The sequence below is a fragment of the Streptomyces sp. WMMB303 genome, from assembly GCF_029351045.1.
Taxonomy (GTDB): domain Bacteria; phylum Actinomycetota; class Actinomycetes; order Streptomycetales; family Streptomycetaceae; genus Streptomyces.
Genome location: NZ_JARKIN010000001.1, coordinates 1,593,824 through 1,707,417 on the forward strand (window position 1 = coordinate 1,593,824; position 113,594 = coordinate 1,707,417).

Genomic DNA, 113,594 nt, shown 5'->3' on the forward strand with positions numbered 1-113,594 from the left:
TTGGGTACCACCTTGCCGGGCGGCTGGATCTTCTCCGTGTCGATCATCGCCACCGGGAGCACCGGGGCACCCGAGCGCAGCGCGACCCGCGCGAGACCGCCGGGTTTGCCGCGGTAGAGGCGCCCGTCGGGCGAGCGGGTGCCCTCGGGATAGATCCCGAACAGCTCGCCGCGCTCCAGCACCTCCAGCCCGCTGCGGATCGCCGCCTCGCCCGCTCCGCGCACGCCGGAGCGGTCCACCGGGAGCTGGCCGACGCCCTTGAAGAACGCAGCCGTCAGCTTGCCCTTGACCCCGGGTGAGGTGAAGTACTCGGCCTTCGCGATGAAGGTGACCTTCCGGTCCAGGACGGCGGGCAGGAAGAAGGAGTCGGAGAAGGAGAGGTGGTTGCTCGCCAGGATGGCGGGCCCCTCGGCGGGCACGTTCTCCAGGCCCTCCACCCAGGGCCGGAACGCGAGCTTCAGCGAGCTGCCGACCGACAGCTTCATCGCGCTGTAGAACAACCTCGACCTCCTTGGTGGGACCCCACCGACCCTATCCCGCCCCGGTGCTCCGGGAACCCGGCCGCCCGCACCGGGGCCGGGACAGCACTTCGCACGGCCCGGCCGCACACGCCGGGACCGGGCCGGCCGGTGTACTCCTGTGGGCCCCCTGGACACTGCCGGAGTGCCCGCCGACGAATTAGGGTGGCAGCACTCCTTGCCGAGTTCCGACCGCTGAGCCTCTGGAGGCCCGCCGTGCCGCCCATCCTCCCCGGAGCCGAGCCCTTCCGCCACGACGGTTCGTCGACCGGCGTGCTGCTCTGCCACGGCTTCACCGGGTCCCCGCAGTCGCTGCGCCCCTGGGCCGAGGACCTGGCCGGGCACGGCCTGACCGTCTCCCTGCCGCTGCTCCCCGGCCACGGCACCCGCTGGGAGGAGCTGGCGATCACGGGCTGGGAGGACTGGTACGCGACCGTGGACCGGGAGCTGCGGCTGCTGCGCGACCGGTGCGAGCGGGTCTTCGTCTGCGGCCTGTCGATGGGCGGTGCGCTGGCGCTGCGGCTGGCCGCCCGGCACGGCGCGGCGGTGCGGGGGATCGTCCTGGTCAACCCGGCGACGACGTTCCCGCGGATGCAGGGGTACGCGCTGACCCTCGGCCGCTTCCTGATCCGCTCGGCGCCGGGCATCGCGAACGACATCGCCAAGGCCGGCCGGCACGAGCTGGGCTACGACCGGGTGTCCACCCGGGCCGCGTACGCGATGCGCGACCTCGTCCGGGTCGTCCGCGACGACCTGCCGAAAGTGACGCAGCCGCTGCTGCTGCTGCACAGCAGGACGGACCATGTGGTGCCGCCCACCGACTCCGCGCTCGTCCTGAGCCGGGTCTCCTCCACCGACGTGACCGAGACGGTGCTGGAGCACAGCTTCCACGTCGCCACCCTCGATCACGACGCGGAGCAGATCTTCGCCGACAGCCGCGGCTTCATCGACCGGCTCACCGCCGCCGAGGACGCGCCGCTCAGCACGGCACGGAGCGCCCGTGACAGCGCGTGACCCGGACGAGGAGGAGCCGCACGAGTCCCGGGGCGCGTCCGGACCGCGCGGCGGCGGCTCGTCCCTGCCCCCCGAGGAGGAGGCGGCCTGGGCCGCGATCGTCGCCGCCTACGGCGAGGAGCCCGCGGCGGACACGGCGGACGGCACGTCCGGGAGCCGCAGCGCGGACGGGGACCGGGAGGAGGACCGGGACGGCGCCGGGGAGCCGGACGGCGACACGCTGGCCAAGCCCCGGCCCGCTCCCGGCACGGAGCCCTCGGCGCGCAGCTTCACCGTCTACGCGGCCGGAGCCGGGCCGCGCGACTGGCAGCCCGCATCCGCTGAGGACGGTGCGGACGACGAGGACGGCGAGGGGCACTTCGAGCCTCCGGAGCCGCCGCCGCTGCCCGAGACGGACACCACCACCAAGTTCGCCTGGGTCGCCGCACTGGGCGGGCCGCTGCTGCTGATCGGCGCCGTGCTGCTGCAGGCCGACCTGACGTGGTGGGTCGTCACCCTGGGGGTGGGCGGTTTCCTGGGCGGGTTCGCCACCCTGGTGACCCGGCTGCGGGACGGCCGCGACGACGATCCGGACGACCCGGGGCGCGGCGCGGTGGTCTGACCGGGGCCCGGTTCACCCCGCGGGGATGCGCAGGGCCGCCAGCACCGGGAGGTGGTCGGTGGCGGCGGCCAGATCGGCCTCCGCCACCCCCGGCAGCCCGCGGGGCACGCCCGCGCCCAGCACCTCGACCCGCTCCCCCGCGAAGACGGCGTCGATGCGCTGCCGCGGCGCGGCGGCGGGCGAGGTGTGCTCCCCGCTCCAGGGCGCCGCCGCCCAGGCGTCCCGCAGTCCCGCACCGAGCAGCGCGAACGTCGGTCCGCCCGCCCGCTCGTTGACGTCCCCGGCGGCCACCACGGCGGGGCCCAGCGCGGCGGTCCGCTCCAGCAGCACACGGGCCTGCTCCCGCCGCTCACGGGCCTGCAGACTCAGGTGGAAGCTGACCACGCCCAGCCGCGCCGCGGGGCCGAACCGCAGCCGGGCGAGCGCGAATCCGCGCCGGTGCAGCCCGGGTGTACGCGGCAGCAGCACGTCCTCGGTGTGCTCCACGTGGGCCCGCAGCGAGGCGAGGACCAGCGGACCGGCAGCCGTCGCGCCGCCGGTCACGTAGGTGAGCCCGGTACGGCGCGCCAGCCAGGCGGCGCGCTTGCGCCAGCGGAAGAAGCGCGGCGCCTCCTGCACACACACGACGTCCGGGGCGCACGCCCGGACGACCCGGACGAGCGCCTCCGGGTCGTCGCGCAGGGAGCGGATGTTGTAGCTGAGCAGCCGGACGACGGCCGCGCCGTCGGGCTCCGTGCGGGAGTGCGGCAGTGCGGCAACTCGCGCGGGCCGCGCCCCGGTGGTGTGCCCCGTCATCGGCGCGGCCCCGGTCCGGTCAGCCCTGGCGGGCGAGGTCCGCGACGCCCACGAGGCCCGCCTTGTTGCCCAGTTGGGCGGCGAGCACGTCGGCGTGCGGGCGCCAGCGGCTGCCGACGAGCCAGCGCCGGTAGGACTTGCGGATCGGGTCGAGGACCAGTTCGCCCTCGTCGGAGACGCCGCCACCGACGATGAAGGCACCCGGGTCGAAGAGGGATGCCAGGTCGGCCAGGCCGGAGCCCACCCAGCGGGCGAGCTCCCGGAAGGAGTCGATGGCGACCGGATCGCCCTGCCGGGCCGCCTGGCTGACGTGCTTGCCGTGGATGCCCTCGGCGGTGCCGTCCCCCAGACCCAGCAGGATCTCGGCGTTGTCCGGGGTGGCGGTGGCGCGCTGCTGGGCGTAGCGCAGCAGCGCGCGCCCGGAGGCGTACTGCTCCCAGCAGCCCTGGTTGCCGCAGCCGCACAGCAGGCCGTCCGGGACCATCCGGATGTGGCCGAACTCGGCGGCCACTCCGTACCGTCCGCGGTGCAGCTTGCCGCCGATGATGGTGCCGCCGCCCAGGCCGGTGCCGATGGTGATGCAGACGACGTCCTCGTGTCCGGTGCCGACGCCGAACTTGTACTCGCCCCAGGCCGCGGCGTTGGCGTCGTTCTCGATCACGACGGGCAGGTCGATGCGCTGCTCGACCTTGTCCTTGAGCGGCTCGTGACGCCAGCTCAGGTTGGGGGTGAACAGCACGGTGGCGCGCTTGTCGTCCACGTACCCGGGTGCGCCGATCCCGACGGCCTCCACCTGGTGTTCGGCACTGGCCTGGCGGACGGCGTCCGCGATGGCGTCGATCACGGCGTCGGGGGTGTCGGGTGTGGGCACCTTGCTGGTCTCGAGAATCGTGCCTTTCTCGTCCACTACGCCAGCCGCGATCTTGGTGCCGCCGATGTCGACCCCGATTGTGAGTCCCATGTGTCCCTCGGTCATCCGATGTGATCCCCGCCGCAGCCAACCGTACCGGAGCACACCGGCCCGCCGGGCACGGTCCGGCACGTGCCCGGGGACGGGCAGGCGTCTGCCGGGGCGGCCGCCTGCCGCAGGGCGCCGACGGCCGACGGGGCGGGCGGGCGCCGCCGGGGCGCCCTCACCGGCACCCGGCGCGGTCGTGACCGGCTCAGGCGCTGCCGCGCGCCTCCGGGCCCCCCGGATCGCCGCCGGTGCCGTCGCTCCCGGTGCCGCCTGGCGCCTCGTCCCCGGACCGCTCCGCGGCGGGACCCGCCGGGTCCGAGCCGGGAGCCGCGTCCGACGCGGTGCCGGGACCGGCGTCGGCGTCCGGCTCGACCACGATCTCCTCGACGACCCGGGCATCGCGGTCGGCTGCGCGGGTGAGGTCGGCGGCCTCCTCGACGTCGATCCGGTCGCCGGCGGCGGCCGGGCCGGACGCGTTCGCGTCCCGCGGCTCGCTCCAGCGGCGCTCGGACTCCTGGACCACGGAACGGTAGGCGGCCAGCAGCTCCCCACCGGCCGCCGCGAGGTGGTCGAAGAGCTGCGGGTTGCGCTCGACGACCGGCTCGAAGGTCGCCTTGGCCTGCTTGAACAACTGCTGCGCCACGCCCTGCGCGGCAGCCGATCCGACCGTGCCCGCCAAGGGCTTGCCGAACTCGGCGACCTTCTCGGTTACCGCGTCCGCCAGCCTGCGCAGTTCCTCGGCCGCGCTGGTGGGCGGCGGACCGTACCGAGCACGGCGGCGCGCCTTCTCGGCGGTCAGGTCCTCCTCGCACGCGGTGGCCCAGGCGTCGGGGTCCGGGGCGTCGGGGCGCTCGGCTTCATCGCTCATGGCGGGCTCCTACGGGCGGCAGGTGGCGGACGGTGCGCGGGCTCGCGCGGCGGATGCGGACGCGGGTCCGCGCACCTTCCGACGTTACCCGAACGGCGGCGCCGGATGCGGGCGTCCGGCCGCGGAGGCGGACCGCCGGACGCACCGCCCCGAGCCGTCCCGCTCCGTGCCGGTCGACCCGTGCCGACGCGCCCGCTCAGTCGGCACGTCCGGCAGGCCGGGAGCCGGCCTGCTCGGGCCACAGCTCCGGGTCGGGCGTGAAGCGGACCCCCAGCACCCCGCCCTTGAGGCCGGCGCCGGAGACGCGGCAGCGGCGCAGCGCCGAGGGAAGCGACAGCACCCGGCGGTAGGGGCCGACTCCGACGGTCAACTCGTCCCCGCGGCGTACCAGTTCCAACTCGTCCCGGTCGGCGCCCGGCAGCGGAAGCTGCCACACCAGCCGGCCGTCCCCGGCCAGCCGGTCCTCCAGCCAGCCGTAGGGGACATCGGTGCCGGGCCCGCTCTCGGCTCCGGCGGGCGGGTGCAGCCCGGAGCCGCTCTCCCGGCCCGGCGCCACGGCGGTGCGGGCTGCCGCGGCCAGTGCCCCCAAGTCCTCGGGGCCGAGCGGATCGCGGCCCAGGTGCGGCAGCTCGCACAGCGGGACGCCCTCGGCCTCGCACTTCTCGCGCAGTGCGGCGAGCGCGGTCTGCTGCTGCCCGGCCGGTCCGGCCAGCCAGGAGTCCGCGGAGCCCGCGGGCAGCAGCCGGTTGGCGACGACGGACTCCAGCGCGAGCCCGTGCAGCCGCAATCCGGCCCCGGCCGTGCGCAGGGCCTCGGCGGCGAGCGGTCCGGGCTCGGTCACCAGCCGCACGACGGTGGCCGGGGACTCCACGACCCGCTGGACCGCGGCCAACTCCTGCGACCAGCGCGTGGCGGACTCGTACAGCCACTGCGCGGGCATCGGGGCGCCGGCGAGCTGGGCCAGCACGGGGCGCAGGGCGCGGGCCGTCTGCCGCTCGGCGGGGACGAGGCGGCGCAGATAGCGGCGCAGCTGTGCGGGCAGCGCGAGCAGGTTGATCCCCTGCGGAGCGGGGGGCATGTCCGCGACGACGATGTCCCAGCCGGCCCGGCCGGCGCTGTCCGCGTCCTCGTCGTGTGCCAGCCGCAGGGCACGCAGCAGTGCGAACGTCTCCGCGCCGGGCAGTTCGGTCAGCTCGTCCTCGTCCAGCGGTACGGCGCCCAGCAGGTCGAGCACGGTCTTGCCGCGCTCCTGGAGGGCGACGGCCCGGCTGCGGAACTCCGCGCCGGAGTCGACGCGCAGCAGCCACAGCCCCGGCACCGCGGCGACGGGCTCCGGTGCGCCCGCCGCGGACGCGTCCGCCGGGGGGACCGGCGCGGCAGCCGCCGCACCCTCGGGTGCCGCACCGAGCAGCGCGGCCAGGTGGCGGGCCGGCTCGGCGCTCAGCAGCAGGGTGCGGTGTCCCTGGGCGGCGGCCGCGCACGCGGTGGCCGCGGCCACCGTGCTGCGCCCCGCTCCGCCCGCGCCGGTGACCAGGACGGTCTGCGGGCCGGTGGGCACGGAGTCGGGAGCCGCGCCGGTCAGTTGCCGGCCTCGGGCGCCTCGGCACCGCCCGCCTCGACGCGCTTCTTGAGCCCGTCGAGCGCGCGGTCGATGATGACCTTCTCCGCCTTGCGCTTGATCATGCCGAGCATGGGGATCTTCACGTCGACGGTGAGCTGGTAGGTGACCTCGGTGCGCGCGCCGCCGTCGACCGGGGTGAGCCGGTAGAGGCCGTCCAGGGAGCGCAGCATCTGGGACTTGACCAGGGACCAGCGCACCTCGTGCGGCTCGGCGCCGCCGATCCACTCGTAGGCCAGGGTGTGCTCGTCCTTGATGGCTCCGGCGTCCAGCAGCAGGCGCACCTGTTCGGCGTGGCCGTGCTCGTCCCGGCCGAGGACCTCGGCCTCCTTCACCTCGCCGGCCCACTCCGGGTAGCGGGGGAAGTCGGAGATCACGCTCATCACGGCCTCGGGCGCCGCGTCGACCGTGATGCTCGAGCTGGTGTGTTCCGCCATCGCCATGGCCCTCCGATTACCGTGTCCGAATTATCCGCCGTGCGCCACCCGCCGTACGTGGACGAGACCGGGCAGGACGCCCGGCGCACGTGGACGAGACCGGGCGGGACGCCCGCCCGGGTGCGGGGATGCGTCTGCCGACGAAGGCTACCCCGCGCCCCTTCGGCCCGGCGCCGCACGGGTCACCACTCCAGCACCCAGGGGGTCCCGGTGGCGTTGAAGTGGCCGACGTTGACGCACTCGGTGGCGCCGACCCGCATCCGCCGGACCAGCGGCTGGTGGACGTGGCCGAAAAGGTGGTAGCGCGGCCGCACCTCGTGCAGCGCCTCCAGCAGGTGCGTGCTGCCCCGCTCGAAGCGGCGCGCGACGGTGTCGTAGCACAGCTCGGGCACCTCGGGCGGGATGTGGGTGCACAGCACGTCGACCTCGCCCAGCGCGGCGACCTTCGCCGCGTAGGTCTCGTCGTCGATCTCGTAGGGCGTGCGCATCGGGGTGCGCAGACCGCCGCCGACGAAGCCGAACCGCCACCCCCCGATGTCGGTCGTCTCACCGTCGAGGACCCGGACGCCCTCGGGTGCGTACTCCGGCCACAGGGGCGGCACGTCGACGTTGCCGTAGGTGGCGTATGCGGGGGTGGGGAAGGCGGCGAACAGTTCGGCGTACTGCTTGCGCACCGCGCGCTCCGTCGCCGCGTCACGGTCGATCCCGGCCCACAGCTCCCGGGCGAAGGCGCGGGCCTCGGTGAAGCGCCGGGCCGTGCGCAGGGCGACGATGCGGTCCGCGTTCTCGACGCCGAACAGGTCGGGGAAGATGCCGCGCGAGTGGTCGGCGTAGTCCAGGAAGAGGACGAGGTCTCCCAGGCAGATCAGCGCGTCCGCGCCCGCGCCCGCTTTCCCGAGGTCGGCACTGTTGCCGTGTACGTCGCTGACCACGTGGACTCGCATGCGCCCACCCTAGGTCGCCCCGCGCGTACCCGGGAGGGGGAGCCGCCCGCGGGCGGCGGGCGCGGGTCTGCGCTCCCGTCCGCCGGAGCGGCCGAAAAGTGCGGTACGCACCGCTGCTCCCGCTCTCTCCCCTCGCGGCTTCCGTGTCCGTGAACACCTCGACTAGGCTGCTATCAGCCATCTCCACCTGTGACGCACAGAACATCTGCGCGTCACCCTCTACCCCCACCCCCATACCGATGGGTAACGTCCGGGCCGTCATTCTTCCGGGATCGTCCGCCGACCCTGGACCGAGCCAACGGAGGCCGGCCCCCGCGGCCCCTTTTGGCGCGCCGACGAGGAGCAGCAGTCTTGCGCGAGTACAGCCTTCCGGCCCTCTACGAAGTCCCCGCAGAGGGAAACCTGACGGACCTCATCCGCCGGAACGCGGCTCAGCACCCGGATCTCCCCGTCATCGGGCGCAAGCGGGACGGCCGCTGGGAGGACGTGACCGCCGCCGCGTTCCTGGCCGAGGTGCGGCAGGCCGCCAAGGGCCTGATAGCGGCGGGCGTCGAGCCCGGCGACCGGGTGGGTCTGATGTCCCGCACCCGCTACGAGTGGACGCTGCTGGACTTCGCCGTCTGGAGCGCGGGCGGCGTCACCGTCCCCGTCTACGAGACCAGCTCGCCCGAGCAGATCTCCTGGATCCTGGGCGACTCCGGCGCCGTCGCCTGCCTGGTGGAGACCGAAGCGCACACCGCCGCCGTGGACTCCGTCCGCGACCGGCTGCCCACGCTGCGGAACGTGTGGCAGATCGAACCCACGGCAGGCATGGAGAACGCAGAGGAGAGCAGCGCCGTCGCCCTGCTCGCCGCGCTCGGCGCCGGGATCAGCGACGAGCAGGTCGAGGAGCGCAGCTCCGCCGCCGACGCGGACTCCCCCGCCACCATCGTCTACACCTCCGGCACCACCGGCCGCCCCAAGGGCTGCGTGCTCACCCACCGCAGCTTCTTCGCGGAGTGCGGGAACGTCGTCGAGCGGCTGCGCCCCATGTTCCGGCCCGGCGAGGGATCGGTGCTGCTGTTCCTGCCGGTCGCCCACGTCTTCGGGCGGCTGGTGCAGGTGGCGGCCGTGATGGCGCCGATCAAGCTGGGGCACGTCTCCGACCTGCGCAACCTCACCGAGGAGCTGGGTTCCTTCCGCCCGACGATGGTGCTGGGCGTCCCCCGCGTCTTCGAGAAGGTCTTCAACTCGGCGCGGGCCCAGGCCGTCGCCGGCGGCAAGGGCCGGATCTTCGACCGGGCCGCCGAGGTGGCCGGTGCCTACAGCCGCGCCCTGGACGAGGAGGGGGGCCCGTCCCTCAAACTGCGGATCCAGCACAAGGTCTTCGACAAGCTGGTCTACAGCAAGCTGCGCGCCGTCCTCGGCGGCCGGGCCACCCACGCAATCTCCGGCGGCGCACCCCTGGGCGCGCGGCTGGGCCACTTCTTCCGCGGCGTCGGCTTCACCGTCCTGGAGGGCTACGGGCTGACCGAGTCCTGCGCCGCGACCGCCTTCAACCCCTACGACCGGCCCAAGGTCGGCACGGTGGGGCAGCCGCTGCCGGGCTCCGTGGTGCGGATCGCCGACGACGGCGAAGTGCTGCTGCACGGCGAGCACCTGTTCACCGGCTACTGGAACAACCAGCAGGCGAGCGACGAGGCACTGACCGACGGCTGGTTCCACACCGGCGACCTGGGCGCCCTGGACGCCGACGGCTATCTGACCATCACCGGACGCAAGAAGGAGATCCTGGTCACCGCGGGCGGCAAGAACGTCGCCCCCGCCGTGATCGAGGACCGCATCCGGGCGCACGCGCTGGTCGCCGAGTGCATGGTGGTCGGCGACGGCCGCCCCTTCGTCGGCGCTCTGCTGACCGTGGACGAGGAGTTCCTGCCGCGCTGGGCCGCCGAACACGGCAAGGAGCAGCTCGCGCACGAGGAGCTGCTGGCCGACCCCGAGCTGCTCGCCGAGCTCCAGACCGCCGTGGACGAGGGCAACAAGGCCGTCTCCAAGGCCGAGTCGGTCCGCAAGTTCCGGCTGCTGCGGGAGCAGTTCACCGAGGACTCCGGTCATGTCACCCCCTCCCTGAAGCTGAAGCGAGGCGTGGTCGCCAAGGACTTCGCCGACGAGATCGAGGCCCTCTACACGGCGTAGGCCCGCACCTCACGGGTCCGGTATCACATCCGGGCGCCCCGGGTCACAGCAGTTCGCGTAGCCGTTCGGCCAGCAGGTCCCAGCGCCAGCGCTCCGCCACCCATCGGCGGCCCCGGGTGCCCATCCGGGTGCGCAGCTCGGGGTCGCGGAGGAGTTCGATCAGGCGGTCCGCGGTCCGCACGGGGCTGCCGCCCGGGACGACGTGGCCGGTCTCGCCGTCCAGCACGGCGTCCGGTGCGCCGCCGGAGTCCCCGGCGACGACGGGCAGTCCGGTCGCGGACGCCTCCAGGTAGACGATGCCGAGCCCCTCCACGTCCAGCCCGCCGCGCCGGGTGCGGCACGGCATCGCGAACACGTCGCCCGCGCCGTAGTGCGCGGGCAGCTCCTCCCAGGCGACCGGGCCGGTGAAGCGCACGGCGTCGGTGAGGCCGCGGGAGGCGGCCAGCCGCTCCAGGTCGGTGCGGTGGGGGCCGCCGCCGACGATCAGCAGTACCGCGTCGGGTACGGCCTCCAGCACCCGGGGCATGGCCTCGATGAGGGTGTCCTGCCCCTTGCGGCGCACCAGTCGCGAGACGCACACGATCACGGGCCGGTCGGTCAGCCCCAGCCGGGCCCGGACCGCGTCGCCGCCCGAGTCGGGGTGGAAGGTCTTCTCGTCGACGCCGGGAGGCAGTTGCACCATCCGCGCCGCCGCCCCGGAGGAGAGGGCGGCGGCGATCCGGCGGCGGGTGTAGTCGCCGAGGTAGGTGAGGGTGTCGGTACCGTCACCGATCCTGCGCAGCAGCCCGCGTGCCACGGGGAGCTGCGCCCAGCCCGCCTCGTGGCCGTGCGTGGTGGCGACGATCCGCTCGGCGCCCGCTCTGCGCAGCGCGGGCGCCATCAGCCCGAGGGGTGCGGCGGCCCCGAACCACACCGCGCGGCAGCCGTGCTCGGCGAGCAGCGAGCAGGCACGCTTGGTCACCCGCGGAGTGGGCAGCAGCATCGTCGTACGGTCGCGGACCACTGTGAAAGGCTGCTCGGCGTCGAAGGCCGCGGTGGCCTCCGTGCCCTCGCGGCCCCGCTTCCAGGTCGAGGCGTAGACAACGACCTGGGACGGGTCCAGGCGCAGCGCCATGCTGTGCAGGAACGCCTGGATGCCACCGGGGCGCGGCGGGAAGTCGTTGGTGACGATCAGGGTCTTGTGCATCGCCGCCGACAGTACCGCGCGGTGGTCCGGCCGGATCGGGCGGCGGCGCAGCGCAGGGTGCGAGGAAGGACAGGTGTGCGAGGCGAGCCGAGGAGGGCCCGCGGTGCGGTGGCGCCCGTGCTGGTGTGGTCGGTCACCCGGGCGGTGCTGCTGCTCTACGTCTTCAAGGTGCTCACCGTGCCCGGCGGTATGGACATCACGTCCGACGTCTCGGTGATCTACCACGGCTGGTTCGGTCGGCTGAGCGACGGAACGTTTCCGTCCGACGATGTGACCTGGCAGTACCCGCCCGGCGCCGCGCTGGTGATCCTCTCCCCCGGGCTGCTCACCGGAGTGCTCCCGCTCGGATACGCCTCCGCGTTCTTCGTACTGGCCTGCGCCGCCGACGCGATGGTGCTCGGACTGCTGCTGTACGCCGCGCGACGGCGCGGGCCGCGCGCCCCCGAGGCCGGCCTGCGCGGCCGGGCCGGGGTGTGGGCCTGGGTCGTCGGCGTGCCGCTGCTGGGGCCGACGGCCTACGCGCGCTACGACCTGATGGTGACCGTGCCCGCGGTCGCGGCGCTGCTGGCGGCCGCCCGGCACCCGCGTGCGGCGGGAGTGCTGGCCGGGCTGGGGGCGCTGGTGAAGGTGTGGCCGCTCCTGCTGCTGCTCGGCACCCCGCGCGGCCGGGCGACCCGCGCCGCCTGGCTGAGCGCGCTGCTGACCGTGCTGCTGGTGACCGCGGGATTCGCCGCCGCGATGCCGGGTGCGCTGGACTTCCTCTCGGCGCAGGGCGGCCGGGGCACCGAGGTGGAGTCGGTCGGCTCGCTGGCGCTGCACGCCGCGCGGCAGTTCGGCTGGGAGGGCCAGGTCCTGCTGCGATACGGCTCGATGGAGTTCGTGGGCCCGGGCGTTCAAGCCGTGAGCAATATCGCCGTGGCGCTGACGGGTGCGGTGTTCGGCTGGCTGCTGCTGTGGCGGCTGCGGGCGCGGAACTGGTCGCCGACCACCCTGGCGGACGCCGCCCTCGCCGCGGTGCTGCTGTTCGTCGTCACGAGCCGGGTGCTGAGCCCGCAGTACCTGATCTGGCTGCTGGGGCTGGCCGCGGTGTGTCTGACGCTGCGGGCCGGGCGTCAGGCACTGCCCGCGTGGCTGGTACTGGTGGCGACCGGGCTGACCCAGCTGGAGTTCCCCGTCTGGTTCGCCGACGTGGTCACCGGCGAGGCCCGGGGCACGATGGTGCTGGCCCTCCGCAACCTGCTGCTGGTCACGGCCGCCGTGCTGTCCTGCGTGCGGCTGTGGCGCTCGACGGTACCCGGCGAGCCGGAGGGCGCCGCGGACCGGGACGGCGGCCCGCAGGCGGTACCCGCCCCGCGGAGCACCCGCTCCGACCCGGAACCGGAGCGGGACGGCGTGCCCGGAACCCGCCGCCCGGGCGGCGACCGGATCCCGGCGCCCGACGCGACCGGGCCCTGATCCAAATCCAGGGTCTCCGGGCCCGGAGTGCGGCGCGCGAACGGCTCTAGGGTTCCAGCACCCGGGTCGCGTACGCGCGCCAGCGCTCGGTGAACTGCGCCTTCCCCACGCCCAGTACGGACCGCAGCGCGGCATCCGGGTCCGGGCGCCCGCCGCCGTGCGCCCGGCCTGCCCGCGCGTACAAGGCGAGCAGCTTCTCGGTCCCCCACTCCTCGGCGATCAAACGGCAGGCCAGCCAGCCGCCCTCGTAGGCACGGGCCAGCCCGGCCGGATCGTTGCCGAAGCCGAAGTCGGCGTCCGTGGGCAGGGCGCGCAGGGCCGGGGCGGTGCCGCCGCCCGGCGGGTCGGCGAGCGCCCGCGCCAGCTCCGGCGCCGCCTCGCGGGGTGCCGGCCGGAAGCGGCGGTAGCCCGCCCAGTCGGCGATGCCCTCGGAGAGCCACAGCGGCGTCGCCGAGGTGGTCTGCCGCCGGGTGGCGACGTGCGTCGTCTCGTGGGTCAGCACCACCTGCCGCCCCTCCTCGCTGAGCAGCCCGTAGGCCTGCGGATTGACCACGATCCGGTCGGCCGGCGCGTTCCCGCCGCCGGTCCGGGAGGTACCGCCCGCCTCACCGGTGGTGACGGCGGCGATGCCCGTGTACGTGCCGGAGTCCCCGACGGGCGTCCCCAGCAGGCGCGCCATCTGCCGCACCGAGGCGGGCGCCTCCAGCACCGTCCTGCGGGACCAGCCGTCCGGCCAGGTCCCGGCGACGGCGGGCACCGCGCGGTCGGCGGCGTCGGCGAGGGCCCGCAGTTCGGCGCGGTCCCGGCCCACTCCCAGGACGAGGCTGTGCGCGCCTCTGACGACCGTCATGGCGCCCTGCTCCCACAGTTGGGAGTCGCTGTCGGAGGCCTCGCCGGCGATGCGCCATCCGCCGGCGCGCCGGACGAACCGGAACCGCTCGGCCGCCGTGGTGGTGACCTGGTCGTAGTCCGCGAGCCGGTAGCGCAGCGCCGCCTCGACGGTCACCGTGTCCCCCTGCGCCGTCCCGGACCCGGCGCTTCCGGCGGACTCACCGTCGCGGTGCGGCGCCGCGACCTCGCGGACCTCGTACGCCCAGGTGGACAGCGGCAGTCGGCGCAGATTGTGGAAGACCTGCCGCTGTGCGCCGCGGTGGCGGGGGGCCTGCGGGTCGACGGCGTCGAGGAAGCCGCGCTCGTCGCCGGCGCGCAGTGCCGCGGCCTGCCGGTCGAGCACCCGCTGGAAGGGCGCCGGGTCCTGGCCGTCCCGGTCGGCCATCACGAAAGCACCGAGCGCGCACAGCAGCGCGAGCGCCGCCGTTCCGCTCAGCGCCCGCGCGTACCGGAGGATGCCGTGCCGCCGCTCGCCCACGTCATCGAGGGTACGGGGGCCGGATCCGGGTCGGTCGGGGCCTCCCGCGCGACCCGCCCGCCCCCGGTGCGGGGGCCGGGACCGTCGGGGCCGCCCGGGCTGTCAGGGCCTGGTGACCGCGGAGACCGGCAGCATGCCGACCGGGTCGTAGCGCACGGAAGCGCCCGGGTGGGGCGCGTGCACGACCTGGCCGCCGCCCACGTACATGGCCACGTGGCTGGCGTCGTCCCGGTAGATCACCAGGTCGCCGGGGCGGGCCCGGCCGAGCGGGACCTGCTGCCCGGCCGAGCGCTGGGCCTGCGAAGTGCGCGGGATCGAGGTGCCCGCCTGCCGGTACGCCCACTGCGTGAGCCCCGAGCAGTCGAAGGAGCCCGGCCCGGCCGCGCCCCAGGCGTAGGGCCGTCCGACGGCGGACCTGGCGGCGGCGACCGCGGCGGCGGCCCGCTGCGAGGACGGGGCCGAGCCGCCCGGACCGATGCCGGGACCGCCGGCGCGGGAGCGGCGGCCCTCCCGGGAGGCGCGCTCCTCGGGGGAGAGCCTGGCCAGCAGCCGCCGCGCCTCGGACAGCTTCCGCCGGACGTCCTTCTTGCGCTGTTCGAGGGTCTGTTGCAGTCCGGTGAGCTGCTCCAGCTTGTCGGCCGCCTCGGTGCGCCGCTGTCCGAGGACGCGCTGCGCGGACTGCAGCCGGCGCAGCTTGGCGAGCTGGCGGCTGCCGATGCGGTCGAGGGTGGCGGCCTTGGCGAGGTAGCTGTCGGGATCCTCGGTGAGCATCAGCGTCACCGCGGGATCGATGCCTCCCGAGCGGTACTGCGCGCCCGCGAGTGCGCCCAGCGCGTCACGCAGCCGGTTCACCTCCGTCTGGCCCCTGGCGACACCGTCCTGCGCGTGGGCCACCTGCTCGCGCAGCTTGCCGGTGCGCTCGGCCACCCCGTTGTACTTCTCCGTCGCGACTTCCGCCTGCTCGTAGAGCCGGTCGATCCGGGAGTTGAGGGTGGCCGCGGAGAGCTGGCTGTCGGGCTCGGCGCCCGCGGGAGCCGCGGGAACGAGGGCGACTGCCGCGCCGGCGGCGGCTGCCGACAGCACGGTGACCCGCGCCGGCCGGCCCTGGCCGGGCAGCGGGACATGTCGAGGGGACCGGTGCGATGCCACTGGAGGAGGCGTTCCTTCCGCTAGGCGACGTGCGCCCGCAGAATGTAGCCGTGCCTCCAGGGGGGACAAAGGACCGTGGACCGCCGGTAAGTCCGCTCCCGCGCCCCGGCGTTCACTGATCGCGCAGGTCACCGGGCGGGTCGGAGGTCCGCCCCCGCCAGGGCGGCTTCACTCGGAAGAGCGAAGTTTAAAGGTCATCACACTGGCGGGTGATCTTCCGGGAGAGGCCCGGCCGCGGGTCCGCGGCCCGGCCTTCGTGCGGCGCCGGAGCGGAGTCCGGCTGCCCGGTGCCGGGTCAGCCGACCCGGACGCCGAACTGGAACGGCATGTTGCCCATGGCCTCGTACCGCACCGAGGCGCCGGGCTTGGGCGCGTGGAGCACCTGTCCGTTGCCCGCGTAGAGGCCGATGTGGTGCAGGTCGCCGTAGAAGAGCACCAGGTCGCCCGGCTTGAGCTGGCTCTGGCTGGAGATCCGGGTCCCGGCGTTGGCCTGTGCCTGGGAGGTGCGCGGCAGCGAGACGCCGGCCTGCTTGTAGGCCCACGAGGTGAGTCCGGAGCAGTCGAAGGAGCTGGGGCCGGTGGCACCCCACACGTACGGGCTGCCTATCTTGCCCTTGGCGGCGGAGAGCGCGGCGGCCGCATGGCCCGAACCGGGGGGCAGGTCGCCGAGGTCGGCCCGGTCGCTGGAGGCGCGGTCGGCGCGCTGCTGCTTCTCGGCGAGCCGCTGCTTCTCCTTGGCCGTCAGCGTGTTGAGCAGCCGCTGGGCCTCGGAGAGCTTGCCCTGGATCTTCTTCTTCTTCTCACCGAGCTCCTTGCGGGTGCTGGCGAGGTCCTTCAGCTTGCCCGAGGCTTCCTTGCGCTGCTGGGCGAGGCTGCGCTGCTTGGCCTGGACCTTCTTGAGCGCGCCGGCCTGCTTGGTGCTCAACTGGTCCATGGCCGAGGCCTTGTCCAGGTAGCTGTCCGGGTCGGAGGAGAGGAAGAGCTGCACCGAGGGGTCGATCCCGCCCGAGCGGTACTGCGCGGTCGCCAGCGAACCCAGCTTGTCGCGCATGCTGTTGAGCTCGCCCTGACCGCGGGCCACGCTGTCCTGGAGGTTCTCGACCTCCTCGGAGAGCTTGGACTGCTTCTCCTTGGCGCCGTTGTACTTCTCGGTGGCCGCCTCGGCGTCCTCGTACAGCTTGTCGACCTTCTCCTTGACGTCCTTCTTGGACGACTGGGGGTCGGCGTGTGCCGCCTGGGAGGTGAGTGCGACAGCCGCGGCCGCGGTCATGGTGAAGACACTGACACGTGCGCGACTCGGCTGCTTGGGACGACGGTGGGACGCCACTGGGGCGAGCTCCTTCTTCCTCAGCCGCCTGCCGGTCTGGTCATCTCCGGCTCCACAGCGCGGGACTGGGCGATCCCGGCGTGCGGAACGAGGCGGTCCTCCGCCGTCACCCCGGATAGGTGATCAACCGAGCGGAGGTTCGGGCCAGACATTAGCCACGCGTAGTGATCCGATCAAATCCCTCAGGAAAAAAGACGTCCCGCAGCCGCATTCTTTACCCGGCGCCCACGCACGGCGAGCGCGGCCTCACACACCGCGCTCAGCCCCGTCCGTCGCAGCCGGACGCGAGCCTGCGGCGAACTGCGGTTCAGCTACGGGCGAGCCGCTTGAGCAACAGCGCGGAGGCGACGGGCCGGGCCCCGGCCGCCGCACAGCCGTCGGCGACCTCACGGTCGCTGGAGACCACCACCACCGCGCGGCCCGGCGGTTCGGCACGCACCAGGCGGCGGATCAGCTCGTCCGCGGTCTGGCCCGGCTTGGAGAAGAGCACCCGGACTCCGCGCGGCGGCGCCAGCAGTACCGGCGCCGCCAGTTCGGCCCCGTCGAACACGCAGGTGACCTCGGCACCGGACTGGGCGGCCAGCACCGCGAGGCCACCCAGCAGCCGCAACCGCTGCTTCTCCAGCGGCAGCGCGGGATAACCGGTCTTGGTGACGTTGTAGCCGTCCACCACCAGATGGGCCTGCGGCAGGGCCAGCAACTGGTCCAGCAGCGCCGGATCGGTGTCCGAAAGCGCCCGGGCCGCCACGTCCTTGGGCGACAGCCGGCCCGGCTCGACCGCGTCGACGGTGTCGGCCGGCCGGGTCTCGGACGGCGGGAGCGCCAGTTCGCGGCGCAGGCCCTGAGCCGCGTCCAGCACCGTGTCCAGGAGCAGCCGGACCCGCATGTCCTCGACACTGCGGCCCTCGCGCGCCGCGCGCCGCCCGGCCTCCAGCGCGGACTCGGCCTCGGCCAGCCGGGACTTGAGCCGGCGCAGCTCGCTGTCCAGCGCCGCCTTCTCGGTGCCCGCCGACGCGCGCACCCCGTCCAGCTCCTCCTGCAGCTTGCGCAGCGACGCCTCCCGGCGGCGCACATCCGCCTGCGCGCTGCGCAGCTTGCGCTGCGTGCCGTCCAGCTCCTTGCGCAGCGCCTCCTGCTCGCGGCGGCCGCGCTCGGCCTCGTCCCGAGCGGCTCCCCTGGCCTGGGAGAGCTCCTCGCGCAACTGGGAGAGTTCGCGCTGGGCCTCCTCACCCGCGCGTTCGGCCTGCGCCCGCTGGGCCTCCTCGCCCGCCGCCGCCACCAGCTTGGCCCAGCCGGAGGGCCGCAGCACGTAGGCCGCGGCCGCCACATCCACCGGGTCGGCGGCCGGCGGCGGCGTGCCCTCGTCGAGCGCGCCCGCCAGCTCCGGGAACTGCTCCCGCACCCGGGAGGCGATGCGCTGCCGGAAGACGGCGTCGCTCTCCAGCGCCGCGGCCATGGCGTTGCCGCCGAACTTGGCGCGACGCTGCGGGGTGAAGCGGGCGTACTGCCGCAGCGGGGGCGGCAGTTCGGCGACGGTCAGACCGCCGAGTGCGTCCCCGGTGAAACCGACCACCCGACGCCGCACCTTCTCCGGCAGCGGGCGCTCCAGGCTCTCCGGCTCGGCATCCGGGCGCGCGCCGGGATCCGACACCGGCTCCGCGCCCGGGCCCGGCTCCGGGGCGGCGCCCGGAGCCGGAGCGGCGGAGCGGGGCTCGGCGGGGTCCGGGCCCGCAGGGGCCGCGGGATCCTCGGCGGCCGCCCGGGCAGCGGGCCCGGCTCCCTCCCCGGCAGCCGGGTCCGGCAGCCGTCGGTCGCCGCCCGTCCGTTCCTCCACCGGTCACACCTGCCGTCTCTGGGACCTGAGCCCTATACCTGAGCGCTGGGCCGGTCCACCAGTTCGACCTGATCCACGGCATTGCACCATCTGCAGCGCACGGACTCGATGCTCTCACTGAGCACCTCCTGCTCCTCGACCGCCGGGGCGCCGGCCAGGTCCAGATGGACGTACTCGACCACCTTGCTGGAACGCGTCACGTCGAACCGGGTGAGGTTGCCGCACAGCGTGCAGCGCCAGCGGGTCTCGTCCGTGGGCGTGGGGACCGCCATCTTCTCGTCCTCGTTTCCTGAAGAGTCGGTACTGGTCGGTGCTGGTGGTGCTGGTCGGCACTGGTCAGTGCCGCCGTGCCGCGGATCATCACGGATACGCGGCGCAGGGTCACGTCCCGTAAACCCTACGGCCTAGGACCGTCCGCGTGCCCCCGCGTGTGTCGAGGAGCATGCCCGGGGAGCGAGGCGTCATGATCCGCTCATGGACGGCACCGGCCCCGCCGACATCCGGCACCCGGACCGCGGCGCGGAGCCGCGCCCCCTGGTCACCTACGCCCTGATCGGCTGCTGCTGCCTGGTCTTCCTCGCCGGACCGGCCTCCGGCCTCCTCCCCTCCCACGGTACGGGGCAGGCGCTGGAGGAGGTCAGGGCGGCCTATCTCCGCCGGTGGGGCGTGGTGCCCCGCACGCTGTTCAGCGGCGCCCTGCGTCCGCTGCCGACCCCGCTGACCGCGCTGTTCCTGCACGCGAACTGGCTGCATCTGCTGGGCAACCTCCTGTTCCTCTTCGTCTTCGGCGGCCCGGTCGAGCGGCGGATGGGCCCGCTGCGCTTCCTTCTCTTCTATCTGGGCACCGGCTACGCGGCGATGCTCTGCTACGCGGCGGCCCACCCGGTCTCGGACGAGACGCTGGTCGGCGCCTCCGGAGCGATCTCCGCGGTGCTGGGCGCCTTCCTCTGCCTGCACCCGCGTACCCGGGTGACGAGCGTCTTCCCCTTCCTCTTCTTCCTGCCGCTGCGCTTCCCGGCCTGGGCGGTGCTGCTCTTCTGGCTGACCCTGCAGTGGCCGGCCGCCCGGCAGGACGCGGACGGGCCCGGCATCGCCTACCTGGCCCACGTGGCCGGATTCACGCTGGGCTTCCTGTCCGCCTGGCTCCACCACCGCCGGGCTAGAGTGGCCGGGCCAACCCCGGCGTCCGAGGGAGAGACCCCACCGTGATCACTTCCATCGTCCTCATCCGGACGAGCACCGACCGCATCCCCGAGATCGCCGAGCAGATCGCCGCCATCGAAGGCGTCAGCGAGGTCTACTCGGTCACCGGTGCACACGATCTGATCGCCATGGTCCGCGTCGCCCAGCACGACGACCTCGCCGACATCATCCCCGGCCGGATCAGCAAGGTGCCCGGCGTGGAATCCACCGAGACCCACATCGCCTTCCGCACCTATTCCCAGCACGACCTCGAGTCGGCCTTCGCCATCGGCCTGGACGCCTGAGCCGGCCCGCCTCCGGCGGCGGGCCGGAAAGTCAGCGGTCCCGCCCGACCGGCGCCCGCGGTACGGCCGCGGGCTCCGGGACGCAGCGGCCGCCTTCCGTACGGTAGGTCCAGCGCGCACCGTCCCGCACCAGCTCCCGCACAGCGGTGACGAACCGGTCCACATGCTCGTCCGGCGTCCCGGCGCCGAAGCTGACCCGGATCGCGTCGAGCGCGGGCGCCTCGCCGGCCGAGGAGCCGGCCGGCCCGCCGGACGCCGACCCGGGCGCGCCGCACTCGCCGGGCGCGTCTCCCCGCCGGCCGAGCAGAGCGCGCAGCAGCGGATGGGCGCAGAAGAGCCCGTCGCGGACCCCGATCCCGTACTCGGCGGAGAGCGCCGCCGCGAAGTGCGAGCTGCTCCATCCCTCGACGACGAAGGAGACCACCCCCACCCGGTCGGCGTCCTCGCCGAACAGCGAGAGAATCCGCACCCCGGGCAGCTCCGCCAGCCCGCCGACGAGCCGGGCCAGCAGCTCCTCCTCCCGCGCCACGAGGCGGTCGAACCCGGTCTCGGCCAGCGCCCGGCAGGCGGAGGCGACGGCGTACGCGCCGATGACGTTGGGCGAACCGGCCTCGTGGCGGGCCGCAGTGGTGTGCCATTCGGCGTCCACGCCGCCGTCCGCGGCGCGGACCACGCGGCGACTGGCGCCCCCGCCCGCCAGATACGGCTCCGCCGCGCTCAGCCAGTCGGCGCGGCCCGCCAGCACCCCGGCGCCGAACGGCGCGTACAGCTTGTGCCCCGAGAAGGCCACCCAGTCCGCCTCCAGCTCCGCCAGGCTGACCGGCCGGTGCGGGGCGAGCTGCGCCGCGTCCAGGACCAGGCGGGCCCCGTGCCGGTGGGCGGCGCGGGCGAGCTCACGCACCGGCCACACCTCGCCCGTCACGTTCGACGCGCCGGTCACGCAGACCAGCTTGGGCCCGGCCGGCGCGGCGTGCAGCGCCGACTCCAGCGTGGCGACCGCCTGTCCGGGCGAGCGGGGCGCGTCCAGATACGTCACTTCGTGGGCCCGCCACGGCAGCAGCGCGGCATGGTGCTCGGTCTCGAAGACGAACACCCGGGTGCCGGCCGGCAGCGCCCCCGCCAGCAGGTTGAGCGAATCGGTCGTCGCCCGGGTGAAGACGACCTGGTCGCCCTCGCGGCAACCGAGGAACTCGGCGACGGTCCGCCTGCTCTGTTCGAACAGGTCCGTCGACAGTTGCGAGAGGTGGCCCGCGCCCCGGTGCACGCTGCCGTAGTACGGCGCGTACGCCGCCACGTCGTCCCACACCCGCTGCAGCGCGGGCGCGCTCGCCGCGTAGTCCAGCGCTCCGTAGGTCACCTCCCCACCGGTGACCAGCGGCACGCGGACGTCGCGGCCCAGAACGGGAAGCGGGGCGGACCCCTCGGTACAGGAATCAGAAACCGGTGCAAAAGGTGCGGTGAACGGCATGGCGGGACCTCCGGACGGGGTGAGCGCAAAGGGGCGCCTGACGGCGCGGCGAAACATGACAGAACGTCAGAAGGGGGCCGGAAACGGGTGTTCGGTGCTGCGGTACTACCCGTCGGCCCTAGCGCATTCGCTTGCTCACGGAGGACTCCCTCGAAGACCAGGACCCCTGGCGTGAGGGATCCGCGCTTGCCGCAGACCTTGCTGTCCTACGGCCTGGTCATCACCCGGGGCACCCCGCCACGGACGGAGGGTTGCCGGACAGCGGGCCGGGGCCTTTCTCGCTGTCGCTCGTGACCTGCGAGGGAGTATGCCACACCCCCGCGACTCCCCTCGCCGGGGGGCGTCTTCGCGGGGTCGGTTCCCCTCTCCGCGGGATGCGCCGCGTTGTGGGGGCACCCCCCTGATTCTCGCCTGCCGCCGAGGGGCCGTGTCGGCGCCGCACCAGGAAGGCAACCGACGGGGGCACCCCGCGGAAGTCGGGGCGCGGCCCCGACCGTCCCCCGGGGCGGGGGCGTGTCAGGGGGTGCAGGCCGTGGTGGGGTCGAGGGCGATGCGGTACCCGCGTTTGGTGACGGTCTGCACCACAGAAGGCGCACCGAGAGCCGCTCGGAGACGCCCGACGGCGGCCTCGACGGCATGCTCGTCGGTTCCCCCGCCGGGCAGGCACCCGAGCAGGTCGGCGCACGAAACCACCGCTCCGGGGTGACGCGCGAGCGCCCGCAGCACGGCCATGGGCGTCGGGCTGATCGGCCGCAGTTCGCCGTCGAGCAGGGCGGCGGTGCCCCGCACCTCCAGCGTGTGTCCCGCCGCGGGCAGCACCGGCGCGGTGGCCGGCAGCCGCTCGCCCAACAGCCGGACGAGGGCGCCGACCCGGAACCGCTCGGGCCAGTAGGCGGGGATGTCCCGGGCGAGCAGGGGCGCGGCGGTGACCGGGCCGACGCAGGCGACCTGGGTGCGGTCGCGCAGCGCCCGGGTCAGGTCCTCGGTGGCGCCGTGTTCCTCGGCGCGGGCGTAGAGCCCGGCGGCGGCCAGAGCGCTGGTGAAGGTGAGGGCGTTTACGCCGCCTGCCAGGACGGCGTCGATGAGCCGGTCGAGGGGGTTGGGGTCGACGGGGCCCGTCCACCGGTACACGGGCACCGGCACGACCTCGGCGCCGGCGCCGCGCAGCGCGTCGAGGAAGTCCCGCAGCGGTTCGCCGTGGAGCTGGACGGCAATGCGGAGTCCCTCCAGGTCCTCGCGGGCGAGCAGGCGTTCGAGGACTTCGCTGGAGGACTCGGAGACGGGGGACCAGGCTTCGCGGAGTCCGGCTGCGCGCAGCGCCCCGCACGCCTTGGGTCCACGGGCCAGCACCTCGCTCCGGGCGAGGGCGGCGCGCAGGGCCTCGCCCTCCCCCCAGCCGTCGGCGGCCTCCATCCAGCCGCGGAACCCGATGCCGGTGGTGGCGACGGCCACGTGCGGCGGCCGGGCCACCAGTTCCTTGGTGGCGTCGCGCAACTCCTCGTCGTCGGCGAGCGGGACGATACGCAGCGCGGGTGCGTGGACGACCTCGGCGCCGCGCCGCTCCAGCAGCGCACCCAGCTCCTCGGCCCGGCGCGCGGCCGTGACCGCGACGGTGAACCCCGCCAGCGGGGGAACGGACCCCGTGCGGCTTCGCGACGGTCGAGGTGCCGACACCGCGTCTCCTCTCGATTCCTCATCTGGGCGCTGGGGGCCTTCCATACTCACCCGACCAGCGTTTCCACCGTATTTCGCCGGGCCGAGACCTCGATCACTCCGCCGGTCAGCCGCACGTCGTGGACGGGGAGACGGACGGTGTCGTCCTCCAGACAGCGGCCGGTCGCCAGTTCGAAGGTCTGCTTGCCGAGGGGGCCGGTGACGACGGGGACACCGGCCCGGTCGCCGACGATGCCGTGGCAGATGACGGGTGCCCCGCTGAAGGGGTCGAGGTTCCCCAGCGCGTGGAGCTCGCCGCCGTGCAGCCGGAAGAGGGCGACGGCCGTGCCGTCCGGCAGCAGTGCGGCGCGTCCCTGGTCGGCCGGGAGGGCGTCCAGCGGGCAGAGCGCCGTCCAGACGGGTGCGGCGCCGGTCATCGGGTGCTCACCTCCGCTGCGGCGCGGGCGGCCGGCAGTCCGAGGTCCACGGGGACGGGCTGGTCGCGTTCGACGGCGAAGGAGATCGCCGGGTCGGGGGTGCCGGGCGCGTTGACGAAGGAGGTGAAGCGGGCGAGCTTGGCGGGGTCCTCGAGGACGCCGCGCCACTCGTCGCGGTAGTCGGCGACGTGCCGTGCCATGGCGGCGTCCAGGTCGGCGCAGATGCCGAGCGAGTCGTCCAGGACGACGGCCCGCAGATGGTCCAGGCCGCCTTCGAGGGATTCCAGCCAGGCGGCGGTGCGCTGGAGGCGGTCGGCGGTGCGGATGTAGAGCATCAGGAACCGGTCGATGGTGCGCACCAGGGTGTCGTGGTCCAGGTCGGTGGCGAGGAGTTCGGCGTGTCGTGGGGTGAAGCCGCCGTTGCCGCCGACATAGAGGTTCCAGCCTTGTTCGGTCGCGATGATGCCGAAGTCCTTGCTTCGGGCCTCCGCGCACTCGCGGGCGCAGCCGGAGACACCGGCCTTGAGCTTGTGGGGTGCGCGCAGCCCTCGGTAGCGCAGTTCCAGTTCGACGGCGAGGCCGACCGAGTCCTGGACTCCGTAGCGGCACCAGGCCGAGCCGACGCAGGATTTGACCGTGCGGACGGCCTTGCCGTAGGCATGCCCGGACTCGAAGCCCGCGTCGGTGAGCCGACGCCAGATGGCGGGAAGCTCCTCGAGCCGGGCGCCGAGCAGGTCGATGCGCTGACCACCGGTGATCTTGGTGTAGAGGCCGAAGTCGCGGGCCACCTCGCCCAGCACGATGAGCCGGGCCGGGGTGATCTCGCCGCCGGGCACCCGGGGTACGACGGAGTAGGTGCCGTTGCGCTGCATGTTGGCCAGGTGGCGGTCGTTGGTGTCCTGGAGTCCGCCGCGTTCGCCGTCCAGGATGTGGGTGCCGCTGTCCCGAGACGCGAGGATCGCGGCGACGGCGGGCTTGCACACGTCGCAGCCGCGGCCGCGGCCGTGTTCGGCCACAAGCCGGGAGAAGGTGGTGATGCCGGTGGCGGCGACGATCTCGAACAGCTCGGCGCGCGAGTGGTCGAAGTGCTCGCACAGCGCCGTGGACTGCTCGACGCCGGCCGCTTCGAGGATCTGCTTGAGGGCGGGGAGGCACGAGCCGCAGCCGGTCCCCGCCTTGGTGCAGGACTTCAGCGCGGGAACGTCGGCGCAGCCCTGTTCGGTGACGGCCTCGGTCAGCTCATCCTTGGTGACGGCGTGGCAGCTGCAGATCTGCGCGCTGTCCGGCAGTCCGGCGACGCCGACCCCGCCGGGAGGTGCCCCCGCGCCGCCCTCGGACTGCGGCGCCAGCAACACCGACGGGTCGGCGGGCAGTAGGCTGCCGACCAGGGGGCGCAGCAGCGGGTAGCCGGAGGTGTCGCCGACGAGGATGCCGCCGAGCAGGGTCCTGGCGTCGTCGGAGACGACGAGCTTGCCATAGGTGGCGGCGACCGGGTCGTTGAGCACGACTTCCAGCGCACCGGGGGTGGTGGCGTGCGCGTCGCCGAAGGAGGCCACTCCGACGCCGAGCAGCTTGAGCCGGGTGGCGGTGTCGGCGCCGGGGAACGCGGCTTCGCCGCCCAGCAGCCGGTCGGCGACCGTCTCGGCCATGGCGTAGCCGGGCGCGACCAGCCCGAGGGTGCGGCCCTCGACGCAGGCGACCTCGCCGACGGCCCACACCCGCGGATCGGTCACGGAGCGGCAGGCTCCGTCGACCACGACTCCGCCGCGCTCCCCCACCTGGAGTCCCGCGTCCCGGGCGAGTTCGTCGCGGGGTCGCACCCCGGCCGCGAAGACGACCAGGTCGCTCTCCAGGAAGGTGCCGTCGGTCAGTTCCACTCCGGTGGCGGCTCCGGTGCGCGCGTGGGTGGCGACGCCGCGGGTCCCGGTGCCGGTGTGGACGGTCACGCCCAGTTCGCCCACCATCCGGCCCAGCAGTGCGCCGCCGCCCTCGTCGAGCTGGACGGCCATCAGGTGCGGGGCGAGTTCCACGACGTGGGTGGTCAGGCCCAGCAGCCGGAGCGCGTTGGCGGCCTCCAGACCGAGCAGCCCGCCGCCGACGACGACGGCCCGCCCGGTCGCGGACCCGGCTGCCGCGGCACGGATGTCCTCGATGTCGTCCAGGGTGCGGTAGACGAGGCAGCCGGGGGCCTCGGCGCCGGGCAGCGGCGGGACGAACGGCCGCGATCCGGTGGCCAGGACCAGGGCGTCGTAGGGCACCCGGGCGCCGGAGGCGGTGTGTACGGTGCGTGCGGCGCGGTCGAGGGCCGTCACCGGGTCGCCCAGTCGCAGCCCGACCCGTCCGGGGTCGTGTTCCGGCAGCCGCAGCGCGCTCTCGTCGACGCCTTCGAAACAGGAGGAGAGGGCCACCCGGTCGTAGGCCGGGCGGTGCTCCTCGGCGAGCACCGTGATCTCCCAGCGCCGCTGGGTGTCCCGGGAGTCCAGGGCTTCGACCAGCCGGTGACCGACCATGCCGTGCCCGACGACGACGAGCCTGCGGGCGTCCGCGGTGCCGGGGTGCGGGGCGCTGCTGCCCTCCGGGGGCCGGATTCGGGTCATGGGAATCTCCTCGGAACGGTCGTGGCGGGGATGTCGCGGCGGGTGGAGGGGGCGGTCTCGGCGAAGCGGGCGGCGAGCTTCTCGACGACGCCGCGGCAGCCGCCGCAGCCGGTGGTCGCCCGCGTGGCGCCGGTCAGTTCGCGGGTGGACCGGGCGCCGTCGGCCCAGGCGGTGCGCAGCGCGCCCTTGGTGACGCTGTTGCAGCGGCACACCGTCGCGTGGTCGGGCAGGTCGGCGCCGGCCCCGTCCGCCGTGCCGGGCGGGAGGGCCCGGCCGAGCATGAGGGCGAGCCGGTCGGAGGGGGCCGGGGCGCCCTGGTCGTAGAGCTGGACGAGTCCGGCCGCCGCGTCGGGCAGGCCGAGCAGGATGGCGCCGGTGACCCGGTCGCCGTGCAGCACCAGCTTGGCGTACCGCTCCCCGGTCGGGTCCTCCAGGCGCAGCACCTCGGGGCCGCCGTCCGGGCGGTCGCCGTCCCGGGTGTCGCCGTCCGCGGTGTCCTCCACGAACGGGTCGCCGAGGCTGGCCAGTTCGACTCCGGCGGCCTTGAGCCGGGTCACCCGCGGGGTGCCCCGGTAGCGCGCGGCCGGGTCGGCACCGGTCAGCCGCGCGGCCAGGACCGCGGCCTGTTCCCAGCCGGGCTGCACCAGGCCGGGGCCGGCGTCGGCGCAGTCGCCGAGGGCGTGGACGTCCGGGTCGGAGGTGGTGAGGGTGTCGTCGACGGCGATCCCGGCCGGTCCGGCGGCCAGTCCGCAGGCCCGGGCGAGCCCGGTCTCGGCGCGGGTCCCGGTGCACAGGAGCAGTCCGGCGGCGGGCAGCACGCTGCCGTCGTCCAGGTGCAGTCCGGCTTCCGGCTCCCAGCGCACCGCGGCGGTGCCCAGCCGCTGTTCGACGCCGGTGCGCCGCAGCACGCGGCTCAGCACACGCGCGGCGGGCGCGTCCAGCTGTCGGTCCATCAGATGTCCTGCGGCGTGCACGACGGTGACCCGGACGCCGCGGGCCACCAGGGCCCGGGCCGCCTCCAGCCCGAGGACACCGCCGCCCAGCACGGCGATCCGCGAGCCGCACGCCCGGGCGCGGTCGGCCAGCCGGGTCAGGTGCCGGGCGTCGGCGAGCGTGCGCAGCGCGGTGACGCCGCGGGCCGGTACCGCCGTGTGCGTGCCGCCGTCGTCCGGTCGGGCGGTCAGCCCGGGCAGTGGGGGCAGCACCGGGCGGGCGCCGGTGGCCAGCACCAGCCGGTCGTAGCCGACCTGCCGCCCGTCGGCGGTGGTGACGGTGCGGGTGGCGCGGTCGACGGCGGTGACGGTGGTGCCGGTGGCGAGCGAGCCCGGATCGGCCGGCTCCGGCACCAGATCGGCCTCGGTGAGCGAGCCGGTCAGCAGGTTGGGCAGCAGCACCCGGTTGCAGCCGCCGACCGGTTCCGCGCCCAGCACGGTCATCCGCACCCGGCTGCGTGCCGGATCGCGGCGCAGCGTCTCCTCGTACAGCCGTGCGCCGACCATGCCGTTGCCGACGACCACCACGTCCAGCGCCCTGCTCACGCCGCTCCCTTTCCAGTCCGTGCGCTCTCCCCGTCCGCTGCGGCCGCTGCGGCCTCTCCGCATGCGCGGCCCGGGCGCGGCCCGACGCCGTCCCCGTCGGCGGGCTCCAGCCGGACGGCGCTCAGCTTGAACTCCGGCATCCGGCTGACCGGGTCCAACGCGGGGTTGGTGAGGGCGTTGGCGGCTCCGTCGCCGGGGAAGTGGAAGGGCAGGAAGACCGTGTCGGGACGCAGGGTCGGGACGCAGCGGGTGCGGGCGAGGACGGCGCCGCGCCGCGAGACGATCCGCGCGGTGTCCCCGTCGGTGAGACCGGCGCGGCGGGCCGTGTCCGGGTGCACCTCGACGTAGGGTCCGGGCCCGGCGGCGGCCAGTTCGGGCACCCGGCGGGTCTGCGCTCCGGACTGGTAGTGCTGCAACTGCCGCCCGGTGGTGGCGTACAGCGGGTGCGCGGCGTCGGGCAGTTCGGCCGCGTCCCGGTGCTCGACGGGCAGGAAGCGGGCCCGCCCGTCCGGATGTGCGAACCGGTCGAGGAAGAGACGCGGGGTGCCGACGGCGCCGGCCGGCTCCGTCGCACCGGTGGCCGGCGGTGCCGCGGGGACGGGCCAGTACACCGGCCGTTCCGCGTCCAGGAGTTCCGGCGCGGCACCCGCGTAGTCGGCTGTGCCGCCCGCCGAGGCGCGGCGCAGTTCGTCGAGGACGGTGGCCGGGTCGGTGGGGAACTCGTGTCCGGCGCGGCCCAGCCGCACCGCCAGGCCGTGCAGCACCTCCAGGTCGGTCCGCACCCCGGGCGGCGGGGGCTGGGCGGCGCGGCGGCGCAGGACGCGGCCCTCCAGATTGGTCATGGTGCCGGACTCCTCGGCCCACATGGCGACGGGCAGCACCACGTCGGCGAGTTCGGCGGTCTCCGAACGGAAGAAGTCGGCCACGACCAGCAGGTCCAGCGCGCCCAGCCGGTCGGCGACACGGCGGGCGCGCGGCGCGGAGACGACCGGGTTGGAACCCATCACCAGCAGCGCGCCGGGTCCGTCCGGGGTGCCGAGCGCGTCCAGCAGCTCCCAGGCGCTGCGTCCGGCGCCGGGCAGCGACGCCGCGGGCACGCCCCAGACCCCGGCGACGTGCGCGCGGGCCGCGGGATCCTCGATGTGCCGGTAGCCGGGCAGCTGGTCGGCCTTCTGGCCGTGCTCGCGGCCGCCCTGCCCGTTGCCCTGGCCGGTCAGGCAGCCGTAGCCGGAGCCCGGGGTGCCGGGCAGTCCGAGCGCCAGGGCCAGGTCGATCCAGGCGGAGACGGTGTCGACACCCTTGCTGTGCTGCTCGGCACCGCGTCCGGTGAGGATGTGGGCGCGCGGGGCCCTGGCCAGTGCGGCGGCGGCGCAGCGCAGGTCGGCGGCGGCCACGCCGGTCAGCCGCTCGGTGCGCTCCGGCCACCAGCGCGCCGCGGACCGCCGTACCGCCTCCCAGCCGGTGGTGCGCTCCCGGCGGTAGGCGAGGCGCCGCGGCGTGTCCAGGTGCCCTTCCACCAGTGCGATGTGCAGCAGCCCGAGCGCCAGGGCCAGGTCGGTGCCCGGCGCCGGCTGGAGGTGGATGCCGCCGCCGTCGAGCGCCGCCTGGGCCGTGGCGGTCCGGCGCGGGTCGACGACGATCAGCCGTGCCGGATCGAGGTGTCCCATCAGCGGCGGCATCGTCTCGGCGGGGTTGGCGCCGACGAGCAGCAGCGCACCGGAGTCGTCCAGGTCCGTGACCGGGAAGGGCAGTCCGCGGTCGAGTCCGAAGGCCCGGTTGCCCGCCGCGGCCGCCGACGACATGCAGAACCGGCCGTTGTAGTCGATCTGCGAGGTGCCGAGCGCGATCCGGGCGAACTTGCCGAGCGCATACGCCTTCTCGTTCGTCAGCCCGCCGCTGCCGAAGACGGCGACGGCGTCGGCACCGCGCCGCGTGCGCAGGGCGGCGAAGCGCCGGGCCACCAGGTCCAGGGCCTCGTCCCAACCGGCCGCGCGGAGCGGGCCGCCCGCGGCATCCCGGATCAGCGGGGTGGTCAGCCGGTCGGGCGAGTCCAGCAGTTGCGCGGAGGTCCAGCCCTTCTGGCAGAGGCCGCCCCGGTTGGTGGGGAACGCACGCGGGGCGACGGCCGGGCGGGGCGGCGCGGAGGGCGTGCCCGGTGCGGTGTCGGGGGCGGGCCCGGGGGTGAGGGTCATGGCGCACTGGAGGGCGCAGTACGGGCAGTGGGTCGCGGTGGCGGACCGGGGGGCGGCGGTGGTCACCTCAGGCCCCCCGTTCGGCGACGGCCGGCTGCGGCTGGGCATCCGGTTCCGGTCGGGCCGGCTGCCGCCGCGCCCCGGCCGCCGGGCCGGCGGGTCCGGCGGCGGGCCGCCGCAGGTATCCGGCCCAGGTCACCACCAGGCACAGCAGGTAGAAGGCCAGGAAGGCGCCGATCGCCGCGTCCGCGTCACCCGTGCTCCGGTACGACTGGCGGAAGGCGAGGTTGATGCCGACCCCGCCCAGGGCGCCCATCGCGCCCGAGACGGCGATGACGGCACCGGCCAGTCGGCGTCCCCGGGCCAGGGCTGCCGCCGGGTCCGCCCCGGCCTCCACCGCGCTGCGGGCGCGTGCGGCGTAGCGGGCGGGGATCATCTTGTAGGTGGCGCCGTTGCCCAGTCCGGTCAGCACGAACACCGCGGTGAAGGCGGCCACGTAGGCGGCGAACGAGTCGGCGGCCGAGGCGGCCAGCACACAGCCGGCGCCGCAGGCCAGCGCCAGGAAGGACCATGCGGTGACCCGGGCGCCGCCGAACCGGTCGGCCAGCCGGCCGCCCAGCGGCCGGGAGAGCGAGCCGAGCAGCGGGCCGAGGAAGGTCAGCGCGGCGGCCTGCGCGGGGCTCTTGCCGAACTCGTTCTGCAGCACCAGTCCGAAGCCGAAGCCGAGGCCGATGAAGGACCCGAAGGTGCCGATGTACAGCAGGGAGAGCGTCCAGCAGTGGACGTCGCGCACCGCGCTGCGGTAGGCGCCGTAGTCGGTGCGGTTGGTGGCCAGGTTGTCCATTCCCCGGCGGGCCAGCAGCGCGGCCAGCAGCAGGGCCGGGACGAACAGCAGGGGCAGCACCTCCGGATGGGCGACCCCCACAGTGGCCAGTACGGCCAGCCCCAGCAGCTGCACCGTGGCGACCCCGAGATTGCCGCCCCCGGCGTTCAGCCCCAGCGCCCAGCCCTTCTCCCGCTCGGGGAAGAAGCCGTTGATGTTGACCATGGAGGAGGCGAAGTTGCCGCCCCCCAGACCGGACACGGCCGCGCACAGCAGCAGTACCCACAGCGGCGTGTCCGGGCGGCGCACCAGTACCGCCGCCGACGCCACGGGTATCAGCAGCGCCAGCGCGGAGCACACCGTCCAGGTGCGGCCCCCGAACCTGGTGACGGCGAACCCGTAGGGCAGCCGCAACAGCGCGCCCACCAGGGACACCAGCGACACCAGCAGGAACTTCTGGTCCGGGGTCAGGGTGAAGCCGGCCTCCGGCGTCATGAACAGCACCAGTACCGACCACAGGCTCCAGACCGCGAACCCGACGTGCTCGGCGTACACGGACAGCCACAGGTTGCGCCGCGCCGTGCGCCGTCCCTCGCTCGCCCAGAAGCCCGGGTCCTCCGGCTCCCATCGGGTGATCCATCGTGCTCGCACATCGTCTCCTGTTCCGCTGGAAGGAACACCGATGCTAGGAGCGGACCGTTACCGCCTCCGGGCCGCCCCGTAACGCACACGAAAGCGAGTGCTCACGCGGGCCGCGGGGACGGTGTGAGGATCTCTCACCGCGGGCCGATGAATTCCGGCGCCGCGGCCGGTCTCTCCTGCGAGGACACCCTGGCGGACGGCCCGGTACCCCGGTCCGCCGCACCGATCGCTCAGGAGGGCGCATCATGATGCAGCCGCAGAAGATCAAGACGTTCCTCTGGTACGACGGGCAGGCCGAGGAGGCGGCGCGGTTCTACGTCTCCCTCTTCGCGGACTCCCGCATCGTGGAGGTGACCCACTACAACGACGCCGCTCCCGGGGAGACCGGCTCGGTCATGACGGTCGTCTTCGAACTGGCCGGGCAGCAGTTCGTGGCGCTCAACGGCGGACCGGAGTTCTCCTTCACCGAGGCGATCTCGCTGCAGGTGGACTGCGAGTCGCAGGACGAGGTGGACGGCCTGTGGGCGAAGCTGACCGCCGACGGGGGGCAGGAGGGGCCGTGCGGCTGGCTCAAGGACAAGTACGGCCTGTCCTGGCAGATCGTGCCACGCCGGCTGCTGGAGCTGGTCAGCTCCTCGGACCCGAAGGTGTCCGAGCCGGCCACCCGCGCCATGCTCCGGATGAAGAAGCTCGATGTGAGCACGCTGGAGGACGCCGTGCGGCAGGGATCCGCCTGAGCGGCGGGCGGCCGCTACCGGTGTGCGCCGTCCGACCCGGAATCCGCGCCCGGACCGCGCACACCCGCCCCGCGACCGGCGACAGCCGACCGTCGGTGACGGCGGCAGCCGACCGTCAGTGGAGGTTGCTGGCCGCCACCCACCGCTCGAGCACCGCACGGGCGGCGCCCGAGTCGAGCGACTCGGCGGCGCGGGCCATCCCCGCGGCGATCTGTTCGCTCAACGGGGCGCCGGTCGGGTCCAGCGCCGCCAGCGCGGCGGCGGAGTTGAGCAGCACGGCGTCCCGCACGGGGCCGCGCTCCCCCTCCAGCAGCCGGCGCGCGACATCGGCGTTGTAGGCCGCGTCGGCACCCCGCAGCGCCTCCACGGGCACCAGCTCGATCCCCACGTCACGCGGGTCGAAGGTCTCCTCCCGCACGGCGCCGTCGCGGACGATCCACACGGTGGAGGTCGCCGTCGTGGTCAGCTCGTCCAGCCCGTCGTCACCGCGGAAGACCAGTGCGGAGGAGCCGCGTGCCGCCAGCACTCCGGCGATGATCGGCGCCATCCGCGCGTCGGCGACCCCGGTCGCCTGCGCGCCGACCCGGGCCGGGTTGGTGAGCGGCCCGAGGAAGTTGAAGGGGGTGGCGACGCCCAACTCCTTGCGGGCCACGGCGACATGGCGCAGCGAGGGGTGGAACCTGACCGCGAAGCAGAAGGTGATCCCCGCCTCGTCCGCCACACCGGCGACCCGGTCGGGCGGCAGCTCCAGGTTGACGCCCAGCTTCTCCAGCACGTCCGAGGCGCCGCTGGCGCTGCTCGAGGCCCGGTTGCCGTGCTTGACGACCCTGGCGCCGGTGCCCGCGACGACGATCGCCGACATGGTGGAGATGTTGACGGTCTTCGCCCGGTCGCCGCCGGTGCCGACGATGTCGACGGTGCGGCCGGGCACCTCGATGGTGCGGGCGTGCGCGTACATCGCCTGCACGAGCCCCGAGATCTCCTCGACCGTCTCGCCCTTGGCCCGCAGCGCCACGGCGAAGCCCGCGATCTGCACGTCGCTCGCCTCGCCACGCATGATCCGGTCCATCGCCCAGGCCGTGGCGTCGGCGCTCAGGTCCTCTCCCGCCAGCAGGGCACTCAGCACGTCGGGCCAGGTACGCGCCGCCATGGTGTCGCCTCCGGCGGGGACAGCAGCGCTCATGGGGACCACTTCCTGGCAATAGGACCGACGCGTATGTGCGGGCCACCCTACCGATTCCGGGGAGCCGCCCGGTGATCCGTCCGACCTGCGGGCGGAAACCACGCGGGCGGTACCGCGGGCGCCACCCGGAACGCCGGAAGGGGCCCACGGGCGTACCCGTGGACCCCTCCGGTGTGGCGTGTCCGGTTGCGCGAACCGGTCAGTGGTGCCCGTGCCCGCTCTCGACCTCGCGGTACTCCTCGCGGGTGGGCTTGGGGATCTGTCCCGACTCCCCGAAGTAGCCCTTCGAGAGCTTGGCGCGCAGCTTCCGCCCGCGGGAGATCTTCCGCTCGACACCGTTCTCGTCGGTGCCGGGGCCGATCTCCAGGGGCTGGTACTGGTCGTGCGCGGTGAGCGAGTGCAGCTGCTCCTGGGAGAGCGGCTCGTGGATCTCCACGAACTCGCCGTGCGGCAGCCGCTTGATCGTGCCGGTCTCCCTGCCGTGCAGCACCTTCTCGCGGTCCTTGCGCTGCAGGCCCAGGCAGATCCGCCGGGTGACCCAGAAGACCAGGACCGGCAGCACGAAGAACGCCACGCGGACGAACCAGGTGATCGCGTTGATCGACAGGTGGAAGTGCGTCGCCCACAGGTCGTTGCCGCCACCGACCAGCAGCACGAAGTACCAGGCGATCCACGCCGCCCCGAACCCGGTCCGGGTCGGCGCGTTCCGCGGCCGGTCCGCGATGTGGTGCTCGCGCTTGTCGCCGGTGACCCACGCCTCGATGAACGGATACACCGCGATCGCGACGAGGACCAGCGGGAAGACGATCATCAGCGGGATGGCCACGCCGGGTACCAGCGTGTGGCCCCACAGGTTGATCTCCCAGCCGGGCATCACCCGGATCAGGCCCTCGGAGAAGCCCATGTACCAGTCGGGCTGCGCGTTGGTGGAGACCTGGTCCGGCCGGTAGGGGCCCAGCACCCAGATCGGGTTGATCGTGAAGAGCGCCGCGATGGCCGAGATCACGCCGAAGACCAGGAAGAAGAAGCCCCCCGCCTTGGCCATGTAGACCGGCAGCAGCGGCATGCCGACCACGTTGGAGTTCTTCCGGCCGGGACCCGCGAACTGGGTGTGCTTGTGGTAGAAGACCAGGATCAGGTGCGCCACCAGCAGTCCGAGCATGATGCCCGGCAGCAGCAGGATGTGGGCCGAGTAGAACCTGGCCACGAAGTCGTGCCCCGGGAACTCCCCGCCGAAGAGGAACATCGACACGTAGGTGCCGACAATCGGCGTCCCGAGGATCGCACCTTCCATAAACCGCACACCGGTGCCGGAGAGCAGATCGTCCGGGAGCGAGTAGCCGGTGAAGCCGGTGAACATGCCCAGCACGAAGAGCAGGAACCCGAAGACCCAGTTGACCTCGCGCGGCTTGCGGAACGCCCCGGTGAAGAAGACGCGCATCATGTGCACGAACATCGCCGCCAGGAAGATCAGCGCCGCCCAGTGGTGGATCTGCCGCACCAGCAGACCACCGCGCACGTCGAAGCTGATGTCCAGGGTCGAGGCGAACGCCTCGGACATCCGGACACCCTGCATCGGCGTGTACGCGCCGTGGTACTCCACCTCGTTCATCGACGGGTGGAAGAACAGCGTCAGATAGACACCGGTCAGGATGATGATGATGAAGCTGTAGAGCGCGACCTCGCCCAGCATGAAGGACCAGTGGTCCGGGAAGATCTTGCGCATGTTGGCCTTGGCGAGGCTGTAGATCCCCAGCCGTCCATCGGCCCAGTCGGCGACCCGCTCACCCGCGGGCGCCTTCTTCTTGCCCTCGGCAGCCGCGCTGCCCGGGGTATCGGTTGCAGTACTCATCCGCGCTCCCAGAAGGCCGGACCGACGGGCTCCGCGAAGTCGCCCTGCGCTTCGAGGTAGCCGTCCTTGTTGACGCTGATGTCGAGCTGCGGCAGCGGGTGGCCGGCCGGGCCGAACAGCACGCGCGCACCGTCGGACAGGTCGAAGGTCGACTGGTGGCACGGGCACAGGACGTGGTGGGTCTGCTGCTCGTAGAGGCTGACGGGGCAGCCCACGTGGGTGCAGATCTTCGAGAAGGCCACGATGCCCTCGTGCGACCAGTCCAGCTCGCGCTTGTCCTTGATGTCGCTCGGTTCCAGCCGGACGATCATCAGTGCGGCCTTGGCGATCTCCTTCTGGAACTCCTCGTCGTCCTCCTCCAGGCCCTCGGGCTTGGCGAAGGTGAGCGAGCCCACGGCGATGTCCTCCGGACGCAGCGGCTCGTTCGTGTTCTCGTTGACGAGCAGCTTGCCCTTCTTCCACGCGGTGTGCCGCAGCTTGTCCCCGGGCATCGGGCCCAGGTCGCGCAGCAGGACGACACCGGAGAGCGGCACCAGGGCGACGGCGCCGAACATCGTGTTGCGGATCAGCTTCCGGCGGCCGAGCGCGGACTCCTTGGCGCCCTGCTTGAAGTCGGAGATGACCTTCTCGCGGACCTCGGGGGTCGCGGCGACGGCGTGCCGCTCGTCGACCATCTCCTCGTCCGACATCAGCGTGCGGGCCCAGTGGACCGCTCCGGCGCCGATGCAGAAAAGGGCGACACCGAGGGTGAGGCCGAGGGAGAGGTTCAGCGCGCTGATGTGCCCGAGCGGCCAGACGTAGATGATCTTGTCGATCGGGAAGGCCACGAAGGAGGCGATGAAGCCCACCGTGGCGAGCATCGACAGGGTGAAGAGGAAGGCGACGACGCGCTCGGAGCGCTTGGCCGCCCGCTCGTCGATGTCCTGGATGCGGTGCTCGTGCGGCGGCAGTCCAGGGTCCACGAAGGGGTCGCCCTCGGCGACTTCCGCGCCGTGGGCCGGTTCCCGCTCAGCAGGCAGGTTCTCGTCTGACACGTTCTCGTCCGGTCCAGTCTCGCTACTCATGACTTCTTGGCCTTTGCGGTCCGAGCGGCGACCCAGACGGCGACAGCGATCAGCACGCCGAGACCGAAGATCCAGGCGAACATGCCCTCGGCGACCGGGCCGAACCCACCGAGCTTGAACCCGCCGGGGCTCTCCGACGTGCCGCTGTTGACCTCCTTCACGTACGCGACGATGTCCCGCTTGTCCTTCTCGGGCAGGGCACCGTCGGTGAAGGACGGCATGTTCTGGGGGCCGGTCTGCATGGCCTCGTAGAGGTGCTTGGGGTCGACATCGCCGAGGTCGGGGGCGTACTTGCCGTGGGTGAGCGCGCCGCCCTCACCGGTGAAGTTGTGGCACTGCGAACAGTTGGTGCGGAAGAGCTCCCCACCCCTGGCGATGTCGGCGCCGGCCGGGTCGTACATCTCCTTGGTGGGCCGGCTCGGGCCGGAGCCCAGCGAGGCGACGTACGCGGCGAGCTGGTTGATCTCGTCCTGGTCGTAGATCCTCTTCTTCTTGGGCACCTGGGCGCCAGGCTGCTGGGCCGGCATCCGGCCGGTGCCGACCTGGAAGTCCACCGCCGCGGCCCCGACACCGACCAGGCTGGGACCGTCGCTGGTCCCCTGGCCGCCGGTTCCGTGGCAGCTGGAGCACCCGGTGGCGTAGAGCTTCTTGCCCTCCTCGATGGCGAGGGACTGGGTCGACTCCTGCTCGGCCTTGGCCTCGCCCGCGGGAGCGAACGCGGTGTACAGCCCCCCGGTGGCCGCCAGCGCGAAGAGTAGAACGACGAGCGCCGCCAGCGGATGGCGCCGTCGTGCGGAGAGCTTTTTCACGGATTACCCCGGTGTCAGGATCTTCTCGTCGATGCTGTGTCTGTCCGTCTGTTCCGTGGTCCGCCTGCGCGGCACGGCGCGCGCGGCGGGACCGCGCCCCGGCCCGTTACCGGATCAGGTAGATCGTGGCGAAGAGGCCGATCCAGACGACATCGACGAAGTGCCAGTAGTAGGACACGACGATGGCGGCGGTGGCCTGGTGGTGCGTGAACCGCCTGGCCGCATAGGTGCGCCCCAGGACGAACAGGAAGGCGATCAGACCACCTGTCACGTGCATGCCGTGGAACCCGGTGGTCAGGTAGAACACCGATCCGTACGGACTCGAGGAGAGTGAGGTGCCCTCCTTGACCAGCTCCGTGTACTCGAAGACCTGGCCGCCGATAAAGATCGCACCCATGATGAAGGTGACGACGAACCACGCGCGGAGCTTCTTCACGTCACCGCGCTCGGCGGCGAAGACGCCGAGCTGGCAGGTGAGCGAGGAGAGCACGAGGATCGTGGTGTTCGTCGCCGCGAAGGGAAGATTCAGCTCGGAGGCATGCTCCTTCCAGTACTCGGCGCCGGTCACCGACCGAAGGGTGAAGTACATCGCGAAGAGGGCCGCGAAGAACATCAGCTCGGAACTCAGCCAGATGATGGTCCCGACGCTGGTGAGGTTCGGCCGGTTGACCGACGGGTGTGCGTGCCCGGTTTCTACTGCTGTTGCTGTCGCCACGACCGACATTATGTCGGTCGCTTATCCCGGCCTCACTTCGGGGGTGCCGTTCGGTGTGTCCGTACCGGGTGGCCGGGCTGTAACCAGGGACGACGGCCCCGGGGGCGGCTCCGGCTCCCGGGTACCGGTGCGTGCCGACCGGTGTTGACGGTGCGTCGGAGGGAGTAGCATCCGAGCGGCGCCACCGCGGAATGTGCCCGAAGCCGCCCGGTGCGTCAGCGGTTCACCCGATACGGACGCGGAGGAACGATGCAGCCGACCGCCACGGTGCTGGTCTACAGCGACAACGCCATCACCCGCGAGCAGGTGCGGCTCGCAGCGGGCCGCAGGCCCGCAACCGATGTGCCCGAGATCCGTTATGTGGAGTGCGCCACTCTGCCGGCGGTGCTCTCCACCCTGGAGGAGTTGCACGTGGACGCGTGCGTGCTGGACGGCGAGACCGCTCCGGCGGGCGGCATGGGCGTGTGCCGGCAGATCAAGGACGAGATCTTCGACTGCCCCCCGGTGCTGCTGCTGATCGGCCGGCCGCAGGACGCCTGGCTGGCGACCTGGAGCCGGGCCGAGGCCGCGGTCTCGCACCCGGTGGACCCGGTCGCGCTGGCCGACGCGCTGGCCGGACTGCTCCGGGACCGCGCCCCCAGGAGCGGCCTGGCCCGCGCCTGAGCCCCGGCAGGGCCCTTCTGCAAGGTGACGCGCCCGTGCACCCCTCGTTCGAGGGATGCACGGGCGCGTCGTTTCCGTTCTCCTCCGGAGTGGTCACCCCGAAGGCCGACGGGTCAGACCGAAGGCCGCAGCCGCGCGGCGTCCGCGGGGCCGCTGCCGACGGGCTTGGTGTTGACGGCACTGCCCGCGCGCCACTTCTTCCAGCCCAGGTTCCAGTCGCCGAAGCCGTTGCCGAAGGGCGCCATCCGGTCGCCGGCCGTGTTGACGTGCTGGACGATGTCGCCCTGCCGGACGTGGTCGAAGAACCACTTGGCATTCGAGCTGCTCATCCCGGTGCAGCCGTGGCTGGTGTTGGACACGCCCTGGGAGGCGACCGACCAGGGGGCGCCGTGCACGTACTCGCCACTGTTGGTGAGCCGGGTGGCCCAGTGGACCCCCAGGTCGTAGAAGTCCCCGGCGCCGATGCTGGCGCTGGTCATCCGGACGTAGGGCTCCTTGGTGAGGATCACCTTGATGCCGTTGCGGGTCTCGTAGCCCGACTTCCCGGTGGTCACGGGGATGGAACGGATGGTCTTTCCGTTCTTCTTGACTTTCATGACCAAGGACGAGGCATCGGTGATCGCTTCTATTCGGTCCCCGGTCCGCATCCGGACGGATTCGGTCTTCCCGCCGTAGAGACCGTCGCGCACCTTCAGCCCTTCGAGTGAAGAGCGGAGCGTGATGGAGGCGTGCGCGGGCCAGTAGGAGCGGGGCCGGTAGTGCAGCTCCTTGCTGTTCACCCAGTGCCAGGAGCCGTCCACATGAGGGATGGACTTCACCTTCAGTGCACGCTCGACGAGCTCCCGCTGCGCGGGCTTCTTGATGGCCCGGCCCAGCTTCGCCGTGAGCGGTTGCCCGACGCCATAGGTGCCGTTGTCCGGGCCCAGCTTGACGCTCAGATGCTTGGAGGCCGCCTTGGTCCGGAAGTGGACCGTGCGCCGCCCTGGAGCGCCTTCGTCGTTCTCGGTGCTGACCTTGAGGGTGTAGCGCGCATCGGCGGCCAGCGGCCCGGTGCTGCGCCAGTGCTTGCCGTCCTCGGACAGCTCACCCTGGACCACGTGGCCCGAGGCGTCGCTGGCGAAGATGTCGGTGAGGGTGTCGCCGTGCTGGGCGGTGACCTCGAGCGCCTTGTCCGGGTCGACGTCCGTGCTGTCGGCGTCGGCGTTGACGGCGACCGCGTCCGTGGCGTCGTAGGGGGTGGCGGCGAGCGAACTCCCGTCGCTGCCCCCGCTGCAGGCGGCGAGCCCCACGGAGAGGGGTGCCAGCAGCAGGGCGCAGCTGCGGACCACCCGGCGCTTGTACGTGCGGGAGACGGTGCGGGGGGTGAGGACCCCCTCGGCTATCGCGGTGTTATGGCTGTGGCTCATGTGCCCAAAATATGAAGAATCGTCATTTCGGGCCCGCTGAGTGCGTCAAACGGGTCGGCCCCCCGGAGTGTCGGGGGGCCGGTCCTTGCTCTTCGGTTGTGGCGCTGTTCCGCCGGACCGCCGAACGGCCCGTTCAGCGGCTACTGGGTGCGGCTCTCACCGTGGTAGTACTCGAACACCCAGCCGAACAGGCCGATCAGCAGCAGCGGCGCCGAGACGTAGACCAGCCACCAGCCGATGGCCACTCCCAGGAAGGCGAAGGCGCCGCCGAGGCCCAGCGCCAGCGGCTGCCAGCTCCACGGGCTGAAGAAGCCCAGCTCGCCGGCGTCGTCCGCGACATCCGCCTCCTTGTTGTCCTGCGCCCCGGTGTCCACCCGGCGCGCGGTGAACGCCAGGTAGTAGCCGATCATGATCGACAGACCGAAGGCCAGGAAGAGCCCGGTGGTGCCCACCGGCTCCTTCGACCAGAGGCCGTAGGTGATGGCGACTGCCAGCAGGAAGACCGACAGCCACAGGAACATCTTGCCCTGGATCTTCACTTCCCGGCCTCCTTGCTGCCGGCGAGCGCCTTGTCTTCCCTGCCCACGTTCTCCAGCTCGTCGAGCGCGGAGATCTCCGGGTGGTGCAGGTCGAAGGCCGGGGATTCGGAGCGGATGCGCGGCAGCGTGAGGAAGTTGTGCCGCGGGGGCGGGCAGCTCGTCGCCCACTCGAGGGAGCGGCCGTACCCCCAGGGGTCGTCGACCTCGACCTTCTCGCCGTACTTGTGCGTCTTCCACACGTTGTAGAAGAACGGCAGCATAGACATGCCGAGCAGGAACGAACTGATGGTGGAGATGGTGTTCAGCGCGGTGAAGCCGTCGGCGGCGAGGTAGTCCGCGTACCGCCGCGGCATGCCCTCGGCACCCAGCCAGTGCTGCACCAGGAAGGTGCCGTGGAAGCCGATGAACAGCGTCCAGAAGGTGATCTTCCCGAGCCGCTCGTCCAGCATCTTGCCGGTGAACTTCGGCCACCAGAAGTGGAAGCCGGCGAACATCGCGAAGACCACGGTACCGAAGACGACGTAGTGGAAGTGCGCGACGACGAAGTACGAGTCCGAGACGTGGAAGTCCATCGGCGGCGAGGCCAGGATGACACCGGTCAGACCACCGAAGGTGAAGGTGATCAGGAAGCCGATGGTCCACAGCATCGGTGTCTCGAAGGACAGCGAGCCCTTCCACATCGTGCCGATCCAGTTGAAGAACTTCACACCTGTCGGCACCGCGATCAGGAAGGTCATGAACGAGAAGAACGGCAACAGCACGCCGCCCGTCACGTACATGTGGTGCGCCCAGACGGTCACCGAGAGGCCGGCGATGGCGATGGTGGCGCCGATCAGGCCGATGTAGCCGAACATCGGCTTGCGGCTGAAGACCGGGATGACCTCGGAGACGATGCCGAAGAACGGCAACGCGATGATGTACACCTCAGGATGGCCGAAGAACCAGAAGAGGTGCTGCCACAACAGCGCTCCGCCGTTGGCGGCATCGAAGACGTGCGCCCCGAATTTGCGGTCCGCCTCCAGGGCGAACAGCGCGGCGGCCAGCACCGGGAAGGCCAGCAGCACCAGCACACCGGTGAGCAGCACGTTCCAGGTGAAGATCGGCATGCGGAACATCGTCATGCCGGGTGCGCGCATGCAGATGATCGTGGTGATGAAGTTGACCGAGCCGAGGATGGTGCCGAAGCCGGAGAGGGCCAGGCCCATGATCCACATGTCGGCGCCGACGCTCGGCGAGCGGACCGCGTCCGACAGCGGCGAGTAGGCGAACCACCCGAAGTCGGCCGCGCCCTGCGGGGTGAGGAAGCCGCCCACCGCGATCAGCGAGCCGAAGAGGTAGAGCCAGTAGGCGAACATGTTCAGCCGCGGGAAGGCCACATCGGGCGAGCCGATCTGCAGCGGCATGATCCAGTTCGCGAAGCCGGCGAACAGCGGGGTGGCGAACATCAGCAGCATGACCGTGCCATGCATGGTGAACGCCTGGTTGAACTGCTCGTTCGACATGATCTGCGTGCCCGGACGGGCCAGCTCGGCGCGCATGAGGAGCGCCATGACGCCGCCGACGCAGAAGAAGACGAACGACGTGATCAGGTACAGGCTGCCGATCTTCTTGTGGTCCGTCGTCGTCATCCAGTCGACAACGATCTGGCCGGGCCGCTTGGGCCGTCCGGAGGCTGTCGCCGGAGCTGTCGCGGCGGCGGCACCCTGGGGTTCGTTGAGGATGCTCACGGGTTATTCGTCTCCGCATTCTTGGCGCCGCCCGTGGTGGCGGTACCCGCCGGGATGTAGCCGGTCTGGCCCTTCTTCGCCAGGTCCTCCAGGTGCTTCTGGTAGCGCTCCGGGGAGACGATCTTCACGTTGAAGAGCATCCGGGAGTGGTCGACGCCGCACAGCTCGGCACACTTGCCCCGGTAGGTGCCCTCCTTGTTCGGGGTCACCTCGAAGCGGTTGACGTGGCCCGGAATGACGTCCTGCTTCATCAGGAACGGGATGGCCCAGAAGGAGTGGATGACGTCCCGGGAGGTCAGGATGAACTGGACCTTCTCGCCCTTGGGCAGCCACAGTGTGGGGCCCGGGTTCTTGGTCTGCGGGTTCACATCCGAGGGAGTGCCCGCCGTGTAGACGCCTTCGGCGCCCTTCGGGAAGCCCTTGGTCATCCGGTCCGGGATGGCGCTCAGTTCCTTGTCCAGCGCCTTGTCCGTGTTGACGTCCGTCTTGGGGTCGCCGTCCACGTCCTCGATGTAGTTGAAGCCCCAGCTCCACTGGTAACCAACGACGTTGATCACGTGGGTGGGCTTCTTCGAGGTCGCCAGAAGCTTGGTCTCGTCCCGGGCCGTGAAGTAGAACAGCACCGCGATGATGATGATCGGGACCACGGTGTACAGGGCCTCGATGGGCATGTTGTACCGGGTCTGCGGAGGAATCTCGACCTTGGACCGGGAGCGCCGGTGGAAGATGACGCTCCACAGGATCAGGCCCCACACCAGCACGCCCACGGCGAGCGCGGCCGCCCAGGAGCCCTGCCACAGGGAGAGGATCCGCGGCGCCTCGTCCGTTACCGGGGTGGGCATGCCGAGGCGGGGGAAGTCCTTTGATGTGCAACCGGTCGCGGTAGCCAGGACCAGGCCCGCTGCCGACGCCAGCTGCAGCTTCCGCCGCATCGGGCGCCGCGACGTGGGGATACCGCCCACGGCGCCCGAGGGGCGCTCGTGGGGGAGGTCGGAGCCGTTGGGACTCACGTAGCGCCTTCCCGAGAGTCTCGCCCGCGTCGGTCGGGCGCGGCCCTCTTACGTGGTCGGGCGCCGGCCCAGGCGCGGGCAGGGGTTTGGATGTTTATGCGGACCAAACCCTAGCCGACGCCATTTGGGGTCGCGCGGGGAGGGGGCGTAACGCGCCGCGTGCCACCCCGATGGGCCGGGACGCCCCCGCGAGGCCCCCGAACTGAGGCTGTACAGGCCGGTTCCCGGCCGGGAAACGGCACCGGGTACGCCGGGTACGGGTGCGGCGGTAGCGTACAAGTGTGTCCTATTTCGATGCCGCTTCCTCGCTCCCCCTCCACCCGGTCGCGCGGCAGGCGCTGCTGGCGGCGGTGGACGAGGGGTGGGCCGATCCGGCACGCCCGCACCGGGAGGGCCGGCGCGCCCGGATGCTGCTGGACGCGGCCCGCGAGACGGCAGCCGAGGCGCTGGAGTGCCGTCCGGACGAACTGCGCTTCACCGCTTCGGGTACCCAGGCCCTGCACACCGGGATCGGCGGCGCGCTCACCGGGCGGCGGCGCGCCGGGCGGCGACTGGTCGTCTCCGCGGTCGAACACTCTGCCGTGCTGCACGCGGGCGAGGCCCACGAGCGGGCGGGCGGCGAGCTGCACCGGGTGGGCGTCGACCGCACCGGGCGGGTCGACGCACAGGAGTGGGCACGGGCGCTCGGCGACGACTGCGCGCTGGCCTGTCTGCAGTCGGCCAACCACGAGGTCGGCACCGTGCAGCCGGTGGCCCGAGTGGCCGAGGTCTGTGCCGAGGCGGGCGTCCCGCTGCTGGTGGACGCGGCCCAGTCACTCCTCTGGGGGCCGGTGGAGGGGCCCTGGTCGGTGTTGACCGGCAGCGCCCACAAATGGGGAGGGCCGCCCGGGGTGGGGCTGCTCGCCGTACGCAAGGGCGTACGGTTCGCTCCGCCCGGGCCGGTGGACGAACGGGAGTACGGGGCCGCCCCCGGCTTCGGGAACATCCCCGCCGTGGTCGCGGCGGCCGCGTCGCTGCGCGCCGTACGGGCCGAGGCCGAGGCGGAGGGTGCCCGGCTGCGGGCCCTGGTGGACCGGATCCGCGCCCGGGTGCCCGGGCTGGTCCCGGACACCGAGGTCGTCGGCGACCCGGTGCGCAGACTGCCGCACCTGGTGACCTTCTCCTGTCTGTACGTGGACGGCGAGGCGCTGCTGCACGCGCTGGACGCCGCCGGGTTCTCGGTCTCCAGCGGCTCCTCCTGCACCTCCGGCACCCTGGCCCCGAGCCATGTACTGCGGGCCATGGGTGTGCTCTCGGAGGGCAACGTGCGGGTCTCGCTGCCGCCGGGGACGCCGGAGAGCGAGGTGGACCGGTTCCTCCAGGTGCTTCCCGGGGCCGTCGGGGACGTACGGGCCCAACTGGGGGCCGCACCCGCGGCCGGGGAGGCCGGGGGCGCGGCCGGTGCCGCCGGCCAGGACCGGGACGCGGCGGTGGTCGGCGACGTGGCGGGGACCGCGCCCCCGGAAGGAGCCGGCGAGATCACCGTCGACGCGCGCGGGACGCTGTGTCCACTGCCGGTGATCGAGCTGGCCAAGGCCGTGGGACGGGTGCCGGCGGGGGGCCTGGTGCGGGTGCTGGCCGACGACGAGGCCGCCCGGCTCGACATCCCGGCCTGGTGCGAGATGACCGGCCACGCCTTCGAGGGGGCGGAAGGCGTCGAGTACCGGGTGCGGCGCAGCCGGGACGGCTGAGGGGCCACGGCAGAGCTGGAGGGCCCGGCAGAGGAACGTCCCTCCTGTGACGCGAGCGGCACAGGCCCAGCGGTGGCCGTCCTCGGGCCGGTGCCCCCGCTCACGGGCACCGGGCGAGGCGGAGGGGGAAGGACGGGCGGGGCTTGTCCTACAGAAACGCCCCCGACGGGATGTAGGGCGACGGGGGCCGCAGGCCGCGGAAGCAGACGAACCCCTCCGAGCGGAGTTCCAGGCCGGCGCGCAGACCCACGTCCACCGCCCACTGCTGCTCGGCGGTGACGTCCTGCACCTCCACCTCGGTCCCCTCCGGCACCCCGTGCAGTGCCGCGGTGAGCACCCGGGTGGCGATCCGCCGGGAGGTGGCGCCCAGCAGCGCGACTCTGCTCCCGTCGGCGGTGAGATAGCAGTAGCCGCTGCCGGCCAGGTCGTCGGCGACGACCAGCCGGTGGTGGCGCATCAGGAAGTCGTGGTCGGGACCGTGCGCTCCGCCGCGCAGCCGCCGGTCCACGGAGTCGAGCAGGTCGCGTTCGCGGGGGCCGCCCTCGACGGCGGCGCCCTCGGCGCTGCCCAGACCCGCCCGGTCGACGGCGCCCCGCATCCGGATGGTGGGGTGCAGCGCGAACCCGGCCTGCCGGTAGACACGCGCGGCGGCGGGGTGGCGCGAGCAGCAGATGATGCCGCGCAGGCAGCCGCGGCCGTACTCCAGGGTGCGCCGCAGCAGGGCCCGGCCGACGCCCTCGCCCTGCGCCGCGGGGAGCACGACCAGCAGGGCGAGGCCCCAGGTGCCCTCGCGGATGTGGGACTGGGCGGCGCCGACGGCCCGGCCGCCCGCGTCCTCGGCGATCCAGCAGCCCGCGGGGTCGTGCCGGACGATGTGCAGGATCTGCGCGCGCTTGCGTGCCGCACGGTCGGCCGAGCGCGGATGGGGGGTGTCGCCCTTGAGCTCGTGCGAGGCCCCGAACGCCGCCTCGGCCAGCGTCCGTACCGTCTCGGCGTCGTCTTCGGTGTCCCTGACAGGTCGCAGCAGCATCGGAGCACGCTACGGGAGTCGCCGCGGCCGGGCGAGCGCCACCGTCGCGCCGGGCCGCCGCCCCCGCGGTTGGGGCGGGCGCCCGGGGGCCGGAGCGTTACCCGGCCCCGGCCGTCACGGCAGGGCCAGCATCCGCTCCAGGGCGAGTTTGGCGAACTTCTCCGTCTCCGCGTCGACCTCGATCCGGTTGACGACAGTGCCCTCGGCCAGCGACTCCAGGGCCCACACCAGGTGCGGCAGGTCGATGCGGTTCATGGTGGAGCAGAAGCAGACGGTGCGGTCCAGGAAGACGATCTCCTTGTCCTCGGCGGCGAAACGATTCGCCAGCCGTCGGACGAGGTTCAGCTCGGTCCCGATGGCCCACTTGGATCCGGCGGGAGCCGCCTCCAGAGTCCTGATGATGTACTCGGTGGAGCCGACCTGATCGGCCGCGCTGACGACCTCGTTCTTGCACTCCGGGTGCACCAGGACGTTGACGCCGGGAATGCGCTCGCGCACCTCGCGGACCGAGTCCAGCGAGAAGCGGCCGTGTACCGAGCAGTGGCCGCGCCACAGGATCATCCGCGCGTCGCGGAGCTGCTGCGGGGTCAGCCCGCCGTTCGGCTTGTGCGGGTTGTAGACGACGCAGTCGTCCAGCGTCATGCCCATGTCGCGGACGGCGGTGTTGCGGCCCAGGTGCTGGTCGGGCAGGAACAGCACCTTCTCGCCCTGGCCGAAGGCCCACTCCAGCGCCCGCTCGGCATTGGAGGAGGTGCAGATGGTGCCGCCGTGCCGCCCGGTGAACGCCTTGATGTCCGCAGAGGAGTTCATGTACGAGACCGGGACGGTCCGCTCGGCGATCCCGGCCTCGGTCAGCACGTCCCAGCACTCGGCGACCTGCTCGGCGGTGGCCATGTCCGCCATGGAGCAGCCGGCCGCCAGGTCGGGCAGGACGACCCGCTGCTGCGCCGAGGTGAGGATGTCGGCCGACTCGGCCATGAAGTGCACACCGCAGAAGACGATGTACTCGGCCTCGGGCCGGGCTGCCGCGTCCCGGGCCAGCTTGAAGGAGTCACCGGTCACATCGGCGAACTCGATGACCTCGTCACGCTGGTAGTGGTGGCCGAGTACGAAGACGCGGTCGCCGAGCTTCTCCTTCGCGGCGCGCGCCCGGGCCACCAGGTCCGGGTCGGAGGGGGCCGGGAGGTCGCCGGGGCACTCGACCCCGCGCTCGCTCCTGGGGTCGGCCTCGCGGCCGAGCAGCAGCAGCGCGAGCGGAGTCGGCTGCACGTCCAGCGGCTGGGCGGCACTCAACAGGACCAGCCCTTTCTGTAGCTCAGTAGCGTCGGAGGCGCCACACGGAGCCGTACCGGTCAGACGCGGGACACGCTTCCCGCGCGGCTTTCCGGTGCGGCCTCCCATCGGATTCTCGTCTAAGTGACGCTATCTATCATAACCGCTTCACGTCAGTTTGACGATGCCCATTGCGTCGATGTGACGCATTCCCACGCGCTCCGGCGATGTGCGAGCATGAAGTGACCACTCCTGGAATGAATCCGGGATGCCGCCGGTTGAGCCGACGGTAAGAGTGCAGTCCGTACAACCCGGGAGAGAAGCAGATGTCCGTTTCGGACGAGACCGCTGTAAGCGAGGGCATCATCCTGTCCGACGCCGCCGCCGCGAAGGTCAAGAGCCTGCTGGAGCAGGAAGGCCGCGACGATCTGGCGTTGCGCGTCGCTGTCCAGCCGGGCGGCTGCTCCGGCCTGCGGTACCAGCTCTTCTTCGACGAGCGCTCGCTCGACGGCGACGTGGTCAAGGACTTCGGTGGCGTCAAGGTCGTCACCGACCGGATGAGCGCCCCCTACCTCGGCGGTGCCTCCATCGACTTCGTCGACACCATCGAGAAGCAGGGCTTCACGATCGACAACCCGAACGCCACCGGCTCCTGCGCCTGCGGCGACTCGTTCAACTGAGCCACCGGCCCAAGGCGGCCGCCGAGGTCCGACACCGGGCGGCCCCGGCCGGTCACGGCCATGGCGAGGGCGGCGGACTCCCCCCACCAGGAGTCCGCCGCCCTCGCCGGTTCCGGGCGGCCGATGGTGCGCTCACTTCCTCGGCAGCTTCTCGCCGTTCCGCGCGTCCAGCACCTTGCGGTCACCCAGCTTCCTGTCGAGCTCGACCTCGACCGTCTGCCGCTTGGCGATCTTGACGCAGACCTTCTTGCCGCCCTTGCCGTCCTTGCCGTCCTTCTTCTCGCCGGCCTCGACGGAGACCCGCACCGCGGACCCCGACTCCTCGGCCTCGGCCCGGTAGGTGTCGCACACCCCGCCCCAGAAGCTCAGCTCCAGCGTGCGCCCGTGCACCTCGTACGACTCGACCGCCTGCGAAGGCTTCTTGCCCGGCCCCGTACTGCCGTCCGGCACCGGCGGGTGGCCGGAGGTCTTCGACGGCTCGAGGTACTCGGGCGACACCGCCGGATGAGTGACCTCCAGGTCCCCGCCACCCGACCGCTTGACCTGGTAGATCCACGCCGGCACCAGCAGCGGCTCGCCGTGCGAGCGCTCCAGCGCGAGCCCGAAGGACGCGCCGCCGATCCTGGTCGGCTCGTTCCCCTGGGCCCCCTCGCGGTGGCCGCCACGCGCCTGCTCGGCCTTGTTCAGCCGGTCGAGCGTCGCGGTGGCACTCTCCACCGGGTAGGCCGCGCCCTTGCGGGGCTTGCTCCAGTTCCCCTGCGCCCGGGTGACCGCGCCCTCGTCGTCCACCACGAAGGTGCTGTCCCAGCCGTGCGTCGGCAGACCCGCCACCTCGGGCGAGGCGGTCACGGTACGGGTGCCGCCGACCGGCGACCCGGCGTCCAGTGAGGCGTCCTGCATCCCGAGCGCGCGCAGCGCGGGACGCACGGCCTTCTTCGCCTCGGCGGCGGAGAGCGGCTCACCACCGGGCGCGGGGGCGGGATCGGCGTCCAGCGGTAGCGCCCCGCCGTTCTGATACGTCCACGCGCCGCCGTCGGCTCCCCGCTCGACGGTCAGCCGGGGATCCTTCCCCTTGCTGTCGCCGCCCGCCTGCCAGCGGCCCGCCTCGGCCTCGATCCCGCCCTCGATCTCGAACGCCTTCGCGAGCCGGGCCGCCTCCGCGCGGCTCACCCGGTGTCCGGGCTTGCGGACGGCGGCGGACTCGGGCCCGTCCGGCAGCTCTCCCTCGGCCCGGTAGCCGCGCGGCCCCATCGGCTCGCCCGGCGCGATGCCCTCGCCGCTGTCCTGGTCGGACGCGGTCGTGCCGTCCAGCGCCAGCTTCGGAGGGCCGCCGTCCCCGTCGGCTGCGGCGCTCTCGGAGTCCGTGCCGCCCGAGGAGGCGGAGGACGCCCAGTACGCGCCGCCCCCGCCGGCCAGCAGTACGGCGGTCGCCACGGCCGCGACGGAGAGCCGCCGCCGCCTGCTCCGGGGGGCCGGCCGGTCCTCGGTCTCGGGGGACTGGTCTGTACTCACCGAAAACTCCTTTGGCTCCGCGTCCATGGGGCCCTCCCTCGTCGCGAGGTCCTCCCGCACACCCTCCCCTCGCGCGAGGGGAGATGCGCTCCCTCATGCGAGGGGGACGTGAATGGGACGGGGAGCGGAAGCCGACGGTTCCAGGGGCCCGGCGGGCGGCTCCCCCACCTCAGTCGCCGTATTCGGACATCCCCTCCAGGAGGCGTGCGGAGCGTACCGGAACGCGCACACCGTGCAGCGGAGGCAGCGGCGCTGGGTGCAGCTCCCGCGTCCCCGCGGGCGGAACCGTCCAGTGCGGGGCCATCCGCGCGCAGTCACCGAGGAGTTGCTCCATGGACTCGTGCTCGGCGTATCCGGCCGGGAAAAGCGCTGTTTTCGGCATGGGGATCACGCTACGGATCCGATGAGCTGCCCGGAAGACCCTACTATGAGGTAGTTGTGTCCTGTTCGGCTCTGCGGGCCCAGCGGGTAGCGTGGCGCTGGCCTTCCCCTCGTGCGCTGGGCGTACGGGGGTACCCGATGTCTCTCAGGAGCAGAATTCGTCGTGCGTATCGCAGTCTGCGGCTCCATCGCAAACGACCACCTGATGACCTTCCCGGGGCGCTTCTCCGACCAACTGGTCGCCGACCAGTTGCACACGGTCTCGCTCTCCTTCCTCGTCGACGGCCTCAACATCCGCCGAGGCGGCGTCGGCGCCAACATCGCCTTCGGCATGGGACAGCTCGGTGTCCAGCCGATCCTCGTCGGTGCGGCGGGAGAGGACTTCGAGGAATACCGCGCCTGGCTCGAACGACACGGTGTGGACACCGAGTCCGTGCACATCTCCGAGGTCGCGCACACCGCACGATTCGTCTGCACCACCGACGCGGACAACAACCAGATCGGCTCGTTCTACACCGGCGCCATGACCGAGGCCCGGAACATCGAACTCCAGCACGTCGCCGACCGGGCCGGCCGGCTCGACCTCGTCCTCATCGGGGCCGACGACCCGGAGGGCATGCTGCGGCACACCGAGGAGTGCCGCGCTCGCGGCATCCCCTTCGCCGCCGACTACTCGCAGCAGATCGCGCGGATGGACGGCGACGGCATCCGCGCGCTCACCGACGGCGCCACCTACCTCTTCTCCAACGAGTACGAGAAGGAGCTGATCGAGACCAAGACGGGGTGGAGCGACGAGGAAGTCCTCCAGCGCGTGGGCACCCGCGTGACCACCCTCGGCAAGAACGGCGCCCGCATCGACCGCGCCGGCGAGGAGCCGATCGTGGTCGGCTGCGCCGAGGAGAAGCAGAAGGCCGACCCCACGGGCGTCGGCGACGCCTTCCGCGCCGGATTCCTCTCCGCGCTGGTCTGGGGCGTCGGCCTGGAGCGCGCCGCGCAGGTGGGCTGCATGCTCGCCACCCTCGTCATCGAGACGGTCGGCACCCAGGAGTACGAGCTCAAGCGCGTCCACTTCATGGAGCGCTTCACCAAGGCGTACGGCCACGACGCCGCCACCGAGGTCCAGGGCCACCTGGCCTGACGCAGCACCGCGGCCCCGCCCCCTACCGCCCCGCCGCGGGTGGTACGGGGTCGGCGGCGCGCACGGGCCCGCGGATCACTCCGGGAGGGTGGGCCGCACCAGCCCGCTCTCGTACGCGGCCACCACCAACTGGGCCCGGTCCCGGGCGCCGAGCTTGGCCATGGCGCGGTTGACATGCGTCTTGACGGTGAGCGGGCTGACGTCGAGCCGAGTCCCGATCTCGTCGTTGGACAGCCCCCCTGCCACCTGCGTCAGCACCTCGCGTTCGCGGGCGGTGAGCGCTTCGAGCCGGGCCGCACCGCGCCCCCCGGCCGCCGGGTCGTCCACGTCCACGGCGCCGCCCTGGGCCAGGAACCTGGCTATCAGCCCCTTGGTCGCCACCGGCGAGAGCAGCGCGTCCCCCTTGGCCGCCGTCCGCACCGCGGAGAGCAGCTCACCCGGCTCGGCGCCCTTGCCCAGGAACCCCGAGGCCCCGGCCCGCAGCGCGGCGACCACGTACTCGTCCACCTCGAAGGTGGTCAGGATGACGACCCGGGCCTCGGCCAGCGCCGGGTCGGCGCTGATGGCGCGGGTGGCGGCCAGCCCGTCGGTGCCGGGCATCCGGATGTCCATCAGCACCACGTCCGCACCCTGCTCGCGCACCAGCGCCACCGCCTCGGCGCCGTCCGCCGCCTCGCCCACCACTTCCATGTCGGGCTCGGAGTCCACCAGCACCCGGAAGGCGCTGCGCAGCAGCGCCTGGTCGTCGGCGAGTACGACACGGATCATGCGGGGGTCTCCTTACGGGGCGCCGTCGTCTCCAGCGGCAACCGTACGTGGACCCGGAATCCGCCGCCGGGCAGCGGCCCGGTCTCGCAGACGCCGTGCAGTGCGGCCGCCCGCTCCCGCATGCCGACGAGGCCGTGCCCGCCGGTACCGCCCGCGGCCCGCCCCGGCTCGTCGCCGTCCGCGGGGTCCGCCGCGTCGTCGCGGACGGTGTGCGTGGTGCCCGCCCCGTCGTCGACGACGACGATCTCCAACGCCTCCGCGTCCCGCTCTATCCGCACCTCGGCGTGGGCCCCGCTGCCCGCGTGCTTGTGCACGTTGGTCAGGGCCTCCTGGACGACCCGGTAGGCGGTCAGGTCCACCGCCGAGGAGAGCGGTGCTCCCCCGGCGGGCGGCGGCGCCTCCACGGCGACGGACATCCCCGCGTTGCGGAAGCCGTCCACGAGGTCGTCCAGCACCTCCAGACCGGGTGCGGGTTCGGTGGGCGCGGTGCTCTCCCCGGACTGGCGCAGCAGCCCCACGGTGGTCTGGAGCTCTGCCAGGGCGTGCCGGCTGGCGTCCCGCACGTGGGAGAGGGCCTGCTTGGCCTGGTCCGGACGCCGGTCCATGATGTGCGAGGCCACCCCCGCCTGGACATTGACCAGCGCGATGTGGTGGGCGACCACGTCGTGCAGTTCTCGGGCGATGCGCATGCGCTCCTCGGCGACGCGTCGCCTGGCCTCCTCCTCACGAGTGCGCTCGGCGCGCTCGGCCCGCTCCCGGATGGCGTCGACGAAGGCCCGCCGGTTGCGTACGGCCTCGCCGACGGCGGCGGCCAGCGCGGTCCAGGCGAAGATGCCGAGGTTCTCCTGCGCGTACCACGGCCGGGCCCCGAAGAGCATGCTCGCGCCGGTGAGCACACCGACGCTGGCCGCACCGACCTGCCAACTGGTACGGCGGTCGGTGGTGTTGCTGACGGTGTAGAGCGCGATGACGGCGGCCGAGACGAGCGGCGCCTCCGGCGCCGAACCGCCGGTGGGCCCCTCGCCCGCGGCCAGCGCGAGGACCGATATCGCCCCGGTCAGCAGCAGCACCGGCATGGGGGCACGACGGCGCAGCGCCAGTACCCCGCAGGAGAGCGCCGCCAGCAGCACCGTCTGCCCGCTGATCTCGCGTTCCGCGAACCGCGGCTGGCCGTCGGGTCCGTGCGGCTCCGTCGAGGCGCCGAGGAGGATGCAGCAGAAGGTTCCGACAGCGATGAGGGCGTCGACCGCGTGGGGATGCGCGCGGAGCCGCTCGCGGATGTCGCGGAGGGTTACAGCAGGCACCGTATGCCCTGCTCTCCTGGTGTGTGTGCCGTCGTGGTCTGCGTGCGGGTCGTGGGGCGGGCGGGGGAACGGGGCACCGGTCCGTGCGGCGCCGGTCCGGGGAGGCGCGGGTCGCGGGCTAGCCGGGGATGAGTCCGTCGTCGCCGAGCATCTTGCGCACCTCGTCCAGGTCGGCCTCGGGTGCGGGCAGGATCAGCTCGGAGGGTTCGAGCGCGTCGTCGGGCAGCGGGCTGCCCAGGCGGCGGACGGCGTCGAGCAGCGCGCGGAGCGTGCGGCGGAAGCCGGCCTCGTCTCCGCTCTCCATCTCCTCGAGCAGCTCGTCATCCAGCCGGTTCAGTTCGGCGAAGTGGCTGTCGTCCAGTCTGACCTGGCCCTCGCCCATGATCCGTACGATCATGCCGTTCTCCTCCTCAGGCTGCGCGGGGTGCCGCTGGGGCCCGGTTCACTCCTTGTTGAACCTGGGTGCGTCCTGCTGTTGGCCGTCGGCCTGGCCCTCCTGGCCCTGGCCCCCCTCGATGGCCTGCCGGTCGCCGCCGCTGCCGCCGGCCAGCTCCGCCTTCATCCGCTGCAGCTCCAGTTCCACGTCGCTGCCGCCGGAGAGGCGGTCGAGTTCGGCGGTGATGTCGTCCCTGGCCATGCCGGAGGGGTCATCCAGCGCCCCGGAGGCCAGCAGCTCGTCGATGGCGCCGGAGCGGGCCTGGAGCTGAGCCGTCTTGTCCTCGGCCCGCTGGATGGCCATGCCGACGTCGCCCATCTCCTCGGAGATGCCGGAGAACGCCTCACCGATCCGGGTCTGCGCCTGGGCGGCGGTGTAGGTGGCCTTGATGGTCTCCTTCTTGGTGCGGAAGGCGTCCACCTTGGCCTGCAGCCGCTGCGCCGCCAGGGTGAGCTTCTCCTCCTCGCCCTGCAGCGTCTGGTGCTGCCCCTCCAGATCGGTGACCTGCTGCTGGAGGGCGGACCTGCGCGAGAGCGCCTCCCGGGCCAGGTCCTCGCGGCCCAGCGCGAGCGCCTTCTTGCCCTGCTCCTCCAGCTTGGAGGACTGCCCCTGCAACTGCGTCATCTGCAGCTCCAGGCGCTTCCTGGAGGTCGCGACGTCCGCGACGCCGCGGCGCACCTTCTGCAGCAGCTCGAGCTGCTTCTGGTACGAGTAGTCGAGCGTCTCACGCGGGTCCTCGGCCCGGTCCAGGGCCTTGTTGGCCTTCGCGCGGAAGATCATCCCCATACGCTTCATGACACCGCTCATGGGCCTCGCGCGCCCCCTTCGTAACGGACTCAAACCCTCGGCAACCTACAGACCCCAGGGTACGGGGCTGTCTTCCATTACCGCACCGTTCGAGTGCGGAAACGCTCCTCCGTGAGGACGATCAGCCTCCCGCCCTCTCCGGCGCAGGGAGTAGGCACCCGTCCGCGACAGGGACCGGTGATTCCGGTCCCTACCCCTGGGGGCTGCGGCCCACTCCGCGGCACACCGTACTCTTGAGGTGTGTTCCGTAGCCGTTCGAAAGCAGGGCAAGCCGGCTCATCCCAGGTGATGGCGGCCGAGCCCCACCAGCCCCGCGACCCGCAAGCCCCCAAGGGTCGCCCCACTCCCAAGCGCAGCGAGGCGCGCGGTCCGCGCCGCCCGATGGCCTCCGGGCCGCAGAGCCGCAAGGACGCGGCCAAGCGGCAGCGCGAGGCTCGCCGGGCCGCGCTGGCCAAGCAGCGCGAGGCGCTGGCCAGCGGGGACGAGCGCCACCTGCCCGCACGCGACAAGGGCCCGGTGCGGCGCCTGGCGCGCGATTTCGTGGACTCCCGGTTCAGCGTGGCGGAGTTCTTCCTGCCGATGGCCGTGATCATCCTCGTCCTGAGCATGCTGCCCTCGCTGCAGGTCAAGAACATCTCGCTGCTGCTGTGGCTCGTGGTGATCGTGCTGATCGTCATCGACTCCATCGGCACCACGGTGCGGCTCAAGAAGCGGATCCAGGAGCGCTATCCCGACGAGAACCGCCGGGGCGCCATCGCCTACGCGCTGATGCGGACCCTGCAGATGCGCCGCATGCGCCTGCCCAAGCCGCAGGTCGCCCGCGGCGAGAAGCCCTGATCAGGCAGGAGCTGGTCGCCCGGCAGCTCGAGGAGCGGATCGCCGCGCACTTCGAGGTGGGGCGCCGGCTCCGAGTACTGGACGCCGGGCTGGGCGACGGCGCGCAGGCGCTGCGGCTGGCGCGGGCCGGTCACCAGGTCACCGGCCTGGAGTCCGATCCGGCGCGGCTCGCGGCACTGGACGCGGCGCTCGCGGAGGAGCCCGAGGGCATACGCGCCCGCTTCCGCACCCGGGCCGGCGGCGGCCAGGACACCGGGGCGCACTTCCTGCCCGGCACCTTCGACCTGGTGCTCGGCCACGACGTCCTGGGCCGGTCCCGGGACCCGGACAGCACGCTGGCCGGGCTGGCCCGGGTGCTCGACACCGGCGGGCTGCTCTCGCTCGTCCTGCCCAACGTGGCGGCCCGGGCGATGCGGCCGGCCCTGGCCGGGGACTGGACGGGCGCCCGTGCGGCGCTGGAGGCCGAGCCCGGCGAGCGCGACCGGTTTCTCCGGCTGGAGGCCCTGACCTCGTTCCTCGCCCGGATCGGAGTGCCCATGGACCGCTGGTACGGCGTGGGAGTGCTCGCGCCGGGCGACCCGGCCGCGCCCGCCGAGGCCCTGGAGGCAGAAGAGCGCGCCTGCCGCATGGACCCCTACCGAGGCGTGGCCGAGTCGCTGCACCTGTTCGGGGTGCGGGGCTGAGAACGCCGACCGTGCCGGGGCCGTCCGAGCCGTGCCGGGGCCCGCGGGCCCCGGCACACGCTGCTTCCGGTCGGCCCCCGCGGATCCGTCCACCGGCCGGGGGCTCCGGCGTGCGCGGCCTCCCCCGGCTCCCTCGGGGACGGCCGCCCGTCAGCCGGCGGCGGGCCGGAACTCGGGGGGCTCGCGCAGCTCGATGTCGCCCGGCTCGATGCCCTGTTCCCGGGCGAGGTGGGCGAGGGTCTCGGAGCGGGCCTGCTCCGGGGCCTGGGTGTCGATGAAGGCCCCCAGCCATTCCCCCGTCCGCCGGTTGTAGGCGAGCTGCCGGGCGGCCGCGGCGCTGCTGATGGTGCCCGTCTCCTCGACCGTGAAGTCGGTGCCGATGGCCGCCTTGGCCACGTGGGCCGCGCAGACGTCCATGAAGCGGGGGCTGGGGCGCTCGTCACCCCCGTGGAAGAAGGCCTCGACCGCGTCGGGGCCGCGAACCGACCGTTCGGCGAAGATCCCGGCCTTCTTCAGCGTCGCCAATGTCCGCTCCACCTTCTCGGCCGGGCCCCGCAGCACCACGTAAACCGCACCTCGTACGTCCATGCGCACCGAGGGTAGCGGCTGTCGGACACCGCCGAATACCAGTTGCCGGCCGGACCGCAGCGCGAAACCCCGGCCGGGAGCGCGGCGGGCTCCGTGGTGCGCGGGGGCGCCGCCCGCGTCACCCGTCGGCGGCGTCCCCGGTGTCCGCCTCCGAAGCCGAACGCAGGCTCATCGGCCCGTAGACGGTGCTGCCGTCCTCCTGGAGCGTCACCTGATCGGTACCGCCCTCCAGCAGTTCCCGCCACACCTCGCCGATCCACGACTCGGCGTCCGACTGGGTGGGGAACTCCTCCGGCTCCACGGCCGGTTCGGTCTCCGTGCCGTCGGCCTTCTCGAACCGCCACGTCCACGCCATCAGTGCCTCCGTAAGATCGCCGGTTGCTCCCGGAAGCGTAGTCCCCCGTGCGCACGCGACGGCAGGTCACGAGACGATCGGAGGGTGGAACTCACTCTGCTCGGCACCGGCGGTCCCGCCGGCCTCCCGCTGCCCGACTGCCCCTGCGCCCGCTGCGCCGCCGCCACCGGCAGCGAGGCACGGGCGGCGACGGCGGTACTGGTGGACAGCACCCTGCTGCTCGATCTGACCCCGGGACCGGCGTTCGCCGCGGCGCGGGCCGGGCGGTCGCTCAGCGGGGTGCGACAGGTGCTGCTGACCCATCCGCACGACGGCCCGGCCCCGGAGGTGCCCGCCGGGCTGCCGGCCCCCGTCCGGCTGCCGGACCGCCAGGAGCTGGCGCTGATCAGCGGGCACCGGGTGCGGGCCCTGGCGCTGGACTCGCCCGGCACCGGCTATCTGGTCACCGGCCCCGACGGGGAGCGGCTGCTCCACCTGCCGCCGGGCGCCGCCCCCGCGGGGGTGGGAGGCGGCGCCGGGCACGGCGGTCTCTGCGACACGGTGCTGATGGACGTCGCCGGGCGGCCCGACGCGCTGGCCGGGCTGCGGGAGGCGGGCCTGGTCGGCGCGGGCACCGATGTCGTCGCCGTCCACCTGGGGCACGCGGTGCCGCCGGGCGCGGAGCTGCACCGGCGGCTGGCCGCCGCCGGAGCCCGGGCCGTGCCGGACGGTACGACGCTCACCGCCGGCGCGTACCACGGCGGAGCGGACGGCCCGGAGGTCCCGCGCCGGACACTCGTGCTGGGCGGAGCCAGGTCGGGCAAGTCCGTGGAGGCCGAGCGGCGGCTGGCGGCGTTCCCCGGGGTGGTGTACGTGGCGACGAGCGGTACCCGCGACGGCGACCCCGAGTGGGCGGCGCGGGTGGCCGAGCACCGCGAGCGGCGCCCCGCCTCGTGGCGCACCGAGGAGACCTGCGACCTGGTACCGCTGTTGGAGCGGGAAGGGCCGCCGCTGCTGATCGACTGCCTGGCGCTGTGGCTGACCCACACCATGGACGAGGTGGAGGCGTGGGACGACACCCGCTGGGCGCGGGGCGGTGCCGCCGAACTGTCCGCGCGGGTGCACACGCTGCTGGAAGCCGTACGCCGCACCCCGCGGCTGCTGGTGGCGGTCAGCAACGAGGTGGGGTCCGGGGTGGTGCCGGCGACCCCGGCCGGCCGCCGGTTCCGCGACGAACTGGGCAGGCTGAACGCGCGGTTCGGCGAGGAGTGCGAGCACGTGCTGCTGACGGTCGCCGGAGTGGCGCTGCCGCTGCGGTGAGGGGCCGGGACCGGCCGACGGCGCCGGCCCCCGCTCTCCACACTCCGCTGAACTGCCGTACGGGGGCTGCTGAAGCCGCCGTGCCACTCACGTACGCTCGGCGAGCATGAGCGAGCGCAGCCTGGATCTGGACGACTTCTCCGACCTCATCGAACGGCCGCACGGCGGCCTGCGCCGGGAGGCCGAGGAACGGCGGGCGCTGACCGGGCTGCCCCCGCGGGCCCTGGGGCGGCTGGAGGACGTGGCCGAATGGCTCGGCTCCGCGCAGGCCCGGGTACCGGTGCGGCCGGTCGTCCGACCGCGCCTGGTGGTCTTCGCCGGGGACCACGGCATCGCCGAACTCGGCGTCTCCACCCGGCAGCCGGGCACCGCCGCCGAGCTGGTCCGCGAACTGCTGGACGGCGCCTCCCCCGCGGGCATCCTCGCGCGGCAGTTCGAGGTGCCGGTGCGGGTGGTCGACATGGCGCTCGACTGCGACCCCGGGACGCTGCCCGCCGAGGTGACCCGGCACCGGGTGCGCCGCTCGTCGGGACGCCTGGACACCGAGGACGCGCTGACCCCCGAAGAGGCCGAGGAGGCGTTCCGCGCGGGGATGTCGCTCGCGGACGAGGAAGCCGACGCCGGGACCGACCTGGTGGTGCTCGGCGACCTGAGCGTCGGCGGCACCACTGCGGCCGGAACACTGATCGCCGCGCTGTGCGGCACCGACGCGTCGGTGGTCACCGGACGCGGCGGGGGCGGTATCGACGATCTGACCTGGATGCGCAAGTGCGCCGCCGTGCGGGACGGGCTGCGCCGGGCCCGGCCGGTGCTGGGCGACCAGCTCCAGCTGCTGGCGGCGGTCGGCGGCGCCGACCTGACGGCGATGACGGGCTTCCTGCTGCAGTCCGCGGTACGGCACACCCCGGTGGTGCTCGACGGTGTCGTCTCCGCGGCGTGTGCGCTGGTCGGCCAGCGGGTGGCGTTCCGGGCCCCGGACTGGTGGCTGGCGGGCCAGGCGGGCAGCGAACCGGCACAGGCCAAGGCCCTGGACCGGCTGGCCGCCGACCCGCTGCTGGAGCAGGGCGTCGAGCTGGGCGGCGGCACCGGTGCGCTGCTGGCGCTGCCACTGGTGCGGGCGGCGGCGGCACTGGCCGCCGAACTCCCCGTGCGGGAGAGCCCGGTGGCGGACCCGGAGAAGCCGGACGCGGACCCGGACGCGGAGCGGACCGGCGGGGCGGAGGCCCTGGACGCCACCTGAGCACCGGCGGGTGCCGGGCAGCAGGCCGAGGCGGCGCCGCGTCCTCGGCCCGTGCGCGGCCCGCTCACTCCGGCGGATGCCCTCCGCCCGGCCCCGGGGCCGGGCGGAGGGCACGGGTAGCCTGCTCGGCCATGGACGCCTCCTCCCCCGCCGGTACTCCCGCCGGCACCGCTCGGGCCTCCGCGGCCGAGGGACTGCGGTTCGCCTTCGGCACGTTGACCGTGCTGCCGGTGCGGGTCGCCCGCTGGGACCGGCCGGCCGCCCGCGCGGGCATGGTGTGCGCCCCCGCGGTCGGGCTGGTGGTGGGGGGCCTCGCCGCCGCGGCGGGGGCCGCACTGCTGCTGGGCGGCGCCTCCGCACTGCTGGCCGGGATCGCGAGCACGGCGGTGCCGGCCGTGCTGACCCGGGGACTGCACCTGGACGGGCTGGCCGATGTCGCCGACGGACTGGGCAGCGGGAAGCCCGCCGAGGCGGCACTGCGGGTGATGAAGCAGTCCGACATCGGACCCTTCGGCGTGGTCACCCTGGTGTTCGTGCTGCTCGCGCAGGTGGCCGCGCTCGCCGAGCTGTACGCCCGGGGGTGGGCCGCCGGTGCGGCCGGTGCGGTGGCCGCCGCCGTCGCCGCCCGCGGCGCGCTGACCCTCGCCGCCCGCCGGGGCGTACCCGCCGCACGGCCCGAGGGGCTGGGGGCCGCCGTCGCGCAGTCCGTGCCGCGGGCGGCGGCGCTGATCGCGGCGGGCTGCTGCGCCGTGCTGTCGGCCGGGTACGCCTGGCCGGCGGGCCGCACCGCCGCCGCGGCGGCAGCGGCCGGTACGGTCCTTGGGCTGTGCGCCGCCGAGCTGCTGCTGCGGCACTGCGTACGGCGGTTCGGGGGCGTGACGGGGGACGTCTTCGGCGGGGTGGCCGAGGCGGCGGCGAGCTGCACGCTGATGGTGGCGGTCCTGCTGTGAACGCCACGGCCCGCCCCTGACGGGCCGGAAGGTGGCAGGAGGACCTGCGACGGGAAGAAGAGGGCGGGCATACCATGCCCGGAGCGTCCGAAACCGGAGGCGCTTCCCACTCCGGAGCCCTGTCCAGGAAGAAGGTCTTTCCCACGTGTCTGCACTGACTCTCAGCACCTCGTCCGCTGCGACGCTGCGCGCGGACGCTGTCGTCATCGGTGTCGCAAAGGGCGGCTCCTCCGGCAAGGCCCGCCGGGCGGGCGGTCCAGCCGTCGTCCTCACCCCCGGCGCGGAAGCCGTGGACAAGGCGTACGGCGGGAAGCTGGCCGCGACGCTCGAGACACTCGGCGCCGGCGGCGGCGAGGGCGAGGTCACCAAGCTCCCGGCTCCGGCGAGCGGGGTGAAGGCCCCGCTGGTGCTCGCGGTCGGCCTGGGCGACGCCCCCGGCGAGCAGGAGACGTACGGCACCGAGGCGCTGCGCCGGGCGGCGGGGGCCGCGGCGCGCGCGCTGGCCGGCAGCCGGAAGGCCGGGTTCGCGCTGCCGCTGGAGGACGCCGAGGCGGTGGCTGCGGTCGCCGAGGGCGCGCTGCTGGGCGCCTACTCCTTCACCGCGTACCGGGGCAAGGGCAGCGAGTCCGCGGACGGCAAGGACGCCTCGGCGCCGCTGGCGGAGGTCGCGCTGCTCGGCGGCAAGCCGCGGGACAAGGCCCACAAGGCGGCCGTCGACCGGGCCCTGGTCGTCGCCGAGGAGGTGCACCGCGCCCGTGACCTGATCAACACCCCGGCCAACGGGCTGGACCCGAAGGCGTTCGCCGCCGAGGCCCGCGCCGCGGCCAAGGCGCACGGACTCACCTTCGAGGTGCTGGACGAGAAGGCGCTGACCAAGGGCGGCTACGGCGGCATCCTGGGAGTCGGCAACGGCTCCTCGCAGCCGCCGCGGCTGGTGCGGATCGGCTGGTCGCACCCGAAGGCGAAGACGTCCCTTGCGCTGGTCGGCAAGGGCATCACCTACGACTCGGGCGGCATCTCGCTCAAGCCGGCCGGCCACAACGAGACGATGAAGTGCGACATGAGCGGCGCCGCCGCCGTCTTCGCCGCGGTCGTCGCCGCCGCCCGGCTGGGGCTGCGGGCGAATGTGACCGGGTGGCTGGCGCTCGCGGAGAACATGCCGTCCGGCTCGGCCACCCGTCCGGGTGATGTGCTGACCATGTACAGCGGCAAGACCGTGGAGGTGCTCAACACCGACGCCGAGGGCCGGCTGGTGCTGGCGGACGCGCTGACCCGGGCCGGCGAGGAGGCGCCGGACGCGATCGTGGACGTGGCCACCCTGACCGGCGCGATGGTGCTGGCGCTGGGCAACCGGACCTTCGGGATCATGGCGAACGACGACGGGTTCCGCGGCGCCGTGCACGAGTCGGCCGAGGAGGCGGGCGAGGCCGCCTGGCCGATGCCGCTGCCCGGGTACCTGCGCAAGAGCATGGACTCACCCGTCGCCGACCTCGCCAACATCGGCGAGCGGATGGGCGGCGGACTGCTGGCCGGGGTCTTCCTGAAGGAGTTCGTCCCCGAGGACACCCGCTGGGCGCACCTGGACATCGCCGGCCCGGCCTTCAACGAGTCCGGCCCCTTCGGCTACACGCCCAAGGGCGGCACGGGCTCGGCCGTCCGCACGCTGGTCCGGCTCGTGGAGCGCACCGCGGAGAGCGGTCTGGACTGAACCACGCGGCGGGTGCGGGTCCACCGGGCCCCGCGCACCCGGCGCGGCCCCGGCCGCCCATCGGCGCCGGTGGGCGGCCGGGGCCGCACGCCCGGGCCCGGTTTTCCCGGGTAGCGGGGGCCCGCGTCCCGGTTTCCGGCAACAGGTGCGAAGATGGATGACCGGCAGGACAGGGCCCCGCACGGCTTGACAGAAGCCGACACGACAAGGGCCGAGCAGACACACAGCGGCCGAACCTCAAGCCGCCCGGTCACAGGAGACCGGCTACGGCGTACCCATGCATGGAGGACGTGACGTGGCGAACGACGCCAGCACCGTTTTCGACCTAGTGATCCTCGGGGGCGGCAGCGGCGGTTATGCCGCCGCCCTTCGCGCCGCGCAGCTCGGTCTCGACGTCGCCCTGATCGAGAAGGACAAGCTGGGCGGTACCTGCCTGCACCGGGGCTGCATCCCGACCAAGGCGCTGCTGCACGCGGGCGAGGTGGCCGACCAGTCCCGCGAGAGCGCCGAGTTCGGCGTCAAGACCTCGTTCGAGGGCATCGACATGGCCGGTGTCCACAAGTACAAGGACGGCGTGATCTCCGGCCTCTACAAGGGCCTGCAGGGGCTGGTCGCCTCCCGCAAGGTCACCTACGTGGAGGGCGCCGGCCACCTCTCCTCGCCGACCTCGGTCGACGTCAACGGCCAGCGCTACGAGGGCCGCCACATCCTGCTGGCGACCGGTTCGGTGCCGAAGTCGCTGCCGGGTCTGACCATCGACCACGAGCGCATCATCAGCTCCGACGACGCGCTGGTCATGGACCGGGTCCCGAAGTCCGCGATCATCCTGGGCGGCGGCGTCATCGGCGTCGAGTTCGCCTCGGCGTGGAAGTCCTTCGGCGCGGACGTCACCGTCGTCGAGGGCCTCAAGCACCTGGTGCCGGCCGAGGACGAGAACAGCTCCAAGCTCCTGGAGCGCGCCTTCCGCAAGCGCGGCATCAAGTTCAACCTGGGCACCTTCTTCGACAAGGCCGAGTACACCGACGGCGGCGTCAAGGTCACCCTGGCCGACGGCAAGGAGTTCGAGGCCGAGGTGCTGCTGGTCGCCATCGGCCGCGGCCCGGTCTCCGAGGGCCTGGGCTACGAGGAGGCCGGGGTCGCCGTGGACCGCGGCTTCGTGACGGTCGACGAGTACTGCCGCACCGGCGTCCCGACGATCTCCGCCGTCGGCGACCTGATCCCCACCCTGCAGCTCGCACACGTGGGCTTCGCCGAGGGCATCCTGGTCGCGGAGCGGCTGGCGGGCCTGAACCCGGTTCCGGTGGACTACGCCGGGGTACCGCGCGTGACCTACTGCAACCCGGAGGTGGCCTCGGTCGGCCTCACCGAGGAGCAGGCCAAGGAGCGGTACGGTGCCGACAAGGTCGTCACGCTCAAGTACAACCTCGCGGGCAACGGCAAGAGCAAGATCCTCAAGACGGCAGGCGAGGTGAAGCTCGTCCAGGAGCGCGACGGTGCCGTGGTCGGCGTCCACATGGTCGGTGACCGCATGGGTGAGCAGGTGGCCGAGGCCCAGCTCATCTACAACTGGGAGGCGCTGCCCGCCGAGGTGGCCCAGCTCGTCCACGCCCACCCGACGCAGACCGAGGCGCTCGGCGAGGCCCACCTGGCGCTGGCCGGCAAGCCGCTGCACTCCCACGACTGACCGCCGAGTTCGAGTCAGGGCGCGACCCATCCGCACAGCTTTGTAAGGAGCAACAGGAACCATGGCGGTTTCCGTAACCCTGCCGGCGCTCGGCGAGAGCGTGACCGAGGGCACCGTCACCCGATGGCTGAAGGCCGAGGGTGAGCACATCGAGGCCGACGAGCCGCTGCTCGAGGTCTCCACCGACAAGGTCGACACCGAGATCCCGGCCCCCGCGTCCGGAACCATCTCCTCCATCAAGGTCGCCGAGGACGAGACGGTGGAGGTCGGCGCCGAGCTGGCCGTCATCGACGACGGCTCCGGCGCACCGGCCGCGGCGCCGGCGGCCGAGGAGCCCGCCGCCGCACCGGCGGCCGAGCCCGAGCAGCCCGCGGCGCCGGCCCAGCCCGAGCCCGCCGCGGCCCCCACCGCCGGGGGCGGCGCCGAGGGCACCGACGTGGTGCTGCCCGCCCTGGGCGAGTCCGTCACCGAGGGCACCGTCACCCGCTGGCTGAAGCAGGTCGGTGACGAGGTCGAGGCCGACGAGCCGCTGCTCGAGGTCTCCACCGACAAGGTCGACACCGAGATCCCGGCCCCCACCGCCGGTACTCTGCTGGAGATCAGCGTCGGCGAGGACGAGACGGCGGAGGTCGGCGCCAAGCTGGCCGTCATCGGTGCAGCCGGTGCCGCGGCGCCGGCACCGGCCGAGCAGGCTCCGGCGGCCCCCGCGGAGCCCACCCCGGCCCCGCAGGCCCCCGCTGCCGCTCCGGCGCAGCCCGCGGCGCCGCAGACGCCTCCGGAGCCCTCGCAGGCCCAGCCCGCCCCGGCGCAGCCCGCACAGCCGGCCCCGCAGGCCCAACCCGCCCCGGCGGCTCCCGCTCCGGCTGCGGCCCCCGCCCCGGCCGCGCAGGCCCCGGCCGCACCCGCCCCGGCTCCGGCTCCGGAGAGCGACGGCGCCTACGTGACGCCGCTGGTCCGCAAGCTGGCCGCCGAGCAGGGCGTCGACCTCTCCGCGGTGCGCGGCAGCGGCGTCGGCGGCCGGATCCGCAAGCAGGACGTCATCGAGGCAGCCGAGGCCAAGAAGGCGCAGGCCCCGGCCGCGGCGCCCGCCGCCGCTTCGGCCGCCCCGAAGTCGCCGAAGCTGGAGCCGTCGCCGCTGCGCGGTCAGACGGTGAAGATGCCGCGGATCCGCAAGCTCATCGCGGACAACATGATGAAGGCGCTGCACAGCCAGGCGCAGCTCTCCACCGTCGTCGAGGTGGACGTCACCCGGGTCATGCAGCTCCGGGCCCGGGCGAAGGACTCCTTCGCGGCACGCGAGGGCGTCAAGCTCTCGCCGATGCCGTTCTTCGTGCAGGCGGCGGCCGAGGCGCTGAAGGCGCACCCGTCCGTCAACGCGCGGCTGAACGACGACGGCACCATCACCTACCACGACGTGGAGAACATCGGCGTCGCGGTGGACTCGGAGAAGGGCCTGATGGTCCCGGTCATCAAGGAGGCCGGGAACCTCAACCTGGCGGGCATCGCCCGCAAGACCGCCGATCTGGCCAAGAAGGTCCGCGAGGGCGGGCTGGGCCCGGACGACATGTCCGGCGGCACGTTCACGATCAGCAACACCGGTTCGCGGGGCGCGCTCTTCGACACCATCATCGTGAACTACCCGCAGGTCGCCGAGCTGGGCATCGGTGCCACCGTGCGCCGCCCGATGGTGATCAACCACCCGGACCTGGGCGAGACCATCGCGATCCGCGACATGGTCTACCTGACCCTGTCCTACGACCACCAGCTCGTGGACGGCGCCGACGCCGCCCGCTACCTCAACGACGTCAAGGCCCGCCTGGAGGCCGGCGAGTTCGAGGGCGAGCTGGGGCTGTAGCCCGCGGTCGCCGCGTACCGAAGGTGCCCCCGCCACGGTTGTGGCGGGGGCACCTTTCGTGGCCGGCGCCGTACTGGACGGCCCACCGGGCGACGCGGCCGGTGCGGCCTCTGCACGCCGGACATTCCGCGGTCCTGCCTGTCCGCCGCGGTGCCGGTCGGCGGACCGGTCTGCGACGCCGGAGCAGTCGCGTGACGGATACCTCACCGTACGCAGTGGCACTGCGTGCCCGGTCACGCCGTATCGTCGAGGGGCCCACCACCTCGTTGCGAGGAGCATCTTCATGACCCCGCCCGTCGTCCAGTCGCTGCGCGAGCAGATCCGCGAGCATCTCGTGGAGGGGATCGTCAGCGGGCGGTGGAAGCCCGGCGAGCGGATCGTGGAGCGGCGGATCGCGGTGGAGCTGGAGGTCAGCCAGACGCCGGTGCGGGAGGCGCTGCGGGAGCTGGAGGCGCTGCGGCTGATCGAGTCGGCACCGAACAAGGGCGTGCGGGTGCGCGAGCTGTCGGCGGCGGACCTGGAGGAGATCTACCCGGTGCGGGCCGGGCTGGAGCAGATCGCCGCCGAGTTGGCGGTGCCCCGGCTGGCCGGGGACGTGTCCGCGCTGCGGCCCCATGTGGAGGCGCTGTACGAGGCGGACCGGCTCGGGGACGGGGAGGCCCAGGTGCGGCACACGGTGGCCTTCCACCGGGAGCTGGTGCGTGCCGCGGGCAACAGTGTGCTGCTGCACACCTGGGAGGGGCTGGGGATCGAGGTGTGGACGGCGCTGTCGATCCGCTGGCTCGGCACGGTGCAGGAGTCGTACGCGGAGGAGCACGAGGCGGTCATGGCGGCCATCGAGCGCCGCGACCCGCAGATCGGCGCGCTGGTCAAGGAGCACGTGCTGGGCTGCGCGCCCGCTCCGCGGGACTGAGGGGCAGTCTGGCATTCGGTGCCGAATTTCGGGGCACGGAATGCCATTTTCGGTCTGCGGGCAGGTTTTCCCTTCAGAACCTTTGATCGATCATCGATCAGAGGCGTACAGTCCCTTCGTTGGGTTCCCCTGTCCTGCCCGTCAGGGTCCACGACCCACCCGCACAACCGCCCTCCCGACCCCGTTTGGAGGGGCCTACACGTCCGGAAGGTGGCCACCATGCCCGATCCCGTACGCCCGTGTCCGAGCGAGCTGGACCAGCTCCCGGACCGTGATCCGCAGGAGACCGGCGAGTGGCGCGAGTCGCTCGACGCCGTCGCGGCACACGCGGGCGACGAACGAGCCGCGTACCTGGTGCGTCGTACCGTCGAGCACGCCCGGAACAGCGGCCTGGCCGTACCGGCGCTGCTGGAGACGGAGTACGTCAACACGATCCCGACCTCGGCCGAGCCCGCCTTTCCGGGCGACGAGGCGATGGAGTCCCGCATCACGGCGTGGAACCGCTGGAACGCGGCGGCCATGGTCACCCGCGGCAGCCGCCAGGGGCTCGGCGGCCACATAGCCACCTTCGCCTCGGCCGCCTGGCTCTACGAGACCGGCTTCCAGCACTTCTTCCGCGGGAAGGAGGGCGCGGACGGTTCCGGCGACCAGCTCTATGTCCAGGGGCACGCCTCCCCCGGCGTCTACGCCCGCGCCTTCCTCGACGGACGGCTCACCGAGGCGCATCTGGACCGCTTCCGGCAGGAGGCCGGCGGCGAGGGCCTGCCCTCGTACCCGCACCCGCGGCGGCTGCCCTGGCTGTGGGAGTTCCCCACCGTCTCCATGGGCCTGGGCCCGATCTCGGCGATCTACCAGGCGCGGTTCAACCGCTATCTGACCCACCGCGGCATCAAGGACACCGCCGGATCGCACGTGTGGGCCTTCCTCGGCGACGGCGAGATGGACGAGCCGGAGTCGACGGCGGCGCTGGCCCTGGCCGGGCGCGAGCAGCTGGACAACCTCACCTTCGTGATCAACTGCAACCTCCAGCGCCTCGACGGACCGGTGCGGGCCAACTTCAAGATCGTGCAGGAGCTGGAGACCCAGTTCCGCGCGGCCGGGTGGAACGTCGTCAAGTCGCTGTGGGGCAGCGCCTGGGACGAGGTCTTCGCACTGGACACCACCGGTGCGCTGACCCGGCGGCTGCGCGAGGTGCCGGACGCGCAGTTCCAGACCTATGCCACCCGCGACGCGGCCTACATCCGCGAGCACTTCTTCGGCGCCTCCCCCGCGCTCGCCGAACTCGGCAGGCTGCTGACCGACGACAAGATCACCGAGCTGTTCACCGCCTCCCGCGCCGGCCACGAGCCTCGCAAGGTGTACGCGGCCTACAAGGCGGCCGTCGAGCACAAGGGCGCGCCGACGGTGATCCTGGCGCAGACGGTCAAGGGCTGGACGCTGGGCCCGGGCTTCGAGTCCCGCAACGCCAACCACCAGATGAAGAAGCTCACGGGCAAGGAGTTCCGCGCCATGCGGGACCTGCTGGAGCTGCCGATTCCGGACAGCAAGCTGGACGACGAGCTGGTGCCGTACGTCCACCCGGGTGCCGACTCCCCCGAGGTGCGCTACCTCCAGGAGCGGCGCGCCGAGCTGGGCGGCCCGGCCCCGGCCCGCAAGGTGCACCCCGTCGGCCTGCCCGCGCCCGCCGACAAACCCTTCGACGTGCTCAAGAAGGGCTCCGGCTCGCAGGAGATCGCCACCACGATGGCGTTCGTGCGGCTGGTCAAGGACCTGATGCGGGACAAGGAGACCGGGAAGCGCTGGGTACCGATCGTGCCCGACGAGGCCCGCACCTTCGGCATGGAGTCGCTGTTCCCGTCGGCCGGCATCTACTCGCCGCTCGGTCAGAACTACGACCCGGTCGATCGCGACCAGCTGCTGTACTACAAGGAAGCCAAGGAAGGCCAGATCCTCAACGAGGGGATCACGGAGGCCGGTTCGCTGGCGGACTTCACCGCGGCCGCCACGTCGTACGCCACCCACGGCGAACCGATGATCCCGTTCTACATCTTCTACTCGATGTTCGGGTTCCAGCGCACCGCGGACCAGTTCTGGGCGCTGGCCGACCAGCTCGGCCGCGGGTTCGTCATCGGCGCCACCGCGGGCCGCACCACGATGACCGGTGAGGGGCTCCAGCACGCCGACGGCCACTCGCACCTGCTGGCCTCCACCAATCCGGCGGTCGTCTCCTACGATCCGGCGTTCGCCTACGAGGTCGGCGCCATCGTCAAGGACGGCCTGCGCCGGATGTACGGTCCGGACGCGGCGGCGCAAGAGGACGTCTTCTACTACCTGACGGTCTACAACGAGACCAAGGTGCAGCCGCCCATGCCCGCGGGCGAGGGCGTCGAGGAGGGCATCCTCAAGGGCCTGTACCGCTTCCAGGAGGCGGAGGGCGCCGCCGACGACGCGCCGCGCATCCAGCTCCTGGCCTCCGGTACGGCGATCCACTGGGTGCTGGAGGCGCAGCGGATCCTCGCCGAGGAGTGGGGCGTGGCGGCCGACGTGTGGTCGGCGCCGTCCTGGACGGAGCTGCGGCGCGAGGCCATGGAGTGCGACGCCGCGGCGCTGCGCGGCGAGGAGCGGGTGCCGTACGTGACCCGTGCGCTGGAGGGCGCTCCCGGTCCGGTGCTGGCGGTCAGCGACTGGATGCGGGCCGTGCCCGACCAGATCAGCCAGTGGGTGGAGCAGGACTGGGCCTCGCTGGGCACGGACGGGTTCGGGCTCTCCGACACCCGGGAGGCAGCGCGCCGCTACTTCGGGGTGGACGCCGAGTCGGTCGTCGTCGCCGCGCTGTCCCGGCTCGCGCGGCGGAGCGAGGTCAAGGCGGAGGACGTCCGCCGCGCCGCCGAGAAGTACGGCCTGGCCTGACACAGCCGCGGCGTCCCGCGCGGCTCGGAAGAGCCCGGTGGGGGACGCCGCGGAAGAGCACAGCGGAAGCATGCGAAGGCCCTGCCCCCCGGTGATCCACCTGCGGGGCAGGGCCTTCGCGCTGCTCCGGTGCGCGGCGACCGGTCGGTACCGGGCATGAGCCACCGGTCACCGGTCACCGCGCGATCCGGTCACTCCGGTTCGGGGTGCTTGCGCAGTCGGAGAATGGCGGCTACCAGGCCGCCCCAGACGATGAGGATGGCCACGGCCATCATCACGATGGCTCCGGTCGACATCAGCGCACCTCCTCACTGTCGGCGGTCTCGGCCTCTCCCGCACCGGGTGCCCCGCGCCAGGGGATGAGCGAGATCAGCACCCCCACCAGCAGCGCGCCGGCGGCGACGCCCCATCCGGCCCAGGCGAGGAAGGAGAGGGGGTATCCGGCGTAGTTCTCGTCGAGCTCCTTGCGGAAGCTGTCGATCATCATCCAGCCGAGCACCAGCGGGGTGACGCCGCCCAGGCAGATCCGCCACCACCTGCCCAGCCGGACGGCCGAGGTCTCGTCGGCGTGAGCCTGGAAGGCCCGCAACCGGCGCAGTACCCAGGCCATGACGACGAGGAAGACGAGCGCGGCGAGCGCGATGCCGTACTGGTTGATGAAGTGATCGGCCGCGTCCAGCAGGGACAGGCCCGCGTCCGTGGGGAAGAGGGCCAGCGAGACCACCGCCAGCAGGCCGCCGACGATCCACACGGCGGGCACCCGGCGCATGCCGGTGCGGTCCTGCACGGCCGAGATGACCACCTGAACAATGCTGATCAGCGAGGAGAGTCCCGCGATGGCCAGCGAGACGAAGAAGACCACCCCGAAGGCCGCGCCCAGCGGCATCTGCGAGATGACCGCCGGGAAGGCGATGAAGGCCAGTCCCACCCCTTCGCTGACGACGTCGCCGACGGCGGCACCGCTGGACTGCGCCATGAAGCCCAGGGTGGCGAAGACTCCGATGCCGGCCAGGATCTCGAAGGAGCTGTTGGCGAAGCCGGCCACCAGCGCGGAGCCGGTCAGGTCGGCGCGGCGCCCCAGGTAGGAGGCGTAGGTGACCATGATGCCGAAGCCGATGGAGAGCGAGAAGAAGATCTGCCCGTAGGCGGCGACCCAGACGCTGCCGTCGGTCAGCGCGCTCCAGTCGGGGGCGAAGAGGGCGTCCAGGCCCTTGGCCGCGCCGTCCAGCGTCACGGCGCGGACCACCAGGACGACGAAGAAGACCACCAGGGCCGGGATGAAGATCTTGTTGGCCCGCTCGATGCCGCGGCGCACGCCCAGCGCCAGGATGATCAGCACGATCAGCCAAACGGCGAGCAGCGGCCAGAACACATTGCCGACGAAGGAGCTGGGGAGCCCGGGTTCGGCCGCGGCGTGCAGGAAGTCGCCGCCGAAGAACCCCTCGGGGTCGTCGCCCCAGTCCTTGCCGAAGGAGAATCCGGCGTACCGTACGGCCCACGCCACGATCACGGCGTAGTAGGAGGCGATGACGAAGCAGATGGCGACCTGCCACCAGCCGATCGCCTCGGCCGGACGGGAGATCTGCCGGAAGGCCGCGGGCGGCGACTTCCGGTACTTCCGGCCGACGGTGTATTCGAGGATGAGCAGCGGGAGCCCCGCTGTGAGCAGCGCGACGAGATACGGGAGCAGGAAGGCCCCGCCGCCGTTCTTGTAGGCCTCAGCGGGAAAGCGCCAGATGTTTCCCAACCCGACGGCGGAACCGATGGCCGCCATCAGGAATCCGGCCCGCGAGCCCCACTGTTCGCGCTGTTCGCGATTTTGCTGAGACATGACCGTTTCCTAGTTCGCTGTATAACGGGCGGAACGTTAACAGCGGGCCACGGCCCACGGGAGGAGTATTCAGCATGCGGGCAGCCCGGCTGATCAGGATGGTGCTGCTGCTCCAGGCCCGGCGGGAGATGACGGCCACGGAGCTCGCAGCGGAACTGGAGGTCTCCGAGCGTACTGTCTCACGTGATGTCCTGGCACTCTCCGAAGCGGGCGTGCCGGTATACGCGGACCGCGGACGTGCGGGCGGATACCGGCTGGTCGGCGGCTACCGCACCCGGCTGACCGGGATGGGCCGCAGCGAGGCGGAGGCGCTGTTCCTGTCCGGAGTGCCGTCGGCGCTGCGGGATCTGGGCCTGGCCGACGCGGCCTCGGCGGCACGGCTGAAGGTCTCGGCGGCGCTGGACCCGGCGCTGGGCGATGTGCACGACAGCGCGGCGCAGCGCTTCCATCTGGACGCGCCCGGCTGGTGGCAGGTGCCCGAGACCCCGGCGCTGCTGCCCGCACTGGCCGACGCCGTCTGGTCCGACCGGAGGATTCTGGTCCGCTACCGCCGCGGGAACGCGTCCGGCGACCGGGAGGTCGAGCGGGAGCTGGAGCCGCACGGCCTGGTGCTGAAGGCGGGCCGCTGGTATCTGGCGGCCCGCGTCCCCGCGGACGCGGGGCGGGCTGACCGGTCCCCCTGGCGGGTCTACCGGGTGGGGCGGTTCACCGAGGTCGCCGTGTACGACACGCACTTCGACCGGGACGGCGGATTCGACCTGGCCGGCTTCTGGACGGAGCACGCGGCGGCGTTCGCGCAGTCGCTGCTGCGGTCGGCGGTGACGCTGCGGCTGACCGGCCCGGGCGCCCGCCGGCTGCGGTACGTCACCGACCGGGTGGCGGCCGACGAGGCGCTGGCGGGCGGCGCCGTGGACGGGCGGGGCCGCACGACGGTGGTGCTGCGGGTGGAGAGCGAAGAGGTGGGCTTCGAACAGCTCCTGATGCTGGGTCCGGAGTGCGAGGTCCTGGAGCCGCCGTCGCTGCGGCAGCGCTTCGCGGACGCGGCGCGGCGGACGGCGGCCCTCTACCGGGAGAACGCGGACGAAGCCGTCCCGGGGGACGCCGGGCCGCCTCCGGAGCCGGAGAGGGGCGCGGGTCCGGAGGCGGATCTCGCGGCGGGCCCGGCGACGGGCGCCGCCGCGGGCCCGGCTGCGGGCGGGGAACCGGAGGCGGACGCTCAGCGGTAGTCGGCCGCGTCCACCGGCGTGTCGGCATCGGCCTGTTCGATGTCGACGAGGTAGCGCCAGGCGTCCGGCGCCGAGCCGTCCACGTCGGTGAAGCCGTAGACCCGGGCCAGCCCGCCGCTGGAGACGGACTGCCCGCTCCAGCGCGCTCTCCGCGGGTCGGTGGCGAGCGCGGCCACGGCGCGGCCCACGAAGACGGGGCTCTCGGAGATGGCGAAGTGCGGGTCGACGGCGCAGCCGTCCCGCCAGTTCTCCTCCGTCACCCGGAAGTGGGTGTCCAGCATGGCCTCCGAGCGCAGCCAGCCCGGGGTCAGACAGACCACGGTCGTGCCGTACTCCTCGGTCTCCTGGGCCAGCGCCCTGGCGACCCGCAGCGGCGCGGACTTGGCCAGGTCGTAGTAGACCGGCTCCCGGTAGCGCCGGTTGTACTCCTCGGTGCCGTCGGTGACCTCGACGAGCAGCCCGCCCGGACGCCGGGTCAGCAGCGGCAGCGCATGGCTGCTGGTGATCAGGTGGGCGTCGATGCTCAGCCGCAGCACCCGCAGCCCGTCGGCCAGGTCGTGCTCCCACAGCTTCTTGCCCCAGCCGACCAGATGGTCACCGCCCCACAGGTCGTTGACCAGGATGTCGAGCGCGCCCGCCTCCTCCTCGATGCGGTCGGTCAGCGCACGCACCCGGTCGGGGTCGAGGTGGTCGACGGCGACAGCGGTCGCGCTGCCCCCGCTCTCCCGACCGGCTTCGCTCGCCAGTTCGGCCGTCTCCTCGATCGTCTCGCTCGCCCGGCCGACCTCGCTGGTGGTGGCGCGGGTGGTACGGCCGGTGGCGTAGACGGCGGCCCCGGCCCGGCACAGTTCGACGGCCATCGCCCGGCCCGCTCCCCTGGTGGCTCCGGCGACCAGGGCGACCTTGCCGGCCAGCGGCCCCGGGGAACTGCTCTGCTCCTGCACCTGCTGCTCTCCTTCTCGCGGCTTCCCGCGTTTCCGGCGTGTCTCACGTGTCTCACGGCTGCTCACGGCTGCTCACGGGCCTCTCGCCGGGTCTTCGACATGCTGCGGCGTACCGCGGCGTTCGGCTGAGCGCCGTCGCGTCCGTTCGGAGGCACACGCTGCCAGCGATACCGGACAATCCGTGTCGGGTATCGGAACCGGAATTGCCGTGCGCCGCCCCTCTCGTAACGACACGGCCGCATCTGGCGCACTCCGCGTGCATTGCGGGCTTCGAGGCCCGATGCTGAGGGCGTGATGGACGAGACGGAGTTCTGGGAACTGATCGACTCCACCCGGCAGGAGGCCGACAGCGACCCCCAGGAACAGGCGGATCTGCTGGTCGAGCGGCTGACGCAGCTCGATCCCGACGCCGTGACGTATTTCGCCCGCCACTTCGAGTCGCGCTACAGCCGGGCCTACCAGTGGGACCTGTGGGCGGCCGCCTGGATCCTGCTGGACGGCGCGAGCGACGACGTCTTCGACGCCTTCCGCTGCTGGCTGATCGGCCAGGGTCGGGAGGTCTTCGAGGGCGCCGCCCACGACGCGGACGCGCTCGCCGAGCTGCTGGACGACTTCGACGAGGAGCTGGACGGCGACGGCGAGGAGCTGGGCTTCGCGGCGGACGAGGCCTACGAGCAGCTCACCGGCACCGTCCTGCCCGACCTGGGGCTGCCGGAGGCTCCGGCCGACCCGGAGGGCGTCGCCCTGGACATGGAGGACGCCGGGGCGCTGGCCGACCGGCTGCCCCGGCTGTGGGACCGCTTCCGGGGCGAGTGACCACGGCGCCTCACTCCGGCCGCACCTCCCCCGGATACGCCTCACACCGTCCGAGCAGCGCGATCAGCTGAGCCCGCTCCTCCTCGGTGACCACGCTGACCCGCTCGCGCGGCACGCTGTACGTGGTCCGCTCGCAGTTCGACCGGGGCGGACCGATGGGACCGGGCACGCCGCGGACGCCGTTCACGATCGCCGCCGTACGCGGACTGTGAGCCGCGGCCGACAACAGCCCGGCGCGTACGTCAGGATGGGCGCATGCGTATCGCGGTCACCGGCTCCAGCGGACTCATCGGCTCGGCGCTCACCCGCTCCCTGCGGGCGGAGGGCCACGACGTACTGCGGCTGGTGCGGCGCCCGGCCGCCGCGGGCGACGAGGTGCGGTGGGACCCGAGAGCGGGCCGGGTGGACACCGCGGGGCTGGCCGGGTGCGAGGCCGTCGTCCATCTGGCGGGCGCCGGAATCGGCGATCACCGCTGGACGGACAGCTACAAGCGCGAGCTGCGCGACAGCCGGGTACAGGGCACCCGGACCATCGCCGAGGCGCTGGCCGGACTGGACACCCCGCCCCGCACACTGATCGTCGGCTCGGCGATCGGCTTCTACGGCGACACCGGGGACCGGGCCGTCGACGAGAGCGCCCCGCCCGGTGAGGGGTTCCTGGCGGAGCTGTGCCAGGACTGGGAAGCGGCGGCCGGTGCCGCACAGGACGCCGGGATCCGCACGGTCCTGGGCCGCACCGGCCTGGTCGTCGCCCGCGGGGGCGGCGCGTGGGGGCGGCTCTTCCCGCTGTTCAAGGCGGGCCTCGGGGGACGGTTGGGCGACGGTCGGCAGTACTGGAGCCATATCGCGCTGCACGACCACGTGGCGGCGCTGCGGTTCCTGCTGGGCGAGGAGGCACCGGCCGGGCCGGTGAACCTCACCGCGCCGGAGCCGGCCACCAACCGCGAGGTGACCGCCGCCATGGGGCGCGTGCTGCACCGACCCACCCCGTTCCCGGTGCCCGCGCCCGTCCTGCGGGCCGCCCTGGGCGAGTTCGCCGGGGACGTGCTGGGCAGCCAGCGCGTCCTGCCCCGCCGACTGCTGGACGCGGGCTTCCGGTTCGCCTTCCCCACCGTCACCGAGGCCATCCGCAGCGCCCTGTGAGCCGCCTCCGCCCGGGCGGCGGACACGGGCGCGGGGTGCAGGGAGCGGGGCTTCGGGCCGGTGGACGCCGGGGATATGCATCCGGGCGCCCCCCACGCGACGTACCGCGCGGACGGCCGCACACGAACGCTCGAACACGGGTATGAGCTGAGCGCGCCGGGGCATCAGGACGGCAGCCGGCGCCCGCGCAGCACAGGGACCCACGCACACGGACAACCCGGAACGCGCTCGCACAGGCGCGGACACCGGTAGGCGCAGCAACCGCAGGCAGCACTCGCGGCACACGGATCCGCACACGCACGGACGCGGAGAAGCACAGCCGCACACCGGCACAGCAGCACCGCCGCACCCGCACAGCAGCACACACGCACAACGCACAGCCGCACAGCCGCACAGCCGCACAGCACGAGATCAGGCAGCAGCGAGAAGGCAGACCCATCGGCCCGTACGCGCGTCGACGTCGGGAGGAAACGTGCTGATCAGCAGCGCATACGCAGGCACCCGGGCAGGGACCGGCGACGAGGAGGTGGAGGGCCGGGGCGGGGCCAGGACAGCGGACGTGGTGATCGTCGGAGCGGGCCTGGCCGGACTGGCCGCGGCGCACCGGCTGACGGACTCGGGGTTGCGCGTCCTGGTTCTGGAGGCGGCTCAGCGGGTCGGCGGCCGGTCGCGGACCGACCGTGTCCAGGGGTTCCGGCTGGACCGGAGCCCCGGTGTGCTCAGCCTGGACCGGGATGCGGAGGCGCTCACCCGGCTGCCCGCCCTGGAGGGGCTCGCGCTGCGCCCGTTCCCGCCGGGGGCGCTGTTGCACTCGGAGGGCCGCACGCACCATGTGGCGGCCCGGTCGGCGGAGCGCCGCTGTCCGGCGCCGCGGACGGGCCGTGCGGTGCTGTTCGACCGGCGCACGAGGGGCGCAGGGGGCACGCGGGGCGCATTCACCACGGCTCGCGCGCTCACCGGCGCGCGGAGCCGGGCCGACATGTCCGACGCGCTGGGACTCGTCCGGCTGCGCGCCTCCCTGGACCGGTTCGCCGCGGTCCCGCCCCAAGGCCTGCTGTCGCGGCCCGAACTGCCGGCCGGCCAGGCGTTGTCCGCACGCGGACTGCCCACCCGGCCCGCGGAGACGCTGGTGCGCCCGCTGCTCACCGCGCTGCTGTCGGACCCCGCACTGACCACCTCCAGCCGGGTCGCCGACCTGACCCTGCGCGGTTTCGCCCGCGGCGGGCTGGGCGTACCGGCGGGCGGCCAGGAAGCCGCCGTGGAGTTGCTGGCCGCCGCGCTGCCGCCGGGCTCGGTGCGCACGGGCGTGCGGGTCACCTCGGTGAGCACGCACGCCGTGCGCACCGCCGAGCACGGCACGTTCGGGTGCGAGGCGGCGCTGGTGGCGACCGGTGCCCGCTCGGCCGCCGCACTGCTGCCGGGGCTGCGGGTACCGGAGTTCCACCCGGTGACCGTGCTGCACCACACCGCTCCCGAGCCCCTCCCGCCGGGTGCGGACGGACCGTCGTTCACGGTGTGTGCCGAGCGGGAGGGCGCGGAGCCGGGGCCGGTCAGCCACACCTGGGCGGCCTCGGCCGTGGACCCGACACGTGCCGCTCCGGGCCGGGCGCTCCTGACCTCTGTCGTACTGGGCGCGCGGGCGAGTGAGCCCGCAGCTGCGCTGGACGCGGCCGCCCGCTGCCAACTGGCCCGTGTCTACGGGGTGCCGACGGACCGCTGGGAGCTGCTGGCCGCGTACCACGACCCGGACGCGGTACCGGCGATGCCCGCGCCGCACGACCCGCGGCGGCCGGTCCGGGTGCTGTCCGGCCTGTATGTGTGCGGGGAGCACCGGGACACCAGCACCCCGCGCGGGGCGCTGCGTTCGGCCGAGCGCGCGACGGAGCAGATCCTGCGCGACTTCGGACGACCGGCAGCCCCCGGGCAGGGCGCGAGCGAGTCCACCGCGCCGGGCGCGCGCGAGGCGGCGCGGGAATCCGTGCGGGAGGCGGCGCAGGAGACCGCCGCATAATCGAACACGAGTCCCGAACTCCCGGATGACCAGCGGGTTTTGTCAGTGGGGCGGGGTAGAATATGGGGTAGTAATCAGGAAGCGCACCGACGTCTGGAGGAGGCCGTCGATGACTGCTGTCCGTTCTCGAACCCCTCGTTCGCACTCCCGCCCCACGACCCGCACCACCCGCACGGCGTCCCCGCAACAGCAGCCTCTGCCGAAGATGTCCACCCTTCCCGTGCTGCCCAAGAAACCGCTTCCGCCCGGCCGGCCGCGCGAGTGGTACGAGGCGCACAACCGGCGACTCAAGGCCATGCGAATCGCGATAGCCCTGCTCGACACCGGCATCCACACCGCCGCGCAGGCCCGGAACCGCACCATCCGCACGACGGCGCACCGCATCGGGGTGCACCCGCCGTCCCTCACCACCTGCCGCCTGGTGCGCTCACTGCTGCCCTGATCCCGCCCTCTCGCGGCGCCCGGCCGGCACCATCGGCCGGGCGCCGCGGGGCGCGCTCCGCCGTGCCGGCACCAGCGGGGCGCCGGAAAACCGGTGGCGTCATGAGCACGGGTGTCTTACGGTCCTGTCATAGCGGACGGTCAGGCGGACCCATGAAGGAGCCCCCATGGCGGCAGACGAGCGACGCACCGACGTAAGAGCGCTGGTGGCGGCCGCCGTCACGGTGGTGCTGTGGGCCTCGTCGTTCGTCTCCATACGCAGCACCGGCGAGCACTTCACCCCCGGGGCACTGGCTCTGGGGCGGCTGGGAGCCGCTTCCCTCGTGCTGTGCGCCGTGCTCCTCGTGCGCCGGGAGGGCATCCCACCGCGCGCCGCCTGGCCCGGCATCCTCATCTCCGGACTGCTGTGGTTCGGCGGCTACATGGTCGTCCTCAACTGGGGCGAGCGCCTCGTGGACGCCGGAACGGCCGCGATGCTCGTCAACATCGGCCCCATCCTGATGGCACTGCTGGGCGGCTGGCTGCTCAAGGAAGGCTTCCCCGCCCGGCTGCTGGCCGGGATGGCGGTCTCGTTCGCGGGCGCCGTCGTGGTCGGCCTGTCCGTGTCCGACGGCGGAGGCTCCTCACCGCTGGGGGTGGTGCTGTGCGTCCTGGCGGCGGTCGCCTACGCGATCGGGGTCGTCAGCCAGAAGCCCGCGCTGCGGCACGCCTCGCCGCTCCAGGTCACCGCGTTCAGCTGCCTGATCGGATTCATCGCCTGCCTGCCCTTCAGCGGGCACCTCGCCTCCGACATGGCGGACGCGCCACTGTCGGCCACCCTCAACACCGTCTACCTGGGCGTGTTCCCGACCGCGCTGGCCTTCTCCACCTGGGCCTACGCGCTCTCCCGCAGCACCGCGGGCCGCATGGGGTCCACCACCTACGTCGTGCCCTTCCTCGTCGTCCTGATGTCCTGGCTCGTCCTGGACGAGGTGCCCGGCGTGCCGGCCCTCGGGGGCGGCCTGCTGTGCCTGGCGGGGGTCGCGGTCTCCCGCTCCCGGAGCCGGAGCCCGCAACCCCCGCAGCCGGTCGCCGCGGCTACCGCGACGCCAGCCGGGCAGCCGACGTCCCCAGCCCCGTCGGGCCGTCGAACGGCCGGCTAGGAAGGAAGTGGCGGCGCAGATCGGCCTCCCCGTAGCGGCGGCAGTCGCGGTGCCACACCAGGATGCCGGACATCCAGTTCTCCAGTTCCCGCACATAGCCGTCCAGCGCGGCCCGGCTCGCCTCGTCGAGCGCGAAGTCGTCGTAGAGCACGGGGAACTCGTGCGCGGCCACGTGCTGGAACTGCCGCATCCGGGACTTCATCAGGTCGTCGACGATGCGCAGCGCGGTGGGGTAGTCGCAGTCGAAGAAGTCGCGCACGACCAGCACCCCGTTGTGCAGCTCGCCCTCGAACTCGATCTCCTTCTGATACGAGAAGACGTCGTTGAGCAGGCAGGCGTAGTCGGCGGCGGCGTTCTCCAGCGACTTCATGGGCCCGCTGCGGTAGACGGCCTCCGGAATCGTGTCCGGCTGGGCCAGCCTGCACAGGCTCATCGTCAGATCGGAGCCGAAGGTCCTGCGCCGCATCTCGACGTAGTCGACGGGGTCGGGGATGCGGTTGAGCGCCTGGTTGTCCAGCTCCCACAGCCAGCTCTCGGCCATCGTCTCGATGGCGGCGCGGAAGCGGCGGCGCTTGGCGGGCGTCATCGGGCCGGCCGTCCTGGCCCACAGGTCGGCCAGCGAGCACTCCAGCGGACCGGCCGGCGGCGGCACGGGTTCCCCGTCGACGGGCATGAAGAGGGAGAGCCGCCGGGTGCACTCCCTGGCACCGGCCAGATCCCGGGTACGGCCGAAGCGGACCGGATAGTAGTCGTCCCCCCAGGTCCCCCAGGCCAGCCAGGCCGAACTCAGGTCGAGTTGCCCGGCCGTGGCGTCCGGGTGGATCCCGGCGGCGCACAGCGGCAGGTCGTAGTCCCGGATCAGTTCCTCGTCCCACACCCGGCCGCCCGCCACATCCGGCTGCGGGCCCAGCAGTCCCATCCCGTGCGCCCAGGCGACGACCCGCTCCCGGGCGCCGTCCAGATGCGGGCTGAGCCGGTCGGCGAAGGGCATCTCGAACTCCGGCAGCACCGAGGGACCGGTGCGCTCGTGCGGTACGTGCGCGAAGGAGCGGGCCCGGCGCGCCTGCGCCCGGGGGGCCGGGCGCAACGTCTCCAGCGCCGAGGTACCCGGCCCCGAGGGGACGAACGGCAGCCGCGCCGGGTGCCCGGCGACCGCTCCCCCGCCGTTCATGTAGCGGCTGGAGCGCATATGCCACTCATGGCCGCCCGACTGCCAGTCCTGGAGGCCCTTGACGTAGGCGGCGACGTCGGCGCAGGCCGCCGGATCCAGCCCCTCCTCGGCGCAGAGCGCGGGCAGTTCGGTCAGCGCCGTGTGCTCGAACTGCTGGAGCCGGGAGGTCAGCAGATCGTTCACCGACTCGGCGGCCTCCTGGGTGGTGCACTCCAGGAAGGTCTCCAGCACCAGGACGCCGTTGGACAGTTCGCCCTCGTCGCCGATCTCGCGCTCGTAGGAGAACAGGTCGTTGCGCAGATGCACGGCGTCGGAGAACGTGTCGCGCAGCACGCACAGCGGGCGGGACCCGGCCACGGCCGCAGGCACCTCGGCGTGCTCGGCGAACTCCACCAGCCCGGCCGACCACGGGGCGCCGCCGACCTTGCGGCGCATCTCGATGTACTCGACCGGGTTCGGCACCCGGCCGATGTTGATGTTGGACAGCTCCCACAGCGACTCGTTGAGCAGATTCTCGGTACTGACGGCGAACCGCGCACGCCAGTCCGCCGACATCGACGGCACGGTCCTGGCCCACAGGTCGGCCAGTCCTGCCTCGACCGGATTGGCCGGAGCGGGGGGCGGCGCCGCCGGATCGTCCTCCAGCGGCATGAACAGCGGCAGCCGGTCCAGGTACGCCTTGCCGCCCGGGCGGTCCTGGGTGCGTTTGAACTCCTCCAGGAAGTGGTCGTCGAAGAAGAAGACCCACACATACCAGTCGGTGACCAGCGCCAGGTCGTCGGCGGTGGCATCGGGATGGGTGTAGGCGCACAACAGCGCGTAGTCGTGCGCGTCCAGGTCGGCGGTGTCCCAGATCCCGGACCCCTCCAGCATCCCCATCTGCCGTGCCCACTCCCGGGAATGGGTGCGCGCCTGGTCGACGTGCGGGTTGAGACGGGCGGGGTGGGGCACGTAGAAGTCGGGCAGTTCGAAGGGTTGCGACAACGTTCGTCCCTCGGCTCGTCGATTCGGTGCGGATTCGGCCTACCCGGCCTGGAATGACGAACATCCTTTTTCACCCGGATGTGTGAGGGGTGCTCCGGATCACTGTCGAACAAAATCTGTGGCTGCGCGCCCTGTCGGGCTGCTAGCTTCGCTTTCGTGGCGAAGCTGAATCAGATCATCGCAGTCGAGAAGGGCGTCAAGTCCAAGGTGGTGCAGGACCTGGCGCAGGCCCAGCACGGGCTGACGAAACCGCAGATGCTCGCGGGTATCTCGCGTACGTACCAGCCCAAGGACGAAGAGGGCGAGCAGCTTCCCCCGGAGTCGACACGCGTCCAGGTCAAGGCCGAGGATGTACTGAAGGAAACGGCGAAGATTCTCACGCGGCTGTTCGACGTGACGGCCACGAAGGACTGGTCGAACCTCTCGGCCCGCGCGGACGTCACGGTCGACGGCCGCACGGTGCTCTCCGATGTGCCGGTCTCCTACCTGCTGTTCCTGGAGAAGCAGCTGGGCGAGCTCGGCTCGTTCCTGCGGAAGCTGCCGATCCTGGACGGCGCGGAGGCGTGGGAGATCGACCCCTCCACCGACTGGTGGAAGACGGAGCAGGTCCGCACGGTGCGCACCAAGAAGGTGCCGCGCAACCACGTGAAGGCGGAGGCCACCGAGAAGCACCCGGCCCAGGTCGAGGTCTACTACGAGGACATCCCCGTCGGCTACTGGACCACGGTCAAGTACTCCGGGGCCCTCCCGGCCCGGCGGGTCAACGAACTGCTGGAACGGCTGGACAAGCTGGCGGCCGCGGTGAAGTTCGCCCGCGAGGAGGCCAACGGGACCGAAGTCGCCGACAAGCGGGCCGGCGAGGCCGTCTTCGGGTACCTGTTCGCCTGACCGCTCCCGTCCGGTGCCTCCGCTCCGCGGGGCGTGCGTCCGCGTCCCGACGTTTCCTGTCCTGACCGTGCGGCCGCCCGCGTACCGTTCGCCCGACGAGATCCAGGAGAGTGCCCCCGACGACCGACACCCAAGACTCCCCGGGCCAGGGGCCGACGCCCCGTCGGCCCGGGGTGCGCCAGGAGCGCAAAGCTGAAACTGAAGCTGATGTGTGAACCCCCGGCCGCACTGCTCACCGCAGGCGCCGGTCAGTCTCAACCTCTCGCTCCACGCTCAGCATCGCCGTTCATCGCCCGGCAACCGGGGCGGTGACGACCTCGAGACGCTGGTTCGAGCCCAGCCGGCGCATCCACGCTGCGCCGTGGTGGAGTGGCTCCACGCGAGGACATCGCCGAACGATCCGCCCATGAACCGTCAGGGCGTGCGAACGAGCGGCACCCAGGACCCCGGGGCCGGGTAAAGCCCCGGGGTCCCTTCCTTCTCCTCCCCCTCTCTTCCCCCTCTCCTCTCTCTTCCTTTCGCCGGATTCCGGTGCACTGCCGCGCTCGTCCCCGATGTCCCCACGCGTGGTACGTTGCAACAGCCAGTCAAACCCTTGATCGGGTCAGGGAATCCGGTGCGAATCCGGAGCTGACGCGCAGCGGTGTGGGACTGGGGCGTGCACGAGGCCACTGGGGCGCAGCCCCCGGGAAGGCGCACCGCCCCCGCAGTCCCGAGTCCGAAGACCTGCTGGCGGCCGCGTCCGGAGGACCCCGGCGCGGTACGACGCCGGGCCCCGCGAACGGGCCTCTGACGGAGAAGGATCTGCTGGCCATGCGCCGACCGCGCCGTATCCGCGCCCTCGTGCCGGGCCGCCCACCGGCAGCCGCCCGCCACCGCTCGGCCGCCGGCCGGGCGCGCGCACACCCGCGCCCGCCGCACCGCACCGGCCGCGCGTTCCTCACCTCGCTGCTGCTGATATCCCTGACGGCCTGCGCCGGAGAGTCCGGCGACGGCAGCGGAGACGCGCGCGGCTCCTCCGCCGAGGGCTTCCCGTACTCCGTCACCAACTGCGGGGAGCGGACCGTCTTCACCGAGCCGCCGCGGCGGGCCGTGACCATGAACCAGCACGTCACCGAGATCATGCTGGCGCTCGGCCTGCAGGACCGGATGGCCGGCACCGCCTATCTGGACGACCGGATACTGCCCCGCTACGCGAAGGCGTACCGCGGGATCGACGTCCTGGCGAAGAAGTACCCGTCCAAGGAGATCCTGCTGGGCGCGGCACCGGACTTCGTCTACGGCGGCTACGCCAGCTCCTTCGACAGGACGGAGGGGCGGTCGCGCACGGCACTGCGGGAGAGCGGCGTCAAGACCCGGCTCAACCTGGAGTCCTGCACCGACGACGTGGACATCGACACGCTGCACCGGGAGTTCCGGGAGGTCGGCCGGATCTTCGGCGTACCGGAGCGCGCGGCGGCGCTGGTCAGGAAGCAGGACCGGCAACTGGCGGCCACCGCGAAGCGGCTGAAGGGGACGGACCGCGCCCGGGTGTTCGTCTACGACAGCGGGGAGAGCTCCGCCTTCACGGCAGGCGGCGCGGGTATCGGCGACGAGATCCTGCGCCGGGCCGGCGCCCGCAACGTCTTCGCCGACCTCGACAAGACGTTCGCCGACGTCTCCTGGGAGCAGGTCGTCGAGCGCAAGCCGGAGGTCGTGGTGATCTACGACTACGGCGGAACGACCGTCGCGCAGAAGAAGAAGCGGCTGCTGGAGGACCCCGCGCTGGCCGACGTGCCCGCGATCGAGCACGGGCGGTTCGCCGTACTGCCGCTCTCCTCGGCGGTGCTGGGCCCGCGGGTGCCGGACGCGGTGGACGAACTGGCCCGGCAGTTGCACCCGGAGGACGCCGGTGATGCCGGTGCGCAGTAGCGCCGGGCCGCGCGCCTCCGCCGCCCCGCTGCGGTGCGCCCTGGTGTGCGGGGTGCTGGCCGCCGTCCTGGTCACCGGGGCGCTGGCCGGGCTGGCGCTCGGCGCGGCACGGATCCCGCTCCCCGACGTGCTGGCGGCCCTGACCGGCCGGGCGCGGCCGGGCCCGTTCACCACCATCGTGCTCGATGTGCGGCTGCCGAGGGTGCTGCTGGCCGTCGTCGTCGGCGCCGGACTGGCACTGGTGGGTGCGGTGCTGCAGGCGCTGGTGCGCAACCCGCTGGCCGATCCGTATCTGCTGGGCATCTCCTCCGGCGCCTCCACGGGCGCCGTCCTGGTCGTCGTCCTGGGCGTCGGGGCCGTCTCGATGGAGGCGGGCGCGTTCGCCGGGGCGCTGCTGGCGATGGTGACCGTCTACGCGATGGCGCGGAGCGGCACCGCGATGACGACGGGGCGGCTGGTGCTGGCCGGAGTCGCGGTGCAGTACGTGCTCTCCGCGCTGACCAGCCTGGTGCTGGTGACCTCCGCGGAGAACGAGCATCTGCGGGCCATCCTCTTCTGGACACTGGGCGGACTGGGCCAGGCCCGCTGGCAGACCCTGCTGCTGCCCGCGCTGGTGCTGGGCGCCGGGCTCGTCCTGCTGCTGGCGCTGGCCAGACCACTGGACCTGCTGCTGGTCGGCGAGGAGGGCGCCACCGTGCTGGGGCTGGACACCGGACGCTTCCGGGCGGCCTCGTTCGTCCTGGCCTCCCTGGTGACGGCGGTGCTGGTCACGGTGAGCGGCGCGATCGGCTTCGTCGGCCTGATGGTGCCGCACGCGGCGCGGATGGCGGTCGGTGCCGGGCACCGGGCGCTGCTCCCCGTCTCGGCGCTGGGCGGAGCGGCCTTCCTGGTGCTGGCCGATCTGGCGGCGCGCACCGTCGCGGCGCCCGAGGAGATCCCGGTCGGCGTGCTGACGGCCCTCACCGGCGGGCCGTTCTTCCTGTGGCTGCTGCGCCGCACCCGGCGCGCCGAGGGGGTGATGGGGTGACGCCGCCGCACGCTCTGGACGTCGAGGAGTTGTCCTACCGGGCGGACCGGGGGCCCCTCCTGCTGGACGGCGTGCGCCTGCGGGCGGCGCCGGGCGAGACCGTCGGCGTCGTCGGGCCGAACGGCAGCGGCAAGACCACGCTGCTGCGGTGCGTCTACGGAACGCTGCGGCCCACCGGTGGCCGGATCACGCTGGGCGGTCAGGACGCGGCGGGGCTGAGCGTCAAGGCCCGGGCGCGGCGAGTGGCGGCCGTGCCGCAGGACGCGGGCGGCGGGTTCGGGCTGACGGCAGGCCGGATCGTGGCGATGGGCCGCTCCCCGCACAAGCGGTTCTGGGAGGGCGACACCGCAGCGGACGCGGCACGGGTCGCCGAAGCGCTGGAGCGGACGGGGGCCGCCGCGCTGGCCCGGCGGCCCTTCGACGAGCTGTCCGGCGGCGAGCGGCAGCGGGTGCTGGTGGCCCGCGCCCTGGTGCAGGACCCCGGACTGCTGGTGCTGGACGAGCCGACCAACCATCTGGACGTGCGCTATCAGTGGGAGTTGCTGACGCTCGTCCGGGACCTGCCCGCCACGGGCCTGCTCGCCCTGCACGACCTCAACCTCGCCGCGTACTTCTGCGACCGGCTGTACGTGCTGGAGGGGGGCCGGGTCGTGGCGGACGGCCCACCCGAGGAGGTGCTCACCCCGGGGCTGCTGGCCGAGGTGTACGGGGTGCGGGCCGAGGTGGACGTGCACCCCGAGACGGGTGCGCCGACGGTGGTCTACCTGCCGCCGCGGGAGTCGCGGGAGTCGCCGGACCCGCGCGAGGAGCGGGAAAGGGCGCGGGGATGACCGGCGAGGGCGGACCCGCCGAGCTGGACGGACTGACGGCGCTGTGCGCGCTGACGGACCTGGCCGCGGCGTACGGCCCCCGCTACCACATGCTGCCGGGCGAGCCGCCCCCCGCGGAGGCCGCCGCCGGGGCGTGGCTGCCCGCGGACCGGCTGCTGAGCGCGGACAGCGCCGAGCTGGAGCGGCTGGTGTCCGCCGAGTGGCAGGGCAGCGGGCACCGTACCGGCCACGCGGCCGCGCTCACACTGATCGCGGTGTACGCGGGGCGGGTGACGGCCGCGGCGATGCTCGACTGGGCGCTCGACGGGCGTGTGTGGGACGTGCGGCCGTGGAACGTCCTGGTGCGGCCCGGCGGCCACGGGATCGCGGGCGTACGGCTGCGGACCCCGCGGCTGCTCGCGGCGCCCTCCGCCGAACCGGCCGGCACGCTCTCGGCGCTCCACGAGGCCGTGCTGGACTCCCATCTGCTGCCGCTCGCCGCCGCGCTGCGCGGGGCGACCCGTGCCGGAATGCGGCAACTGCACGGCGGGGTGGCCCACGGCTGCGCCACCGCGCTGAGTGCCACCGCGGCCCGGCCGCCGAAGGAACTCGCCCGGCGCTGGGCGGAGTTCGTCGGTCCGCGGCCGGAGCTGGTGCGGCTCGGTGACCTCGCCGAGGTCACCGGGGCCGACGGCGGCCGCCGACTGCGCTACCTCCGCAACACCTGCTGCCTCTACTACACCAGCGCGGAAGCCGTCCGCTGCGCGAGCTGCTGCCTGACCCCGCGCGCCGACCGGCTGCGCGCCTACGCGGCGCGCTGAGCCGGCCGGACGGCCGGGACCCTACCCCTGACTGCCGGGGTCGGGCCGCCGGTGGGACCGTGTGGTCACCACAGCTCGGTGCTGTACCGCTCCACCAGGGTGCCGATCCGCGCGACGACCTCGTCCTGCGGCAGCGGGTCGAGCCGGCGGCCGTCGCGCAGCCGTACCGCGATCCGCCCGGCGGCGGCCTCCCGGCGGCCGAGCACCGCCTGGTAGGGGACCCGGCGGGCCTCCCGCACCCGGGCGCCCATGCTGCCGCGCTCAGGCGGAGCGAGGTCGGCGCGCAACCCCGCGGCGGTGCAGCGCCGCACGAACGCCTCGCCCGCGGCCCGTTCCGCTTCGGACACCGGCAGCACGGCGAGCTGCACGGGTGCCAGCCAGCCGGGGAACGCGCCGCCGTGCACCTCGATCAACTGCGCCACCGCGCGCTCCACACTGCCGAGCACGGCACGGTGGACCATGACCGGCCGGTGGGCTCGGCCGTCCGCGCCGGTGTAGCGCAGATCGAAGCGCTCGGGCTGGTGCAGGTCGACCTGGACGGTGGAGAGGGTGGCCTCCCGGCCCGCCGCGTCGGCGATCTGTACATCGATCTTGGGCCCGTAGAAGGCGGCCTCGCCCTCCGCCGACTCGTACGGCAGCTCGGCGTCCTCCAGCGCCTCGGTCAGCAGCGCGGTGGCCCGCTGCCACGCGTCCGGGCCGGGCAGTCGATCGCCGCCCGGCGCGGGGAGCGAGAGCCGGTAGCGGGCGGCCTCGATGCCGAGCGCGCGGTAGGCATCCCGGACCAGCTCCAGCGCCGCGCGGGCCTCGGCCGCGACCTGGTCGAGGGTGCAGAAGATGTGCGCGTCGTTGAGCTGGATGGCGCGTACCCGGGTGAGCCCGCCCAGCACTCCGGAGCGCTCGGCCCGGTACATGGTGCCGAGTTCGGCCATCCGCAACGGCAGTTCGCGGTAGCTGTGCGCGCGGGAGCGGTAGATCACCGCGTGGTGCGGGCACAGACTGGGGCGCAGCACCAGCACCTCTCCTTCACTGTCCCCCTCGGCGTCCTCCGCGCGCCGCTCCAGGGGCGGGAACATGTCGTCGGCGTAGTGGTCCCAGTGGCCGGAGCGTTCGTACAGCTCGCGCTTGCCGAGGACGGGCGAGCAGACGTGCCGGTACCCGGCGCGGCGCTCGACACCCCGGATGTACTCCTCCAGCGCGTGCCGGACGGTGGCGCCGTCCGGCAGCCAGTAGGGCAGTCCGGCGCCGATCAGCGGATCGGTGCCGAAGAGCTGCAACTCGCGGCCGAGCGACCGGTGGTCGTGGCGGGCTGCGGTCATGGGGTCCTCCCTCGTGGACACGGGCCGCGCCCGAGGGGGGACGACGAAGCCCCGGGCGCTCGGCCCGGGGCTTGACGGGTACGTCGGTCAGCGCGCCGGGACTTCGTCCGGCGTCGTCGTCCTGACGATCTGTACGGCGCGCTGCTGCATGGAGACAACGTAGCAACGTGGGCCGCGTCCGTCTCCCGGATTTCCGGGTGCCCCGGCTGCCTCCGGCCCGGTCACCGCCCGGGGTACCGAGGGCGCCGGTCCACGCTGTGGGTAGCATCGCGGCACTGCGCGCGGCACCGCGCCAGTCGGTCGACATTCGGGGGAGCACGTGTTCGGGATCGTCAGGCCCTGCAGGCACCGGTTGCCGGAGGGGCTCAGGGCCGAGTGGACGGCGCATCTGTGCGGGCTCTGCCTCGCACTGCGCGACGGCCACGGGCAGTTGGCGCGGATCGTGACGAACTATGACGGGCTGCTGGTCTCCGTGCTGACCGACGCGCAGGCCGGAACCGCCGCCTCCCGGCGCCGCACCGCGGGACCGTGCCCGCTGCGGGGCATGCGGACCGCCTCGGTCGCCCGGGGTGAGGGTGCGCGGCTGGCGGCCTCGGTGTCCCTGGTGCTCGCCTCGGCGAAGATACGGGACCACATAGCCGACGGTGACGGGGTGCTGCGCCGCCGCCCGCTGGCCGCGGCCGCCCGCCGGACGGCCGCGGGCTGGGACCGGGCCGGCGCCCGTGCCGGCGGCGCGCTGGGCTTCGACACGGCGCTGCTGGTCGACGCAGTGGAGCGGCAGACCGACGTGGAGCGCGCGGCGGGCCCGGGCACTCCGCTGGCGACCGTCACCGAGCCGACCGCGACAGCCACCTCGGCGGCGTTCGCGCACACGGCGACCCTCGCGGGCCGCCCCGGCAACGCGGGCCCGCTCGCCGAGGCGGGCCGCCTCTTCGGACAGCTCGCGCACCTGCTGGACGCGGTCGAGGACCGCGCGGCGGACGCCGCCGAGGGGGCCTGGAATCCGCTCACCGCCACCGGCACCACCCCGGCCGAGGTCCGGAAGGTGTGCGACGAGGCGGTGCGCGGCATCCGGCGGGCGCTGCGCGCGGTGGACTTCGCGGACCGGCGGCTGGCGCACGCCCTGCTGGCGCACGAGGTGCCGCGCGCCGTGGACCGCGCGTTCGGCACGGCGGCGTGCGCGCACTCCGGTGGACGGGCTGCGGTCGCGGGCCCGCACGGGGACGCCGACCCGCCCCCGCAGCCGTACGGACAGCCTCCGTACGGGCAGCAGGCGTACGGACAACAGCCGGGGCGGCCGCCCTACGGTCAGGCGCCGAACAATCTCAACGGCCCCGGGAATCCGTTCGCGGGTGCGGGAGCGGGCGGCCAGGGCGGTGACGGCACCGGCGGTCCGGGGGGCTCCGGGGGCCGCGATCCGGGCCGGCAGCTGCCGCCGCGCGGCTTCTGGGCCGGCTGCGCGGCGTTCGTCGGCCTCTGCTGCACCTGCCGCATGTGCTGTGCCTCCGAGTACGAGGGCCCCTGGTCCCGCAAGAAGCGGGACGGGTGCCTGGATTGGTGTGACTGCTGCAGCAACTGCGGCTGCGACTGCTGCAGCAACTGCAGTTGTGACGGCTGCGACTGCTGCGGCTGCGACTGCTGAGGGCACTGCCCCGCCCCCTCACACCCCCCGTCCCGCCCCGCGGGCCCGGAGAGGAACTGACGCGGTTCCCCCAGCCGTCCGCGGGCACTCGTCCCCGGACGATGGGGAGGATCCATGGACATCACCGTTCCGAGACGCCGCAAGCAGGGCGGCCGGCTGCGCGGATTCCGCGGCAGGGCAGGGAAGCCAGGCGCCGGGAAGGCGACACGGCAGGCCAGGTCCACGGCCCGGCCGGTGCTGAGCGGTGCGGCGCGGGCCGGGTTCACCGGGCGCGGCGTGACGTATCTGCTGGTCGGCGCACTGGCGGTGCAGGTGGGGTTCAGCGGCGGCAAGGGCGGCGAACAGGCCGACCGGGGCGGGGCGCTCCAGCAGGTGGCGGAGCAGTCCTTCGGCGGTCTGCTGCTGTGGGCGCTGGGCCTCGCACTGGCCGGCATGGCGCTGTGGCGGCTGTCCGAAGCGGTCTGGGGCGCCGCGGGGCCGGACGGCGACAAGGCGACCAAACGCCTCGCCTCCGCGGCGCGGGCCGTCTTCTACACGTTCGTCGCGTACTCCGTGCTGGCCTTCGCCGCCGGTGACAAGGGCAGCGGCAGTGGCGCCTCCGACGAGCAGTCGCGCGATGTGACGGCCGACGCGCTGGGGCTGCCCGGCGGACAGTGGCTGGTGGGCGCAGTGGGCGCGGGCGTGCTGATCGGCGGCGTGGTGCTCGGCGGGCGCGCGGCGCTGCGGAAGTTCCACAAGCATCTGCGCACCCACCGGATGTCCGCGCGGCAGCGGAAGTTCGTGGACTTCACCGGGGTGGCGGGCGGGCTCGCCCGCGGTCTGGTGTTCGCCGCGGCCGGCGGCTTCGTGCTCCGCGCCGCGCTCACCTACGACCCCGAGCGGGCCAAGGGCATGGACGACACACTGCGGGCCTTCGCCGGGACCGCGGCGGGGCCGTGGCTGCTGGTCGCCGTGGCGGTGGGGCTCGTCCTCTTCGGGCTCTTCTCGTTCGCGGTGGCACGCTGGCGCAGCACCTGACCCCGAGGCGGGCCGGGGCCGGGCACCCGCCGGGTCCGCGGACCCGGCGTCCGCCCGGAGAAACCGCGGGGCCCGGGACCGGCGTCGGCCGGTCCCGGGCCCGGTGGGCGAGTGCGAGGTCAGCGCAGCGCGGCCAGCGCCTCGTTGAAGGTCTTCGACGGCCGCATCACGGCCGCCGCCTTCTCCGTCGAGGGCTGGTAGTAGCCGCCGATGTCGGCGGGCTCGCCCTGGACGGCCAGCAGCTCGTCGACGATCTTCTGCTCCTGCCCGGCCAGCGTCCCGGCCAGCTCCGCGAACGCCTGCGCGAGCTCCGCGTCCTCGGTCTGCGCCGCCAGCTCCTGCGCCCAGTACAGGGCGAGGTAGAAGTGGCTGCCGCGGTTGTCGATGCTGCCGAGCTTGCGGCTAGGCGACTTGTTCTCGTTCAGCAGCGTGCCGGTGGCGCGGTCCAGGGTGTCCGCGAGGATCTGGGCGCGCGCGTTCCCCGTCTTGTGCGCGAGGTGCTCGAAGCTGACGGCCAGCGCGAGGAACTCGCCCAGGCTGTCCCAGCGCAGGTAGTTCTCCTTGACGAGCTGCTGCACATGCTTGGGCGCCGAGCCGCCCGCACCCGTCTCGAAGAGCCCGCCGCCGTTGATCAGCGGAACGATGGACAGCATCTTGGCGCTGGTGCCCAGCTCCATGATCGGGAACAGGTCGGTCAGGTAGTCGCGCAGCACATTGCCGGTGACCGAGATGGTGTTCTCGCCGCGGCGGATCCGCTCCAGGGAGAAGGTCATCGCGTCGGCCGGGGACATGATCTCGATCCGCAGGCCCTCGGTGTCGTGCAGCGGCAGGTACTCGCGGACCTTCCCGATCAGGTTCCGGTCGTGGGCACGGGTCTCGTCCAGCCAGAAGACGGCCGGGTCGCCGGTGGCGCGGGCGCGGGTGACGGCCAGCTTGACCCAGTCCTGGATCGGCACGTCCTTGGTCTGGCACATCCGGAAGATGTCGCCCTCACCGACGGCCTGCTCCAGCACCAGTTCGCCCGCGTCGTCGAGGACCCGCACCGTGCCGGTCGCCGGGATCTCGAACGTCTTGTCGTGGCTGCCGTACTCCTCGGCCTTCTGCGCCATCAGACCGACGTTGGGCACGGAGCCCATGGTGGCCGGGTCGAAGGCGCCGTTGGCCCGGCAGTCCTCGATGACGGCCTGGTAGATGCCCGCGTAGCTGCTGTCGGGGATGACCGCGAGCGCGTCCTGCTCCTGGTCGTCCTTGTTCCACATGTGCCCCGAGGTGCGGATCATCGCGGGCATGGAGGCGTCCACGATGACGTCGCTGGGTACGTGCAGGTTGCTGATGCCGCGGTGCGAGTCGACCATCGCCAGGTCGGGGCCCTGGGCCAGCTCGGCGTCGAAGGACGCCTTGATCTTGTCGCCCTCCGGGAGCGACTCCAGACCCCTGTAGATGCCGCCCAGACCGTCGTTGGGGGTCAGCCCGGCCGCGGCGAGCTGGTCACCGTAGGTGGCGAACGTCCTCGGGAAGAAGGCGCGCACGGTGTGACCGAAGATGATCGGGTCGGACACCTTCATCATCGTGGCCTTCAGGTGCACCGAGAACAGCACACCCTCCGCCTGGGCCCGCTCGACCTGCGCGGAGAGGAACTCGCGCAGCGCCGCGACCCGCATCACCGCGGCGTCGACGACCTCGCCGGCCTGCACCGGCACCGACTCGCGCAGCACCGTGGTGGAGCCGTCGTCGCCGTGCAGTTCGATCCGCAGCGAACCGTCCTGGGCCAGCACGGTGGACTTCTCGGTGGAGCGGAAGTCGTCACCGTCCATGTGCGCGACGTTCGTCTTCGAGTCGGCGCGCCAGGCGCCCATGCGGTGCGGGTTGGCCTTGGCGTAGTTCTTGACGGAGGCCGGCGCGCGGCGGTCGGAGTTGCCCTCGCGCAGGACCGGGTTGACGGCGCTGCCCTTGACCTTGTCGTAGCGGGCGCGCACCTCCCGCTCCTCGTCGGTCCGCGGGTCGTCCGGGTAGTCCGGCAGCGCGTAGCCCTGCTCCTGCAGCTCCGCGATGGCGGCCTTGAGCTGCGGGATGGACGCCGAGATGTTCGGCAGCTTGATGATGTTGGCCTGCGAGGTCTTGGCCAGCTCACCGAGCTGCGCCAGCGCGTCCTCGATGCGCTGGTGCTCCTCCAGCCGCTCGGGGAAGCCGGCGATGATCCGGCCGGCCAGGGAGATGTCGCGGCTCTCGACGGCGACGCCGGCCGTCGAGGCGTACGCCTCGACCACGGGCAGGAACGAGTACGTCGCCAGGGCCGGGGCCTCGTCAGTGTGCGTATAGATGATGGTCGAGTCAGTCACCGCTACTCCGCTTCGCGTCTACATCGTCTCGATATCAAGATATCCCGTGACCGGGCGGCGCGGTGAAGCGGCCCGCGGTTGGCCGCCCGCGCCTGGGCCGCACTCCGCGTGCCCGCCCGAAACCGCCGGAAACCCGCAGGACAGAAGGCCGGCCACGCGGCGACGGAGAACGACTACTGCCGTGGGGGTAAGGCGCGACTCCTCCCCTGGAGGGATGCCACCGATACCCCCCGGCCGTATCGTCTTCGGCGCCGGCACCGGACAGGCGGCCGACTCCCGGCCGCGGGGAGCGAGAAGGAAGGAGAGCGGGATGCTGCTGATCGAGGTGTTCGTACCCAAAGGCGCCCTGAGCGCAGCGGAGCAGCAGGCGCTGGGGCAGCGGCTCATCGACACCTTCATGGTGGAGGACGACAGCCATGCCCTCGAGGTCCTCGAAGCGCAGCGCGCCCTCACCCAGGTACTGGTGCACGAGCCCGCCGCCTGGGTGCTCGGCGTCCGGCCGCCCGCCGACCCGGCGGACCCGCCGCGGTATCTGGTGCGGATCACCGTGCCGGCGTCGTGGCGCAAAGAGATGTCGGCGCACTCGGTACGGATCGTCACCGACGTACTGGCCGAGACGGAGCGCGCCGCCGGACGCCACCCGGACCGGGTGCGCCGCGAGCCGCACGCGGTGGTCCTCGTGGACGGCATCTCCGAGGGGGGCGTCGGCCTGTACGGCAGGGCCATGAGCAGCCTGGACCTCACCGAGCTGCTCTCCCGGGAGTACCGCGACCGACGCGGGGAGCCCAGCCCCGGGGAACGCGGGGAGCCCGAGCACGCCGCCGACCACCGGGAGGGGCCCGCGCAGGCGGAGCGGGCCTCGGCGGAGGGCGCTCCGAAGGGCACGCTGACCGACCCGATCTGCGGGATGAGCGTGGAGCTCGACGGCTCCACGCTCACCCTCGTACACGACGGAACCCTGTACGGCTTCTGCCACGGCCTGTGCCGGCGGGCGTTCGCGGACGAGCACGGACTCCCGCTCGGCGGGCAGGCCCGCCGCCCGGACGGTCCGCCGGATCAGGCCCCCGCGGCCGGGGCGGAGGCCGGAGCCGGGAAGGTCGGGTACTCCGCCCCCGAGACGTGCTGGAGGACCCGGATGACCTGGCACGAGTAGCCGAACTCGTTGTCGTACCAGAGGTAGAGGATCGCGTTGTCGCCCTCGACCTTGGTGGCGCCCGCGTCGACGATGGAGGCGTGGCGCGAGCCGATGAAGTCGTTGGAGACCGCGTCGGGGGCGCTGGTGAAGTCGATCTGGCGCTTGAGCGGCGAGGTCAGCGAGACATCGCGGAGGTGGTCCAGCACCTCCGCGCGGCTGGTCTCGCGCGCGAGCTGCAGGTTGAGGATGGCGATCGAGACGTCCGGCACCGGGACGCGGATCGAACTGCCGGTGATCGTCGCCTCGAGGTCGGGCAGCGCCTTGGCGACGGCGGAGGCGGCACCGGTCTCGGTGATGACCATGTTGAGCGGCGCCGAACGCCCGCGCCGGTCGGACTTGTGGTAGTTGTCCAGCAGGTTCTGGTCGTTGGTGAACGAGTGGACGGTCTCCACGTGACCGCGCAGCACGCCGTACTCGTCCGCCATCGCCTTCAGCGGCGGGACGATCGCGTTGGTGGTGCAGGACGCGCAGGAGATGATCCGCTCGTCCGGCTTGATCATGTCGTGGTTGACGCCGTGCACCACGTTGGGCACGTCGCCCTTACCGGGCGCGGTCAGGATCACCTTGTCGATGCCCGGACGCAGGTGCTGGGAGAGGCCCTCCCGGTCGCGCCACCTGCCGGTGTTGTCGATGAGGACGGCGTCCTTGATGCCGTACGCCGTGTAGTCCACCGACGTCGGGTCGTCGGAGTAGATGACCTTGATCTCGTTGCCGTTGGCGATGATCGTGCTGTTCGCCTCGTCGACGGTGATGGTGCCCTGGAACTGCCCGTGGATCGAGTCGCGGCGCAGCAGCGAGGCCCGCTTGACCAGGTCCTGACCGGCGGCCCTGCGGACGACGACGGCGCGCAGGCGCAGGCCGTTGCCGGAACCGGCCTTCTCGATGAGCAGGCGGGCGAGGAGGCGGCCGATACGGCCGAAGCCGTAGAGGACCACGTCCCGCGAGGCCCGGCGGTCGATCTTGTCGGCGCCGGTCGCACCGGCCACGGCCTGCGCCGTGAACTCCGCCACGGACAGACCGCGGTCGTCGTTCCGGTAGGTCGCGGCGAGCATGCCGATGTCGATCTGGGAGGGGCCGAGGTCGAGCGCGGTGAGCGCGTGGAGGAACGGCAGCGTCTCGGTGACGGACAGTTCCTCCCCGGCTATCTGCCGCGCGAAGCGGTGGACCTTGAGGATGCTGATCACCGACTTGTTCACCAGGGAGCGGCTGTGCAGCAGGACGGTGACGTCCCGCTCCCGGTGCAGCTTCCCGATGATCGGGATCATCGATTCCGCGATCTCCTCGCGGTGCTTCCAGTTGGTGAACACGTCGTCGTTGACAGTCACAGATCTATCTTTCGAGCTAGGCGGCGCTCATATGCTAACCCGTCCGGCGGAGTGCCCCGGACGGCCGGGCGCACAGCCGAACGCCTGGGCGAGCGACCGGACCGAAGGGCGGAGCGGACAGCCGGACGGTCCCGGTTCGGCGGTCTGACCGCCCGGCGGCGCGGCGGGACCACCGGGCCGCAGGTCACCGGCCCGGGTCACCGGGTCGCCACCGGCGGCCCGTCCCCCCGGCCTCATCGGTGACGCGGATCGCGAGGACGGCCATGTCGTCGTGCCCCGGAGAGTTCTTCACGCCACTGGAGAGCGCCTCCAGGAGCTGCGGCAGGGGACGGTCCCCGTACGCGGAGAGTGTGGACATCGCCCGCCGGATCCCCTCCTCGACGTCGCTGTCCCGGCGTTCCACCAGGCCGTCGGTGTACAGCAGGAGCACGGCGCCCGGCGGGATCTCGTACTCGTGTTCGCAGCGCTCGAGGCCGATCGCGGCGTCGAGCAGCAGGAGGTCGTGGGCGTCCAGCGTCGAGACCCGGCCGTCGGGCAGCCGCAGCAGCGGCGGCGGATGCCCGGCGTTGGACATCGTCAGCCGCCACCGGTCCTGCTGCGGGTCCAGCCGGGCGTGCACGGCGGTGGCGCCCGGCCCCAGCGGCAGGGCGGCGAAGGCGGCTTCGACCGCCGCCAGCGCGACGGCGGGCGAGCGCTCCGGGTGGCCGAGCGTGGCCTGGCGCAGCATGCTGCGCACCTGCCCCATCACGACGGCGGCCCGCATGTCGTGTCCGATGACGTCCCCGATGGACGCCACCAGGCAGGACCGCCGCCCGCCCGGTCCGGTCGGCAGCACGTAGGCGTCGTACCAGTCGCCTCCCACCATGTCCTGGTCCTCGGCGGGCAGGTACAGGGTGGACATCTCCAGGCCGGGCACGTCCGGCAGTTCGGTGAGCATGGCGGACTGGAGTTGCTGCGCCGTACTGAGCCGACTCTCGACGAACCGCATCCGCTCCACGGCCTGGCTCACATAGCCCGCGACCGCGGTGAGCACCGCCTCCTCGGTCACGCCCAGCACGTGAGCGCCCGCCCAGGACCAGGTCAGCACCCCGCGGCGGCGGGCCAGCGGGACGCAGAACGCGGAGACGAGTCCGAGGGCGTCGTACCCCGCCACGGCCTCCGCGCTGTAGCCGGCCTCCAGGGCGGCATGGTCGGGGACGAAGACCGCCCGCTGCTCGCGCATCGCCCGGGCGCTGGGGAACCCGGAGTCCACCGCCATGGACGGGACGGCCGCCTCCATCGGCCGCACGTCCTCCGGTTCGACCACGCGCCGCAGCTCCTGACCGTCGGCGAGCAGCAGGCCCACATAGGACGGCTTGGCGGAGCCGTCGAACAGGTGGCGCAGCCTGCGGACCACATCCGTCAGATCACGGGAGCGGGCCAGCTCGACCGACGCGCGCAGCAGGAGCCCGGCGTGGTCCCGGTCGCGCCGCACCTGCTCGCTGGCGATCCGCAGCCGCAGCTCGACCGAACAGGCGGCCGCGAGGTCGGCCAGATCGTGCAGCTCCGACTCGGTCCACTCGCGGGGCTCGTGGTCGATCGCGCACAGCGACCCCAGGGTATGGCCGTCGGCGTCCGTCAGCGGCATCCCGGCGTAGGCGATCACCTGGAGTTCGGATACGGCCAGACTCGAACGCGTCAGCGGGTCGAGTCGCGCGTCGTTCAGGACGAGCGGCTCACCGCTGTGGACGACGTGCTGGCAGAAGGACCGGTTCAGGGGCGTCTGGCGCCGCTCCGCCCAGGGCCGGGCCAGCCCCACCATGCCGGGGAAGACCTGCCGCTCGGTCTCCAGCAGGGACACCAGCGCCACCGGGGCGCGGAGGAACCGGGTGACGAGCCGCGCGAACCGGTCCATGCCGGGGTCGGCGGCGGCCGTGAGCCCCGCGAGCCGCAGCGCCTCCGCCCTGCCCAGCTCCCCCGTCACAGTCCCTCCACCGATGGCTCGCGGGCGTCCCGGCACCGACCCGGCACCCCCACTGCGCACAGCCCGCGCCGACGCCGCAACCGGCATCCGCCAAAGCGAATGCATGCAGACAGAAGCGAATGTATCGCAAGAAACGGACATTGTCCTGCGGCTACCGGCCCCCGCCACAGGACAGGGTCGCCCGCCCGGCGGGCCGCCCCTCCCCTACGGTCCCGGGCCCGGCGGAAGGTGTTCCGCCGGGCCCGGGATCAGGCACCTCACCCGCGAGCTCTCCCAGCAACCCGGGCTCAGCCGTGGTTTCCCTCGTCCGGGCCTGCGGAGCCGTCCGCCGCACCGGCCGCGTCCCCCGCCCAGGCCTCCCCGGCGGACAGCGGCGTCATCCGGGGCAGGAGCTGCGCGGCGAGCAGCGTCGAGAGCGCCGAGCTGTCCCCGCTTCCGCCGTCGGTACGCACGACGACCGGTCGGGGCGCCTTCCCCGCCAGCTCCGTGCCCACCTCGAGGCGGCGGCGGGCCAACTCGTACTGGAGCACCGCGCGGTTGTCGCGGTACGCCTTGGCCAGCGCGCGCTGGGCCCGGGCCTCGTTCTCGGCGGCGATCAGACCGCTGCGGCCCTCCGTCTCGATCTCGAACCGCACCCGCTGCGCATTGGTCTCCTGCTCCTCCAGCAGTTGCGCCACCTGCTCGCGGGCCTTGTTCAGCGCGGCCTTCACCTCCACGATGCGCGCGTCCCGCACCTTCTTGGCCCGCTCGATGTCCATGCCGAGGCTGTCGATCCGGCGCTTGCGCGTCAGACCCCACTCCTGCTCGTAGGCGGTCCGCTCCTTGGCGACCCGCTCCCGGGTGGCCAAGTGCTGCTGGTACTGGGCCGGGAGCTGGACGTCCGGGATGTTGGAGCCGGTGATGCGCACCCCGTAGCGGGACAGCAGCCGGTTGAGCAGCTCCTGCATGTCGGCCACGTCGGAGCCGCGCAGGTCGTACGCGTGCTCGGTGTGCACCAGGCGGGCACGCTGGCGGATGGCGTCCTGCACGGCGCTGGAGAGGACCAGGTCGAAGTTGCCCGCGCCGATCGTCCGGACGAAGAGCACCGCGTCGGTGATGCGGAACTTCAGGAAGAACTCGATCGACCGCAGCGGCACGTTCTCCTGCGTCGGACAGGCCATCACCGGCGCCGAGTACGGGATCTCGGTGGCCGTGTCGACCACGAAGTCGACCCGCGACCAGGGGTGCCACAGGTAGTGCCGCCCCGCGTCCAGGGTGCGGGTGACCGCGCCGTACCGGGTCAGCACCCCGTGGGTGCCCTGCTCGATCTCCACGATCGAGGAGCGCCACCACCAGAGCCCGCCGATCACCAGCAGCACTCCGCCGAGGGCGTAGGAGAGCCCGGCGAGCGCGCCGTAGGCAAGGTCGGAGGCCCCCTCGGCGTCGGCACCGCGCAGCGAGAGCATCACGCCCGCCAGCAGGGCGAACAGTCCGAGCCACAGCGGCAGCATCCACCACAGCCGGCGCCGGTGGCGCGGGATGATGACCGGGATCAGGGTGCCGGCCTCGCCGCCCCGCAGCAGTTGGGCGATCTCGCTCCAGGGCGCCACCGCCTCGGAGATGACCGACCTGCGGTTCGAGTGTGCGCTGCTCACTGGTCGTCCTCCTCGGCGTGGTACGCGACGTCGGTCGCGGGTCCGGCGGGTCCAGCGGACTCGGCGGGCCCGGTGTTCCCGGCGCCCCCGGTTGTCCCGGCGGTCCCAGCCGACTCGGTCGGCTCGGCCGGCTCGGGGGCCACCGTGGGCCGCTCGGCCTCCAGCAGCGCACCGATCTCGCTCTCGCGGTCGGAGATCCGCGCGGACACCTCGTCCAGACGCTCCCGGACAGCCGCCATGTCGGCCTCCGTGAACAGCTCGCCGCCGTGCTCCCCCACCAGTTCACGCGCGAGGCGCAGGAAGTCGACCCCGGCCGCGTCGCTGCCGTCGGCCGTACCGCCGATCCGCACCAGCCGCGGCAGATGGTCGGCGACCTCCACCAGTGCGTCGAGGATCTGCCGCTGGTAGCGGTACTCCAGGATCTCGGGCGCTTCGGCCGCCGTCACGGCCCGGATGTCCAGGGCCTGGGCCTCCAGCAGCGCCGCGTTCGCCTTCGCCTCGGACTCGGCCTGCACATAGCGCTGCCGGGCCAGCGCCTCGGCCCGGTTGGTCTCGCGCTCCACGGCCGTGTCCATCTGCGCCTGGTACTGGGCGATGTCCGCCTGGATCGCGGAGAGCGTCTCGTGGCTGGTCGCCAACTCCTTGGTCAGATCGCCCTCGTCCTGCTCCTTGCGCAGCATCAGCGCGTACTCGTGGGTGTACGCCTCCTTCGCCATCCGCACCATCTCCGGCGCGGCCAGGTCCATCCGGTAGCCCCGGTCGGCCGGCTCCGCGTGTGTGATGTTGGCGTTGGTCAGCTCGACAGCGGGCCGGAACTGCTGGTTGAGCTGCTCCAGCAGCCGGCCGGTGTCCTCCCCGACCATGTCGTAGATCCCGGCGGCCTCCTGCTCGTAGATGAGGCTGCGGATGGTCTCGCTGACGGCGTTGCTCAGCTTCTCCTCGAAGCCGCGGACGGCACCGAGCGTGTAGACGAACTCGGTCGGGTCGCTGATCCGGAACTGGATGAAGAGGTCGATCGACGCCTTCACCCCGCCCTTGGTCGGCGCCTCCCGCACCGGCGCGTTGAACGGGTACTCGCGGACCGTGTTGACGATGTACGAGACGCGCTTCCACGGGCTGATCAAAATGACCCGGCCGGGCCCGACGACCTTCTCCAGCTTCCCGAACCGGGTGATCAGCGCCTGGCAGCCGTCCGGAACCATGACCATGCCCTGCCGCCACCACACGAAGCCGATCGCGGCCAGCGCCACGACCCAGTAATGCAGTCCGAAGAGCGGATTGATCAACGGCGAGTCGTCCACGGTCGACACCACAGCGGTTCCCACCGCGCCCAGCACCAGCAGCATCAGCACCGGGAGCATGCTCAGGAACGAACGGCCCTTCGGCAGCACCATCGGGCAGATCTCATGAACCTGCTCGCCGTCCTCGCGCTTGTGCCCGCTCTGGTTGAGCGCCTCGCCCGCCTCGTCCAACGCGACGGTCCGCTGCGCCATCACGGTCGCGATCGAACCGCCCTGCTCCCGGGCCGCCGGGAAGTCCGCGGGATCCATCCCCTCGTCCTGCGGTTCCTGCACGTCCTGGTCCTCCTGGCCGGCCTCCCCCTGGCCCCGGCCCTCGGCACTCCGCCCCCGCGTGGGCCCCCGCCCGGCGGAGCGGCCCGTACGCCTGCGGACCTCCTCCTCCGCCACCTGCCGGGGATCGGCACCGGAAGCCACCGCGGAAGCCACCCTCCGTACGCTCTGCGCTCTGGCCACAGTTCCCCCTCTGTCTCATCGTGCGCTCCCGCCATCCCACACCACGAGCAGCGCCGCAGCCACGGCGGGATCCCCGATCGTGACAGCACGGCGAACCCTTCGTTGCCTCCGGTACACAACGCCCGCCGCCATATGGGCCGTCGCCTCGTGCGGCTGGCGGCCCGCCGACCTGCTCACGGGGCAGGCGGCCATCCGTCATACCCCTCGACACCCCTCGATCCGCACCGCTGTCGGGCACCGGTGTGACGGCGCCCGCAGCGACGACGCTTACTCCCTCACCCCCGGGCGTCGGATCTGCCGGATCCCGTCATCGTCGACGACCTCGTGATCGAGGGCGGAAGGAAACCCATCATGCAGGCATGGGACCTTCGGACCGGCGCTGAGGTGTGGAAGGTGCGGCGCAGACGCACTCCGACAACGAGCCTCGTGTACGCCTCGGGAAGACTCCTTTACGGAGCGGGCAGGACTCTCTTCGCCCATGACGCACGTACGGGCAAAGGGCCATGGGCGCTTTGAAATCAATCTGCGGCACTATGGCCGAAGAGTCACGGCGATACGCTTCCCGCGAGACGTCACCTTTCGTCATCGGCAGCGAATGTCGCCGCGTACACGGAACGCACAGGTGTGCCGTAGCGGTCACCCGGCGCCGCAGACCGCCCGGGACCGACGTCGCCTGATGCGACTCTATGATCGTCGCATGACAGACGACCCCGATCAGCACAGGGAGCCGGGGCTTCCGCCCAAGGTCGAGTTCGCATTTCCAGGCCCCCTCCGCGACCGGCTCGTCGCCGCGATCCTCGACGGATCCAAGACCGCCACCACCGGGCTGCTGGCCGAGTACGAGCAGGACGGGGAACCGCTCCCGTCCGTCGGCCGGCGTTCGACAGTGGTCGACTCCGAAGGGCGCCCAGTGGCGATCATCGAGGTGACGGACGCCCGCGTGGTGCCGCTCGACGAAGTGGACATCGCCCATGCACGAGATGAAGGCGAAGGCCACACCACAGTCGAGAAGTGGCGGTCAGACCACGAGGAATTCTGGCACAGCGAAGAGATGCGAGAGGCCCTGGGGAATCCTCACTTCACCGTGCACGACACCACTCCGGTCGTGTTGGAACGATTTCGCGTTGCGGCCCGCCTGCCCGATCCGTCCTGACCGGCCGTCCCCGCGCCCCAAGTCGTCGGGGCTCCACGGTGGGTCATGGCGGACCCGCGTCCGTGACGCTGACCACGGCACGTGATCCAATGACCGCATGGTGGAGGACCGCACATGCCTGGGGCCGTTGGAACTGCTCGACGGCCGTTGGGGAGTCGGGGACGCCACACGGCCTGATACCCACTGGGTGGAATTCCGCTCGAACGGCTTCTATCAGCACACTCCAGATTCCGAAGGGCAATTGATCCCGTGGTCCAGGGTCATGAATGGCATCTGGCTCACCTGGGGCAAGCACTCCTGGAACACGAACAGCAGAGGCCTCTACACGCCGAGGGGAATGGTCGCCACCCGCGACGGCGGCTGGATGCACATGACGCTGCGCCACCCGTACGAGGACCACCAGTTGCGCTTCGACCAGCACACGCGCCCGTACCGGGCAGTGGACGTGCTCCGGTTGGAGTACCTGCTGCGGCAGCTCACCACCGAGGGAAAGCCGCATCTCCTCAGCGACTCGGAATGGGTGGGACATGCCGCGGTGTACCTGGCCGGGGGGAATAACCGCTGGATCACCAGGCGTGCACTGCGAAAGGTGGCGGCGGAGGCCCTGGCAGCAGCCGACGCCGGCAGCCGCGGACAACCGCCATCGCCATCGGCGCCGTGAACGGACAACCGACAGCAGGACTACCACCGCGGCCCGGGCATAGCCCTCACCCCGCCATCGCGGTGAGCGCCCTGTCTACGTCATGTGCAAGCTCACCAGTCCGCCGTCCGGCTGCGTCCGCCCCCCGAGTACGCGATCACCGCCGGTGGATCGGGCGTGTTCAGCTTCGGTTCGGCTTCCGATCAGGGGTGCTGTGGAGTGCGGTGAGGCGGGCGGTTTCGTCGTCGCGGAAGTTGCGGACTTCGGTGCAGCGTTGGCTCATGACGAAGTCGCCGAGGGCCATGCAGAGGTCCATGCGTTGGATGCAGACGCCGATCATGAAGGGGCCGTTCTTGGCGCGGTACATCCGGACGCCGTAGTAGCCCTCTTGGCAGTCGCGGTCGTTGTTGAAGCGGCAGCCGGTGCAAGTCTCGGGGAGGCGGACGGGACGGATGCTCTTGGCATAGAGGGTGCGGCCGTCCGGGAGGCGGTAGCGGGTGCGCTGGTCGGAGGCGCCTGCGGTGATGACGCGGAGATCGGGGACGGCGCCCAGGTGGTCGAGGACCTCGCGCATGGCGGCGAGGGAGGCGCCGTCGTCTTCCAGGTTCACCAACATCCGCACGACGACATCGCGGCCGTGCTGCTCGATGATCCGCAGGACCCGCTCGACGTGGTCGTGGTCGGGGATGACGATGTTGGCCGAGACCTTCACACCGTGCCGGGTGGCGGTCTCGATGGTGCGCGTGAGGGCGTCGAGTTTCCGGGCGGCCAGGCGGGGTGAGGCGAGGCGGGGGGCCTGGACGGCGGCGAGTTCGTCGGGGGTGGTGCCGAAGACGGACAGGTTGATGCGGTCCAGCCCGGCCTCCGCGCACTCGGGCAACACGGCCGCGCCGTTCTCGCCGTTGGACGTCAGCCCGACGGTCAGGTCCAGGCGGCGGGCAATGCGGACCAGGCCGGGCAGGTCGGGGTGGAGGGTGGGCTCGCCACCGGTGAAGTGGACCTCGTTGATGGGGAGGCTGCCGCGGACAGCGGCCAGGGCGAGCGCGAAGTCCGTGTCGGCGGGGATGCGCTGGGGCAGGAAGTCGGCTCCGTTGGTGGCCAGGTAGATCGAGACCCTGCCGGAGCGGCCGGGGGTGCCGGCGAAGGCGTCGGGTGGGCGGCCGGTGTTGTCGGTGGCGACGGGGGTGCCTTCGTTGTGGCAGAAGGTGCAGGCCAGCCCGCACGCGTCGATGATCTTCACGCGGAGGGTGCGGTCGGGAACGACCGCGACGGGGACGTCGTCGAGTGGGTCGTGCATCGTTCCGCCTTCCGTGCCCGACCGGGACAGAGGGGTGCCCCGGTCGGCGGGTGTGGGGGTGGGGTCAGAAGCGCAGGTCGGTGATGGTGTCGAGGTCGATGTCGTAGCGGGCATAGATCTTCTGGGTGTTCTCGCTGGTCAGCTCGTCCTTGGGGATGCCGAGGCGTTCGGCGGTCTGCCAGACCTGTTCCTCGTCGTCGCCCTCGATCTCCAGGTACGGGGGAATGCGGGGCCAGGTGTCGATCTCCAGCCGTACGCCGTCCAGCAGCCAGGAGCTGCGGCGGTTCTCCTGGTACGAACGGTGGGACAGCCCCATGAGGCCCAGGAGGGCGTGGGTATCCTCGAAGGAGCCCACGGTGGTCTCGGTCTCCTGGGTACCGTCGATCGCGTCCGAGCTGATCGTCTTGACGCACAGCGTCACCGCGCCGCCCGCGTCCCGCAGCCGCACCCAGCGGCCGTCGACCGGGGGGATGGGGTCATAGACGTAGCGGCGCATCAGTCGCTCGCTGTGGAAGGTGCCGCCTGCGGACTTGATGCGCGCGGCCATCGCCTCCGGGTCGATCTCCAGGGCCTTGGCCTCGTACTCGATGACGTGCATGGGGGTGCCAACTTCCTTCCGTACGGGATCGGGTAGCGGAGTCTGACAGGAGTGCGGGATCGCGCAGCCACTCGTTGAGCCGGTCCTCCACCGGGACAGCAAACGGGCGCGGCACGTCCCATCGCCCTCTCGGTCTGCACCAGCGCGTCAGAGTGCGCCGGAGCTTCTGGAAGGTAGTCAAGATCTCGTCCTTCAGAGCGCGGTGCACAGATCGCGCGGGTCGACGGGGGTGACCTTGCGCAGTTCGCGGATCAGCTTGGACGCGAGCATCGAGTGCAGGCCCGGGTCGTCCTTGGGCAGCCAGATGTCGGTGTCGCCGTGGTTGAGCCGCCACCCGTCGACGGTGAGGCGGTAGCTCACCCCGCCCACTCCCCACAGCCGGGGCACCCTCACCCGCAGCGCCGTGAAGGCCCCGCTCTTGGGACACACGGCCATCGACAGCCGCGCGTCCTTAGCGCACAACGGCGGCATCGCGCTCAGCGCACCCTCCGGCCACGAGGGCGGGTCCAGCTCGTTGCGCCAGCCGAAGAAGAGCCACCCGTCCGCGTTGCGGTCCGCCGGACCGCCGCAGACCTGGCACTTCATCGCGTACATGCACTCGTACTGCCGCCCCGGATGCATCGACGCGAAGTCCGGCCGGCCGACTCCAGGCGAGTACGAACACCGCGCCCACAGCACCCCGAACCCATCACGATCAGAAGGAAACTCCCGCCCTCGGTAGGCCAGCTTCAGGGCGGGACCGAGCGCGACAGCCAGCGTCGCCTCGGCGACCGCCTGCTCGCTGTCCCACATAGCCACGTACGGCACACGCACCGAACGTCCAGTGCGCGGGTGCTTCGCGTACAGGGGCATGCGTCCTGGGCCAAGGGCGAACGCCGTCCCCGTGGCTTCTATGGGGGTCGCTACTCTCGGACGGCCGTACCTGCTCATCAGTCCGGAACCACCATCTCGGCGAAGACCGTCTTCCCGAAGTACCGCAGCTCCACGTCCCAGTTCGCGGCCAGAGCGCTGATGAGCAGAAGACCGCGCCCCTGCTCGTCCTTCGGCCCCGCCTCCCGGTTCGTGGGTTTCGACCTCGACGTGTCTTCGACAGAGATCTGCACCAAGCGCGTCCGGGGTCTCGTCACCGTGACTCGCAGGAGTTGGCATCCGCTGTGCACGATCGAGTTCGTGACCAGCTCAGAGGTGACGAGCACGGTCTGATCGACGAACTCGCCGTCGAACCCCCAGGCGCACAGGGCGGCTTTGACCAGCTCACGGGAGCGGCGAGCAGTCCGTGGCTCGCTCGGCCAGGTCTCGCTGTAGCCGGGGGATCCGACGGCATTGGGTCGAGGCGCGGTCATGGACACAGGGCCATCCCTCCGAGGTGGTGGGGCACCCGTCTCTGAGCGAGGGACAGGGGCAGGAAGCTCTCCGCCGCACCGACGGAACGGGACCCGGCGGCGTCACGCGGAAGTGAGACGAACGTAGGGCGGCGCGACTCCAACTGCCAAAGAGATTGCGTGAGTTTGCAGCACTTCCTTTGACCAGCCTGTACAGCGCTCGGACGATGACTAGGCGGCGCAAACCAGCGCAAGGCAGCAGACAGGAGAATCACCATGAAGCTACGGTTCCTTGGTAAGAACTCCAACGTGGGCGACTGCCCGACCCTGTACGCCACCGACCGTGACACGTACCTCGTCCAGGGATGGAAGGTCTTCGCGAACGACCTGCTCATGCAGCTCGACGTCCCCGAGGGGCAGAGCGTGGTGGAGGTCCCGACCGAGCTGTTCGAGCACCTGGCCGAGGACGGTCTCCCGGCCGGGGAGTTCAGGCGGCTGGAAGACCCTCTCATGATCCTGACGCCGACAGGCACGTACGTGGTCCAGGGGGCGGAGGTGGCCGATCCCGAAGCCCTGGGACAGATGGAGATTCCGGACTACGAGACCGTGGTCGAGGTCCCCAAGGCCGCGATCACAGCCCTACTGGAGGAACCGCGTGGAACTGATCACCGGCGTCGAGCGCAACCGGCTCATTGAGGCGTGCGAGCACGGCGCGTTCCACCTGGAACTGCGCGACGACTACTCGGTGCCCGACGAGGACGGCCCCTTCGAGAGCTGGCTCCGCGACGAACCGGTGGACTACGCGTTCATGGAACCGTGGACGCAGATGGTCAAGTGGCTGGCGGGCGAAGGAAGGGCCGTACGACGCGTCCGTATCGTTTCCCATCCCCACACGCCGTACATCCAGTGGGAACACCGCACCACTCCCCGCAACCTGGATGCCGGCGAGGACATCCGCTGGCTCCCCCGCCACACCGTCCCCGACGATCTGATCTTCCCGTTCGACGGAAAGGACTGGTGGCTCATAGACGACCGGCTCCTGGCCGTCGGCCACACCGATGCCGGTCGAGTGACGGGGCACGAGGTCATCGAAGACCCCAAGGTCATCGCCGAGGCAGTCGCGCTCCGCGACGCCCTGTGGTCCCTCGCCATCCCGCACGGCGAGTACCGGCCCTGATCGACGCGTGAGCAAACAAGCACAGGAGGCTCGTGAGGCGCTGGGTGCCCGGCTGCGCGGTTTCCGGAAAGACGCCGGATTCGACAGCGGTCGGGCACTCGCGCGTGCCCTGGGATGGCAGGAATCGAAGGTCTCCCGTCTGGAGAACGGCAAACAGAACGCCAGCGAGAGCGACATCCGCGCCTGGTGCGAGGCCACCGACCAGCACGGACACATCCCGGATCTGATCGCGACCGTCCGCCACATCGACGAACTCTGGCTGGAATGGCGCCGACAACTCCAGACCGGTGTCGAGACCCGCCAGAAGAAGTCCCTTCCCGTCTACGCGAAGACCCGAGTGTTCCGCATCTGGAACCCCAACATGATCTGGGGAACCTTTCAGACAGCGGAGTACGCCGCGGAGGTCTTCCAGCAGGGCGTCTCCTTCTACGAGTTCCCGAACGACACCGAGGCCGCAGTGGCCAAGCGGCTGGAGCGCCAGAGGTACCTGTACGAGGGAAACCGGATCTACAACGTCCTCCTCGGCGAGCAGGCCCTCTACGCGAACATCGGCGGCCCGGACGTCATGCGGGACCAGTTGGACCGGCTCACCGCGCTGATGGGCCTGCCGCGGGTGAGCCTGGGCATCGTCCCGTCCACAGCTCCCACCGCGATCTGGCTCGGCCACTCCTTCTCGATGTTCGACGACCGGCTCGTCCTCGTCGAGACGTTCTCCGCCGAACTGTCCGTCACACAACCTCGCGAGATCGAGCTGTACGCCAGAGCCTTCTCGCTCCTCCAGCAATCAGCTGTGTACGGCGAGACCGCCAGAGGGCTCATCCACACCGCCAGGAAGTACTTCGACCGGCACCGCGCATGATGACCACCGACGAGGGCGAGAGAGTGAACCCCGAACCGAACTGGCGCACAAGCTCGTACACCGGAACCGAGAACTGTGTGGAAGTCGCCGATGGCGACCCGGCTGAAGTCTTGGTGCGGGACACCAAGGGCCGAGGAGGGCCCGTTCTCCACCTCTCCCCCGGCGCCTGGGCCGATTTCGTCCAGTTCGTGGTCGACGGGGCGGCCAATCGACCTGCTCTGGGAGACCGCCGACTGGCTTCCTCTTCCATCTAGCGAGCTTGAGGTGCGGTCGATCCTGCACACCCTGTCCCGTGCGCGTCCGAGCCCACTCTGCTGCGGCGGGATCTCAGGCCCTGCCTCCCCGACACCGACATGATCCAGCCGGGCGTATGACTCACCTCCTTCACACTGGCATCAGCGCAAGATCGCCGCATGGAACGGAAGCCCTTGTGCAAGAATCGCGATATCAACTAAAGTGGCGTGTGCACTGAAGTGCTCTGAAACGAAGTCGACCAGAGGAGTCGTCCGTATGAGCGTGGCTGTGCCCCCTTGGGCCACGGAGGTGTTCGGCGAACAGGCGCTGCCGGCTCGCGTGCGACTGGGTCAAGCACTGCGGAACATGCAAGCCAACGCGCAGGCAGCACAGGAACAGACCGCCTCCCGAACGAACCACACCTACGGCTCCTCTCGCTGGCAGGGGCAGTTCGAGCGGGTACAGGAAGAACTAAGGGATCTTCCCGGCGCCAGGCCGGTCAAGCCCTACAACTTCCCGTTCGAGTTGATGCTCATCAACAAAGGGCTCCTGTATCCGTTCCTCCACGCGAGGACCAAGGCCGACGTGCGCACGGCGCGCATCCCGAACGAGTCCCAGTTGATAAAGGAACTGTTCATCTTTGCGCCGGAGCCGACCCACGTGCAGGGCTCATTTGACTTCGGCGACGAAGGGGTGAGCAGCGAGACAGTATCCCCTCGTGGTGGCCTTGCGGCCGTACCGCCCGACACCCGCCTGATCCTGGTGCCCTTCGCGTGCAACGCCTCCGAACTGCTGGAAGCGCATTGGGGCATCGCTGCGCTGGGAGAGGAGCGGCGTTTGGAGTGGAAGACGGTGCCCGAGCCCCTGACGCTGCCGGAATCAGTCAAGACGTCCAGGCCGACGATCACCAGCGTCCCCCAGCAGCCAACATCGCCTGCCGCGGAGCACACCAGCTTCGATCAAGGTACTGCGCCGAGGCTTACGCTGTCGTCGCGCGCGAACGTGGACCGACAGCGGGACGTTCCGCCGCTGACCGAAGCAGAGCCAGTCGAGGACCAGACCAGCGAAGACGATGCGACCCACTAAGCAAGACCTCATCCCGGGCACAGAGGCGCGAGGAACGAGCCCCCGCGCCATCTCCGATGGCTTCGATCCCGCACGGCTCACTCAGGCACGACGCTTGGCCGAGATGACCAAGAAGGATGTAGCCGCTGCGCTCGGTGTGACGTCAGCAGCAGTGGGCCAGTACGAGACTGGAGCGTCTCGGCCGCGCCCCGAACTGATCCCTCGCCTCTCCGAGACCCTGGGCGTGCCCAATACCTTCTTCTTGGCCGGGCGTCCGGCCAATCGGCTCGACACCTCGATGGCCCACTTCCGGAGCCTGCGGAGCACTCCCAAATCGCAGAGGGAGCGTGCCCTGGCCTTCGCCGAACAGGTATGGGAGCTCACCTACGCACTGGAACTGCGAATCCAGTTGCCCCTCGTAGACCTCCCAGGCTTCGCCGGCGGAGAGGTTCACCCGGGGGTAGATATGCCAACTGATCCCGCCAGAGCAGCACGAGAGCTTCGACGGCACTGGGGCCTGGGAGACGGCCCCGTGACTCACCTGGTACGGCGGATGGAGTCCCACGGGATCGTCTCCGTGATGCCGCCGTCCGCTGATCCTTCTGCCGCGTCCGTGGATGCCTTCTCAACGCGGGCGGCTCGACCTCTCGTCATCCTCACGGCAAACAGGGCTGACGACATCTACCGGCACCGATTCACTGCCGCTCACGAACTTGGCCACCTGGTCCTGCACGGCGACGCCACCGGTGACAGCCGTCAGGAAAAGGAAGCTGATGCTTTCGCTGCCGAGTTCCTTACCCCGCGTGACAGCATTCTTCCACTCCTGCCGAAGCGGATGGACCTGGCCCGGCTAGCGGAGCTGAGCCGCACATGGGGCGTATCCACCCACTCGCTCGTCTACAGGTGCCGCGAATTGGGGCTCATTTCGGACGCTACTGCTAGTCGAACTTATCAGCGCCTCCGCGCCTTGACAGGCCAGCTCGGTTTCACCCCAGAATCAGTGTCGAACTATCCAGCCGAGACACCCACCCTGCTCCGGCAAGCCTTTGAACTCGCTACCGAGGAAGCGGGCCTGTCGGTCGCCAGATTGGCTCACGAGTTGGCCTGGACACCAGAGCGCGTTCGCGAACTGCTAGGCGTACACGAGCAACGGCCGGTACTGCGTCTCGTCCAGTAGCAGAGACCCCTAGCTGGATCTAGGGCGGGCCAGCCGATCTCGCTAATCCGAACAGCCGGAGAGTCACTCACCTTCCTCTCTACGGAGAGTGGCAGCATCATCAGCCCCAAGGGGCCCGAGCACGGGGGCACTACGGCGCACCCGGACCCAGCACGGCTAGCCCCAAGCACCAGAGGCATAAGGAGCGTCTATCGCCTTTACCTCAGTCCTTCAAAATGGCATCAGTATGCTGATCCTCCTGATTCCACACATCGCTATACGATCGCAAGTCTTCCGCAGACAACTCCAGGTCGCCGTGGACGCGAACAGCACTGGTATCCCAGGGGCGCAGACCGTCGAAGCGCGGAGTCAGTAGAATTCCGAGTGCAGAAGATTCGTGCACTCGACCAGTACGCGTGGTCAACTCATGGTGACGTAGCTGCACATATACTCAGAACGCTGCTTGGACACTGGGGTCGAAGCGTGTGGCCGCACCCACGATGAGCTGCCGGGTGCCGTCTTCCTCAACCAGACGCCGAAAGCGCCATTTGAGGTGATCAGCGGGAACATCCGGAACGTCACGGAGCATGTCCAACAGCAGGTGCCCCCACTCAGCTCGGGCCGATACCGGCAGTCGATCGAAGTCGGACAGAACTGCGAACCAACCGTCTCCCGGCACAGGTTCTCGCATAAGACTGGTGGCTACGTCCTCCAGCATGATGCGAATCATCAGGTGTGCATGAGTGCCGTCAGAACCAGCTGGGGCCTGCGGTAGTTGCGGTGCGGAGTACAACATGCTGCCCGGCCCGAGCAACTCGGTGTCGATCTCCTTCGGCGGCATGGCTGCGTCAGCAGCGGCTAGTTCGTAGAAACGGACTGGCTCTTCACCCAGCGGAACTACAGGTTCCGCAGCGGCGCGAAAGAGGTAGTCCAGCACAGCGGTGGTAGACCGCATCTGATCAAAGAGAAAGTCCCAGTCGCGACGGGTCAGCGCGATAGCGGGCATTCCGATCGGCTCCCAGGAGACCACGGTGTTCTCCGGAACATGGGGATGGTCGAGCAGAAACACCGCAACCCATTCGTAAGCTGCGCTGTCGACACGCAGCGTCCAGCCTCTCTCGTTGACCATGTCACTGGGCAAGATACGAAGCTGCCGCACAGTACCCTTCGCCTGTTTCATCGCCTTCGCCGCCACCTTCTGAATCCAGGAGGTCTCCTGTATGTCTGGCTTGGGCTCGATGGTGCGGGCCTTGACCTGTACGACTGCTCCTCGGCCGCCAGCCAGCAGTATCCGGTCGCCGAGCTCTCTTCGTCCTGACCCCTTGGTCGCGTGGTCGGCCTGCTGGAAGACAAAGTCCGGCATACCCCAGGCCGCGGCGGCGGTGTGGGCGGCGGCCTCAGCACCAGTGCCGTGGTCGACGCCGGACGGCCGAGGCAGCGCCGGGGGTATTCGCCTCATGTAGGCCCCATTGGGTGTCTGCACGATGAGCGTGAGGCTGTCGGGGCTGTCGTCTCGGACGTAGCGCCACAGCTGGGATGAAGCCGAGTCGGTCATATAGCTATTAGACGACTTCTATGTGGCTTCAGGCGGGGATTCCGCGTCGTTCCCCATCAGCGCCAGCAGGCTAGGCGTTCGGCGCGTCAGTCCGACCCATAGTGCTTGAGCAGTGTCTCGCAGCGAGGAGTATGCGGCCCTGCGGGACCATCGAGAGTTAGGCGCTGAGCCCCGGGAAGAAACTTGGTTTGCCTCTTGGGCTGCGAGGAAGGGACCACAGCGTCTTGCCGAGCGCTATCCGCAGGATGCAGGTGACGTTGGAGTACTACACACGGTCGCGTCCCACAGGCGGAGACGCCGGTGCATGAACGGCCCCGCCAGGACCAACATGCCGACTCCTGGCGCTCACCGCTGCCCATCCGCGATCAAGGTGCGGCATTGGGTCGGCGTATGACATCCCGAAGGCCGCCGCCCTGGGATCAGGACGGCGGCCCACAACTGCATAACTGACGCAGCATCAGTGGTTCGGGCTCCCGGTGCACATCCGGTGCACACGAGGGTGGGAACAAGTCGGGAACAGCGGGAAACGTTGAACGCTCTTTCCGCAGGTCACAGCAGGTTTCCCAGCCAGCCCCGCAGGCAGCCCGACCCCGCACTTTAGAGGTCGAAGTACAGTTCGAACTCGTGCGGGTGGGGGCGGAGCTGCATGGGGGCGATTTCGTTGGTGCGCTTGTAGTCGATCCAGGTCTCGATCAGGTCGGCGGTGAAGACGCCGCCGGCCTGGAGGTATTCGTTGTCGGCCTCCAGGGCGTCCAGGACGGCCGGGAGCGAGGTGGGGACCTGGGCGACGTCGGCGTGCTCTTCGGGGGCGAGCTCGTAGAGGTCCTTGTCGATCGGCTCCGCGGGCTCGATCTTGTTCTTGATGCCGTCCAGGCCGGCCAGCATCAGCGCGGAGAAGGCCAGGTACGGGTTGGACGAGGGGTCCGGGGCGCGGAACTCGACGCGCTTGGCCTTGGGGTTGGAGCCGGTGATCGGGATCCGCATCGCGGCCGAGCGGTTGCGCTGCGAGTAGACCAGGTTGACCGGGGCCTCGAAGCCGGGGACCAGGCGGTGGTAGGAGTTCACCGTCGGGTTGGTGAAGGCCAGCAGCGAGGGGGCGTGGCGCAGGATGCCGCCGATGTAGTAGCGGGCGGTGTCCGAGAGGCCCGCGTAGCCCTGCTCGTCGTAGAAGAGGGGGTCGCCGCCCGACCAGAGGGACTGGTGGACGTGCATGCCGGAGCCGTTGTCGCCGAAGATCGGCTTGGGCATGAAGGTGGCGGTCTTGCCGTTGCGCCAGGCGGTGTTCTTGACGATGTACTTGAACAGCATCAGGTCGTCGGCCGCGGCCAGCAGCGTGTTGAACTTGTAGTTGATCTCCGCCTGGCCCGCGGTGCCCACCTCGTGGTGCTGGCGCTCGACCTGGAGTCCGGCGCGGGTCAGCTCGAGGGAGATCTCGGCGCGGAGGTCGGCGAAGTGGTCGACGGGCGGGGCCGGGAAGTAGCCGCCCTTGTAGCGGACCTTGTAGCCGCGGTTGCCGCCGTCCTCGAGGGCGCCGGTGTTCCAGGCTCCCGCCTCGGAGTCGATCTCGTAGAAGGAGCGGTTCGCGGTGGTCTCGAAGCGGGCGCTGTCGAACACGTAGAACTCCGCCTCCGGACCGAAGAACGCCGTGTCGGCGATCCCGGAGGAGGCGAGGTACGCCTCGGCCTTCTTGGCCACGTTCCGCGGGTCACGGCTGTACTGCTCGCCGGTGATCGGGTCGTGGATGAAGAAGTTGATGTTGAGGTGCTTCTCGGAGCGGAACGGGTCCAGCCGCGCGGTGGACAGGTCCGGGACCAGCGCCATGTCGGACTCGTGGATGGCCTGGAATCCGCGGATCGAGGAGCCGTCGAACATCAGGCTCTCGGCCGGATCGAAGGACTCCGCGGGAACGGCGAAGTGCTGCATGACGCCGGGCAGGTCGCAGAACCGGACGTCGATGAATTTGACGTCGTTGTCCGCGATGTACTTCTTGGCCTCGTCGGCGTTCTGGAACATCCATCCTCCTAGTCCCGCCGCGTCGGGACGGGCTTGCTCCGGCTCCGGGTGCGGGCACAGGGGCTCCGCACGCCTGATGGCCGACATTAGGCAGGGGCCATTTCTCCAGCATGACTCAACTGTTTCGCTGATGTTAACCACCAGGCGGGGCCGGGATCGGTCAACCGTGCGGAGTGCGACTGTTACGGTCGGTTTGCGCGGGCCTTGCGAACCGTTTGCCCGGGGAGACGCCCAGGGGGTGTTCGACGCCGGGCGGCGAGTTCGCGGAGCCGTCCCCTCGGGACCTCCCGGGGCGGTCACCTTCG

Annotated in this window: 99 protein-coding genes and 2 riboswitches (1 of these 101 cut by a window edge); of the genes, 43 read left to right on the top strand and 56 right to left on the bottom strand. The window is 72.2% G+C overall.

The window, feature by feature from the left end; genetic code table 11:
- Positions 1 to 500 carry the 5' portion of a lysophospholipid acyltransferase family protein gene (locus P2424_RS07220; protein ID WP_276474954.1) on the bottom strand. 280 nt of this gene lie to the left of the window's left edge, so 500 of the gene's 780 nt are visible here — the first part of the coding sequence; it begins with the start codon at positions 498 to 500; its stop codon lies beyond the left edge, outside the window.
- Between the two features lie 234 nt (positions 501 to 734).
- On the opposite strand from P2424_RS07220, the gene P2424_RS07225 reads away from it, so the two are divergent.
- Positions 735 to 1,532 carry an alpha/beta fold hydrolase gene (locus P2424_RS07225; protein WP_276474955.1) on the top strand — a complete coding sequence of 266 codons (798 nt, stop codon included), beginning with the start codon at positions 735 to 737 and terminating at the stop codon, positions 1,530 to 1,532.
- Positions 1,519 to 2,133, top strand: a complete 615-nt coding sequence (locus tag P2424_RS07230) for a hypothetical protein (protein WP_276474956.1) — start codon at positions 1,519 to 1,521, stop codon at positions 2,131 to 2,133. The genes P2424_RS07225 and P2424_RS07230 overlap by 14 nt, the downstream gene beginning before the upstream one ends.
- Positions 2,134 to 2,145: 12 nt before the next feature.
- Here P2424_RS07230 and P2424_RS07235 read toward each other — a convergent pair whose 3' ends face one another.
- The 6 genes from P2424_RS07235 to P2424_RS07260 all read right to left on the bottom strand — a co-directional run bounded on the left by P2424_RS07235 (position 2,146) and on the right by P2424_RS07260 (position 7,753).
- A complete protein-coding gene (locus tag P2424_RS07235) occupies positions 2,146 to 2,928 on the bottom strand; it encodes an endonuclease/exonuclease/phosphatase family protein (protein ID WP_276474957.1) in 783 nt (260 codons plus the stop codon).
- 19 nt (positions 2,929 to 2,947) lie between these two features.
- Entirely contained in the window at positions 2,948 to 3,889 is a 942-nt protein-coding gene (locus P2424_RS07240) for an ROK family glucokinase (RefSeq protein WP_276474958.1), read from the bottom strand.
- Between the two features lie 202 nt (positions 3,890 to 4,091).
- Positions 4,092 to 4,754: a DUF5304 family protein gene (locus P2424_RS07245; protein ID WP_276474959.1), complete on the bottom strand. Its 663-nt coding sequence runs from the start codon at positions 4,752 to 4,754 to the stop codon at positions 4,092 to 4,094.
- Positions 4,755 to 4,950: 196 nt separating this feature from the next.
- Positions 4,951 to 6,312: an ArsA-related P-loop ATPase gene (locus tag P2424_RS07250; RefSeq protein WP_276474960.1), complete on the bottom strand. Its 1,362-nt coding sequence runs from the start codon at positions 6,310 to 6,312 to the stop codon at positions 4,951 to 4,953.
- Positions 6,313 to 6,332: 20 nt separating this feature from the next.
- Positions 6,333 to 6,809 carry an SRPBCC family protein gene (locus tag P2424_RS07255; protein ID WP_276478860.1) on the bottom strand — a complete coding sequence of 159 codons (477 nt, stop codon included), beginning with the start codon at positions 6,807 to 6,809 and terminating at the stop codon, positions 6,333 to 6,335.
- Positions 6,810 to 6,991: 182 nt separating this feature from the next.
- Complete coding sequence (locus P2424_RS07260; RefSeq protein WP_276474961.1) at positions 6,992 to 7,753, bottom strand: metallophosphoesterase; 762 nt, start codon at positions 7,751 to 7,753, stop codon at positions 6,992 to 6,994.
- 351 nt (positions 7,754 to 8,104) lie between these two features.
- Here P2424_RS07260 and P2424_RS07265 point away from each other — a divergent pair, with 351 nt between their 5' ends.
- Positions 8,105 to 9,928, top strand: a complete 1,824-nt coding sequence (locus P2424_RS07265; RefSeq protein ID WP_276474962.1) for a long-chain fatty acid--CoA ligase — start codon at positions 8,105 to 8,107, stop codon at positions 9,926 to 9,928.
- Positions 9,929 to 9,971: 43 nt separating this feature from the next.
- Here P2424_RS07265 and P2424_RS07270 read toward each other — a convergent pair whose 3' ends face one another.
- Positions 9,972 to 11,114 (bottom strand): glycosyltransferase family 4 protein, encoded by a 1,143-nt coding sequence (locus P2424_RS07270; protein ID WP_276474963.1) that lies wholly within the window; start codon positions 11,112 to 11,114, stop codon positions 9,972 to 9,974.
- A 75-nt stretch (positions 11,115 to 11,189) separates the two neighbouring features.
- On the opposite strand from P2424_RS07270, the gene P2424_RS07275 reads away from it, so the two are divergent.
- Positions 11,190 to 12,569, top strand: a complete 1,380-nt coding sequence (locus P2424_RS07275) for a glycosyltransferase family 87 protein (RefSeq protein ID WP_276474964.1) — start codon at positions 11,190 to 11,192, stop codon at positions 12,567 to 12,569.
- Positions 12,570 to 12,615: 46 nt separating this feature from the next.
- On the opposite strand, the gene P2424_RS07280 is transcribed toward P2424_RS07275, so the two are convergent.
- From P2424_RS07280 to P2424_RS07300, 5 genes are all read right to left on the bottom strand, one after another.
- Positions 12,616 to 13,938 (bottom strand): hypothetical protein, encoded by a 1,323-nt coding sequence (locus P2424_RS07280; protein WP_276474965.1) that lies wholly within the window; start codon positions 13,936 to 13,938, stop codon positions 12,616 to 12,618.
- A gap of 102 nt (positions 13,939 to 14,040) precedes the next feature.
- Positions 14,041 to 15,087: a C40 family peptidase gene (locus tag P2424_RS07285; RefSeq protein WP_276474966.1), complete on the bottom strand. Its 1,047-nt coding sequence runs from the start codon at positions 15,085 to 15,087 to the stop codon at positions 14,041 to 14,043.
- A gap of 295 nt (positions 15,088 to 15,382) precedes the next feature.
- Positions 15,383 to 16,414 (bottom strand): NlpC/P60 family protein, encoded by a 1,032-nt coding sequence (locus P2424_RS07290; RefSeq protein ID WP_276474967.1) that lies wholly within the window; start codon positions 16,412 to 16,414, stop codon positions 15,383 to 15,385.
- Positions 16,415 to 16,721: 307 nt separating this feature from the next.
- Positions 16,722 to 18,065, bottom strand: coding sequence for an NYN domain-containing protein (locus P2424_RS07295; RefSeq protein ID WP_276478861.1), 1,344 nt, complete (start codon positions 18,063 to 18,065; stop codon positions 16,722 to 16,724).
- A 215-nt stretch (positions 18,066 to 18,280) separates the two neighbouring features.
- On the bottom strand, positions 18,281 to 18,520 hold the full coding sequence (locus P2424_RS07300) for a hypothetical protein (RefSeq protein WP_019359381.1): 240 nt from the start codon (positions 18,518 to 18,520) through the stop codon (positions 18,281 to 18,283).
- Between the two features lie 202 nt (positions 18,521 to 18,722).
- On the opposite strand from P2424_RS07300, the gene P2424_RS07305 reads away from it, so the two are divergent.
- Both P2424_RS07305 and P2424_RS07310 read left to right on the top strand, forming a co-directional pair.
- Complete coding sequence (locus P2424_RS07305; RefSeq protein WP_276474968.1) at positions 18,723 to 19,457, top strand: rhomboid family intramembrane serine protease; 735 nt, start codon at positions 18,723 to 18,725, stop codon at positions 19,455 to 19,457.
- A complete protein-coding gene (locus P2424_RS07310; RefSeq protein ID WP_019359383.1) occupies positions 19,454 to 19,735 on the top strand; it encodes an Lrp/AsnC ligand binding domain-containing protein in 282 nt (93 codons plus the stop codon). The genes P2424_RS07305 and P2424_RS07310 overlap by 4 nt, the downstream gene beginning before the upstream one ends.
- A 31-nt stretch (positions 19,736 to 19,766) precedes the next feature.
- Here P2424_RS07310 and P2424_RS07315 read toward each other — a convergent pair whose 3' ends face one another.
- From P2424_RS07315 to P2424_RS07345, 7 genes are all read right to left on the bottom strand, one after another.
- On the bottom strand, positions 19,767 to 21,203 hold the full coding sequence (locus P2424_RS07315) for an aminotransferase class V-fold PLP-dependent enzyme (protein ID WP_276474969.1): 1,437 nt from the start codon (positions 21,201 to 21,203) through the stop codon (positions 19,767 to 19,769).
- 177 nt (positions 21,204 to 21,380) lie between these two features.
- A riboswitch (SAM riboswitch) is annotated at positions 21,381 to 21,499 on the bottom strand.
- 220 nt (positions 21,500 to 21,719) lie between these two features.
- On the bottom strand, positions 21,720 to 22,922 hold the full coding sequence (locus P2424_RS07320; protein WP_276478862.1) for a uroporphyrinogen-III synthase: 1,203 nt from the start codon (positions 22,920 to 22,922) through the stop codon (positions 21,720 to 21,722).
- Between the two features lie 2 nt (positions 22,923 to 22,924).
- Complete coding sequence (gene nirD, locus P2424_RS07325; RefSeq protein WP_276474970.1) at positions 22,925 to 23,293, bottom strand: nitrite reductase small subunit NirD; 369 nt, start codon at positions 23,291 to 23,293, stop codon at positions 22,925 to 22,927.
- Positions 23,290 to 25,890: a nitrite reductase large subunit NirB gene (gene nirB / locus P2424_RS07330; protein WP_276474971.1), complete on the bottom strand. Its 2,601-nt coding sequence runs from the start codon at positions 25,888 to 25,890 to the stop codon at positions 23,290 to 23,292. Before nirB ends, nirD begins: the two co-directional genes overlap by 4 nt.
- Positions 25,887 to 27,428 carry an FAD-dependent oxidoreductase gene (locus P2424_RS07335; protein WP_276474972.1) on the bottom strand — a complete coding sequence of 514 codons (1,542 nt, stop codon included), beginning with the start codon at positions 27,426 to 27,428 and terminating at the stop codon, positions 25,887 to 25,889. Before P2424_RS07335 ends, nirB begins: the two co-directional genes overlap by 4 nt.
- Positions 27,425 to 29,728 carry a molybdopterin oxidoreductase family protein gene (locus P2424_RS07340; RefSeq protein ID WP_276474973.1) on the bottom strand — a complete coding sequence of 768 codons (2,304 nt, stop codon included), beginning with the start codon at positions 29,726 to 29,728 and terminating at the stop codon, positions 27,425 to 27,427. Before P2424_RS07340 ends, P2424_RS07335 begins: the two co-directional genes overlap by 4 nt.
- Positions 29,688 to 31,094 (bottom strand): nitrate/nitrite transporter, encoded by a 1,407-nt coding sequence (locus P2424_RS07345; protein WP_276474974.1) that lies wholly within the window; start codon positions 31,092 to 31,094, stop codon positions 29,688 to 29,690. Before P2424_RS07345 ends, P2424_RS07340 begins: the two co-directional genes overlap by 41 nt.
- Positions 31,095 to 31,330: 236 nt before the next feature.
- Here P2424_RS07345 and P2424_RS07350 point away from each other — a divergent pair, with 236 nt between their 5' ends.
- The gene (locus tag P2424_RS07350; protein ID WP_276474975.1) at positions 31,331 to 31,822 is read left to right on the top strand and encodes a VOC family protein; all 492 of its coding nucleotides are present in this window, start codon (positions 31,331 to 31,333) and stop codon (positions 31,820 to 31,822) included.
- 115 nt (positions 31,823 to 31,937) lie between these two features.
- Here P2424_RS07350 and trpD read toward each other — a convergent pair whose 3' ends face one another.
- The 5 genes from trpD to P2424_RS07375 form a co-directional block, all read right to left on the bottom strand.
- Positions 31,938 to 33,005 carry an anthranilate phosphoribosyltransferase gene (gene trpD / locus P2424_RS07355; protein WP_276474976.1) on the bottom strand — a complete coding sequence of 356 codons (1,068 nt, stop codon included), beginning with the start codon at positions 33,003 to 33,005 and terminating at the stop codon, positions 31,938 to 31,940.
- A 199-nt stretch (positions 33,006 to 33,204) separates the two neighbouring features.
- Positions 33,205 to 34,857 carry a ubiquinol-cytochrome c reductase cytochrome b subunit gene (locus tag P2424_RS07360; protein ID WP_276474977.1) on the bottom strand — a complete coding sequence of 551 codons (1,653 nt, stop codon included), beginning with the start codon at positions 34,855 to 34,857 and terminating at the stop codon, positions 33,205 to 33,207.
- The gene (locus P2424_RS07365) at positions 34,854 to 35,921 is read right to left on the bottom strand and encodes a Rieske 2Fe-2S domain-containing protein (protein ID WP_276474978.1); all 1,068 of its coding nucleotides are present in this window, start codon (positions 35,919 to 35,921) and stop codon (positions 34,854 to 34,856) included. The genes P2424_RS07360 and P2424_RS07365 overlap by 4 nt, the downstream gene beginning before the upstream one ends.
- A complete protein-coding gene (locus tag P2424_RS07370) occupies positions 35,918 to 36,730 on the bottom strand; it encodes a c-type cytochrome (RefSeq protein WP_074998349.1) in 813 nt (270 codons plus the stop codon). The genes P2424_RS07365 and P2424_RS07370 overlap by 4 nt, the downstream gene beginning before the upstream one ends.
- Before the next feature lie 106 nt (positions 36,731 to 36,836).
- Positions 36,837 to 37,454: a heme-copper oxidase subunit III gene (locus P2424_RS07375; RefSeq protein ID WP_026004777.1), complete on the bottom strand. Its 618-nt coding sequence runs from the start codon at positions 37,452 to 37,454 to the stop codon at positions 36,837 to 36,839.
- A gap of 240 nt (positions 37,455 to 37,694) precedes the next feature.
- On the opposite strand from P2424_RS07375, the gene P2424_RS07380 reads away from it, so the two are divergent.
- A complete protein-coding gene (locus tag P2424_RS07380) occupies positions 37,695 to 38,108 on the top strand; it encodes a hypothetical protein (protein WP_276474979.1) in 414 nt (137 codons plus the stop codon).
- A gap of 113 nt (positions 38,109 to 38,221) precedes the next feature.
- Here P2424_RS07380 and P2424_RS07385 read toward each other — a convergent pair whose 3' ends face one another.
- The 4 genes from P2424_RS07385 to coxB form a co-directional block, all read right to left on the bottom strand.
- Complete coding sequence (locus P2424_RS07385) at positions 38,222 to 39,514, bottom strand: Ig-like domain-containing protein (RefSeq protein WP_276474980.1); 1,293 nt, start codon at positions 39,512 to 39,514, stop codon at positions 38,222 to 38,224.
- Between the two features lie 140 nt (positions 39,515 to 39,654).
- A complete protein-coding gene (locus tag P2424_RS07390; protein WP_019357416.1) occupies positions 39,655 to 40,053 on the bottom strand; it encodes a cytochrome c oxidase subunit 4 in 399 nt (132 codons plus the stop codon).
- Positions 40,050 to 41,780, bottom strand: a complete 1,731-nt coding sequence (gene ctaD, locus P2424_RS07395) for a cytochrome c oxidase subunit I (RefSeq protein WP_019357417.1) — start codon at positions 41,778 to 41,780, stop codon at positions 40,050 to 40,052. The genes P2424_RS07390 and ctaD overlap by 4 nt, the downstream gene beginning before the upstream one ends.
- Positions 41,777 to 42,712 carry a cytochrome c oxidase subunit II gene (gene coxB / locus P2424_RS07400; RefSeq protein ID WP_276478863.1) on the bottom strand — a complete coding sequence of 312 codons (936 nt, stop codon included), beginning with the start codon at positions 42,710 to 42,712 and terminating at the stop codon, positions 41,777 to 41,779. The genes ctaD and coxB overlap by 4 nt, the downstream gene beginning before the upstream one ends.
- A gap of 359 nt (positions 42,713 to 43,071) precedes the next feature.
- On the opposite strand from coxB, the gene P2424_RS07405 reads away from it, so the two are divergent.
- Positions 43,072 to 44,520: a cysteine desulfurase/sulfurtransferase TusA family protein gene (locus P2424_RS07405; RefSeq protein ID WP_276474981.1), complete on the top strand. Its 1,449-nt coding sequence runs from the start codon at positions 43,072 to 43,074 to the stop codon at positions 44,518 to 44,520.
- A gap of 148 nt (positions 44,521 to 44,668) precedes the next feature.
- Here the strand turns inward: P2424_RS07405 and P2424_RS07410 are convergent, their stop codons facing one another.
- Both P2424_RS07410 and nadA read right to left on the bottom strand, forming a co-directional pair.
- On the bottom strand, positions 44,669 to 45,550 hold the full coding sequence (locus P2424_RS07410) for a GNAT family N-acetyltransferase (protein WP_276474982.1): 882 nt from the start codon (positions 45,548 to 45,550) through the stop codon (positions 44,669 to 44,671).
- Between the two features lie 114 nt (positions 45,551 to 45,664).
- Positions 45,665 to 46,843: a quinolinate synthase NadA gene (gene nadA, locus P2424_RS07415; protein WP_276474983.1), complete on the bottom strand. Its 1,179-nt coding sequence runs from the start codon at positions 46,841 to 46,843 to the stop codon at positions 45,665 to 45,667.
- 305 nt (positions 46,844 to 47,148) lie between these two features.
- Between nadA and P2424_RS07420 the strand changes: the two genes are divergently transcribed.
- Positions 47,149 to 47,502, top strand: coding sequence for an iron-sulfur cluster assembly accessory protein (locus P2424_RS07420; RefSeq protein ID WP_019357422.1), 354 nt, complete (start codon positions 47,149 to 47,151; stop codon positions 47,500 to 47,502).
- 132 nt (positions 47,503 to 47,634) lie between these two features.
- On the opposite strand, the gene P2424_RS07425 is transcribed toward P2424_RS07420, so the two are convergent.
- Both P2424_RS07425 and P2424_RS07430 read right to left on the bottom strand, forming a co-directional pair.
- A complete protein-coding gene (locus P2424_RS07425; RefSeq protein ID WP_276474984.1) occupies positions 47,635 to 49,014 on the bottom strand; it encodes a hypothetical protein in 1,380 nt (459 codons plus the stop codon).
- 169 nt (positions 49,015 to 49,183) lie between these two features.
- Positions 49,184 to 49,396, bottom strand: coding sequence for a hypothetical protein (locus tag P2424_RS07430; RefSeq protein ID WP_276474985.1), 213 nt, complete (start codon positions 49,394 to 49,396; stop codon positions 49,184 to 49,186).
- A gap of 162 nt (positions 49,397 to 49,558) precedes the next feature.
- On the opposite strand from P2424_RS07430, the gene P2424_RS07435 reads away from it, so the two are divergent.
- Positions 49,559 to 50,533 (top strand): carbohydrate kinase family protein, encoded by a 975-nt coding sequence (locus P2424_RS07435; protein WP_276474986.1) that lies wholly within the window; start codon positions 49,559 to 49,561, stop codon positions 50,531 to 50,533.
- A 75-nt stretch (positions 50,534 to 50,608) separates the two neighbouring features.
- Here P2424_RS07435 and P2424_RS07440 read toward each other — a convergent pair whose 3' ends face one another.
- From P2424_RS07440 to P2424_RS07455, 4 genes are all read right to left on the bottom strand, one after another.
- Positions 50,609 to 51,301, bottom strand: coding sequence for a response regulator transcription factor (locus P2424_RS07440; RefSeq protein ID WP_276474987.1), 693 nt, complete (start codon positions 51,299 to 51,301; stop codon positions 50,609 to 50,611).
- Positions 51,298 to 52,605, bottom strand: a complete 1,308-nt coding sequence (locus P2424_RS07445) for a histidine kinase (RefSeq protein WP_276474988.1) — start codon at positions 52,603 to 52,605, stop codon at positions 51,298 to 51,300. Before P2424_RS07445 ends, P2424_RS07440 begins: the two co-directional genes overlap by 4 nt.
- A 118-nt stretch (positions 52,606 to 52,723) precedes the next feature.
- A complete protein-coding gene (locus tag P2424_RS07450) occupies positions 52,724 to 53,002 on the bottom strand; it encodes a hypothetical protein (RefSeq protein WP_276474989.1) in 279 nt (92 codons plus the stop codon).
- Positions 53,003 to 53,047: 45 nt separating this feature from the next.
- On the bottom strand, positions 53,048 to 53,848 hold the full coding sequence (locus tag P2424_RS07455) for a PspA/IM30 family protein (RefSeq protein ID WP_276474990.1): 801 nt from the start codon (positions 53,846 to 53,848) through the stop codon (positions 53,048 to 53,050).
- Positions 53,849 to 54,088: 240 nt separating this feature from the next.
- On the opposite strand from P2424_RS07455, the gene P2424_RS07460 reads away from it, so the two are divergent.
- Both P2424_RS07460 and P2424_RS07465 read left to right on the top strand, forming a co-directional pair.
- Positions 54,089 to 54,685, top strand: coding sequence for a DUF3043 domain-containing protein (locus P2424_RS07460; RefSeq protein WP_276474991.1), 597 nt, complete (start codon positions 54,089 to 54,091; stop codon positions 54,683 to 54,685).
- Positions 54,682 to 55,368 carry a methyltransferase domain-containing protein gene (locus P2424_RS07465; RefSeq protein WP_276478864.1) on the top strand — a complete coding sequence of 229 codons (687 nt, stop codon included), beginning with the start codon at positions 54,682 to 54,684 and terminating at the stop codon, positions 55,366 to 55,368. The genes P2424_RS07460 and P2424_RS07465 overlap by 4 nt, the downstream gene beginning before the upstream one ends.
- A gap of 150 nt (positions 55,369 to 55,518) precedes the next feature.
- Here P2424_RS07465 and P2424_RS07470 read toward each other — a convergent pair whose 3' ends face one another.
- Both P2424_RS07470 and P2424_RS07475 read right to left on the bottom strand, forming a co-directional pair.
- A complete protein-coding gene (locus tag P2424_RS07470; RefSeq protein WP_276474992.1) occupies positions 55,519 to 55,956 on the bottom strand; it encodes a hypothetical protein in 438 nt (145 codons plus the stop codon).
- A 118-nt stretch (positions 55,957 to 56,074) separates the two neighbouring features.
- Positions 56,075 to 56,311: a hypothetical protein gene (locus tag P2424_RS07475; protein ID WP_276474993.1), complete on the bottom strand. Its 237-nt coding sequence runs from the start codon at positions 56,309 to 56,311 to the stop codon at positions 56,075 to 56,077.
- A gap of 84 nt (positions 56,312 to 56,395) precedes the next feature.
- Between P2424_RS07475 and P2424_RS07480 the strand changes: the two genes are divergently transcribed.
- From P2424_RS07480 to aceE, 8 genes are all read left to right on the top strand, one after another.
- Positions 56,396 to 57,610, top strand: a complete 1,215-nt coding sequence (locus tag P2424_RS07480; RefSeq protein ID WP_276474994.1) for a bifunctional adenosylcobinamide kinase/adenosylcobinamide-phosphate guanylyltransferase — start codon at positions 56,396 to 56,398, stop codon at positions 57,608 to 57,610.
- 106 nt (positions 57,611 to 57,716) lie between these two features.
- Positions 57,717 to 58,850 carry a nicotinate-nucleotide--dimethylbenzimidazole phosphoribosyltransferase gene (locus P2424_RS07485; protein WP_276474995.1) on the top strand — a complete coding sequence of 378 codons (1,134 nt, stop codon included), beginning with the start codon at positions 57,717 to 57,719 and terminating at the stop codon, positions 58,848 to 58,850.
- A gap of 131 nt (positions 58,851 to 58,981) precedes the next feature.
- On the top strand, positions 58,982 to 59,800 hold the full coding sequence (locus tag P2424_RS07490; RefSeq protein WP_276474996.1) for an adenosylcobinamide-GDP ribazoletransferase: 819 nt from the start codon (positions 58,982 to 58,984) through the stop codon (positions 59,798 to 59,800).
- Positions 59,801 to 59,945: 145 nt separating this feature from the next.
- Positions 59,946 to 61,508, top strand: a complete 1,563-nt coding sequence (locus P2424_RS07495; protein WP_276474997.1) for a leucyl aminopeptidase — start codon at positions 59,946 to 59,948, stop codon at positions 61,506 to 61,508.
- Between the two features lie 277 nt (positions 61,509 to 61,785).
- Positions 61,786 to 63,192 carry a dihydrolipoyl dehydrogenase gene (lpdA, locus tag P2424_RS07500; protein ID WP_276474998.1) on the top strand — a complete coding sequence of 469 codons (1,407 nt, stop codon included), beginning with the start codon at positions 61,786 to 61,788 and terminating at the stop codon, positions 63,190 to 63,192.
- A 61-nt stretch (positions 63,193 to 63,253) separates the two neighbouring features.
- Positions 63,254 to 65,047, top strand: a complete 1,794-nt coding sequence (sucB, locus tag P2424_RS07505) for a 2-oxoglutarate dehydrogenase, E2 component, dihydrolipoamide succinyltransferase (protein ID WP_276474999.1) — start codon at positions 63,254 to 63,256, stop codon at positions 65,045 to 65,047.
- A 283-nt stretch (positions 65,048 to 65,330) separates the two neighbouring features.
- Positions 65,331 to 65,960: a GntR family transcriptional regulator gene (locus P2424_RS07510; RefSeq protein WP_276475000.1), complete on the top strand. Its 630-nt coding sequence runs from the start codon at positions 65,331 to 65,333 to the stop codon at positions 65,958 to 65,960.
- A 219-nt stretch (positions 65,961 to 66,179) separates the two neighbouring features.
- Positions 66,180 to 68,870: a pyruvate dehydrogenase (acetyl-transferring), homodimeric type gene (aceE, locus tag P2424_RS07515; RefSeq protein WP_276475001.1), complete on the top strand. Its 2,691-nt coding sequence runs from the start codon at positions 66,180 to 66,182 to the stop codon at positions 68,868 to 68,870.
- Positions 68,871 to 69,061: 191 nt separating this feature from the next.
- Here the strand turns inward: aceE and P2424_RS07520 are convergent, their stop codons facing one another.
- Positions 69,062 to 69,166, bottom strand: a complete 105-nt coding sequence (locus tag P2424_RS07520) for a methionine/alanine import family NSS transporter small subunit (RefSeq protein ID WP_019358716.1) — start codon at positions 69,164 to 69,166, stop codon at positions 69,062 to 69,064.
- Positions 69,166 to 70,701, bottom strand: a complete 1,536-nt coding sequence (locus tag P2424_RS07525) for a sodium-dependent transporter (protein ID WP_276475002.1) — start codon at positions 70,699 to 70,701, stop codon at positions 69,166 to 69,168. Before P2424_RS07525 ends, P2424_RS07520 begins: the two co-directional genes overlap by 1 nt.
- A gap of 74 nt (positions 70,702 to 70,775) precedes the next feature.
- On the opposite strand from P2424_RS07525, the gene P2424_RS07530 reads away from it, so the two are divergent.
- Entirely contained in the window at positions 70,776 to 71,927 is a 1,152-nt protein-coding gene (locus P2424_RS07530; protein ID WP_276475003.1) for a WYL domain-containing protein, read from the top strand.
- Here P2424_RS07530 and P2424_RS07535 read toward each other — a convergent pair.
- Entirely contained in the window at positions 71,918 to 72,871 is a 954-nt protein-coding gene (locus P2424_RS07535; RefSeq protein ID WP_276475004.1) for an SDR family oxidoreductase, read from the bottom strand. The two genes, P2424_RS07530 and P2424_RS07535, sit on opposite strands and share 10 nt — an antisense overlap.
- A 294-nt stretch (positions 72,872 to 73,165) precedes the next feature.
- On the opposite strand from P2424_RS07535, the gene P2424_RS07540 reads away from it, so the two are divergent.
- On the top strand, positions 73,166 to 73,687 hold the full coding sequence (locus P2424_RS07540; RefSeq protein ID WP_276478865.1) for a DUF4240 domain-containing protein: 522 nt from the start codon (positions 73,166 to 73,168) through the stop codon (positions 73,685 to 73,687).
- A gap of 10 nt (positions 73,688 to 73,697) precedes the next feature.
- Here P2424_RS07540 and P2424_RS07545 read toward each other — a convergent pair whose 3' ends face one another.
- The gene (locus tag P2424_RS07545; RefSeq protein WP_276475005.1) at positions 73,698 to 73,874 is read right to left on the bottom strand and encodes a hypothetical protein; all 177 of its coding nucleotides are present in this window, start codon (positions 73,872 to 73,874) and stop codon (positions 73,698 to 73,700) included.
- A gap of 68 nt (positions 73,875 to 73,942) precedes the next feature.
- On the opposite strand from P2424_RS07545, the gene P2424_RS07550 reads away from it, so the two are divergent.
- The 4 genes from P2424_RS07550 (at position 73,943) to P2424_RS07565 (ending at position 78,424) form a co-directional block, all read left to right on the top strand.
- Entirely contained in the window at positions 73,943 to 74,830 is an 888-nt protein-coding gene (locus tag P2424_RS07550) for a TIGR01777 family oxidoreductase (protein WP_276475006.1), read from the top strand.
- 526 nt (positions 74,831 to 75,356) lie between these two features.
- Positions 75,357 to 76,841, top strand: coding sequence for an FAD-dependent oxidoreductase (locus P2424_RS07555; protein WP_276478866.1), 1,485 nt, complete (start codon positions 75,357 to 75,359; stop codon positions 76,839 to 76,841).
- A gap of 205 nt (positions 76,842 to 77,046) precedes the next feature.
- Positions 77,047 to 77,283 carry a hypothetical protein gene (locus tag P2424_RS07560; protein WP_276475007.1) on the top strand — a complete coding sequence of 79 codons (237 nt, stop codon included), beginning with the start codon at positions 77,047 to 77,049 and terminating at the stop codon, positions 77,281 to 77,283.
- A gap of 166 nt (positions 77,284 to 77,449) precedes the next feature.
- Positions 77,450 to 78,424, top strand: coding sequence for a DMT family transporter (locus P2424_RS07565; protein WP_276475008.1), 975 nt, complete (start codon positions 77,450 to 77,452; stop codon positions 78,422 to 78,424).
- Here the strand turns inward: P2424_RS07565 and P2424_RS07570 are convergent.
- Positions 78,360 to 80,579: a germacradienol/geosmin synthase gene (locus P2424_RS07570; RefSeq protein ID WP_276475009.1), complete on the bottom strand. Its 2,220-nt coding sequence runs from the start codon at positions 80,577 to 80,579 to the stop codon at positions 78,360 to 78,362. The genes P2424_RS07565 and P2424_RS07570 overlap by 65 nt on opposite strands.
- 156 nt (positions 80,580 to 80,735) lie before the next feature.
- Here P2424_RS07570 and P2424_RS07575 point away from each other — a divergent pair, with 156 nt between their 5' ends.
- The 5 genes from P2424_RS07575 to P2424_RS07595 all read left to right on the top strand — a co-directional run bounded on the left by P2424_RS07575 (position 80,736) and on the right by P2424_RS07595 (position 86,035).
- Complete coding sequence (locus P2424_RS07575; RefSeq protein ID WP_276475010.1) at positions 80,736 to 81,467, top strand: hypothetical protein; 732 nt, start codon at positions 80,736 to 80,738, stop codon at positions 81,465 to 81,467.
- A gap of 567 nt (positions 81,468 to 82,034) precedes the next feature.
- Positions 82,035 to 82,216, top strand: a riboswitch (cobalamin riboswitch).
- Between the two features lie 64 nt (positions 82,217 to 82,280).
- Entirely contained in the window at positions 82,281 to 83,378 is a 1,098-nt protein-coding gene (locus tag P2424_RS07580) for an ABC transporter substrate-binding protein (RefSeq protein ID WP_276475011.1), read from the top strand.
- Positions 83,362 to 84,405 (top strand): iron ABC transporter permease, encoded by a 1,044-nt coding sequence (locus P2424_RS07585; protein WP_276475012.1) that lies wholly within the window; start codon positions 83,362 to 83,364, stop codon positions 84,403 to 84,405. The genes P2424_RS07580 and P2424_RS07585 overlap by 17 nt, the downstream gene beginning before the upstream one ends.
- Before the next feature lie 14 nt (positions 84,406 to 84,419).
- On the top strand, positions 84,420 to 85,235 hold the full coding sequence (locus tag P2424_RS07590; RefSeq protein ID WP_276478867.1) for an ABC transporter ATP-binding protein: 816 nt from the start codon (positions 84,420 to 84,422) through the stop codon (positions 85,233 to 85,235).
- Positions 85,232 to 86,035: a (2Fe-2S)-binding protein gene (locus P2424_RS07595; RefSeq protein WP_276475013.1), complete on the top strand. Its 804-nt coding sequence runs from the start codon at positions 85,232 to 85,234 to the stop codon at positions 86,033 to 86,035. Before P2424_RS07590 ends, P2424_RS07595 begins: the two co-directional genes overlap by 4 nt.
- Positions 86,036 to 86,100: 65 nt before the next feature.
- On the opposite strand, the gene thrS is transcribed toward P2424_RS07595, so the two are convergent.
- Complete coding sequence (gene thrS / locus P2424_RS07600; protein WP_276475014.1) at positions 86,101 to 87,351, bottom strand: threonine--tRNA ligase; 1,251 nt, start codon at positions 87,349 to 87,351, stop codon at positions 86,101 to 86,103.
- Between the two features lie 319 nt (positions 87,352 to 87,670).
- On the opposite strand from thrS, the gene P2424_RS07605 reads away from it, so the two are divergent.
- Both P2424_RS07605 and P2424_RS07610 read left to right on the top strand, forming a co-directional pair.
- Positions 87,671 to 88,993, top strand: coding sequence for a DUF5685 family protein (locus P2424_RS07605; RefSeq protein ID WP_276475015.1), 1,323 nt, complete (start codon positions 87,671 to 87,673; stop codon positions 88,991 to 88,993).
- 114 nt (positions 88,994 to 89,107) lie between these two features.
- Positions 89,108 to 90,010 (top strand): DUF1206 domain-containing protein, encoded by a 903-nt coding sequence (locus P2424_RS07610; RefSeq protein ID WP_276475016.1) that lies wholly within the window; start codon positions 89,108 to 89,110, stop codon positions 90,008 to 90,010.
- Positions 90,011 to 90,129: 119 nt separating this feature from the next.
- Here the strand turns inward: P2424_RS07610 and P2424_RS07615 are convergent, their stop codons facing one another.
- Positions 90,130 to 92,349, bottom strand: a complete 2,220-nt coding sequence (locus P2424_RS07615; protein ID WP_276475017.1) for an NADP-dependent isocitrate dehydrogenase — start codon at positions 92,347 to 92,349, stop codon at positions 90,130 to 90,132.
- 214 nt (positions 92,350 to 92,563) lie between these two features.
- Here P2424_RS07615 and P2424_RS07620 point away from each other — a divergent pair, with 214 nt between their 5' ends.
- Entirely contained in the window at positions 92,564 to 93,502 is a 939-nt protein-coding gene (locus P2424_RS07620; protein ID WP_276475018.1) for a hypothetical protein, read from the top strand.
- Here P2424_RS07620 and P2424_RS07625 read toward each other — a convergent pair.
- The 4 genes from P2424_RS07625 to P2424_RS07640 form a co-directional block, all read right to left on the bottom strand.
- The gene (locus tag P2424_RS07625) at positions 93,406 to 94,869 is read right to left on the bottom strand and encodes a glyceraldehyde-3-phosphate dehydrogenase (RefSeq protein WP_276475019.1); all 1,464 of its coding nucleotides are present in this window, start codon (positions 94,867 to 94,869) and stop codon (positions 93,406 to 93,408) included. The two genes, P2424_RS07620 and P2424_RS07625, sit on opposite strands and share 97 nt — an antisense overlap.
- A 184-nt stretch (positions 94,870 to 95,053) precedes the next feature.
- Entirely contained in the window at positions 95,054 to 96,763 is a 1,710-nt protein-coding gene (locus tag P2424_RS07630) for a SpoIIE family protein phosphatase (RefSeq protein ID WP_276478868.1), read from the bottom strand.
- Between the two features lie 356 nt (positions 96,764 to 97,119).
- The gene (locus P2424_RS07635) at positions 97,120 to 98,466 is read right to left on the bottom strand and encodes an SPFH domain-containing protein (protein ID WP_276475020.1); all 1,347 of its coding nucleotides are present in this window, start codon (positions 98,464 to 98,466) and stop codon (positions 97,120 to 97,122) included.
- Positions 98,463 to 100,016, bottom strand: a complete 1,554-nt coding sequence (locus P2424_RS07640; RefSeq protein ID WP_276478869.1) for an SPFH domain-containing protein — start codon at positions 100,014 to 100,016, stop codon at positions 98,463 to 98,465. The genes P2424_RS07635 and P2424_RS07640 overlap by 4 nt, the downstream gene beginning before the upstream one ends.
- A 901-nt stretch (positions 100,017 to 100,917) precedes the next feature.
- Between P2424_RS07640 and P2424_RS07645 the strand changes: the two genes are divergently transcribed.
- A complete protein-coding gene (locus tag P2424_RS07645; protein WP_276475021.1) occupies positions 100,918 to 101,373 on the top strand; it encodes an ASCH domain-containing protein in 456 nt (151 codons plus the stop codon).
- Between the two features lie 97 nt (positions 101,374 to 101,470).
- Complete coding sequence (locus tag P2424_RS07650; RefSeq protein ID WP_276475022.1) at positions 101,471 to 102,034, top strand: hypothetical protein; 564 nt, start codon at positions 101,471 to 101,473, stop codon at positions 102,032 to 102,034.
- 160 nt (positions 102,035 to 102,194) lie between these two features.
- On the opposite strand, the gene P2424_RS07655 is transcribed toward P2424_RS07650, so the two are convergent.
- The 4 genes from P2424_RS07655 to P2424_RS07670 all read right to left on the bottom strand — a co-directional run bounded on the left by P2424_RS07655 (position 102,195) and on the right by P2424_RS07670 (position 105,251).
- Complete coding sequence (locus P2424_RS07655) at positions 102,195 to 103,310, bottom strand: radical SAM protein (RefSeq protein ID WP_276475023.1); 1,116 nt, start codon at positions 103,308 to 103,310, stop codon at positions 102,195 to 102,197.
- A gap of 64 nt (positions 103,311 to 103,374) precedes the next feature.
- Positions 103,375 to 103,908 carry a CYTH domain-containing protein gene (locus P2424_RS07660; RefSeq protein WP_276475024.1) on the bottom strand — a complete coding sequence of 178 codons (534 nt, stop codon included), beginning with the start codon at positions 103,906 to 103,908 and terminating at the stop codon, positions 103,375 to 103,377.
- A gap of 192 nt (positions 103,909 to 104,100) precedes the next feature.
- Positions 104,101 to 104,715 (bottom strand): hypothetical protein, encoded by a 615-nt coding sequence (locus P2424_RS07665; protein WP_276475025.1) that lies wholly within the window; start codon positions 104,713 to 104,715, stop codon positions 104,101 to 104,103.
- A gap of 122 nt (positions 104,716 to 104,837) precedes the next feature.
- Positions 104,838 to 105,251 carry an ATP-binding protein gene (locus P2424_RS07670; protein ID WP_276475026.1) on the bottom strand — a complete coding sequence of 138 codons (414 nt, stop codon included), beginning with the start codon at positions 105,249 to 105,251 and terminating at the stop codon, positions 104,838 to 104,840.
- A 255-nt stretch (positions 105,252 to 105,506) separates the two neighbouring features.
- Between P2424_RS07670 and P2424_RS07675 the strand changes: the two genes are divergently transcribed.
- From P2424_RS07675 to P2424_RS07700, 6 genes are all read left to right on the top strand, one after another.
- The gene (locus tag P2424_RS07675; protein ID WP_276475027.1) at positions 105,507 to 105,926 is read left to right on the top strand and encodes a hypothetical protein; all 420 of its coding nucleotides are present in this window, start codon (positions 105,507 to 105,509) and stop codon (positions 105,924 to 105,926) included.
- Positions 105,886 to 106,407 (top strand): DUF6879 family protein, encoded by a 522-nt coding sequence (locus tag P2424_RS07680; protein ID WP_276475028.1) that lies wholly within the window; start codon positions 105,886 to 105,888, stop codon positions 106,405 to 106,407. The genes P2424_RS07675 and P2424_RS07680 overlap by 41 nt, the downstream gene beginning before the upstream one ends.
- Before the next feature lie 7 nt (positions 106,408 to 106,414).
- Positions 106,415 to 107,266: a helix-turn-helix transcriptional regulator gene (locus tag P2424_RS07685; RefSeq protein ID WP_276475029.1), complete on the top strand. Its 852-nt coding sequence runs from the start codon at positions 106,415 to 106,417 to the stop codon at positions 107,264 to 107,266.
- Complete coding sequence (locus P2424_RS07690; protein WP_276478870.1) at positions 107,266 to 107,520, top strand: DUF397 domain-containing protein; 255 nt, start codon at positions 107,266 to 107,268, stop codon at positions 107,518 to 107,520. The genes P2424_RS07685 and P2424_RS07690 overlap by 1 nt, the downstream gene beginning before the upstream one ends.
- A gap of 256 nt (positions 107,521 to 107,776) precedes the next feature.
- Positions 107,777 to 108,586, top strand: coding sequence for a hypothetical protein (locus P2424_RS07695; protein WP_276475030.1), 810 nt, complete (start codon positions 107,777 to 107,779; stop codon positions 108,584 to 108,586).
- Positions 108,573 to 109,742 carry an XRE family transcriptional regulator gene (locus P2424_RS07700; protein ID WP_276475031.1) on the top strand — a complete coding sequence of 390 codons (1,170 nt, stop codon included), beginning with the start codon at positions 108,573 to 108,575 and terminating at the stop codon, positions 109,740 to 109,742. The genes P2424_RS07695 and P2424_RS07700 overlap by 14 nt, the downstream gene beginning before the upstream one ends.
- 430 nt (positions 109,743 to 110,172) lie before the next feature.
- Here P2424_RS07700 and P2424_RS07705 read toward each other — a convergent pair whose 3' ends face one another.
- Positions 110,173 to 111,276: a hypothetical protein gene (locus P2424_RS07705; protein WP_276475032.1), complete on the bottom strand. Its 1,104-nt coding sequence runs from the start codon at positions 111,274 to 111,276 to the stop codon at positions 110,173 to 110,175.
- 597 nt (positions 111,277 to 111,873) lie between these two features.
- Entirely contained in the window at positions 111,874 to 113,289 is a 1,416-nt protein-coding gene (gene glnA, locus P2424_RS07710) for a type I glutamate--ammonia ligase (protein ID WP_276475033.1), read from the bottom strand.
- Between the last annotated feature and the right edge of the window lie 305 nt (positions 113,290 to 113,594).

What these genes read in the sequence shown, in the direction of transcription:
- P2424_RS07235 (WP_276474957.1), bottom strand. Translation starts at nt 2,928, where the DNA reads ATGACGGGGCACACCACCGGGGCGCGGCCCGCGCGAGTTGCCGCACTG.
- P2424_RS07240 (WP_276474958.1), bottom strand. Translation starts at nt 3,889, where the DNA reads ATGGGACTCACAATCGGGGTCGACATCGGCGGCACCAAGATCGCGGCT.
- P2424_RS07245 (WP_276474959.1), bottom strand. Translation starts at nt 4,754, where the DNA reads ATGAGCGATGAAGCCGAGCGCCCCGACGCCCCGGACCCCGACGCCTGG.
- P2424_RS07255 (WP_276478860.1), bottom strand. Translation starts at nt 6,809, where the DNA reads ATGGCGGAACACACCAGCTCGAGCATCACGGTCGACGCGGCGCCCGAG.
- P2424_RS07260 (WP_276474961.1), bottom strand. Translation starts at nt 7,753, where the DNA reads ATGCGAGTCCACGTGGTCAGCGACGTACACGGCAACAGTGCCGACCTC.
- P2424_RS07270 (WP_276474963.1), bottom strand. Translation starts at nt 11,114, where the DNA reads ATGCACAAGACCCTGATCGTCACCAACGACTTCCCGCCGCGCCCCGGT.
- P2424_RS07300 (WP_019359381.1), bottom strand. Translation starts at nt 18,520, where the DNA reads ATGGCGGTCCCCACGCCCACGGACGAGACCCGCTGGCGCTGCACGCTG.
- P2424_RS07305 (WP_276474968.1), top strand. Translation starts at nt 18,723, where the DNA reads ATGGACGGCACCGGCCCCGCCGACATCCGGCACCCGGACCGCGGCGCG.
- P2424_RS07315 (WP_276474969.1), bottom strand. Translation starts at nt 21,203, where the DNA reads ATGCCGTTCACCGCACCTTTTGCACCGGTTTCTGATTCCTGTACCGAG.
- P2424_RS07320 (WP_276478862.1), bottom strand. Translation starts at nt 22,922, where the DNA reads ATGGAAGGCCCCCAGCGCCCAGATGAGGAATCGAGAGGAGACGCGGTG.
- nirD (WP_276474970.1), bottom strand. Translation starts at nt 23,293, where the DNA reads ATGACCGGCGCCGCACCCGTCTGGACGGCGCTCTGCCCGCTGGACGCC.
- nirB (WP_276474971.1), bottom strand. Translation starts at nt 25,890, where the DNA reads ATGACCCGAATCCGGCCCCCGGAGGGCAGCAGCGCCCCGCACCCCGGC.
- P2424_RS07340 (WP_276474973.1), bottom strand. Translation starts at nt 29,728, where the DNA reads ATGCCCAGCCGCAGCCGGCCGTCGCCGAACGGGGGGCCTGAGGTGACC.
- P2424_RS07350 (WP_276474975.1), top strand. Translation starts at nt 31,331, where the DNA reads ATGATGCAGCCGCAGAAGATCAAGACGTTCCTCTGGTACGACGGGCAG.
- trpD (WP_276474976.1), bottom strand. Translation starts at nt 33,005, where the DNA reads ATGAGCGCTGCTGTCCCCGCCGGAGGCGACACCATGGCGGCGCGTACC.
- P2424_RS07360 (WP_276474977.1), bottom strand. Translation starts at nt 34,857, where the DNA reads ATGAGTACTGCAACCGATACCCCGGGCAGCGCGGCTGCCGAGGGCAAG.
- P2424_RS07365 (WP_276474978.1), bottom strand. Translation starts at nt 35,921, where the DNA reads ATGAGTAGCGAGACTGGACCGGACGAGAACGTGTCAGACGAGAACCTG.
- P2424_RS07375 (WP_026004777.1), bottom strand. Translation starts at nt 37,454, where the DNA reads ATGTCGGTCGTGGCGACAGCAACAGCAGTAGAAACCGGGCACGCACAC.
- P2424_RS07380 (WP_276474979.1), top strand. Translation starts at nt 37,695, where the DNA reads ATGCAGCCGACCGCCACGGTGCTGGTCTACAGCGACAACGCCATCACC.
- P2424_RS07385 (WP_276474980.1), bottom strand. Translation starts at nt 39,514, where the DNA reads ATGAGCCACAGCCATAACACCGCGATAGCCGAGGGGGTCCTCACCCCC.
- coxB (WP_276478863.1), bottom strand. Translation starts at nt 42,712, where the DNA reads ATGCGGCGGAAGCTGCAGCTGGCGTCGGCAGCGGGCCTGGTCCTGGCT.
- P2424_RS07410 (WP_276474982.1), bottom strand. Translation starts at nt 45,550, where the DNA reads ATGCTGCTGCGACCTGTCAGGGACACCGAAGACGACGCCGAGACGGTA.
- P2424_RS07420 (WP_019357422.1), top strand. Translation starts at nt 47,149, where the DNA reads ATGTCCGTTTCGGACGAGACCGCTGTAAGCGAGGGCATCATCCTGTCC.
- P2424_RS07430 (WP_276474985.1), bottom strand. Translation starts at nt 49,396, where the DNA reads ATGCCGAAAACAGCGCTTTTCCCGGCCGGATACGCCGAGCACGAGTCC.
- P2424_RS07440 (WP_276474987.1), bottom strand. Translation starts at nt 51,301, where the DNA reads ATGATCCGTGTCGTACTCGCCGACGACCAGGCGCTGCTGCGCAGCGCC.
- P2424_RS07450 (WP_276474989.1), bottom strand. Translation starts at nt 53,002, where the DNA reads ATGATCGTACGGATCATGGGCGAGGGCCAGGTCAGACTGGACGACAGC.
- P2424_RS07455 (WP_276474990.1), bottom strand. Translation starts at nt 53,848, where the DNA reads ATGAGCGGTGTCATGAAGCGTATGGGGATGATCTTCCGCGCGAAGGCC.
- P2424_RS07470 (WP_276474992.1), bottom strand. Translation starts at nt 55,956, where the DNA reads ATGGACGTACGAGGTGCGGTTTACGTGGTGCTGCGGGGCCCGGCCGAG.
- P2424_RS07475 (WP_276474993.1), bottom strand. Translation starts at nt 56,311, where the DNA reads ATGGCGTGGACGTGGCGGTTCGAGAAGGCCGACGGCACGGAGACCGAA.
- P2424_RS07485 (WP_276474995.1), top strand. Translation starts at nt 57,717, where the DNA reads ATGAGCGAGCGCAGCCTGGATCTGGACGACTTCTCCGACCTCATCGAA.
- P2424_RS07490 (WP_276474996.1), top strand. Translation starts at nt 58,982, where the DNA reads ATGGACGCCTCCTCCCCCGCCGGTACTCCCGCCGGCACCGCTCGGGCC.
- lpdA (WP_276474998.1), top strand. Translation starts at nt 61,786, where the DNA reads ATGCATGGAGGACGTGACGTGGCGAACGACGCCAGCACCGTTTTCGAC.
- sucB (WP_276474999.1), top strand. Translation starts at nt 63,254, where the DNA reads ATGGCGGTTTCCGTAACCCTGCCGGCGCTCGGCGAGAGCGTGACCGAG.
- P2424_RS07510 (WP_276475000.1), top strand. Translation starts at nt 65,331, where the DNA reads ATGACCCCGCCCGTCGTCCAGTCGCTGCGCGAGCAGATCCGCGAGCAT.
- aceE (WP_276475001.1), top strand. Translation starts at nt 66,180, where the DNA reads ATGCCCGATCCCGTACGCCCGTGTCCGAGCGAGCTGGACCAGCTCCCG.
- P2424_RS07520 (WP_019358716.1), bottom strand. Translation starts at nt 69,166, where the DNA reads ATGTCGACCGGAGCCATCGTGATGATGGCCGTGGCCATCCTCATCGTC.
- P2424_RS07525 (WP_276475002.1), bottom strand. Translation starts at nt 70,701, where the DNA reads ATGTCTCAGCAAAATCGCGAACAGCGCGAACAGTGGGGCTCGCGGGCC.
- P2424_RS07530 (WP_276475003.1), top strand. Translation starts at nt 70,776, where the DNA reads ATGCGGGCAGCCCGGCTGATCAGGATGGTGCTGCTGCTCCAGGCCCGG.
- P2424_RS07540 (WP_276478865.1), top strand. Translation starts at nt 73,166, where the DNA reads ATGGACGAGACGGAGTTCTGGGAACTGATCGACTCCACCCGGCAGGAG.
- P2424_RS07550 (WP_276475006.1), top strand. Translation starts at nt 73,943, where the DNA reads ATGCGTATCGCGGTCACCGGCTCCAGCGGACTCATCGGCTCGGCGCTC.
- P2424_RS07560 (WP_276475007.1), top strand. Translation starts at nt 77,047, where the DNA reads ATGTCCACCCTTCCCGTGCTGCCCAAGAAACCGCTTCCGCCCGGCCGG.
- P2424_RS07565 (WP_276475008.1), top strand. Translation starts at nt 77,450, where the DNA reads ATGGCGGCAGACGAGCGACGCACCGACGTAAGAGCGCTGGTGGCGGCC.
- P2424_RS07580 (WP_276475011.1), top strand. Translation starts at nt 82,281, where the DNA reads ATGCGCCGACCGCGCCGTATCCGCGCCCTCGTGCCGGGCCGCCCACCG.
- P2424_RS07585 (WP_276475012.1), top strand. Translation starts at nt 83,362, where the DNA reads ATGCCGGTGCGCAGTAGCGCCGGGCCGCGCGCCTCCGCCGCCCCGCTG.
- P2424_RS07595 (WP_276475013.1), top strand. Translation starts at nt 85,232, where the DNA reads ATGACCGGCGAGGGCGGACCCGCCGAGCTGGACGGACTGACGGCGCTG.
- thrS (WP_276475014.1), bottom strand. Translation starts at nt 87,351, where the DNA reads ATGACCGCAGCCCGCCACGACCACCGGTCGCTCGGCCGCGAGTTGCAG.
- P2424_RS07610 (WP_276475016.1), top strand. Translation starts at nt 89,108, where the DNA reads ATGGACATCACCGTTCCGAGACGCCGCAAGCAGGGCGGCCGGCTGCGC.
- P2424_RS07620 (WP_276475018.1), top strand. Translation starts at nt 92,564, where the DNA reads ATGCCACCGATACCCCCCGGCCGTATCGTCTTCGGCGCCGGCACCGGA.
- P2424_RS07630 (WP_276478868.1), bottom strand. Translation starts at nt 96,763, where the DNA reads ATGGACCGGTTCGCGCGGCTCGTCACCCGGTTCCTCCGCGCCCCGGTG.
- P2424_RS07640 (WP_276478869.1), bottom strand. Translation starts at nt 100,016, where the DNA reads ATGGATCCCGCGGACTTCCCGGCGGCCCGGGAGCAGGGCGGTTCGATC.
- P2424_RS07645 (WP_276475021.1), top strand. Translation starts at nt 100,918, where the DNA reads ATGACAGACGACCCCGATCAGCACAGGGAGCCGGGGCTTCCGCCCAAG.
- P2424_RS07650 (WP_276475022.1), top strand. Translation starts at nt 101,471, where the DNA reads ATGGTGGAGGACCGCACATGCCTGGGGCCGTTGGAACTGCTCGACGGC.
- P2424_RS07655 (WP_276475023.1), bottom strand. Translation starts at nt 103,310, where the DNA reads ATGCACGACCCACTCGACGACGTCCCCGTCGCGGTCGTTCCCGACCGC.
- P2424_RS07660 (WP_276475024.1), bottom strand. Translation starts at nt 103,908, where the DNA reads ATGCACGTCATCGAGTACGAGGCCAAGGCCCTGGAGATCGACCCGGAG.
- P2424_RS07670 (WP_276475026.1), bottom strand. Translation starts at nt 105,251, where the DNA reads ATGACCGCGCCTCGACCCAATGCCGTCGGATCCCCCGGCTACAGCGAG.
- P2424_RS07675 (WP_276475027.1), top strand. Translation starts at nt 105,507, where the DNA reads ATGAAGCTACGGTTCCTTGGTAAGAACTCCAACGTGGGCGACTGCCCG.
- P2424_RS07690 (WP_276478870.1), top strand. Translation starts at nt 107,266, where the DNA reads ATGACCACCGACGAGGGCGAGAGAGTGAACCCCGAACCGAACTGGCGC.
- P2424_RS07695 (WP_276475030.1), top strand. Translation starts at nt 107,777, where the DNA reads ATGAGCGTGGCTGTGCCCCCTTGGGCCACGGAGGTGTTCGGCGAACAG.
- P2424_RS07700 (WP_276475031.1), top strand. Translation starts at nt 108,573, where the DNA reads ATGCGACCCACTAAGCAAGACCTCATCCCGGGCACAGAGGCGCGAGGA.
- P2424_RS07705 (WP_276475032.1), bottom strand. Translation starts at nt 111,276, where the DNA reads ATGACCGACTCGGCTTCATCCCAGCTGTGGCGCTACGTCCGAGACGAC.
- glnA (WP_276475033.1), bottom strand. Translation starts at nt 113,289, where the DNA reads ATGTTCCAGAACGCCGACGAGGCCAAGAAGTACATCGCGGACAACGAC.